Source organism: Paenibacillus sp. FSL R5-0766 (assembly GCF_037971845.1).
GTDB lineage: Bacteria > Bacillota > Bacilli > Paenibacillales > Paenibacillaceae > Paenibacillus.
In genome coordinates this window covers 173,014-288,356 of record NZ_CP150227.1, presented here as the reverse complement: position 1 = coordinate 288,356, position 115,343 = coordinate 173,014, and the positions used below count along the sequence as shown (strand labels likewise).

The 115,343-nt window shown below is 46.3% G+C and carries 88 protein-coding genes, 1 tRNA gene, 1 other RNA gene and 2 pseudogenes (2 of these 92 only partly in view); 15 read left to right on the top strand and 77 right to left on the bottom strand.

Annotation, left to right across the window (positions count from 1 at the left end; translation table 11 throughout):
• Positions 1–128, bottom strand: the beginning of a protein-coding gene (locus MKY66_RS01300) for an AraC family transcriptional regulator (RefSeq protein WP_076210275.1). It extends 700 nt beyond the left edge of the window; the window shows 128 of its 828 coding nt (coding positions 1–128); it begins with the start codon at positions 126–128; its stop codon lies off the left edge, out of view.
• A gap of 202 nt (positions 129–330) precedes the next feature.
• Here MKY66_RS01300 and MKY66_RS01295 point away from each other — a divergent pair, with 202 nt between their 5' ends.
• Positions 331–1,632: an alpha-glucosidase/alpha-galactosidase gene (locus MKY66_RS01295; protein ID WP_036616368.1), complete on the top strand. Its 1,302-nt coding sequence runs from the start codon at positions 331–333 to the stop codon at positions 1,630–1,632.
• A 117-nt stretch (positions 1,633–1,749) separates the two neighbouring features.
• Here MKY66_RS01295 and MKY66_RS01290 read toward each other — a convergent pair whose 3' ends face one another.
• From MKY66_RS01290 to ytxJ, 9 genes are all read right to left on the bottom strand, one after another.
• Positions 1,750–2,451: a response regulator gene (locus MKY66_RS01290; RefSeq protein WP_076210273.1), complete on the bottom strand. Its 702-nt coding sequence runs from the start codon at positions 2,449–2,451 to the stop codon at positions 1,750–1,752.
• Position 2,452: 1 nt separating this feature from the next.
• On the bottom strand, positions 2,453–4,057 hold the full coding sequence (locus MKY66_RS01285) for an ATP-binding protein (protein ID WP_256704197.1): 1,605 nt from the start codon (positions 4,055–4,057) through the stop codon (positions 2,453–2,455).
• On the bottom strand, positions 4,058–6,397 hold the full coding sequence (locus MKY66_RS01280) for a histidine kinase (protein ID WP_076210271.1): 2,340 nt from the start codon (positions 6,395–6,397) through the stop codon (positions 4,058–4,060). It abuts the gene before it with no gap.
• A gap of 105 nt (positions 6,398–6,502) precedes the next feature.
• On the bottom strand, positions 6,503–7,063 hold the full coding sequence (gene kdpC / locus MKY66_RS01275; protein ID WP_076210269.1) for a potassium-transporting ATPase subunit KdpC: 561 nt from the start codon (positions 7,061–7,063) through the stop codon (positions 6,503–6,505).
• A 61-nt stretch (positions 7,064–7,124) separates the two neighbouring features.
• Complete coding sequence (gene kdpB, locus MKY66_RS01270) at positions 7,125–9,125, bottom strand: potassium-transporting ATPase subunit KdpB (protein ID WP_218639184.1); 2,001 nt, start codon at positions 9,123–9,125, stop codon at positions 7,125–7,127.
• 208 nt (positions 9,126–9,333) lie between these two features.
• On the bottom strand, positions 9,334–11,007 hold the full coding sequence (gene kdpA, locus MKY66_RS01265; protein WP_076210383.1) for a potassium-transporting ATPase subunit KdpA: 1,674 nt from the start codon (positions 11,005–11,007) through the stop codon (positions 9,334–9,336).
• A 468-nt stretch (positions 11,008–11,475) separates the two neighbouring features.
• Positions 11,476–12,672, bottom strand: a complete 1,197-nt coding sequence (locus MKY66_RS01260) for an XRE family transcriptional regulator (protein ID WP_076210265.1) — start codon at positions 12,670–12,672, stop codon at positions 11,476–11,478.
• A gap of 32 nt (positions 12,673–12,704) precedes the next feature.
• Positions 12,705–13,463: a hypothetical protein gene (locus tag MKY66_RS01255; protein ID WP_076210263.1), complete on the bottom strand. Its 759-nt coding sequence runs from the start codon at positions 13,461–13,463 to the stop codon at positions 12,705–12,707.
• Between the two features lie 110 nt (positions 13,464–13,573).
• Positions 13,574–14,113, bottom strand: a complete 540-nt coding sequence (gene ytxJ / locus MKY66_RS01250; RefSeq protein WP_256704196.1) for a bacillithiol system redox-active protein YtxJ — start codon at positions 14,111–14,113, stop codon at positions 13,574–13,576.
• A 224-nt stretch (positions 14,114–14,337) separates the two neighbouring features.
• On the opposite strand from ytxJ, the gene MKY66_RS01245 reads away from it, so the two are divergent.
• Entirely contained in the window at positions 14,338–15,195 is an 858-nt protein-coding gene (locus tag MKY66_RS01245; RefSeq protein WP_076210379.1) for a hypothetical protein, read from the top strand.
• A 117-nt stretch (positions 15,196–15,312) separates the two neighbouring features.
• Here the strand turns inward: MKY66_RS01245 and MKY66_RS01240 are convergent, their stop codons facing one another.
• The 3 genes from MKY66_RS01240 to MKY66_RS01230 form a co-directional block, all read right to left on the bottom strand.
• Positions 15,313–15,741 carry a VOC family protein gene (locus MKY66_RS01240; RefSeq protein ID WP_076210261.1) on the bottom strand — a complete coding sequence of 143 codons (429 nt, stop codon included), beginning with the start codon at positions 15,739–15,741 and terminating at the stop codon, positions 15,313–15,315.
• 167 nt (positions 15,742–15,908) lie between these two features.
• Positions 15,909–16,433 carry a hypothetical protein gene (locus MKY66_RS01235; protein WP_339806708.1) on the bottom strand — a complete coding sequence of 175 codons (525 nt, stop codon included), beginning with the start codon at positions 16,431–16,433 and terminating at the stop codon, positions 15,909–15,911.
• A gap of 115 nt (positions 16,434–16,548) precedes the next feature.
• Positions 16,549–16,776 carry a hypothetical protein gene (locus tag MKY66_RS01230; RefSeq protein ID WP_017691180.1) on the bottom strand — a complete coding sequence of 76 codons (228 nt, stop codon included), beginning with the start codon at positions 16,774–16,776 and terminating at the stop codon, positions 16,549–16,551.
• Between the two features lie 177 nt (positions 16,777–16,953).
• Here MKY66_RS01230 and MKY66_RS01225 point away from each other — a divergent pair, with 177 nt between their 5' ends.
• Positions 16,954–17,832: a CPBP family glutamic-type intramembrane protease gene (locus MKY66_RS01225; protein WP_076210257.1), complete on the top strand. Its 879-nt coding sequence runs from the start codon at positions 16,954–16,956 to the stop codon at positions 17,830–17,832.
• 16 nt (positions 17,833–17,848) lie between these two features.
• Positions 17,849–18,610: a MerR family transcriptional regulator gene (locus MKY66_RS01220; protein WP_076210254.1), complete on the top strand. Its 762-nt coding sequence runs from the start codon at positions 17,849–17,851 to the stop codon at positions 18,608–18,610.
• A gap of 58 nt (positions 18,611–18,668) precedes the next feature.
• Here the strand turns inward: MKY66_RS01220 and MKY66_RS01215 are convergent, their stop codons facing one another.
• The 16 genes from MKY66_RS01215 to MKY66_RS01140 form a co-directional block, all read right to left on the bottom strand.
• On the bottom strand, positions 18,669–19,541 hold the full coding sequence (locus MKY66_RS01215) for a sugar phosphate isomerase/epimerase (protein WP_076210252.1): 873 nt from the start codon (positions 19,539–19,541) through the stop codon (positions 18,669–18,671).
• Positions 19,542–19,553: 12 nt separating this feature from the next.
• A complete protein-coding gene (locus MKY66_RS01210; RefSeq protein WP_076210250.1) occupies positions 19,554–20,429 on the bottom strand; it encodes a sugar phosphate isomerase/epimerase family protein in 876 nt (291 codons plus the stop codon).
• Between the two features lie 17 nt (positions 20,430–20,446).
• A complete protein-coding gene (locus MKY66_RS01205) occupies positions 20,447–23,578 on the bottom strand; it encodes an alpha-mannosidase (RefSeq protein WP_076210248.1) in 3,132 nt (1,043 codons plus the stop codon).
• Positions 23,575–25,887, bottom strand: a complete 2,313-nt coding sequence (locus tag MKY66_RS01200; protein WP_076210246.1) for a glycoside hydrolase family 3 N-terminal domain-containing protein — start codon at positions 25,885–25,887, stop codon at positions 23,575–23,577. Before MKY66_RS01200 ends, MKY66_RS01205 begins: the two co-directional genes overlap by 4 nt.
• 45 nt (positions 25,888–25,932) lie before the next feature.
• Positions 25,933–28,152 carry a helix-turn-helix domain-containing protein gene (locus MKY66_RS01195; RefSeq protein ID WP_076210244.1) on the bottom strand — a complete coding sequence of 740 codons (2,220 nt, stop codon included), beginning with the start codon at positions 28,150–28,152 and terminating at the stop codon, positions 25,933–25,935.
• Between the two features lie 179 nt (positions 28,153–28,331).
• Complete coding sequence (locus MKY66_RS01190; RefSeq protein ID WP_083657001.1) at positions 28,332–29,969, bottom strand: extracellular solute-binding protein; 1,638 nt, start codon at positions 29,967–29,969, stop codon at positions 28,332–28,334.
• Positions 29,970–30,098: 129 nt separating this feature from the next.
• Positions 30,099–31,007, bottom strand: a complete 909-nt coding sequence (locus MKY66_RS01185; RefSeq protein WP_082763028.1) for a carbohydrate ABC transporter permease — start codon at positions 31,005–31,007, stop codon at positions 30,099–30,101.
• A 15-nt stretch (positions 31,008–31,022) separates the two neighbouring features.
• On the bottom strand, positions 31,023–31,967 hold the full coding sequence (locus MKY66_RS01180) for an ABC transporter permease subunit (protein ID WP_223868815.1): 945 nt from the start codon (positions 31,965–31,967) through the stop codon (positions 31,023–31,025).
• Between the two features lie 347 nt (positions 31,968–32,314).
• Positions 32,315–33,727 carry an alpha-L-fucosidase gene (locus MKY66_RS01175; RefSeq protein WP_076210240.1) on the bottom strand — a complete coding sequence of 471 codons (1,413 nt, stop codon included), beginning with the start codon at positions 33,725–33,727 and terminating at the stop codon, positions 32,315–32,317.
• 947 nt (positions 33,728–34,674) lie between these two features.
• Entirely contained in the window at positions 34,675–35,733 is a 1,059-nt protein-coding gene (locus MKY66_RS01170; protein WP_076210238.1) for a Gfo/Idh/MocA family oxidoreductase, read from the bottom strand.
• A gap of 253 nt (positions 35,734–35,986) precedes the next feature.
• Complete coding sequence (locus MKY66_RS01165) at positions 35,987–36,853, bottom strand: sugar phosphate isomerase/epimerase family protein (protein ID WP_076210236.1); 867 nt, start codon at positions 36,851–36,853, stop codon at positions 35,987–35,989.
• Positions 36,854–37,044: 191 nt separating this feature from the next.
• Positions 37,045–38,826 carry a glycoside hydrolase family 35 protein gene (locus MKY66_RS01160; protein ID WP_076210234.1) on the bottom strand — a complete coding sequence of 594 codons (1,782 nt, stop codon included), beginning with the start codon at positions 38,824–38,826 and terminating at the stop codon, positions 37,045–37,047.
• Between the two features lies 1 nt (position 38,827).
• On the bottom strand, positions 38,828–40,288 hold the full coding sequence (locus MKY66_RS01155) for an alpha-L-fucosidase (protein ID WP_076210232.1): 1,461 nt from the start codon (positions 40,286–40,288) through the stop codon (positions 38,828–38,830).
• A gap of 29 nt (positions 40,289–40,317) precedes the next feature.
• Positions 40,318–41,082 carry a copper homeostasis protein CutC gene (locus tag MKY66_RS01150; RefSeq protein WP_076210230.1) on the bottom strand — a complete coding sequence of 255 codons (765 nt, stop codon included), beginning with the start codon at positions 41,080–41,082 and terminating at the stop codon, positions 40,318–40,320.
• 449 nt (positions 41,083–41,531) lie between these two features.
• A complete protein-coding gene (locus MKY66_RS01145) occupies positions 41,532–41,723 on the bottom strand; it encodes a hypothetical protein (protein WP_017691199.1) in 192 nt (63 codons plus the stop codon).
• A 189-nt stretch (positions 41,724–41,912) separates the two neighbouring features.
• Complete coding sequence (locus MKY66_RS01140) at positions 41,913–44,696, bottom strand: glycoside hydrolase family 3 C-terminal domain-containing protein (protein ID WP_076210228.1); 2,784 nt, start codon at positions 44,694–44,696, stop codon at positions 41,913–41,915.
• 865 nt (positions 44,697–45,561) lie between these two features.
• On the opposite strand from MKY66_RS01140, the gene MKY66_RS01135 reads away from it, so the two are divergent.
• Positions 45,562–46,197 carry a PBECR4 domain-containing protein gene (locus MKY66_RS01135; protein ID WP_076210226.1) on the top strand — a complete coding sequence of 212 codons (636 nt, stop codon included), beginning with the start codon at positions 45,562–45,564 and terminating at the stop codon, positions 46,195–46,197.
• A 168-nt stretch (positions 46,198–46,365) separates the two neighbouring features.
• On the opposite strand, the gene MKY66_RS01130 is transcribed toward MKY66_RS01135, so the two are convergent.
• The 8 genes from MKY66_RS01130 to MKY66_RS01095 all read right to left on the bottom strand — a co-directional run bounded on the left by MKY66_RS01130 (position 46,366) and on the right by MKY66_RS01095 (position 53,308).
• Entirely contained in the window at positions 46,366–47,454 is a 1,089-nt protein-coding gene (locus MKY66_RS01130; protein WP_076210224.1) for a low temperature requirement protein A, read from the bottom strand.
• A 117-nt stretch (positions 47,455–47,571) separates the two neighbouring features.
• A complete protein-coding gene (locus tag MKY66_RS01125) occupies positions 47,572–48,525 on the bottom strand; it encodes a ring-cleaving dioxygenase (protein WP_076210222.1) in 954 nt (317 codons plus the stop codon).
• A gap of 70 nt (positions 48,526–48,595) precedes the next feature.
• Positions 48,596–48,823 (bottom strand): DUF896 domain-containing protein, encoded by a 228-nt coding sequence (locus tag MKY66_RS01120; RefSeq protein WP_074096683.1) that lies wholly within the window; start codon positions 48,821–48,823, stop codon positions 48,596–48,598.
• Between the two features lie 244 nt (positions 48,824–49,067).
• Complete coding sequence (locus tag MKY66_RS01115; RefSeq protein ID WP_076210220.1) at positions 49,068–50,111, bottom strand: SPFH domain-containing protein; 1,044 nt, start codon at positions 50,109–50,111, stop codon at positions 49,068–49,070.
• Between the two features lie 48 nt (positions 50,112–50,159).
• Entirely contained in the window at positions 50,160–50,912 is a 753-nt protein-coding gene (locus MKY66_RS01110) for a TPM domain-containing protein (RefSeq protein WP_256704201.1), read from the bottom strand.
• 44 nt (positions 50,913–50,956) lie between these two features.
• Complete coding sequence (locus MKY66_RS01105) at positions 50,957–51,988, bottom strand: hypothetical protein (protein WP_076210216.1); 1,032 nt, start codon at positions 51,986–51,988, stop codon at positions 50,957–50,959.
• A 147-nt stretch (positions 51,989–52,135) separates the two neighbouring features.
• A complete protein-coding gene (locus tag MKY66_RS01100; RefSeq protein WP_076210214.1) occupies positions 52,136–52,843 on the bottom strand; it encodes a PspA/IM30 family protein in 708 nt (235 codons plus the stop codon).
• Positions 52,844–53,047: 204 nt separating this feature from the next.
• A complete protein-coding gene (locus MKY66_RS01095) occupies positions 53,048–53,308 on the bottom strand; it encodes a hypothetical protein (RefSeq protein ID WP_076210212.1) in 261 nt (86 codons plus the stop codon).
• 229 nt (positions 53,309–53,537) lie between these two features.
• Between MKY66_RS01095 and MKY66_RS01090 the strand changes: the two genes are divergently transcribed.
• The 7 genes from MKY66_RS01090 (at position 53,538) to MKY66_RS01060 (ending at position 61,595) form a co-directional block, all read left to right on the top strand.
• Complete coding sequence (locus MKY66_RS01090; protein WP_076210210.1) at positions 53,538–55,220, top strand: sigma-54-dependent transcriptional regulator; 1,683 nt, start codon at positions 53,538–53,540, stop codon at positions 55,218–55,220.
• A 166-nt stretch (positions 55,221–55,386) separates the two neighbouring features.
• Positions 55,387–56,373, top strand: a complete 987-nt coding sequence (locus MKY66_RS01085; protein ID WP_076210208.1) for a 2-keto-3-deoxygluconate permease — start codon at positions 55,387–55,389, stop codon at positions 56,371–56,373.
• 95 nt (positions 56,374–56,468) lie between these two features.
• Positions 56,469–57,764 (top strand): four-carbon acid sugar kinase family protein, encoded by a 1,296-nt coding sequence (locus tag MKY66_RS01080; protein ID WP_076210206.1) that lies wholly within the window; start codon positions 56,469–56,471, stop codon positions 57,762–57,764.
• The gene (gene pdxA / locus MKY66_RS01075; protein ID WP_076210204.1) at positions 57,761–58,762 is read left to right on the top strand and encodes a 4-hydroxythreonine-4-phosphate dehydrogenase PdxA; all 1,002 of its coding nucleotides are present in this window, start codon (positions 57,761–57,763) and stop codon (positions 58,760–58,762) included. The genes MKY66_RS01080 and pdxA overlap by 4 nt, the downstream gene beginning before the upstream one ends.
• A gap of 335 nt (positions 58,763–59,097) precedes the next feature.
• Positions 59,098–59,664 carry a TetR/AcrR family transcriptional regulator gene (locus MKY66_RS01070; protein WP_076210202.1) on the top strand — a complete coding sequence of 189 codons (567 nt, stop codon included), beginning with the start codon at positions 59,098–59,100 and terminating at the stop codon, positions 59,662–59,664.
• Between the two features lie 126 nt (positions 59,665–59,790).
• Entirely contained in the window at positions 59,791–60,912 is a 1,122-nt protein-coding gene (locus MKY66_RS01065) for an ABC transporter permease (RefSeq protein ID WP_076210200.1), read from the top strand.
• Entirely contained in the window at positions 60,912–61,595 is a 684-nt protein-coding gene (locus MKY66_RS01060; RefSeq protein ID WP_076210198.1) for an ABC transporter ATP-binding protein, read from the top strand. Before MKY66_RS01065 ends, MKY66_RS01060 begins: the two co-directional genes overlap by 1 nt.
• Before the next feature lie 120 nt (positions 61,596–61,715).
• Here MKY66_RS01060 and MKY66_RS01055 read toward each other — a convergent pair whose 3' ends face one another.
• Entirely contained in the window at positions 61,716–62,654 is a 939-nt protein-coding gene (locus MKY66_RS01055) for an AraC family transcriptional regulator (RefSeq protein WP_076210196.1), read from the bottom strand.
• Between the two features lie 198 nt (positions 62,655–62,852).
• Between MKY66_RS01055 and MKY66_RS01050 the strand changes: the two genes are divergently transcribed.
• Positions 62,853–66,023 (top strand): alpha-mannosidase, encoded by a 3,171-nt coding sequence (locus tag MKY66_RS01050; RefSeq protein WP_083657000.1) that lies wholly within the window; start codon positions 62,853–62,855, stop codon positions 66,021–66,023.
• A gap of 238 nt (positions 66,024–66,261) precedes the next feature.
• Here the strand turns inward: MKY66_RS01050 and MKY66_RS01045 are convergent, their stop codons facing one another.
• The 29 genes and pseudogenes from MKY66_RS01045 to MKY66_RS00905 form a co-directional block, all read right to left on the bottom strand.
• The gene (locus MKY66_RS01045; RefSeq protein WP_076210194.1) at positions 66,262–67,116 is read right to left on the bottom strand and encodes an aldo/keto reductase; all 855 of its coding nucleotides are present in this window, start codon (positions 67,114–67,116) and stop codon (positions 66,262–66,264) included.
• A 165-nt stretch (positions 67,117–67,281) separates the two neighbouring features.
• On the bottom strand, positions 67,282–68,526 hold the full coding sequence (locus tag MKY66_RS01040; protein ID WP_076210192.1) for a macrolide family glycosyltransferase: 1,245 nt from the start codon (positions 68,524–68,526) through the stop codon (positions 67,282–67,284).
• Between the two features lie 189 nt (positions 68,527–68,715).
• Positions 68,716–69,969: a mechanosensitive ion channel domain-containing protein gene (locus MKY66_RS01035; RefSeq protein WP_076210190.1), complete on the bottom strand. Its 1,254-nt coding sequence runs from the start codon at positions 69,967–69,969 to the stop codon at positions 68,716–68,718.
• A gap of 148 nt (positions 69,970–70,117) precedes the next feature.
• Positions 70,118–70,759, bottom strand: a complete 642-nt coding sequence (locus MKY66_RS01030) for a polysaccharide deacetylase family protein (RefSeq protein ID WP_076210188.1) — start codon at positions 70,757–70,759, stop codon at positions 70,118–70,120.
• A 185-nt stretch (positions 70,760–70,944) separates the two neighbouring features.
• The gene (locus MKY66_RS01025) at positions 70,945–71,820 is read right to left on the bottom strand and encodes a carbohydrate ABC transporter permease (protein ID WP_076210186.1); all 876 of its coding nucleotides are present in this window, start codon (positions 71,818–71,820) and stop codon (positions 70,945–70,947) included.
• 15 nt (positions 71,821–71,835) lie between these two features.
• On the bottom strand, positions 71,836–72,705 hold the full coding sequence (locus MKY66_RS01020; protein ID WP_076210184.1) for a sugar ABC transporter permease: 870 nt from the start codon (positions 72,703–72,705) through the stop codon (positions 71,836–71,838).
• A 140-nt stretch (positions 72,706–72,845) separates the two neighbouring features.
• Entirely contained in the window at positions 72,846–74,159 is a 1,314-nt protein-coding gene (locus tag MKY66_RS01015) for an extracellular solute-binding protein (protein WP_076210182.1), read from the bottom strand.
• Between the two features lie 171 nt (positions 74,160–74,330).
• A complete protein-coding gene (locus tag MKY66_RS01010) occupies positions 74,331–76,094 on the bottom strand; it encodes a response regulator (RefSeq protein ID WP_076210180.1) in 1,764 nt (587 codons plus the stop codon).
• Positions 76,085–78,097 (bottom strand): sensor histidine kinase, encoded by a 2,013-nt coding sequence (locus MKY66_RS01005; RefSeq protein WP_076210178.1) that lies wholly within the window; start codon positions 78,095–78,097, stop codon positions 76,085–76,087. The genes MKY66_RS01010 and MKY66_RS01005 overlap by 10 nt, the downstream gene beginning before the upstream one ends.
• A gap of 638 nt (positions 78,098–78,735) precedes the next feature.
• Positions 78,736–79,098: a hypothetical protein gene (locus MKY66_RS01000; RefSeq protein ID WP_076210176.1), complete on the bottom strand. Its 363-nt coding sequence runs from the start codon at positions 79,096–79,098 to the stop codon at positions 78,736–78,738.
• 109 nt (positions 79,099–79,207) lie between these two features.
• The gene (locus MKY66_RS00995; RefSeq protein WP_076210174.1) at positions 79,208–79,915 is read right to left on the bottom strand and encodes a uracil-DNA glycosylase; all 708 of its coding nucleotides are present in this window, start codon (positions 79,913–79,915) and stop codon (positions 79,208–79,210) included.
• Between the two features lie 131 nt (positions 79,916–80,046).
• Positions 80,047–80,973 carry a metal-dependent hydrolase gene (locus MKY66_RS00990; protein ID WP_076210172.1) on the bottom strand — a complete coding sequence of 309 codons (927 nt, stop codon included), beginning with the start codon at positions 80,971–80,973 and terminating at the stop codon, positions 80,047–80,049.
• 650 nt (positions 80,974–81,623) lie between these two features.
• Positions 81,624–82,313 carry a hypothetical protein gene (locus MKY66_RS00985; RefSeq protein ID WP_076210170.1) on the bottom strand — a complete coding sequence of 230 codons (690 nt, stop codon included), beginning with the start codon at positions 82,311–82,313 and terminating at the stop codon, positions 81,624–81,626.
• Entirely contained in the window at positions 82,279–83,520 is a 1,242-nt protein-coding gene (locus tag MKY66_RS00980; protein WP_076210169.1) for an ATP-binding protein, read from the bottom strand. Before MKY66_RS00980 ends, MKY66_RS00985 begins: the two co-directional genes overlap by 35 nt.
• A gap of 678 nt (positions 83,521–84,198) precedes the next feature.
• Positions 84,199–84,357: pseudogene (locus MKY66_RS00975) on the bottom strand (JAB domain-containing protein); the annotation flags it as partial.
• A gap of 285 nt (positions 84,358–84,642) precedes the next feature.
• A pseudogene (locus tag MKY66_RS00970) lies at positions 84,643–86,201 on the bottom strand (IS1182 family transposase).
• 274 nt (positions 86,202–86,475) lie between these two features.
• Positions 86,476–87,786: a hypothetical protein gene (locus MKY66_RS00965; RefSeq protein ID WP_076216892.1), complete on the bottom strand. Its 1,311-nt coding sequence runs from the start codon at positions 87,784–87,786 to the stop codon at positions 86,476–86,478.
• Between the two features lie 4 nt (positions 87,787–87,790).
• Positions 87,791–89,542 (bottom strand): MoxR family ATPase, encoded by a 1,752-nt coding sequence (locus tag MKY66_RS00960; protein ID WP_076216891.1) that lies wholly within the window; start codon positions 89,540–89,542, stop codon positions 87,791–87,793.
• 17 nt (positions 89,543–89,559) lie between these two features.
• Positions 89,560–90,723: a DNA cytosine methyltransferase gene (locus MKY66_RS00955; RefSeq protein ID WP_076216890.1), complete on the bottom strand. Its 1,164-nt coding sequence runs from the start codon at positions 90,721–90,723 to the stop codon at positions 89,560–89,562.
• Positions 90,724–90,976: 253 nt separating this feature from the next.
• Positions 90,977–91,341, bottom strand: a transfer-messenger RNA (tmRNA) gene (gene ssrA / locus MKY66_RS00950).
• Between the two features lie 587 nt (positions 91,342–91,928).
• The gene (smpB, locus tag MKY66_RS00945; protein ID WP_036674736.1) at positions 91,929–92,411 is read right to left on the bottom strand and encodes an SsrA-binding protein SmpB; all 483 of its coding nucleotides are present in this window, start codon (positions 92,409–92,411) and stop codon (positions 91,929–91,931) included.
• 258 nt (positions 92,412–92,669) lie between these two features.
• A complete protein-coding gene (gene rnr / locus MKY66_RS00940; protein WP_076216889.1) occupies positions 92,670–95,447 on the bottom strand; it encodes a ribonuclease R in 2,778 nt (925 codons plus the stop codon).
• A gap of 557 nt (positions 95,448–96,004) precedes the next feature.
• A complete protein-coding gene (gene secG, locus MKY66_RS00935; protein ID WP_062837740.1) occupies positions 96,005–96,238 on the bottom strand; it encodes a preprotein translocase subunit SecG in 234 nt (77 codons plus the stop codon).
• A gap of 211 nt (positions 96,239–96,449) precedes the next feature.
• Positions 96,450–97,736, bottom strand: coding sequence for a phosphopyruvate hydratase (gene eno, locus MKY66_RS00930; RefSeq protein ID WP_062837741.1), 1,287 nt, complete (start codon positions 97,734–97,736; stop codon positions 96,450–96,452).
• Positions 97,737–97,977: 241 nt separating this feature from the next.
• A complete protein-coding gene (gene gpmI, locus MKY66_RS00925) occupies positions 97,978–99,522 on the bottom strand; it encodes a 2,3-bisphosphoglycerate-independent phosphoglycerate mutase (RefSeq protein ID WP_047841461.1) in 1,545 nt (514 codons plus the stop codon).
• A gap of 1 nt (position 99,523) precedes the next feature.
• Positions 99,524–100,276, bottom strand: coding sequence for a triose-phosphate isomerase (gene tpiA / locus MKY66_RS00920; RefSeq protein WP_076216888.1), 753 nt, complete (start codon positions 100,274–100,276; stop codon positions 99,524–99,526).
• A 36-nt stretch (positions 100,277–100,312) separates the two neighbouring features.
• A complete protein-coding gene (locus MKY66_RS00915; protein ID WP_076216887.1) occupies positions 100,313–101,494 on the bottom strand; it encodes a phosphoglycerate kinase in 1,182 nt (393 codons plus the stop codon).
• A gap of 151 nt (positions 101,495–101,645) precedes the next feature.
• Positions 101,646–102,653 carry a type I glyceraldehyde-3-phosphate dehydrogenase gene (gene gap / locus MKY66_RS00910; protein ID WP_017691243.1) on the bottom strand — a complete coding sequence of 336 codons (1,008 nt, stop codon included), beginning with the start codon at positions 102,651–102,653 and terminating at the stop codon, positions 101,646–101,648.
• Positions 102,654–102,759: 106 nt separating this feature from the next.
• Positions 102,760–103,785 (bottom strand): sugar-binding domain-containing protein, encoded by a 1,026-nt coding sequence (locus tag MKY66_RS00905; protein WP_076216886.1) that lies wholly within the window; start codon positions 103,783–103,785, stop codon positions 102,760–102,762.
• A gap of 426 nt (positions 103,786–104,211) precedes the next feature.
• Here MKY66_RS00905 and MKY66_RS00900 point away from each other — a divergent pair.
• A tRNA-Arg gene (locus MKY66_RS00900) sits at positions 104,212–104,286 on the top strand.
• A 176-nt stretch (positions 104,287–104,462) separates the two neighbouring features.
• Complete coding sequence (gene clpP / locus MKY66_RS00895) at positions 104,463–105,059, top strand: ATP-dependent Clp endopeptidase proteolytic subunit ClpP (protein WP_017691245.1); 597 nt, start codon at positions 104,463–104,465, stop codon at positions 105,057–105,059.
• Positions 105,060–105,227: 168 nt separating this feature from the next.
• On the opposite strand, the gene MKY66_RS00890 is transcribed toward clpP, so the two are convergent.
• The 10 genes from MKY66_RS00890 to MKY66_RS00845 all read right to left on the bottom strand — a co-directional run.
• On the bottom strand, positions 105,228–106,322 hold the full coding sequence (locus MKY66_RS00890; RefSeq protein WP_076216885.1) for a stalk domain-containing protein: 1,095 nt from the start codon (positions 106,320–106,322) through the stop codon (positions 105,228–105,230).
• 385 nt (positions 106,323–106,707) lie between these two features.
• On the bottom strand, positions 106,708–107,460 hold the full coding sequence (locus MKY66_RS00885) for an SIMPL domain-containing protein (protein WP_076216884.1): 753 nt from the start codon (positions 107,458–107,460) through the stop codon (positions 106,708–106,710).
• Positions 107,461–107,616: 156 nt separating this feature from the next.
• Complete coding sequence (locus MKY66_RS00880) at positions 107,617–107,886, bottom strand: HPr family phosphocarrier protein (RefSeq protein ID WP_017691248.1); 270 nt, start codon at positions 107,884–107,886, stop codon at positions 107,617–107,619.
• A gap of 254 nt (positions 107,887–108,140) precedes the next feature.
• Positions 108,141–109,079, bottom strand: coding sequence for a DNA-binding protein WhiA (whiA, locus tag MKY66_RS00875; protein ID WP_076216883.1), 939 nt, complete (start codon positions 109,077–109,079; stop codon positions 108,141–108,143).
• Between the two features lie 6 nt (positions 109,080–109,085).
• Positions 109,086–110,072 carry a YvcK family protein gene (locus tag MKY66_RS00870; protein ID WP_017691250.1) on the bottom strand — a complete coding sequence of 329 codons (987 nt, stop codon included), beginning with the start codon at positions 110,070–110,072 and terminating at the stop codon, positions 109,086–109,088.
• A gap of 13 nt (positions 110,073–110,085) precedes the next feature.
• Positions 110,086–110,985, bottom strand: a complete 900-nt coding sequence (rapZ, locus tag MKY66_RS00865; RefSeq protein ID WP_017691251.1) for an RNase adapter RapZ — start codon at positions 110,983–110,985, stop codon at positions 110,086–110,088.
• A gap of 51 nt (positions 110,986–111,036) precedes the next feature.
• The gene (locus MKY66_RS00860; protein WP_062837749.1) at positions 111,037–111,987 is read right to left on the bottom strand and encodes an ROK family glucokinase; all 951 of its coding nucleotides are present in this window, start codon (positions 111,985–111,987) and stop codon (positions 111,037–111,039) included.
• Positions 111,988–112,431: 444 nt separating this feature from the next.
• A complete protein-coding gene (locus MKY66_RS00855) occupies positions 112,432–113,463 on the bottom strand; it encodes an AI-2E family transporter (RefSeq protein WP_036616412.1) in 1,032 nt (343 codons plus the stop codon).
• A gap of 161 nt (positions 113,464–113,624) precedes the next feature.
• Positions 113,625–114,584, bottom strand: a complete 960-nt coding sequence (gene trxB / locus MKY66_RS00850) for a thioredoxin-disulfide reductase (RefSeq protein ID WP_076216882.1) — start codon at positions 114,582–114,584, stop codon at positions 113,625–113,627.
• A gap of 173 nt (positions 114,585–114,757) precedes the next feature.
• Positions 114,758–115,343: the end of a tetratricopeptide repeat protein gene (locus MKY66_RS00845; RefSeq protein WP_076216881.1), read on the bottom strand. 1,148 nt of this gene lie beyond the right edge of the window; only the last 586 of its 1,734 coding nucleotides appear in the window; its start codon lies off the right edge, out of view — the gene reads right to left on this strand; its stop codon occupies positions 114,758–114,760.

Genomic DNA, 115,343 nt, shown 5'->3' with positions numbered 1-115,343 from the left:
ATGTAAGAATCACGTACACCCGGTCCCCAATAATGCGCAGGATCACATGCCTCCCACCCGAAAAACAACAAAATCAGCTCCATCTGTGTCCAGCCTGTGCGAACCACATTCATCTCAATGCGACTCATTTTTCGCCCTCCATCCTGACTTCGTTCCGCTTATCTCTTCATTAAGTCTATTTATATTATAACAGCTAAAGTGCTTCCATATTAGTTGAAAGCGGGAACAAAAATGGGATTATGACATATTTGAAAGGGTTTGAGCCATAGTTATATGTGCCGAATCGGCCTATAGTTGGGGTACAACATTTTTCAGGGAGGCTAAACTTAAATGAATAAAATTACGTTCCTCGGTGCAGGCAGCACCGTCTTTGTTAAAAATGTATTGGGTGATGTCATGATGACCGAAGCACTGCAAGATTTTGAGCTGGCATTGTTCGATATCGATGCTGAACGCTTGAGTGATTCAGAGCGTTTGTTGACCAGTCTGGCCCGTTCACTCGGAAGTCGTTGCGTCGTGAACGTATATCATGACCGCAAAGAAGCGCTGCGCGGAGCCAAATATGTCATCAACGCCATCCAGGTCGGTGGATATGATCCATGTACTATTACGGACTTCGAGATTCCGAAGAAATATGGACTGCGTCAAACGATTGCAGATACACTCGGTATCGGCGGAATTTTCCGTAATCTGCGTACGATTCCGGTCATGCTGGATTTTGCCCGAGATATGCAGGAAGTATGTCCGGATGCGTGGTTCCTGAACTATACCAACCCGATGGCTGTGCTTACTAACGTCATGAATGTGCATGGTGGGATCAAAACCGTAGGTTTGTGTCATAGTGTGCAGGTATGTGTACCACATCTGTTTGATGCACTGGGGATCGATCAGACAGGTGTTGTGGCTAAGATTGCAGGGATCAATCATATGGCGTGGCTGCTCGAAGTTACAAAAGACGGGCAGGATCTGTACCCCGAGATTAAACGTTTGGCGAAGGAAAAACAGAAAGAACAGCATGACGACATGGTTCGTTTTGAGCTGATGCAGCGTTTTGGCTATTATGTAACGGAATCCTCCGAACACAATGCCGAGTACCACCCTTACTTCATCAAGCGGAATTATCCGGAGCTGATTGAACGCTTCAACATTCCACTGGATGAGTATCCACGCCGCTGTGTGAACCAGATTGAAGGCTGGAAAGAAATGCGTACCAAGCTGTTTGCCAGCGAAAATATTGAACATACCCGCAGCCGTGAATACGCATCGCATATTATCGAAGCGATGGAGACGAATAACCCGTACAAAATTGGCGGCAACGTCATGAACAACGGACTGATTACGAACCTGCCGCGCGAGGCATGTGTCGAGGTACCTTGTCTGGTGGATGGATCAGGAATCAGCCCTACGTACATTGGGGATCTGCCTCCACAACTCGCAGCACTGAACCGGACAAACATCAACACGCAACTGCTGACAATTGAAGCGGCAATCACTGGCAAGAAGGAACATATCTATCATGCCGCTATGCTTGATCCACACACAGCTGCGGAACTGTCTATTGATGACATCGTAGCGATGTGTGATGAGTTGATTGAGGCTCACGGCGACTGGTTGCCAAAATACACGTCATAAAATAGAAGCACCGTTTCCTTTGCTGCTAAAGGGGACGGTGTTTTGTTCGTTTCATAGCGCTCACGCGCTGAATCGTGCATCGCATCATTTATCAGAATTTCCCCGCGCACTTAAACCTTATTCGGCAGGGAGCAAAAAGCGATAACCAATGCCAGGCTCCGTCTGAATATATCGCGGATTCGTTGGATCTTCATTTAATTTCTTGCGCAGATGTCCCACATATACCCGAAGATAATGGCTATCAGACTCATGATGATGCCCTCCCCATACTTGCTGCAAAAGCTGGCGCTGAGTGATGATTTTCCCTGCATTGGAGGCAAGCACCTTCAGCATCTCATATTCCGTTGGGGTTAATTTGACCAAAGTCCCCTCCAGTTCGACCTGCCTTTGGGCCAGATCAATCGTGAGTGATCCGAAGCGCAATATGGGCTCATCCGTCGTTTTGGCTACATGACGCAGCGCCACCCGAATACGGGCGACCAACTCACCCATCCCGAATGGTTTAGTTACATAATCATCTGCACCACCATCCAACGCGGCAATTTTGTCTCCCTCCTGATCCTTGGCTGTCAGCACGATAATCGGCACTTGTGACCATTCACGAATCCGTCGAAGCACCTCCATACCGGACATGCCCGGCAAACCAAGATCAAGGATGATCAGATCCGGATGTACAATGCTAGCCTGAATAACGCCCTCTTCGCCATCCCCACACTCGTGGAGTTCGAATTGGTGTGCCTGAAGGGTGACCTTGAGCAATTTGCGAATCTGCGGCTCATCATCGATCACCAGTATGCGAGCCCCTAGTGGTGCGTTCATGTTATTCTTCAACCTCTCCTTGTTCTGAATAGGGGAACCGTGGTCCGTGAGCCTCCATAGGGATATCTATGCGTATTCTCGTTCCTCCGCCCGAATTCGACTCTGCTACTATGGTACCTCCATGGACCTCCACAATGCCTTTGCAGATGGCCAGACCAAGCCCTGTCCCGGTGACATGCTGAGTCGACTCCGAGCGATAGAACTTATCAAATATACGTATTCTTTCCGCTTCCGGTACACCGATACCTTGATCAGCCACCATGATCGTCAATTGACTTGGGCTCTTATCACTCGTCACAGTGATAATAATCTGGCTCTCATCAGGCGAATATTTGATGGCGTTGCTGACGATATTGACCAGCACCTGCTCCAGCAACACTTCATCTCCGAAAATGAACACCGGATCATCAGGAAGTTCAACTTGAATATTACGATTGGGACTGAATTCCCGAACCTGTGTCAGTACAACGCTGATTATATCTTCCACGTCACACCATTTCCGGTTCAGTTGCAACATACCGCTCTCCAGCCGAACCATACCCAGCAGATTCGTGACGAGACGATTCATGCGCAAGGCTCCATCCCGAATGTTGCCAGTTAATTCTCTCCGATCCTCGGGTGTAAAAAGAGTATCATTCTCGAGCAGTCCCGTAGCCGAGCCGATAATGGCGGTTAGGGGCGTACGCAATTCATGAGAGACAGAATCCAGCAGCGCTGTGCGTATGCGCTCCGATTCGGCAGTGATCTGTGCCAATCGGGCCTCTTCCGCCAACTTCACTCGGGCAATAGCACCTGCGGCCAGTCCACCGCATGCCTCCAACAGACGAAGCTGTTCTTGCTGTACATTAACTTCGCCAGCGTCCATGCTCACGGCGAGCACGCCATGAATCTGCTCCTCTGTGCGTAGCGGCACGTAAAGTCCGGGAGATTCCCGTAAAGCGGATGATCCCTTACCTGCGATCTGTCCGTGATTATACACCCATTTGGCAATGGCAATCTCCGACTCTCCATCTCCCCAGCCATCCTTTTCCCCTTCTGATTCGGGTGCAGAAGAGCTTGTAACCAGCAGATCCCCCTGCCCATCCGGAAGATACACAGCTGCTGGTTTGCCCAAGGTGAGCGAAACCTGGGTTGCAATGTTAACCTGCAACGTATTCAGATCCGTAATGGCTGTCATCTGACGACTCAATGCGTACAGGGAGTTAGTCGTAGCTTCACGTGCTTTTACCATCTCCAGCTGTTGTCGCAATCGACCTGCAAGACTGGCTGTCAGGATCGCCACCGCAAGATACACAACAAAGGAGATGAGATATCTCAAATCCTCAACCGTGAAGCTCAGATATGGCGGTACAAAGAAGAAGTCAAACATAATGACGCTAATACTCGCAGCATATACAGCTGGTCCCATTCCCCAGTACACGGCACTCACCAAGACGGGAAACAGGTATACAAGCCCAACATTAACCAGATCACCACTCATGCCGATGGCATGAAACAGCAAAGTTAGCAGCGTCACCCCGAGGGTCACCCATACATATGCATATGCCGGAACCCTTTTCCCATGGGCTTCCGGCGTTTCTTTTTTTATTCGTTCAGACAAAATCATTCACATCCCGCTCAGTTCATAATCGTAATCTGCAACGATCAATATATCCAGATGCCGCGACAAGCGTACAAGTCGGTTGACCACCGAGCCTGAGCCGCGGTAGCCATTCAGCCACCACACCCGTCTTGCCTGCCCGACCACCAACTGCGTTGCTCTCGCCTCCGATGCCTTTCTGGCCAACATCTCAGGTACATCGCGTAGCCTTGGACTGTGATGAATATGAAATTGACCACCAAGCCGAATCGTCAGCTGCTCCAACGCTTCCAGATGGCACTTCACTTCGTCACTCATGGACTCACCAATGTGGATATGGTGTACATGCCAGATGGCTTTTAGACGATAAGCCATACGGAATCCGCGCCGGATCAGCCGCTCGGCATGACGATCACTGCTTACACATACAAAGACTGCCTCCTGTCTGCGCCAAGGTCCTCGAAGTGCAATTTTGGCCTGCTGTGCTTCAAGCCGTTCATCCACATCGTCCGCCAGTTCACGAAGGGCAAGTTCACGCAAGGCAATCAGATTACCGATTTTGAAGAAATTCGCAAGGGCTTGCTCGACCTTGGCAGTTGCATAGATTTTACCCTCCCTCATCCGCTGCCGCAAGGCCTGGGGCGCCACATCAATCAACTGCACCTCATCCGCCATCTGAATGATCCGATCGGGTACGGTCTCGCGGACACGAACACCTGTAATATGTTCAACGGCATCATTCAGGCTCTCGAGATGCTGTACATTCATTGTAGTAATCACCGAGATGCCTGCATTCAGCAGGAGCAGAACATCTTCATAACGCTTTTGCCGAACACTCCCGGGTACATTCGTATGCGCCAGTTCATCCACAAGCACCACTTCTGGGCAAAGATGCAGAATAGCCTCTGTGTCCATCTCTTCCAGACGCGCCCCCTGATAAACGCGCTGCGCGCGAGGGATCACAGACAGGTGGCCCATCTGCTCCACGGTCTCCGCCCGCCCATGTGTCTCCAGCAAGCCGATCTGCACATCGATGCCCTTGCGGAGCAAATCATTGCCTTCCCGAAGCATCATGTAGGTTTTGCCTACACCTGGTGCAGCTCCGATATATATTTTAAATGTGCCGCGCTGAATCTGACCAATCTGTTCCTTCATTTCCTGCTCGCTTAGTCTGCGGTATGTCAGCGACTCCACATCGTTAACTTTAGCCGGAACCACACGTTCACCCTCCCGGGCCGCTCGATCAGCAACCAGAAACAGGTCGACACCACGTAATCTGCGCAGCAGCGAGTTAACAACGGACCCTTGCCACAGTTCCTGCCAGCGCGTACGCCGGGAGTGTCCCATCACAATGCGGGTAATCTGGTGTTCCATTGCGTAACGTGCCAGCGTAGACGGGATGTTGCGACGGCGTAATATAGACAGCTCCTCCATATGGCCGCCAAACTTCTCTACCAACTTGATCATATTACGCCGAAATACGGTTGCCTCCTTGGTTAATGGCTGCTTCATATTCCGAAAAACCACAGCGCACAAATCACCATTCAGCCGTTTGGCAATCTGTTGTCCACGCCGGATATAGATGGAGCCATTCCAGTGATATTGTGTAGACACCAAAATCCGTTCCATGATGCCTGTTGTGACGGTAATTCCCATCTCCTCCCGATGCTCACGCAGGGATTCATTAACTCCCTCCGCAACCAATCTCAGGGCCAGTTCGCGCAGAATGCCCAGATTGCCTTGACGAAAAACAGCTTCTCCCTCATGCCCCTTCAGATGACCTTCTGCCAGACGGCTCAGTATGGTTTCCGGCGTGACGTCAATCAACTTCACTTCATCCGCAAGCTCCAATGTATCGGCAGGCACCGTATATTCTGCTGCGATCCCCGTAAGTTGTCGTGCCAGCTCGGTATAGCCTTCCAGCTCATACACATTCACCGTTGTCATGACACTGATGTTGTTTCGGAGCAAAAACTGAATATCCTCCAGCCGGGTAGCATAGCGAGCGCCTGCTCTGTTGCGATGTGCCAAACCATCCACCAGCACAACCTCCGGATTACGCGCCAATAGTGCATCCAAGTTCAGATCCTTCATCTCTACATCATCACTCTCGCGTAACCAGTGAATGCTTGGAATCCTTTCGAGTGAGCCAAGTTGCTCCACCGTTTCCGGTCTGCGCATCGTGGACACGGCACAGATGACCACATCAATGCCCTGCTCACGCAACGTATTCCCTTCCCGCAGCATGTGATACGTTTTGCCCGATCCGCTGACTGGGCCGATGTAGATTTTGAGCGTACCCTGCTGCAGCTTCGTAATCATCTTCAGCATCTCTTCTGGTGACTTGCGCTTGAAGCTGTCTTCCATCCGTCCTCTCCCCCCTTTCTTATTAGAGCGTGTCTTATAATATGAAGAGAAAAATGGAGAAAGCCCCTCCCGATATATCGTGAGCAGGCTAATTACATTCGTCCTTTATTTCTGTTCTGCTGTCAGCGCCAGATTCAGAGCCGTTACATTCACACGCGGCTCCCCGAATATACCCATTTGCCGGCCTTCTGTATGCTCATTTACAAGTTGCACAAGCTGCTGTTCACTAAGCCCTGTAGCTTTGCTAATGCGCGGGATCTGTGCCTCAGCGGCTTCGGGAGAGAGATCCGGGTCAAGTCCAGAGCCTGAACCCGTCACGAGATCAGCTGGGATCTGCTTCAATCCCGGGTTTTCCTGCTGGAGCTGAGCAATCTTTTCCTTCATCTCGCCGATATACTCCCCTGAGGCTACGGCGCGATTTGAACCAGCTGAAGCCGTTGGGTCATAACTGGCACTCGATGCCCGGGGCTGGAACAGCCCCGGCGAGTGGATTTCCTGCGCCAGCAGTGATGAGCCGATGATTTTCTCATTTTGCGTAATCAGACTTCCATTCGCCTGCGCAGGAAAGAGAAGCTGGGCTACGCCAGTCGTTACAAGCGGGTAGATTAGGCCGCATATCAGCATAAGCACAACGGATAACCGTAAGGCGGGCAAGAACATGTTCATACAGATCACTTCCTGAATTCATTAGGATAAAAGAATAATGTTGATAAGCGTTGTTATCTCGTTAAAGAATCCCCGACAGAACCATATCAATGAATTTAATGCCGATAAAAGGTACAATTACACCACCTACGCCATAAATAAATACATTGCGCCCAAGCAGCCTCTCGGCTGACATCGCCCGATACTTAACCCCTTTCATCGCAATGGGAATAAGCAGTGGAATAATAATGGCGTTGAAGATCAGCGCCGACAGGATCGCAGACTGTGGTGAAGCCAGATTCATAATATTCAGCGCCTGAAGCTGCGGCATGGCGAGAATGAACATGGCTGGAATGATGGCAAAATACTTCGCGATATCATTGGATATCGAAAAGGTTGTCAGTGCGCCGCGTGTAATCAGCAGCTGCTTGCCAATGGAGACGACCGACAATAACTTAGTCGGATCGGAATCCAGGTCAATCATATTGGCCGCTTCTTTGGCCGCCATGGTGCCCGAATTCATCGCCAGGCCCACATCGGCCTGCGCCAGAGCAGGAGCATCGTTCGTACCATCGCCCGTCATGGCGACGAGTTTGCCCTCCTGCTGCTCTTTTTTGATCGCCGCAATCTTGTCCTCGGGTTTCGCTTCGGCAATAAAATCATCCACGCCCGCTTCCAGCGCTATGGTCGCTGCGGTCAGCGGATTATCGCCTGTACACATAATGGTCTTGATGCCCATGGCGCGCATCTCGGCGAACTTCTCTTTCAGCCCTGGCTTCACGGTATCTTTCAGATAGATCACACCGTAGATTCGCTCATCGATGGCTACAGCAAGCGGCGTGCCTCCAGCCTTCGCAATACGATTTGCAATCTCATCCAGATCATCGGGTATGCGGCCTCCTTCGGAAGCAATATAACGTTTGATCGCATCCACGGCACCTTTACGAATCTTCATACCGTTATTCAGATTGAGACCGGACATCCGAGTCTCTGCTGTGAATTCCACATTTTCTGCATTCGCATACTCCGTCTCAGACCAGCTCTGACCTTGTTTGCCTGCCAATTCCACAACAGAACGTCCTTCTGGGGTCTCATCCCGCACAGAAGCCTGTAAAGCAGCTTGCGTCATCTCTGAAGCAGTAGTGCCCTGAACGGGAATAAACTCAGATGCCATGCGGTTTCCGTATGTGATCGTTCCTGTTTTGTCCAAAATCAACGTATCGATATCTCCGGCCGCTTCTACCGCTTTACCCGACATAGCGAGTACATTGAACTGCGTAACACGGTCCATCCCGGCAATACCAATGGCAGACAGTAACCCACCAATTGTGGTTGGGATCAAGCAGACGAGAAGTGCGATTAGGGTCGCCAGATCCAGTCGAATACCCAGGTAATTCGCCATCGGGACCATCGTCAGAATAACAATCAGAAAGATCAGGGTTAATACGGCGAGCAGGGTTGTCAGCGCAATTTCATTGGGTGTTTTCTGGCGCTGTGCACCCTCAACCAGAGAGATCATCCGGTCAAGGAATGACTCACCTGGATCGGTCTGAACACGCATGACGATGTAATCGGACACGACGCGTGTACCTCCGGTAACGGAGGAGAAATCGCCTCCTGCTTCCTTGATAACCGGTGCGGATTCTCCCGTAATGGCCGATTCATCAATGGAGGCCAATCCTTCTGTAATTTCACCATCCGTTGGGATCAGTTCACCGACTTCCACGCGGACCATATCACCCTTTTTCAACTGGGTCGAAGACACTTGCCGGATTGTTCCATCCTTCTGCACCAGATTGGCCAGGGTGTCCGACTTCGTCTTGCGTAACGTATCCGCCTGCGCCTTACCTCTGCCTTCTGCAAGTGCCTCCGCGAAGTTAGCGAACAGCAGCGTGAACAGCAAAATGAAAAACACGGCGATGTTGTACCCGCGTCCAGCCTCGGATGCGGCGAATAGATCGGGATTAATGCATAATAAGAGCGTAATGAATGTACCTACCTCGACAATAAACATGACCGGATTTTTGATCATGACCACCGGATTTAGCTTTTTGAACGCATCCAGTGAAGCCTGAAGTATCATATCCTTGCTTAACGACCGTTTCGATCCGGGATCACGTTGAATATTACCGCGATTGTTGTCCGGCTCATTGCCCTTCGATCTGAACATTTCTGTATCCATGTGTTGCATCGTCTGCTCCTTCTTTCGTTCAACTGCATTCATCGTGCACTGCCACCTCCATGCGTTACGTCCTTGCGCCAAATCCCTCTGTCTGTCCCTGTTATATCCCTCATTGAATCATCGCCAGATGCTCTGCAATCGGTCCAAGAGCAAGCGACGGGAAGAACGTAAGCGCGCCGACAACAACGATCATCATGACCAAGATGCCAGCAAATAAAGGCGTGTGTGTACGCAGTGTACCTGTAGTTACCGGTACAACCCGTTTCGTAGCGAGTGAACCCGCTATGGCCAGCATGGCGATCATCGAAACGTACCTTCCCAGCAGCATAACGATACCAATCGCAATGTTGTAAAAGTCTGTATTGGCATTTAGTCCGGCAAAAGCCGATCCATTATTGGCTGCACCTGAGGCAAAAGCATAGAGAACCTCCGTCAGACCATGCATGCCCCCGTTCGAGATGGACGCAACAGCTTCAGGCCGCATAAGCGCGAGTGCCGTTGGCGCAAGAATAATCAAAGGATGAATGAGCAACGCAATGGATGCGAGCTTTACCTCTTTCCCCTCGATTTTTTTGCCCAGAAACTCAGGTGTTCGTCCCACCATTAATCCACAGATAAACACAGCCAGAATCACATACAACAGTCCGTTGATTAGCCCTACTCCTTTGCCACCAAACACGTTATTGAGCATCATCTGAGCCAGTGATACCATGCCTCCAAGTGGAGTGAGCGACTCGTGCATATTGTTGACCGAACCTGTTGTAGCCGCTGTCGTGACTGCCGTGAATAAAGCCGATTCGGGTATGCCGAATCTGACCTCTTTCCCCTCCATATTGCCTTGAAGACCCACTGCATCCAGCGCAGGTACACCGCGATATTCGGAGACAAATACGGTGGTCAACATCACAAGGAAAAGAAAACTCATCGCTGCGAACAATGCCCAACCCTGCTTCCGGTTATTGACCATCAAGCCGAAGGCGTATACCAGTGCAGTGGGTAACAGCATCATACAGACGATATGCACCAGATTGCTCAGGGCCGTCGGATTCTCGAATGGATGTGCAGCATTGGTTCCAAACCAGCCACCACCGTTGGTGCCAATGTGTTTGATCGACTCCAGTGAGGCGACCAGTCCACGTGAAATGGTCTGCTGCGCACCTTCCAGCGTGGTTGCGTTCACCGCTCCCGCGAGCGTCTGAGGCACCCCCTGGAATACAAGGAACAAGGCTACGATGAAGCTCAGCGGTAAAAAAATCCTCGTAATCGACCGTACAAGGTCGACGTAAAAATTCCCCAGTTCATCCCGGCGGCCTATCAGCCCGCGAATGAACGCAATAGCCACCGCGAATCCGGTCGCTGCGGACGTAAACATCGGGAACGTAACGGCCAGCATCTGTGACAGATACGACAGGGCGTTCTCGCCCGTATAAGACTGCCAGTTCGTGTTGGTCATAAAGGATACCGCCGTATTAAATGCTTGCGCCGCTGGCATATTGCCGATCCCATCCGGGTTAAGTGGCAAATACTTTTGCAGCCGCAGCACCAGAAACATCAATACCAACATTACAAAGTTGGAGAGGAGAACCGCCGTAAGGTACTTTTTCCACCCCATGGATTCGTTCTCGCGTACTCCCATCACGCGATAGAGCAGTCGTTCCGGCCCGCCAAAAAACCGATCCAGCCCCGTTCGCTGTCCATCGAACACGTTCACTACATATTTCCCCACCGGTTTAACCAACAGCAGGATGATCAGTAGCGTCACTGCTACTTGCACTACACCGATACCCATATCCGCATTTCCTCCCTATTCGACGTTCCCTTGTTCCCGTATTACGCACATCGCCAGCATCAGAATTTCTCCGGCTTCACCAGCACATAACCGAGATAAATCACCAGTGCGAGCACAATCATGCCGATGACAATCATCTGGCTCCCTCCTCTCTACCCTCAAGCCTTCTCGCAGAATTTCAAGAATCCCCAAAATACCGCAAACAGCAGCACAACCAATCCAATCATCGTGGCATCATTTACCATGCGCCCTTCCTCCCTCTCTCTACCGTTCTCTGCACCTGCTACATGTAAAATCGTAATACGAAACGCTGTAAAAAAGGGGTAAAGAAATACCTCCACAGGTGTAAAAAAAGCGTAAAAAAGACCCGATCTCCTCAGCAATGGGCTGAAAAGAACGGGTCTATCATCATTTTTATACGGAGCACTCCATTACGTGCCAATCTATTACCTACCCGTCATTTCAAGAACTGCGTGTAGGCATTTCCCTAACATTTTGAATACTAGTTTGTGGCTTCTTCGTCATGTACTTGTTAAAAAAGTCGGTGTTTATTCCTGTCATATGATGAAAGAAGGAAGTTTCCACTTTCCAATCCTCCTCAATCATATAACGAATATCCACAAGACCTTTATTGGAAAGCAGGTCAATAATGGTTTTAATTCGCATCGGCTTTTGAAGTGGAATCTCCCTGTCAAAAGGCTCCTTTTCCAGATATCCTCTTCGGTGCATCGCCGCATAGAAATTACGATGATCCTTAGCTTCCATCATTCCTAGATGTGCTGCTCTGTATCCCAGCACTTGTAGGGAAGTCTTCCATTTATTTTTCAAATCAAGATATTGATCGGGATTCGTCTTATAAGTGATTTCATTCATGTCCGATGAAAACTCTTCTTCGGGCAATAAAAATGCACCCGCGAACAGATTAGCTTCATTTTCAATCAATTTGTGTTCTTTTCGGTCCAGATTGACAAATTCAAGACGATAATGAAGCAACAAATGACCAAGCTCATGTGCAATATCAAAATTCCTACGAACCGCAGAACGTTTGATGTTGCCCAGTATGATAAACGGACGATCATTTCTTGTCCAAAGGCTGTACGCATCAATTTCTTCACCAATCGATTTTTCAAAAACATATACACCACTTTTTTCGATCCGGAACATCAGGTTCTCATTCGTGGATGGCTCCATATTCAGCCGTTGTCTCGCAAGATGGGCAACATAATGGATCTGAGTCGTACGATCATCGTCTGTATGGTTCATATACTCAATTGCCTCTTCCCGCAATTGGATAATATTCAGTGTGGGAAGGCTGATCTGAGCGGTAATATAATTAATGAACGTGTCCAGATATTCTACATGCTTTGCTTCTGTCTGTGTCTTGGATATCACATTCATCACTTTCGAACGATAGGCAATGTTCATAACATCAATGTTGGCTGCGTTATTACGCTGTGTAAGCATATCTTTCGTATAAAAATACTTGCTTTTCACACTGAAAATGCGTTTCAACTCATTCACAATTGGCACCTTCGGAGAGGTGTACGCATTTTCATATTGCCAGACTGCTTGTTCTGTCACACCTAATTGTTCGGAGAGCTGTTTTCTCGAATACCCATGCATGATCCGCAAATTGGTCAAATTTTCACCAACGAACATGCTGCTCCCTCCTTACTGAACGACACAGGGAATCACCCCCGCTGTTCTCCTTCCAAAATTTCAATATCATAAGCTGCCGGATCAACGATATCTTCCACATCAGGCGTAAGCGCCTCCCGTTCACTATCATCCAGTTCAGCACCAGAGATGAGGTCCGATAAATCTTCTATAAAATAAGCGATATTATCATTCGGATTAGGCAGATAATGCTGAACCTTCGAAATTTGGTATGCATCATCAATAGCATAAGTGAGTATATGAAACTCATTATATGTAGATGCAAGATGTTCAAGTTCTTCTTTCACACGGCTGACCTGACTCTCTGAGATTGGAAAAGAAAGTTGCTCAACCCTCTCCAACTCACCATGTTCATTACGGCGTGGTTGAATCAAAGAAAATTCCAGATCGTTATTAATCTTGGAGAGATCGTGTAAATAGGTACGGAAAGCACCTTTGTTGTCAACGCCCGTAGGTAGCTTGGCACTGGAAAAACTATTCTCATTAAAGTAGGCTGCGTTCTTTATCAGAAACAGAACTTTTGATTCTTCATGTGTGAACTGGAGATAATCCCATGTTAAACCTGCTTTGGATTTCTTGTGAGTGAATCCTTGTTCACCGCAATAATCTGCGATTTTGCTCTCAATAAAATTTCCCTTTGTCCAGGCAAAGGCTGAACTAATCTTCATGTTTCTCTTCCGATCTTTACGGTGATCAATATATTCGCGGTATCCTTCAACAATAGCATCAACAAGCATCTGACTATGTTCCGACTTGAACTTATATTGTTCCATATAGATCACTCCGATTCATAAATATGAAGACAAGTTATATTTTAATCGAAGTTCGTGTGCAAAGATATGATTTTTTTTGATATTTTTAAAGTAAACCTATCTCATACACTTCATCCAAATGGATTCTGTGCCCACTGCAATAATCTCTTTTTTGTGATTTTGCCATGGGAGGTATGATTGACAACTTGCCCCTGATCGAGCAGAAGTACCTGGGGTGACTCATGGTGAACCTCTGTCTCTTCCGCAATATGGCGGGACAACGAGCGATTTTCAATCACTTTGACGATGCGGTAATCCATGGGTTGTTTGGGATCTGATGCATGGGTGCCTACAAACGCCATAAACTCTCTGTACGCTCTCGCACTTGTCGGACAAGTCGTGCTGTGTTTCAGGATAAGGACCGGATGAGCCTGCGAGCGATGAAGCGCATCTTCCCAGTCATCCGTTTTGTGCAATTCACGGACATGTTCGCTGAGCATATGTTCCGAGTCTGACCCTGCACGTTTGCTAACCACCGAACCAATCACAATGCCAAGCGCCAAGCCAAAAGCAATCCCGAGTCCAAGCTGCTGCGTAGCCGTACCAATGCTGACTCCCATAGCCGTTCCTATAGCAAGCCATAAGGCTTGATGATTTACTTTTTTCTTCATGCAGATCTTCCCTTCCTGAAATATGTATATCAGGGCTATAAAAATTCCTACCTTATATTCTGATCAAATTATAGCATAGGCCTCTGTGAGCAATCGTTAATAATCTTCATCTCCGGGTACAGATTTCAGTGATTGGATTTATGCAAAATGCTCATTTGTGATACACTGGTTGTAATTTGGAAACGATGAACATGAAGAATGGATTGGAAGGGCGGAAATTCCATATGACATACGCATTTATGATTGAACCGCAGGATTTTATTGCGCTGGATAACGAAGACGAGCTGATTGAGAAATGTCAGGAGTGGGGCTTGCTTTCCGGTAAAGCAACCAAACTCAAAACGTTCTATTATAAAGGAAACGGATTAAACATGCCGTGCACCATCATTGGATATGTGGATCACATGGCAGCTGTTATTCAACTGGATAATGGGCAAAAGCATTGTATTCACCCGTCTTATCTGAAGGAAATGCAAGCGTCCAGTTACAGCGCCAGAAGCATAAGTAATGCCGGGTCAGACCGAAGTACAGAATCGACAACTTCGGATACAGTCGTACCAGTCACCCCTGCTGATGTTACGCCAACTCCAGATGCCCTGGTAAACCCGGATGAAATGCCGGTGGATCTGGATGATTCGGACGATACGGACACAGATGAATTCTCCTTGGGGCTGAAGGGTGATCCGGATGGGTTAGTAGAAGAGTATGTTGGACCTCAGTCTGGGGCAGCCAGTGATGCCAAACCTAAAGCCAAAACAGCGAGCAAAGCTAAGAGCGTCAAAATTGATCTGCCAGAAGGTAAAGTGAAGATGAGTGCCGTTGTCAAAGAGTTCACCACTGTGCCGAATCACTTCTCGGACAATGACGATGAAGTCATCATCTATGAAGCAGTTACCATTACGGAGCCAGACGTCATTGATGTTGGGGAAGCCTGGTCAAGCCACAGTGCCACGGTTAAGAAACAAGAACTGGAAGTGGGCGATGTTATCACGTTTGAAGCGAAAATTATCAAGAAGAAGCTGACACGTAACCCGGTTCCCTATAAAATCAACAATCCTTCCAAGATTCAGAAGGAAGACTAATCAAGGAAGATTAATCAGGATTCATTACAAAAAAAGCAAAAAAAACCTCCACAACTGCTCAAAGCAGACCGCGGAGGTTTTTGCCATTTGAAGTTTATATTAGCGAAGAGTACACTCTTAAGCTTGTCCCGGCGTAGCACTGATCTGAAACTGTACACCAAATTTGTCGACAACCGAGCCATAGGCTGGACTCCAGAACGTTTCTTGTATCGGCATTTTCACTTCGCCACCGTCTTGCAACTGGTTGAAAATCGCTTTGGCTTCTTCCGCCGTATCCGTGTTCACTGTAACCGTAATATGATTACCTACAGTGTGCGGCATGCCTGGAAACGTATCAGACAACATTAATACCGAGCCGCCAATCTGCAATGAAGCATGCATAATGCGGTCTTTCGCTTCTGGCGGGATGGGGTGATTCGGGTCAGACGGACCATCGCCAAATGTTTGAAGCGCGAGCACTTCGGCTCCAAATGCCTTTTGATAAAATTCTACCGCTTCACGTCCATTACCGTCTGTTACCAGATACACATTCAAGCTGATCGACATGCGTTCTTCATCTCCTTGGGCTCATGTAATTATACGACTCACGCCACTTGCGACATGAGTATATATGAACAGCTTGTCCTTTGACAAGCGTATATTTTCTCACTACTTCTGTTGGACCATTACACGATTAGGGTTACCAAATAATTTTTAATCCATCCCTCTCTCCACTACTTCTTGCGCTTGCGTATATAATAGAGAACCGTGATCAGAACACCCGGAACCAGTGCTGCAAAACTGGCATAGATCAGGCACCATTTCAACAGGGTACATATCGGAGTGAGTTCAGTAAGCACAGGCGTACGTTCAGGATAACGATACATGATCAGGGATGCACCTATATTTTCAAGCATGTCCATAGCCCAACCTAAGACCGGAATCAGATTCACCCAACGCCAGCGACTCTTTACCGGAAGCACGCGATAGAGTATCGATAACAGAACAACCAAGAGGAACAGATAGGCCAACGGCCATATGAGATCAAATTTGAACCGTGCCTGAATATAGGCGCTTCGCCCTGCTTCTCCATACTGCTCAGCCATCTGATAAAGATCATCCGCCGTGTACAGAAACGATGAATCCGGGGACTGCCCACCACCTGTGGCCTCCTCCGACTTTGCCGCCTGCCAGGGCAGAATGAATGCAATAAAACAGGCAAAAACAACAACCGCAGCTACAACCCATTTCCAATTCACCCGCTGATAGAACCAACCTGACACTTTATTCAGCACATTCTGTCCCCTTTCCGATAAAAAAAAGACCACTCTCCCGAATCCTATCGGTAAAATGGTTGTGTTCAATCCTATGAAATTATCGAGCTTGAACGATGTTATCTATTTCACTTTTCAATAAGAGGTATCGGTGAACACTTCTCATGATCGGGACCTTCGTTAGTTTGTTCTTGTCCACGTACAGTTTCATCTGGTCTTTGGTCAAACCAAGCAAACTTCCAGCTTCCGATACCGTCAACACTACCTCGGGGTTCGTAGCATTAAACGTCCTCTTTACTTTCTGATTCCAGTCCTCGAATACCTGCATAGATCAGTGACATCTCCTATCCATAGCCAGTTATTATCAGGCTGAATATATCCAGTATACCACACTTGTGCTGCTCGTAACTTAATCCTTGCGCAGAACCATATTCTGATAGGCAGATTTCCTGCTTGACCCTGACGTTAACTCGAGGGTTTATACTGGCTTCAGGAGGGGATTAGCATGAGTATGTCACCTGAACATGTAACCAAGAAACGACGCAGCAGTGGTATAGCCATTATTGGAATGAGTTGGTTGACAATGACATTGGGTCTGTTTTTTGCTACACTCGCAGGGGAGTTTATCAGCACTATTGTTGTTGCTGCTGAATGGATGGTTCATCTCACCCAAGCTGTTGTCATTATTAGTATCGTCTTACCCGTATTATTCGTCATTCGAAGACACTTCCATATGAAGTCCGTTCTTCTTCCTCTGACAGGAAAAAGCATAATTCACTTGCTCTTTGGCGCATTATTTGCCACTTCTCTGGCCTTTATCGGGTTAGCGATAGCCAGTATGAACAACTGGATTACGATTACGGAGTGGCACTTCTCAGCCGAGTTCTTGCTTGCTGTCGTACTTAATAGTTGTATTGCTTTCTTGTATGAAGCTTTGCCAGAGGAACTATCCATGCGAGGCATGGTCTATGATGGATTACGCCTCAGACTGCGACTTCCTGTGTTTTTCGCTTATGTAACTCAAATCATACTCTTTCTGCTGGTTCCAATGAGTGTCGGCCTATTGCAAGAGCTCGTCGGTATGGATGCCGGAAACCGGATAACCTTGGATTATATGATCCTGCTCTTGACCTATGGTATTACGTTACAGCTTCTGCGCAATTTGACCGGTTCTCTATGGGCCTCCATTGGATTTCATGTCGCTTACCTGGAAGTAGCCCGATTCGTTATTATGCCAGGTGATAGACCGGCATTGTTAAGCTATACCGCGCAAGATAACGGGTTGGCCGAAATATTTATTTTGTATATGATGATAATCTTTGTCGGCGGGATCATTCTGGCGGTGCTCAATGCATGGCGCTGGTGGAGAATACATAAATCATGAGGGAGGGATCTGCCTGTTGTATACCGTTGGACAACTATCCAAACATACCGGAGTATCCATCCGAACACTGCATTATTATGAGAAGCTGGGTTTACTGCGACCGGCCCGTAATGAGAACAATCAGTATCGCTTATATGGTGAAAAGGATATTTTACGGCTTCAGCAGATTACCATTCTGAAGAAAATGCATTTTAAATTGAATGAGATTGGAGAATTCCTCGATCAGGATGCTGATCGCTCCGAACCAGAGAGTACCCTTACGTTATGGAATAATACGTTGGAACAACAACTGGCCGTCGTTAAGGAGCAGCAGAAGAGATTAAGCAAGGTCGAGCATCTTCTTTTTTCAACCCTATATGCCATCAGAGCCTCCGGTACAATCAGTCTGGATGAGATGTTGGGCTTCATCCGTGAACTGGATCAACCTCCGGGCAAGTTCCGTCAAGATTTTTTTACACCTGAAGAAATGGAATCGTTACCTCTGAATAATCAGAACAATTCAATATCAATGGAATGGGCTGATATTCTTAAGGATATTCATGCATGCAAGATGGAACCTCCGGATTCCGAAGCCTCACGGTTACTGGCCATCCGAATCTCTGATTATGCTGAAAGGGCTTTTCAAGGGAATGCAGAATTGGCAGAAAAATATTGGGATTATATCACCCCAGAGGATGATCAGTCAGCTCGTGTATATGGTATGACAACGGATACCATGCGTTACATCGAAATGATCCTGGATCGATGGGCAGTCCAGAATCCTGATGATCAACAATAAGAGCCACTTCGAAAAGTGGCCCTTGATCCATTCCCTTATTATGTTTCGTCATGCTTCGTTACGCCTCTTCCCAGAAGCGGCGCAGGTTGTCCATGGCGATTTTGGATGCGGATTTACATTCCTCCATGCCTTCGAACTCCACCGTAATGTTGCCATCATAGCCGGAGTCTTTGATCAACTTTACAATTTTACGAATTGGAATGTCACCTTGTCCAACGATGGCCCCTCGCAGGAAGTTACCGTAGGCTGTCGTGAACCATTCACCCTCACCCGGATGCTCATCATAAGGACGGAAGTAGAAATCTTTGAAGTGGACCAGAGAAGCGTACGGCAGATTTTTCATGACGCCGATGATCGGATTCTCATCCACGCACATGAAGTTGCCAATATCGAGTGTTGTTTTGAAGTTCGGACGATCTACAGCATAAAGAACACGCTGCACCCGATCACTCGCCTGCACGCTGAAGCCGTGATTTTCAATGGTTGTCGTGATGCCAAACTGCGCGGCATAATCCGCAATAATCTGGCTTCCCCGTACCATCAGCGGCAGATGTTCCTCGAACCAGGTGATGGTCATCTTCTCCTTTGGCAGGGTAAACGCCGTGACGTCATGACGCATATGTTTTACACCCATTCGGTGTACGACATCCACATGTCTTTTGACCCTGGCCATCTCCTCTTCAAACGCCTCTTCCGTCTCCTGCACGAAATTCGCTGGCATGGAGTAGTTGGACAGTTCAATACCCGCAGACGCTGCCCGTTCCCGAATCGCATCCGCCAGATCGTGATTATCCTCAACAGTGTAACCGTAAGGCACCATCTCCATATGCTCGCCGCCGTTCGCCGCAATCCAGTCGATCACATCCAGCACCGTCATCTCACCCGAATTCAAATCGTTCAACAAACTATACGTGCTCAGGCCCACTTTCATCTGCTCAGCTCCCTATCGATATTGTTGGATAAATTGAACCGCCTTACGAATGTCCTGCTCCGGCTGATGACCTACCTCGCGTTCAATCGTCAGATAACCGGTGTAACCAATCTCCTGAAGCGCTGCAAAGTATCCGTCAAAATCAACGCCACCCTCGCCCAGTGGCACCTCACGGAAGAACGTCCCGGAAGAGACCATCTCGGCAATCTTATCGTGATCCATAGGGGCATAACCGACCGCTCCGTATACGTCTCGTGGGTCAACTTCCTTCAACCGCACACCATCCTTCACATGGGTATGTACGATGTAATCCTTGAGCAGGTGAACGCCCCGCGCCGGATCATCTCCGGTCACCATCACCATGTTCGCCGGGTCAAAATTCACCGATACTCCGTTGGTCGACAGCGTATCCAGGAATCCTTTCAAGTCAGCAGCCGTTTCCGGTCCTGTCTCAATGGCAAAGTATGCGCCAACACTTTTGGCGTATTGGCCCAACTCCTCACAAGCAGCATGCAGCGTGGCGTAGACTTCCGATGAAGGGTCGTGTGGAACAATACCGATATGTGTGGTGACGATGTTGGTGCCCAGATCGAGGGCCAGATCCACGATCCGCTTCGACTTCTCTACTTTCCACGGATTATCTTCCTTGACCTGAAACCCATGCCCACCCAAATCACCAACCAATGCTGAAATGTCGAGATCCAACGAATCGATGTAACTCTTCAACTCCTTACGCGCCGCAGGTGACAAATTTTCAGGGTCCATCTCTCCCTTGACGGCATAGATCTGCACACCTTCTGCACCTACGTCTTTGGCTTTGTTCAACCCTTCCCGTACACCTACACCAAAACTATCCACGATGACACCGATCTTATTCGTTAATTTCATGTCATACCTCCTGAAGATTACGTATTTGGATTCATTGGAACAAGCTTCACTGACTTAATCTCATACGGTTTGAATTTCAGTTCGAATGCTCCCTTCACACTAGCCAACGGATGGATCTCATCCTCCAACAGATTAATGATGGACGCTTTGATTTCCTTTTCAGCCCACTGGACATGCACCGTTTCTCGACTTCCTGATGATTCGTAGAAACGTAGTACCGTTCCCGAGCCATCTTCTGCAGGCTTAACCGCATCCAGAATGACATGCTCACTCTGGAACTGAACCCAAGCGTGTTCTGCTGGCAATGGACCAGAATGCTGACTCGCTGCCACAACCTCCACCAGATGATTAAGCTCCATCGCCCGGCGAACCACGGCAGCTTGTCGCCAATCCCCCTGATGGGGCAGGAATGAATACGTGAATTCATGCTCACCCTGATCGGCATGTTCATCCGGCCATTTCGGGGCACGAAGCAGGGACAGACGGATCGTCCGATCCTTGATGTCATACCCGTACTTGCAATCATTCAGCAAACTCACACCGCTGTTGCCCTCCGAGATATCCGCCCAACGATGTCCGCAGACCTCGAACTGTGCCTGCTCCCAACTGGTGTTGTTATGAGTTGGACGCTCCAGCGCTCCAAACGGAATCTCATAGGTTGCTTTGGCTGCTACCAGATCCACCGGAAAGGCCACCTTCAGCAGCTTATGACTCTCATTCCAATTCACTTTTGTATGGAAATCAACACGCCGCTGGTAACGATGCAAAATGATATCCTGACTGATCTCCGATTGATTCAACTTCCAGACAAAGCGTAGTACATCTCGCGTAGCCCCGCGCTGTACAATCTCTCTGGAGATCAACTGCACCGCACCAGCTCGCTGGGATTCAAATCGTGGATCGATATCCCATGCATCCCAGTACGTCGGTTTGTCGTGGAAAAACTGCCACTCATTCGCCCGATCACCAGGCTTCAGCCAGTCACGTCCTACCGTTTTGTCATACCATCGAGTGATCTCTCCCAAGTCATTAAACTCAAGCGTGTAAAATTCAGTTTCCCACGTGGAAGGGAAGGATTTTTCTTCCCTTACTGGAAGGATAACATCCGATGCTTCGCGCAGCCATATGGTTGTATACCCAAAAGCAGGAATCGACGGAACATGCACGAGCAACGTATACTTGTCTTCCTTTTGTTCAAGATCACAGGCCAGACGGTTTCCTTGACGATCAAATGCTGCCATCCTGGCGAGGTGAGCATCCCCTGTAATGGTGATATTTTCTCCGCGTTTCCAGCCGAGGCTGTTGAATATAATATAGGGGAGACCATCGACTTCATCTGTTGCAATGTTCTCTGCAAGTGTATCGAGCGTTTCCCGCAGTGCGGATGTACCCAGTGCAAATACCTTCGTGTACTCCTCGGTGGACGTTACGTATACTTCAGGAATCGACGTTCCCGGAATAATGTCATGGAATTGGTTGAGCATAATCAACTTCCAGCCTTCATCCAGATCATTCTTCGTGTGCGCGCCGTAAGCCCCGGCAAATTGCCCCCAGATCTCCGCTTCCCGATATAATACCTCTGCCTTACGGTTGCTACGTTTGTTCCTCGCATGAGTTGTGTACGTTCCGCGATGCAGTTCCAGATACAAGTCCCCGTGCCATTTCGGCAACGTCGGATGATTTAATGATATGTCTTCAAAAAAAGCGCCTGCTGTGCTGAATTTGCTGATCGGCTGTCCCACCATCAAGTGGGATCGCTCCGCAAACTCCACCATCTCATTCGTCACGCCGCCACCACCATCGCCATGTCCGTAAAGCAACATTTGCTCAGGGTGCACATCCTTTTGTTTAAATGATTGCCAATGTTCATCCACATCTTTGGGACGCGTATGTTCATTCACCCCATGGTTCAGATACGCCAGCACCGAAGTACCATCAATGCCTACCCAGTCGAAGAGGTCATACGGAAACACATTGGTATCATTCCAATTCAGCTTGGTGGTCATAAAATAAGGAATATCCGCGAGTTTCAGCATCTGCGGCAAGGAAGCACAGTAGCCAAAGGTATCCGGCAGCCACTCGATGTTGGAGCGTTTGCCAAACTCCGCCTGATAGAAGTTCTGTCCATACAGAATCTGCCGAACTAACGACTCGCCACTCGGAATATTCAGATCCGGCTCGACCCACATGCCTCCGACCAGCTCCCAGCGGCCTTCAGCAATACGGGCTTTAACTCGCTCGTACAGCTCCGGGTGATGATCCTTTACGAAGGCATACAACTGCGGTTGGCTCTGGGAATACACAAAATCCGGGTACGTGTCCATCAACGTACACATGGTCGAGAACGTGCGACTGGACTTGCGAACCGTCTCACGTACAGGCCACAGCCAGGCAATATCAATGTGGGATTGTCCGACCAGATGCATGAAGCCACTTCGATATTCCTCCGGGTCTTCCTGCTGTACTGACTGTACTAACCCATGTTCGAAGTTCTGTATCCAGGCTGCATCACTCCAGCGTTCCGGGTCATTGTACATGTTATCCATCACCTGATGAATGGCCTGAACAAGTGCCATCCGCTTGGGCTCCTTCTCGTTATATGCCCGGAGCGACTCAGCGAGTACCGTAACGCTGTACATCAGGCTCTGCAGTGGCTGATTAACATGAACCAATGCTGCCCGAATGCCCTGAATTGGCGGCTGAATGACAGCTTGTCGATTGAGTGAATCATGCGGCTCTGGAATCGGATCGTAGAGTTCAATCTCCAACTGCGGTGTATTTCCTACCCGACTTCTCGGAAGTGGTACGAACCCGTGGTTCCGGTCCAATCCGTGATAAGGTATGCCATTCACCTTAAGCAGCCCTTCTCCTCCAGCCTCGAAGATCAGCCCAACAGCTTGATCTTGCCATTCCGCCGGAATCTCCACACGTTTGCTCAGAAAATACGTCGTTCCGTGTACGCTATTCAGCGGATTCAAGCATTGCATTGCCTTTTCTGCCTGTTCATCTTCATTTTCATATGCCTGCTCGTACTCGTATTCCCCTGGCCGAATGTATCTGGCCCTCTGCATCTCCCACGCTGGAAGCTCGATCGTATCTAGCCATTGCCGCTGCTTCAGATCTTCGATGAATCGCTGAATTCGAATCATACCTCCACCCCCACCGTCTGAATGTGCAAACTGCAGGCGGTCCAATCCATAGAATTGCGGCCAACCATGAGCCTGAATTCACCCGGTTCTACGACAGACTGGAGACGGGAGTCGATCAGTGCGAGGTGTTCCTTTTGCACAGGGAACGTAACGGTATGGGTCTGTCCTGGCTCCAGATGGATTTTACGAAAACCTTTCAGTGACATTTCAGCTCGCGTGACCGAAGCTGATACATCCGTGATATACAACTGCACAACCTCACTTCCCGCAACCGCTCCGGTATTTGTGACTTCAACCATCACCTGAGTTTCATCGTCCGGGCCGATCACATCCGGTATAACCCTTACGTTCTCGTATTTGAATTCGGTGTAGCTCAGTCCATATCCGAACGGATACTGTGGCGCCAGATCCATCTCCAGATACCGTTTGCCACGAGTGCGTTTGGCATGATAGTAGACCGGAAGTTGCCCAGCATGCTTGGGAATGGAGACGGTAAGGCGGCCAGATGGATTCACATCACCGAACAGTATATCCGCAATCGCGTTACCGCCTTCCTGCCCGGGATACCACGCTTCCACAATCGCATGGACATGCTCATCAATCCAAGGTTCAGCAATGGGACGGCCGTTGATATAGACCATGATAACGGGTTTTTCCAGCTTATGTACCTCCTGCACCAGCTCCAATTGAACACCCATGAGATTCAGGGATGCCCGGTCAATGCCCTCGCCACACTCCATGTCGTTCCATGGATCATCGGTTACCACAGACGCACCTGTCCGCAAGTCGATCGTACCTTCACCAAAATCGCGGGCGCTGGAACCACCCATCACCATCACGATGACATCGGCCTGTTCCGCACAGGCGAGCGCTTGTGCAAAGCCCTCTCTGGAATCGCCTTTAATCCGGCATCCAGGTGCGTACAGCACCTGACCCGAATCCGCGCCAAGCTTGCGCGTAATGCCATCCAGTACGGTGACAATCTGTTCTCTCGGCTGTGGCGAGGTGTAGTCCCCAAGCTGGTTATAGATATGGTTCGCGTTCGGACCAATGACAGCTAGCTTTGTACCTGTTTTGGCAAGCGGAAGAGTATTGCCCTCATTTTTCAGTAAAACAATCCCCTCTTGCGCGACTTCTCTCGCCAGCTGAATATGGTCTTCACATCCGATGACCTGTTCTGCAAAGTCAGGATCTACGAAAGGCTGTTCGAATAACCCCAGTCTGAATTTCATCTCCAACACCCGCCTCACAGCCAAGTCCAGATCCTTCTCTTCGATCGATCCCTGCTCAAGCGCCTGACCAAGATGTTTGCGATACATGTAGCCGGACATTTCCATGTCTACCCCTGCCTGAAGGGACTGCGCTACGGCCTGTTCCCCGTTCTCGGCGGTGTTATGTCCATGGACCAACATCTGAATGGCGCCAAAATCAGTAATGACAAATCCATCAAAACCCCACTGCTCGCGCAGAAGGTCATTCAGCAGATACGTACTGGACGTGCACGGTACGCCATCTATCTCGTTATAAGCGGTCATGACGGAACAAGCCCCGGCTTCCACTGCTTTTTTGAACGGCAACAGATCTATTTCATGTAATTCACGTAAGCCCATATGCACCGGAGCAGCATTGCGCCCACCCTCCGAGCTGCCATAAGCCGCAAAATGCTTAAGTGTAGCGACAATCGTCTGGTTGGAATCGAGGCCTTCACCCTGTAGTCCCTTCATGGCTTCCACTGCAAATTCACCAATCAAGTAAGGATCTTCGGCAAAACATTCCTCCGTCCGTCCCCATCTCGGGTCACGTACGACATCAAGCACCGGGGAATACGTTGCCGCTCCCCCTTGGCTCCGGGTCTCCACAGCGATGGCTTCACACATCTTGCGGTACAGTTCCATATTCCACGTACTTCCCACCATTAACGGTACCGGAAAAACTGTTGCCCCGATCGCCATATGCCCGTGGGAACACTCTTCCCCAAACAAAATGGGTATGCCCAGCCGGGAATGCTCCATGGCATACCGCTGAATGACATTTGTGGCAACGGCTCCCTGCCGTGGAGTAAGCCCCGTTTCCAGCGTCACTTCGGTCCATGGATCGGCCCGAAGCACACCGTACAGAGAACCGACACCACCCTGTTCCATGTCCGCTTTGAACTCTTCCGTCACCTGTACTGTACCATCATCTGCTTTATCATACGTCTTCCATCCCATCGGCTGAATGAGTTGTCCAATCTTCTCTGCCGTTGTCATCCGTCCGATCAGATCCTGAACCCGTTCCTGAATGGGAAGCGAAGCATCTTTATAGTCCATATGCACATTCTCCTTATGCGTTCGGAATTAGTTAGGCGCATGCACTCACATGGCTTTGCGGTAGTCACTTGGTGCCACACCCACCACGTTTTTGAAAGCCCGGTTGAAGGAATTATAGTTCGTGTATCCCACTTCTTCACTGATCTCCTGAATAGCCTTATCCGTCTCCTGCATGAGCAGCTTGGCTTTTTCGATGCGATGACTAATGAGCAGATCCACAAACTTCTCCCCAATCTCATCCTTGAAAAGCTTGCTCAGATACTTCGGATTAATATCGAATAGATCACTAAGGTAGTTGAGTGACAGATCAGGATTGTTGTAATGCTCTTCGATGTATTTGCGTATCTCCAGAATATGTGATCTGTGTTTTCGGGAACAATGCAGCGTCTGCATCTGCAACGCCAGTTCTCTGAACCCTTCCCAGCACAGCTCACGCAGATCGTCTAACGTCTCCCAGCCCTCCAGCCTTGGAAGAAGTGGGGTGAATATAGCGGCCCATGACTCCTGATACTCTCGTGGAAGTTCGGCGAATTCCCGATTGTAATGTTGAAATAACAATTGGATCGTATTCATAATCTCCTGACGGGACAGAACGGACTCACTGATTTGTTCAAACAGTCTCTCAAAATGCTTTTCCCAAACATCGTCCGACAAGCGCATCGCCTGTACCAGCAGGGAGATGGTCTTCAGGAACTCATACACATCATTGGTCGAATTCGGCACATCACTACACGGAATGATGCGATTTATGCCCAGTACAGCCTTGTACTCCAGCGCATGCACAGCTTCTTTCAATGAAGCTCTCAACCCCCGAATATCAACAGCAACCCGACCAACACCAATGGTCACGGTGAAGTTCAGATACTGATCGATTCTGTCCAGATAACCAGCAAGCAATCGATGTTCAGTCTCCTCAGCTTGTTCCATTTCCGGAATCCAGAGGATGGCGTACAGACGCTGATCGGAGATCCATTCAGCCCATACTTCGGTTCCTTCATGGCGGGCACTCTCCTGCAGAATACTGGATAACACAAATTTCAGGAGGGATTGGTCCTGATCATGATACTCCGTCACAAATGCATCATACCGATCCATTTCAACTACCATGACGGCCCAATGATGCTCCAGCTCAGGCAGTTTGAACTTCTCTATCTCCGCTGTCAGCTCCGTGCTCGTAAAGTCTCGTGTGCCCTCCAGCAACTCCTGAAAGAACATTTTTTTCTGCAAAATCAGATTCTCTTCGTGCTCCTCCTGATATTGCCTCGTCTGATCAATCATGCGTTCCAGCGTTGTATGGATGAATCTAAACTCATTCTCTTTGCCATAGCCCAGCCCCGATTGCTTCTGCGAAGAGACGGTCTGAATTAACGTGACAATCTGCTGAATCGGCTTGTAATTCCTACGGGTCACGTAGATCACCCACACCACCCCGATCAACACAACCACTATCGCAAAGGCAAACCAGATATTATAAAATTGCAGAGTCCATTTGACGATTTTTCCATTATTAAGACCTGTCTGCACCTTCCAACCGCTATAACTCGACGTAAATTCGGAGAAAACTTCTCCCGACGTGGTTTTAGTAGAAGCTGCACCCCCTCCTGGCATGCTGCTATCCCACAGATTGCCGCCCGAACGGTTGAAGATGTTCACAAACGTAAATTCCGGATCATACATCTGCATGATGGATTTCCTTAGGGTACTCAAGTCCACGTTCGTGACCACAAGCCCTTTGCCGTTTCCTACACTGCGTACAATCGTAATCACTTGCTCAGTCGCTTGCGATGGGAAAGCCCGGAACGCTCGTGCTCCTGCCCATTTCTGTTCATCCCTCGTCCGGCTATCTGCAATAAAGTCTGCATCCGGGAACTCTTCAATCGGAACAGCCTTCCCGTTACTGAAGACCGTGCCATCTCCATAACGAACGAGATAAATCGAATCAATCAGCGGATACTCTATTTTCAATTCATCAACCACCTGGACCGCCTGAATGCCGGCATACACATCATCGCTGCCAGATACCGAGAAATAATTCTTCAAGTTAGGGTTGGTCAAAATCTCACGCAGTACCTTGAAGTCGATGGAACGCAGGGAGTTGTCCAGATATTGCGTGACCTGAGAGGCCAGAAATTCATTGGCCTTGAGCGCTTCCCTACGGTTCTGTTCATTGAATACCTGGAAGAAAATAAAAAAGAGAATGGTCGTCACAATAAAGAAAACAGGCAGATACGATAACAGCAAACGCCTAAACCAATTGTTGTTCATCTCCGAGATCCCCCCACCATTACTGTTCATGCTGAATGACGACTAACAAACATCTGTGCTGATCACTAATTTTCCATAAATATTCAGTACATTATATCGGATGACGTGGGGTTGTCATAGGAGAAGACCATCCCGGTCACGGGTGACAGACGGGACAGCCTCTATATTGAATCCTTCTATTATTGATTTTTCTCAATGGCACGCTGGTAGATCTCAAGGTAATTACTCAGTCCGAGACCATCGAAGCCTTTGACATACGAATCCCATTCCTTATCAATGCTCTTGCTGCCAATAATGAACTGTGCCATATTCGTCTGCACATAATCCTTAATGGCCGTAGTCAGTTGTGCAGCTGATTCCGTATCCTCTGGACGAATAAATACGTTCGCAGGGTATACTTCTTTGGGTGCATAAGGTTCATACACATTAGTTGCTTGAGCCAGACGTGTACCATAACCCTCTGCTTCTAAAGGATTCTGTCCTTCCGCAAACAGATTACGGAATGTGTTGGATAAGTCATGTGCTCCGATCTGTGACCAACTCTCGTTCACAACAACGTTCGGATCACGCTCAGGCAGGTTGTAGTAGCTGTATTTGGCTGGCTCGCCATTGATGTTTTTCTCATCTGCATCTGCCTTCTTCCAGCCCTTGCCTTCAGTTGGTCCATACTCCGCGTACAGCGCACCTTCTTCACTGAACATGTAGTCTACGATTTTGATGGCGGCAATCTGCTGTGCTTCTGTCGCTTTGTTCGTGATGGCAAACTCAAACTCACCTACGCTCTGTGTAGCGCCTGTCGTCTGCACTCCATCTGGTCCTTTCAATGGAGGAACGATCTCCCAGTGCTGGTGACGGGTGATGTCTTTGTCATAAGTATTCACGAGATAACTGACCAGCGCCGTTGTAATGGAGCCGACCACTTCATCGCCTTCCTTGTTGCCCAGTTGTCCGATCGCCTGATCGTTCTGTGTAAAGGAAGCCGGATCAATCAGGCCATCTGCATACAATTTATTCATGTACTCCAGCCCTTTCTTCCAGCCTTCCTGATTGGCGGCAAAACTCACCTTGCCATCGTTCACGATCAGATACTTGTCGTTGTCATTGTATATAAAGCTATTCATCAGGTAGGCATCAATGTTGCCATTCCATACATACTTGTTCGGTGCGCCCGTGAGTGGAATCTCGTCCGCTTTCCCGTTACCGTTTGGATCTTGTGTCTTAAACGCCTTCAGAACGGTATACAGTTCATCTGTTGTGGTTGGCATTTTCAGGCCCAAATTATCGAGCCACTCCGTGTTGATCCAGTATTTCTGTGCATACGTGCAGTGGTAACATTCATTGAAGATTGGCAGCGCATAGATGTTTCCGTCCGGTGCTGTGATGGCTTCTTTGAAGTAAGGTTTCTCTTCCATAATCTTGGTCAGATTCGGACCATACTCCTTAATCAGATCCTGTAGCGGAAGGAACACGCCTTGTTTTCCATAGGTTTGAAGGTCTGAGGTGGTGAACTTGCCGTGAAGAAACACTTCGGGATAATCACCACTGGCCAGCAGCAATTGTCTGCGATCCTGCAAGGCGTCCGTTGGGGCCAGATCCCATTTTAGGGTAACGTCGAACTTGTCTTCGATAAATTGGGTAAATTCATTCTCTTCCATGGACGCTTTGCCTTGCGGAGCAAAGAGGGTCATGGTTACAGGACCGCCGCTCTCCCCGCTACCGCCGCTACTTCCACCCGATTCCTCGGATGAACTGCATGCGGACAACAAAGCCATCGAAGCAAAGACCAGAAACAACATCGAAATCCAAGATTTTCTCAATCTGACTCCTCCTTTTTGTTCATAACGGCAAATTATTGATTTGTACTGCACGTTTATAAAATCGACCCCGGAAGCCGGCGTGTTCCTTCCACCTCCTTTCAAGAGGCAACCGGGCTTAATTCACAAGGATTAACCTTTCAGGGAACCCACCATGACCCCTTTAACAAAATGCTTCTGTACAAATGGATACATGATGAGAATTGGAATGCTCGCCACAACAATCAGTGCATATTTCAACACCTGCTCGAAGCCTTGGTCCCGCATCTGTTGGCTGGTATTGGCAAGCATCGCCGGATCAGCCGCGTTCAGGATAAGCAGATTGCGAAGCACGTATTGCAAAGGGAACAACTTCTCGGAACGCAGGTAGATCAGTGCATCAAAGTATGCATTCCAGTGACCTACGGCATACATGAGTGTCATGACCGCCAGAATAGGCTTCGATAAGGGAAGAACTACGCTGATCAGATACCGGATATCCCGGCAACCGTCCATTTCCGCGGCCTCCCCGAGTTCTTCCGGGATTGAAGATTGGAAGAAAGTCCTTGCCACAATGACCTGGAACACCGCGAGCGCCCCGGGCAGCCACATCGCCCAGCGTGTATCCAGCAGGTGCAGGTCCTTCATCAAGAGGTAGGTAGGAATCAGACCACCATCAAAGAACATCGTGATCATCATGAAAATGATGATGGCTCCTCGTCCATAGAACGATTTTCGTGACAAAGGATATGCCAGCATGACGGTCAGCACCACGTTAATGAACGTACCCACCACGGTGTAGATGATCGTGTTATAGAAACCGAGCATAAGCTGTTGGCTTTTGAAAATGGAGATGTACGCCTTGATGTTAAAGTCGACCGGGAACAGCCACACCTGACCGGATGTCACGGCTCGTGAAGAGCTAAACGAAGAACTGATAATATACAAGAGCGGGTAAAACACCGTTAGCAGTATGGCGAACAGAAAGATGTAGTTAAGTGTCATGAAAATGCGGTCACCGAGCGGGTCCTTGATCCGGTTACGATTAATCAGGTTGAACATGGATAAGCTCCTCCTTTACCACAAGCTGTTCTGGGATACTTTGCGCGATATGCCGTTGACGATAACCAGCAGGATCAGGTTGATAATGGAGTTGAAGAACCCTACTGCCGAGGAGAAACTGAAATTCGCTCCGATCAGACCCACCTTGTACACATACGTGGAGATGACCTCCGAAGCGCTTGTATTGAGCGGATTCTGCATCAGGTATATTTTCTCGAAGCCCACGCCCATAATGCTGCCCAGACTCAGAATCAGCATGATAACGGTGACTGGAACGAGCGATGGGAGGTCGATGTGCCATATTTTCCGAAGCCTTGATGCGCCGTCCATCTTTGCTGCTTCATAGAGAGATGGATCAACACCAGCAAGAGCTGCGATATATATAATTGATGAATATCCCATGCCCTGCCACACACCTGACCAGACATAGATCGATTTGAAGTATTCCGGGATACCCATGAAGTTGGTCATCGGGAAGCCGAGCAGTGTGAATAGCTTGTCTACCACGCCCACATGCGGGGAGAGCATCAGAATGATAATGGATACCATAACAACCGTTGAGATAAAATGCGGAGCGTAAGTGACCATCTGCACAGTCTTCTTGAAGTAACCCGTTCGAATCTCATTCAGCGCCAGCGCCAGAAGGATCGGAATGGGGAAACCGGCAATTAAGGAATAAAAGCTGATGCCTATCGTGTTTTTGATTAACAGCCAGAAGTTTGGAGATTGGAAGAAGGCTTCAAAGTGTTTGAATCCGACCCACGGGCTTCCCCAGATTCCTTTGACTACACTGAAGTCCTTGAAGGCGATCTGGACACCCACCATAGGGATGTACTTGAAGATCAACAGATACAACACCGGGGGCAACACGAGCAGGTAGAGCTCCCAGTGCTTCTTGAGGCTTTTGATGAATGGATGCTGCCGCTTGGGCTCCACATGTTTCCTCTGTTGGAGTTCCATCTTGGCGGGTATGATTTCCGTAGCTCGACTCATATGCGTCACTCCTTCTACACCTCAAGTGTAATAATACATTACATTTACATCCCTTAAACATCCTTTTTTCTGTTCCTAGTTCCTTGTTTAACAAACATGATGTAAACATTCATATCAGGTAGCGCTTTCTTGATTTGATAGTACATCGCTCGATAAACTTTTATCAATTTGCAATTTTCTCCGACTTCTCTTTATTCCACAAACCCTTGTGTGACAAGCGATTGCGAGCCTTTTCTATTGGGAATTGTGTCCCTTATGTATGAATAAAAAAATCCCGGAGGTGTTTATATCTCCCCCGGAATTGACATGGCGTTCTATGCGCTGGTGACCAGCCTGAATGTATGTGTGATGGGTGTACCACTGGTTGCAGCGGATTGGGGCAGATCCACAAGAAGTCCGTCTTCTGTCTGCTGATACGAAAGTACGTCATCGCTACCGATGAGTTCGATCCGCTCTACCTTTTCCAGATAAGGAATGATTAACTGTGGTTGTACGGTCTCATTCTCGTTTCCGTATATACGGAAGGCATACACGGTGTTGATCTCTTCTTTCTGAGTGAAAGCCCAATCTTTCGTGAAATATGGCCCGCAGATCCGGGTTCCATAGACGCCTTCTCCATGAGTACTCAGCCATTCACCGAGGCCCTTGATGCCTCGAATTGCCCCTTTTGGCAGACGGCCATCAGGTTGTGGACCTACATTCAGCGCCAGGTTACCACCCTTGGACACGACTTCGAGTAGAATATGTGCCAGCTGTCTTCCCGTTTTATACTGATCATCGAATCCAAAAGCAAAGGAGTTCCCCACCGTAATACAACTCTCCCATGGAATGTTCATCGGATGTTCAGGTATGGTCTGCTCGGGGGTAACGATATTCTCATACGGTCCACCGACGGTGCGATCTGCGGACAGGAGCCAAGGTTGTGTGGTCTGACGCGCCCGTTCCACGACTTCTCCAAGCCTGATATCCTGACCATGGCGACCTTCGCGCACCCAGCCGGCATCCAGCCACAGACATTCGATTCGCCCGTAATTCGTCAGCAGCTCCATGATCTGCTCATGTGTGAACTCCACGAATTTCTCCCACAGCCACGGATACTTATGGGGATCATACGAGGGCCCGCGCCACATATGACGTCCACGCTCCATGCCCGGTGCCCAGTAATATGGTGTATGCCAGTCTGCTTTGGAGAAATACGCTGAGATACCCAGTCCTTTGGCCCGAAAAGCGTCAAACAGCGCTCGACAGATGTCCGCATACTTATGGGTATGAAAAGGCGTGTCCTTGCCCGTAATCCGGTAATCCGTCGTCTTGGTATCCCACATACAGAAACCGTCATGGTGCTTGGTGGTGAACAGAAAGTATTTGAACCCGTTATCTGCCGCCATCTGTGCCCATTCCTCAGGCTGGAAACGAATCGGATTGAAGGTTTTGTTCAGATCAAAATATTCCCGCTTGAAGTCTTCCATGTCATCCGTCCAGTCGATGTCATCGCGCGACCAATCGCCGTCCTCGTCGCTCAGCGCCCAGGACTCCACGAGACCAAGCTGGGAATACGGCCCCCAATGCATCATCAGCCCCAACTTCTGGTCCTTGAACCACTCCAACCGCTCATTCAGCAGCGGATCTTCCGGTTTGATCCACTCATCCTCTTTGCTAAAATTGTGCACACCGGCTTCGACGATCTGCTCTTCCTGCTCCAGTACCGTTTCTTTGGTTTCGCTCATCCTGTTTCATCTCCTCTAGATTTCAATGTCAAACGCTGAACACACAGGTTTACACTCGGCCACTGCGCGGTCAAAATAATCTTCCGATCGCTGTTACCCCCAGATTTTTTGATTATTTCCCTAAAGGGAAAATCCGGGGATAAAGGCGAGCGCTTCGCTTCTTCAGATTTCTTCTGCCCTCTCCGTTATCGTGTAAACGTTTAATTCAACTAAGAAGGACATCGTAAATCCTGTCATTTTTAGTGTAGTAGGATCTTCCGAAGCTTTTAGCTTGTTACTTCGGATTGATTCTACACTCTCCGTTTTGGCGTAAACGGTTCGTTTAACTCTGTTATTTTGAGTGCGGTGCCCTCTTCAATTACTGTGAAATTCCTTATTCCCCTCGTTTCTATAGGGGAATCCAAGGGCAGAGAGAGTGTGCTTCGTTGTTTTGGATTGGTTCTGTACTCTCTGTTATGGCGTAAATGGTAAGTCCTCTATAGGGTGTGTCTTCAACTTCAGTTCAGGGAAGATTTACGATGATGGATGTCGGCGTTTAAAGCGTCTTAAAATCCAGGCCAGTTTATCCTGGCGAATAGGTAGAATATTTTCTAAGGAACTCAGGGCGTCTTATTTAGCCTTTTGGTCCTCTTTTTAAATTGTAAGGAACATCAGACACGTTATTTCCCGAAATTAGCTGATAAAAATTGCTGTAAACTGCTGTTTATTCTCATATAGCGTGTGTCAGGTTCCTTAGATTTCTGCTAGCGCTTCGAATCCTTGAATAAGACGCCTCAGTTTCGTTAGCGCTCGCTCCCTACTCTGCTCCACCGGCGAGCGGAGAGGACAACTTCGAGTCCCGCCCCGATTGGAGCTTTTCATTGAAAAGGAGCGAAGTGCTCATAACTTTCAATGAAACGGAGTAGTAAAGTATCAACGTAGCGTAACAACGCCATATAATTCTACCTTTACAGTGTGATTTCGCGTCCCTGACGGGCTGATTCGTAGATGGCGCAGAGCATCTTCATTACCTCGACGCCGTCTTCGACGGGGCTAAGGGTTTCTTTGCGGCCTTGTGTGCTGTCGATAAAATGGTTGATTTCATTGCGGAATGAGCCCATAAAGTCGAAAGATTTGAAATCTACCTGTGGCGTCATGTTCAAAATGGTGTTGAATTTCTCGCCTATGATCGAAATCTCTGGCTCCAGCTCGGCACCGCCTTTGTCGCCATATAGTTTGACCGAAGTCTCATCCGCTTTGGCATGGAGTGTGAAACTGACATCCACGAGTAGGCTCGCGCCGTTCTCGAAACGAATCAGGGCATTTGCCATATCCTCAACAGTGTTCTGTTCCGCATCATAGTCCGCTGCTTTGTAGAACGACAGATTGTTAATGTTCGAGCGGTTCCCTAGTCGGTTAGACACGTTAGCGGAGACGGACTTAACCTTTGGTCTGCCCATCAGATACCAGCAAATGTCGATCACATGCACCCCGATATCGATCAGCGGACCACCTCCGGAACGGTTGATATCCGAGAACCAGCCACCCGGATTGCCCAGACGACGCAGACTGGAAGCTTTGGCATAATAGATCTCGCCCAGCTCACCCTCGTCGATAAACTTCTTCAGAATTTGTGCATTGTCGCTATAGCGGCGAACAAAACCAACTTGCAGCAGTTTTCCGCTGCGATGAACGGCCTTCTCTACCTCGAGGGCATCCTCCACCGTTTGGCAGAGTGGTTTCTCACATAACACGTTTTTGCCTGCGTCCAGAGCAGCAATGCTAATCTCGGCATGAGAGTCGTTCCATGTACAGATGCTGACGGAATGGATCTCGGGCAGTGCGAGCAATTCTTTGTAATCGGTAAACACATGAGGTGCATCATATTGCTTTGCCACTTCTGTGGCACGTGCTTCATTCAGGTCACAGATGGCGTATATTTCAACGTCAGGGTTACTGGCGTAGGCTTGCAAATGGCAATCGGATATGGATCCGGCACCGATAACGGCGACTTTCAATTTGGACATAGTGCTGATTCCTCCATCGTTTTCATATGAATTGACTCAAGAAATTATAATATCCGGCTTAACGTAACGACGGTGAATGCTTGGACTTTCGGCCGCTGTTGTCTGCAAATTTCTTTTATTGACCGCTCTAGCGGTTGAAATCCGCAGACAAAGGCGGTCGCTAACGCTCCTACAGTTCCAAGCTTCCCCACTGTTACTCATGCCTTCTTTAGAATTTGATTCAATTTTATTCATTTAAAACAAGTACTCAGCCCTATGCCTCTACCCATAGGCGGCGGACGTTATCCATGGCAATGCGTGAGGCGGTTTTGCAATCTTCCATGCCTTCAAATTCAATCGAGATATATCCGTCATACCCGGATTGTTTCAACACACGGAACACCTCAGGCATGTCGATATCGCCATGGCCCACAATGGCACCGCGCAGGTAATTGCCATGCGAGGTTTGGAACCAGCCTTCACCGGGATTTCGGTAGGAAGGTCTCCAGTAGAAGTCTTTGGCGTGCACGATCGACGCGTACGGAATGTTATTTTTTACGGCACTCACCGGATCTTCATCCACACAGAGGAAATTGCCGACATCCAGTGTGGTCTTAAAGTTACTCCGCGCCGTTTCGTGTAACAAACGCTGAATGCGTTCACTCGACTGCACATAGTACCCATGGTTCTCCACGCTTGTTGTGATTCCAAAACCTGCTGCATAATCGGCTATCCGCTGACAGGCTTTCACTAGTACCGGCAGGTCAATCTCGAACTGTGTTACGGTTCCTTCTGATGCGGGGCGGAAAGCCACGTCATGACGCATCAGTTTTACACCCAATGCAGCAGCCACGTCCACATGTCGCATCACATTCTGGATCTCTTGCTCCAACGCTTCGGCGTCTTCCTGCACAGCAAAGTTAGCGCCGATGGCATAATTGGAAATGTCGATTCCCACCTCTTTTGCCACAGCTTTAATCTCATCAATCAACTCCGGGTTATCGATCAGACTGAATCCCATTGGAACAATCTCCACATGTTCTCCACCTTGATCAGCAATCCAGCGAATGGCATCTGGCACGGTTAATTCTTTGCGATCCAGTACTTGTTGCAGACTGTAGGTGCTGAGTCCAACTTTCATTTCCCCTCATCCTCTCCTTTAGGACGTGTCTCAAAACTCACTGAAGTGCATCTTTTACCGCCTTTTCGCCCCCTGCTGCGTCCTTCGGAGTTTTCAGACACGCCCTAGTCAATGTCCATACCCAACGTATACCTTTTTCTGGCGGACACGACAATTCTCATTAATCGTTTGGCTCACCAATTTTCCTTTTTCTAGCCCAAATCCGGTGTATCCACGAACGTTACGGCCAGTTCAGACGTCTGATGTTGTTCGAATACAATGATTTCATTCTCACCTTCGTGAAGGAGCGGAGCAGGTACATACAATGTTTTTTGCGGTCCTTTATTCCAGTAGCGACCCAGATTGAATCCGTTTACAAATACAACCCCTTTGGTCCAGTTATCCAGTCTCAGAAAAGTATCTCTTACATCCGTGATATTAAACTCTCCTCGATAAAATGCTGGTCCCTGTACTTCATTAACTTTTTCGTTCATTGCTTCGCTGATCACATTACTAAATTGCAAACCCGACAGATCAGTTAAAGGCAGACAATGAATCGTCCAATCATATAAAAATTGAAAGCCATGCCGCACACCCTCGGTGATCCCCTTCGGATCTCTCAGGTACGGGCCATAGTTGATTCGCCCCATATTTTCAACAAGAATCAATAGATCTGCGCCCTCTGGCGGCACTTCAAAGGATACCGATAATGCTGGATTTCCGCGTTCCAGAACGCCCTGAAATTGCCCATCCACAAATACAAGCGCACGGTCACGTACCTCCTGAACCACCAGTTCCTGTTGCTCGCTTGGCCCGGATATTCGGGTTTGATAACAAATAAAGCCATAATCCTGACCCAGCTTCTCCATCGGTTCCGGATTCGTACGCTGCACCGGGGCTGATATCCGGTCCAACTGCGCCAGTAATGGCGCCTGCTGGTTCAACTCCACTCGCCCATAAGCGATGGTTCCCTTCGATTCTGGCAATACAAGCTCACCCAGATCCTCATTGCTATACCGAGCAATTAGATCACGCACCGCATGGAATTTCGCTGTCGGCTCCCCGGATTCACTGAGCAGTGAATCGTAGTCGTAACTTGTAATTGTGGGTTCGTATTGATCCTTCTGCTGACAGTTCGCCCCGTTGTAAAATCCGAAGTTCGTTCCACCGTGGAACATATAAAAGTTAACCGAAGCTCCTGCTCGAAGCATCTCTTCAAACACACCAGCTACATCTGTGGCTTCTCGGGTATGATGCGACTCACCCCAGTGATCGAACCAGCCGTTCCAATACTCCATGCACATTAAAGGTTCGTCCGCCTGATATTCACGCAGCTTGGCGAATGCTCCCTCCGTTCCTGATCCAAAATTAACCGTAGCCAGATGTCCTGGCACCGATCCCGCTTGCAGCATGTGGTCTGTCGGTCCATCCGAGGTAAATAACAACACATCCATACCGCGCTTCACCATGCCCTCACATAAATATCGCAGGTAACTCGCGTCGTTCCCGAAGCTGCCGTACTCATTTTCAATCTGCATCGCGATGATCGGCCCGCCATGGGTGCTCAGAAGGGGTTTCAATTTGGGCAAAAGCACATCATAATAACGATCCACATTCGCCAGAAATTTTGCATCATTACACCTCAGACGAATCTCATCATCAGCAAGCAGCCAGGCAGGTAATCCGCCAAACTCCCACTCGGCACATATATAAGGACTTGGGCGAACAATCACATGCAGGCCCACATCTCCCGCAATACGAATAAAACGTTCCAAATCAGCCATGCCTTCAAAACAATACTGCCCCGGCTGGGGCTCATGAACATTCCACGGCACATACGTCTCCACCGTATTGAAACCGCAGGCTTTCAGCTTGAGTAACCGATCCTCCCAATAGTCGGGGACCACTCTGAAATAATGGATGGCACCCGACAAAATCCGAATGGGCTCGCCATCATACATGAACTGTGAACCTTTATACGTTAGCAAGGCCATGTTACAACCCTCCCCGCTCGCTCAGATATATACCTAACCCAGACAACGTAGGGCACCATCTGGATTCATGAATGCTTAATCGCATCTTTCTCAATGTGACCTGTGGGAAACAGCAAATTCGCTTATGCCCCACCACCGTCCCCGTGTAAAACGTTTCCCAACCACCATCTGCCCTCTGCGACTCCAGTGTAAAACGCTCAATCCGTTGGCCTGTCTGGATATGTTCCATCAGCACCACCCGGTCAAACGATCGTTCCTCCTGCAAATCCAGCTCGATCCAAGCTTGCTCCGTTCCTTCGTGAGGACACCAATACGTTTCCCGGCGTTCCGTCAGCACTTCCGATACAGCATGTTGTTCATCTATCGTCTCCGATGCTTTTACCAGCGCCTGCAAGGCCAAATTTTCCTGAAAAATGGTGCGCAGCGAATCTCCCAATTCCTGTAGTCGATCGACATCCGTTTCGTGAATGAGACCACGCGTATCAGGTGGCAGATTGAGTAAAAAGGTGGCATTGCCCCCCACTGCGCAGTAATAGACGGCGAGCAGTTCTTCCAGTGTTTTGACCTGATCATCTTCACTGGCATGATAGAACCATCCCGGGCGAATTGAGGTATTCACCTCGGCAGGGTACCAGATCAGTGGGTCACCTTGGGAACGAATGACCTCTCGGCTTCCCAAATCACTGTCCTGCGTATTGATCCTTGTGGCAAACTCACCATCATCCACCTGCTGGGATTGCTCCTGGATCTTCTCATTATCCTGCATATGCGCTGGCACAACGCTCCATTCCGATTTCCGCGTATGCCCCGCCTCATTGCCACACCAACGTACATCTGGGCCACATACCGAGATGACAGCCTCAGGCTGAAGTTCACGAATAAGCGCATAATAGGCGTCCCAGTCATAGACCTGCCTTTTGCCATTCGGACCCTCACCACATGCACCGTCGAACCATACACAGAAGATGTCGCCATAATTCGTAAGTAGCTCGCGCAACTGTTGGAGGAAAAACTCGTTATACCTCTCAGAATCTCCATAAGTGGCTTCATGCCGATCCCAAGGAGACAGGTACACGCCAAACTTCAACCCGCCCTCACGGCAGGCATCGGCGACTTCCCGAACCAAATCCCCCGTACCATTCCTCCACGGACTAGCCGCGACCGTATGCGCTGTAAACTGACTGGGCCACAAACAAAATCCATCATGATGCTTACATGTCAAAATCAGCCCCTTCATCCCCGCAGCCTTGCACGCCTGCACCCATTGCGTTGCGTTCAGTTCAGAAGGATTGAAAATCGCTGGGTCTTCCTCCCCAGTGCCCCATTCCTGATCCGTAAATGTATTTACCGTAAAATGAATAAACGCGTAGAACTCCATCTCCTGCCATCTCAGCTGGCGTTCGGATGGGCTGACCTGTGCTGCGGCCTTAATCCATTCGGCTGGTTGCAGTTCATAATTCATGGCGTATCACTCCTTTTTTTAGTGCATCCCTATATCATTGGACCACCCTTGCTTGGACCGCTACTCAGTGCACTACTGTCCATGAATGGCTGTGATGCAAGCAATAACTGCTGCTGGGCTTCTTCAACCAAATGTGGATCAATGGGATAATTAAAGCTGCCTTTGTACCTCACGCCTGATCCCATATGGATTTCCGTGATACCCGTCTGACTCACTAGCGTTTGAATTCCCTCTATGGTGACCCCCGACCCTGCCATGACAGTGATGTTCAAGGTTTGCCCCAATTGCTGAAGTTGTTTCAGTTCCAGTATGGCTTCAGGCGCTGTCTGTTTCCCTCCCGATGTAAGTACACGCTCTACGTTGCCCAATGTGTTAATGGCCTTGAGCGCCTCAGTCAAGCTTGTGCTCACATCAATTGCACGATGAAACGTAACGCCCAAACCATGAGCCTCGGCCATACATGATTGCAAGGATATGAGGTCGACTTCACCATTTCCGGTGAGGGCACCGATCACAATGCCAGCGGCTCCAAGTTCCCTCGCCACGCGTACATCCCGGGTCATGGCGTGGATGTCATCTGCGCTATAGCGGAACGAGCGGCTATGCGGACGGATCATGACATACACTGGGATGGAGACTTGAGAGAGTACTTGCTTCATGACACCATAACTGGGGGTAAGCCCTCCTTCGGACATCGCAGACACCAGCTCAATCCGATCAGCCCCTCCCTCTTCAGCTGCTTTGGCATCTTCCACATTCACAGCAATGACTTCCAATACAGGCTGTCTTTCCATAAGGTCGCTCCCTTCACTTCAGCGTAGATTATTCCAGAACCGTTAACCCGTATCGATACACATCTCTCGAACTGCACACAGCCTGATCCATGACATAAAGGACCGACTGAACGCTTCATCAGCGCTCCTGCGGTCCTTCTTCATCATTATGGGCGACGGTCAGCTTCCCAGATCGCAATCTGCAAAGACTGACCTTCATGAACGATATATGGTTTGTCGGTAATGATCTTCATGATTGGATTCTCCTTTGGGGACCGGAATGGGCTAGCAAATAGAGAGTGCAACGGATTTCATCACTTCATCTAATGAATTTTGTTATTTTTGTTATTTATAATGTTATTATCAATTAGCAATAGTCTAAAACGTTAGGATCAGAACGTCAATACAAAAAAAGACACCCAGAGGGTGTCTTCATGTCTTGGATAACCTTCTGGTTATCCGAGCTTTTTCTATTTTCTACGCCGAGCCTTCGTCATTCGATTAAACATAATCAGTGCAGCAATAATCATGGCTATCATGGCAATATTACTCGCCACTTCTTGTGATAGTCCGAAGAGAACTCCCAGGTTAGTCACCAGGCCTCTTACAATCAGCGCCACCACAACCAGCAGGATTGGACTCAAAAAATTATAATTTCTCATTCCTCGCAACACCCCTGACCCCATTGTTCAGAACTACGAATCTCATAACACTATCATAACAGTAGCTATTCTGTGTTACAACAAAGGACACCTACGTACAGTGTCCTTTGTCATATACCCACGTATTCTGCTTTGGATGACGGAACAACCTTTCGATTGCTCTTATCACCTGATATTTCCGATTATCTTCTACACCTGTTTGAATTCAATCCAATCAATCTGGAGACCTGGTTTGGTAAAGTCCAGTTTCAATTCATACAGTCCTGCTTCAAGATCTATTTTGACAAGTTTCTGTCTGATCCATTTGCCTTCCGTACCATTTGTTTGAATGGTGGTCACCAACTGATCATTCAGGAGCAGGTTACATGCACTTTGAGCGAGTTCCGGCTCAGGGGACATGATCTGTACGATAATCCGGTAATGGCCGGCCTCATCTACTTTCATGTAGACGGGTTCAGCTACCGCAGGTTTCACCTGTGCGTTCTCAACCAGCGCCTGAGCTTGTGCAGCAGATAGGGAGGCATTCGCTTGGAACGAAGCGACGTTCTCCACGATCTCGTGTTTTCTGCCGGACACTGGTGCATTCATGATGAACTTGCAGATATTAATCGCCGAGCGTTGCAGCTCTCCGCGAGTCAATGTTCCATTTTCCAAGGATTCAATCGTGTTATCATCCCAGCCATTGATCTCTGCGCCGTAGTTCGGTACAACCATGTAGAGATCATTCTGCGCACGAATCATCCAGTTGGTGTATTTGCGATCAGCTTCTCCACCTTCGGTCACATCATTCATAATCGCCCACCAGTCGGTCATTACGATTCCCTCGAAATTCCATTCGCCACGCAAAATCGTGGTGTTCAGGTCGTAGTTGGATGCTGCCCAGTGTCCGTTAACCGGGTTGTAGGAGGTCATGATGGAGTTTGCTCCGCCCTCTTTGACTGCGATTTCGAAACCTTTCAGGTAAATTTCACGCAGTGCACGTTCGGAGACAACAGCATCTACTTTACTACGGTGTTTCTCCTGATTGTTGCAGGCAAAGTGTTTCAGTGTGGCATTGGAACCACCCTTCATGATACCTTTCGTACATGCTGCGGCAAATACACCCGAGATCAGTGGATCTTCAGAGAAGTACTCAAAGTTCCGGCCATTAAGCGGGCTCCGGCGGATATTGAGTCCAGGTCCGAGCAGGGTATCCACCTGATTTCTTAGCAATTCCTGTCCTTCCATCACATACAACTCTTCAACAAGATCCTTGTTCCATGTCGCGGCAAGCAACGTACCAATGGATACCTGTGTTGCCTTCTCGCCACTATCCATACGAATACCGGACGGGCCATCTGCCGTACATGCTACCGGAATACCGTAGTTAAACAGGCTGTCGCTGACACCACCAAATGCAGATGCCGTCCCCGAAGTAACGAGCGGACTGCTCATGCCTTCGCCACGGACAATCGCCGCCAGATCCTGATCACTCAGTTGAGCGATGAAGGTTTCCAGACTCACTTTGCCAGCCTTAACGTCACTCAGCTTGTGGCCCTGGTTACCCGTCTGCTCCAGCGTTTGCGGGAGATTCTGCTCAATCCGGTTCGCCATGGATATCTTACGTTTCGGTACTTCTGCATAAGTCAGTTCATAAGATCCATCTTCCTTACGCGTACCTGGTTTCATCCGTGTAAAATCTTCAGTTGGGGCCATCGCTTCTTGCAGTTGCTCCACCAATTGAAGGGATTCAATCACATATCCATCCTGGCCATCAATGCTGATATGCTGCACTTGTTTCACACTGGTTCCTACGTGCAGTCGGTATGTGCCTTCTTCCAATACGTACGCGGAAGCAAGACCTGTAACGCCTGCATCATCGTAAGATGCCATGGCATGGATCGGGAAACTGATCGTCAGAAGTTCTGACTCGCCCGGCTGCAACAATCCTGTTTTACCAAAAGCCACCAAAGCCTTCACCGGTTGTCCCAGTTTGCCTTGTGGTGCTTCATAATAGACTTGCACAACCTCTTTACCCGCATATGTTGTACCGGAGTTGGTCACATTGACACGAACTTCAATGTAGGTTTCGCCGTCTTTGGACACGGATTTTGCTTCTTCGTGCTGGGCCAAAAACGTCGTATAAGACAGGCCGTAACCGAATTCAAACTGAACGCGCTCAGGTCGAAACGTTTCGAAATAACGATAACCTACATAGATATCTTCCTGATACAGGTTCTTGAACTCATTGCCGTAGTTGCTTGTCGAAGGGTAATCTTCAATGGAATATGCAATCGTATCTGTCAGTTTACCGCTTGGTGTAACGTCCCCCGCCAGCACATCGGCAATCGCATTACCACCCTCCATACCGCCATGCCAGGAGTAAATTACGCCTTGGATCGGATGTAGATACGTTTCGTTTAACCAGCTCATGTCGATGATATTTGAGACATTCAACACAACGATTGTGTGTTCGAACTGCGAAGTGACTTGCTTCAACATCGCTTTCTCATCTTCTGTCAGTTGGTAACTTCCTGGCGCATCCGCATTATCCTGGTCTTCTCCTGCTGTACGTCCAATAACGATAATGGCTTTGCTAGACTTGCTTCTGGCCTGTGCAACCAGTTCATCCGTCAAAGGCATTTCTTTCTGATTCCATGGCTCGGCCGCCCATACTTTTCCGCCATCATCAAATGGATTTTCCTCAATCCACTTCTCATAGACAGCTGCTAGCTCTTCATTGACCGTTATATTCTTCTTGCTGCGCAGACCATCTAATAGATTCGTTGTGTAGGCCACATGTACACTACCGCCTGAACCTGTACCGCTGCGATAATAATTGACTTGAATTCGACCAAAAACTGAAACGTTTTCGTTTTCGCGAAGCGGAAGCACTTGGCCTTCATTTCTGAGTAAAACAGCTCCTTCAGCGGCAACCGTACGACTAAACTCTGCAAACCCTTCCAATGGAACTCCGATTTGATGTGTGCTCAATGATTTCCCTCCTGATTGTCATCCCCATCTCTACGAATCGCTATATATAAAATGAACTATATAAATTGAACTAAAGAATATTTACACCGGACACTCCGATGACAGAATAACCTTCCGATCGCTGTTATCCCCAGATTTTATGAATCCCCCTTATATGGGGAAAATCCGGGGATAAAGGCGAACGCTTTCGCTTCTTCAGGTTTTTTCTGTCCTCTCCGTTTCGTGTAAATGTTTAGTTCAATTTATATAACAAAACGTACACTCATTTTATATAAAAGATATTCTATGATCTGGTAGATTCACTTGTACCTAGTCTCATATTAACAGATTCTATAGAAGAAATTAAATTAGATTTGTGCTTTTGAGAAGAAATTACCCTAACGTCAAAAGTTGCAGACACAATTACGCAGTTCCACGATGTAAGAACACGCTCATTCAATCAATTTTTCGTTAAAAATACAATGATTCAAGGATAATATTTTAGGGAATTATTTCCGCTAAACGTATGGATAATATCTCCCATTTTGTTGAACTAAAAGGCTTTTGTGGTATACTAGTGATATCAACAAATTAGGAGCGTACTGTGCTCACCAGGGTTGCAACCCTTGGTTCCACTCCGCAGTGGACTTTAAATAAGATGCGGAATAGAGTAATTAGTTGCATAACACACGGTAATACGGAATATACTATATTTGGACCCCTAGGGTCACTGGGGAAGGCGACCCCTAGTTCCACTCCGCGGTGGACTTTAAATAAGACGCGGAACAGAGCTTTTAGTCGCCACCATATTGTAATTGTGAAGGCGCTGGTTCTATCTACCTAGCGTCTTTTTTAGTTTGTAAATAGAAACTGTGAGGGAACCTATATGCTCGAAAGGATATCACATGTCCACGACTTACACTCACTAGATGTAAAACCAAGAATAGATCAGATTAACCTAAAATTGCTCCTCGACTATTACATCAGCTATCTATTACCTTATCGATTTACATACCATTTGGAAGATGGCTCCATACTCCACTTAGATTTTAACAAAGAAAACTTTTGTCATCTTGTAGGCTTACAGAGTATTGTCAATAAAACTTTGAAGGAACGCGCAGCTTCAAAATATAGGGGCATGCCAGGTTTCAATGGTGTAATGAACGGTATAATTACGTTTGAAGATTTAAAGAAGAAAAACAAGGGTGGATTCAATAGTGTAAAAAGTAAATTAGTTAATTTCCATCTCATTCCCAAGCTACTTATGTCTTCAACACAAGTCGTTTACTACACTCAACCTGTTAATAATATTAATTGTGCCCTATTGATATTTGATGTGTATCACAATGCCTATATCCATCTTGGAATAGATAAAATAGTGGAAGGAACCTATGTAGCAAGAACGTTTCTTATCGAACCGATAACACAAAAAAATTCGGGCACTACTTTCATTGATGGTCAAAAAGGACCCATACCCATTGTTAAAACTTTAAAAACGTTAAGACCGTATATACACAAGTAACAGCCTCTACAGCTATCACCATCACTGAATCATCAGATAACTATTAATGGTGGCTCATCTGGGATCGATTTCAGGTATAAACTAAATAACCATTCTCCGGTATACTACTGGAAAACGGTTATTTAGTTTGTTTTGCTACCTATAAGGTTATAGAATTCCTTTTATATATCAAGTCGTAAGTTTCGCATATACCAGGAAGAATAACATCTCTTCGCCCATGATGACATAACCCGGAACCCGATAGATCAGATCAACAAGGACAAATGCCACCAGCAACCCTACCATCACTGCCAGATGACGTGGCCGGAGTCGTAGATGTGCGTGTCTGTAACGGTGGAACACAAGTGATGTCGACAAGAAATATAGCAGCGTTGATCCAAACACAAACCCTAGCATGAACACATAGTTTAACTGATTCTGATATAACAGCTGAATTGAAGCAGCGATCATGCTCATGGAGATGTAGATGAACAGATGGCCGTATATGATCGCTTGCCCGGCAGTCTGAATCTCTTTGCTGACCTTTTTCTCCACGTTGTCGAAGTACTGCCACCACATCGCAATGACAAAGATGGACGTAAAGGCGGCAAACAGGATGGATTTCATATCCCAATGATCGGCTTGCAGCACAGCGATAATGCTTACCACCGATTCACCAAGCAGGATAAGTGTAAAGAGTGCGAAACGTTCCAACAAGTGATGGGTCTGAACGGGTACTTTCACCAAGTTTTTACGTCCAATCAACGGAAGTACAATATCCACGGCAATCCCCACATACAAAATTAAGTAGCGTAACCAGGAATCGAAGAACAATGAACCTGATGAGATCAAGATCCCAATGAGGAAACAGATACCCAAGTAACGAGCGGCTTGCTGTTGATGCTCGCTTTTCGACTTGTGAACCGTCAGATACTGAATCGCCGTAAATGCCCGTGAACCGATATATCCAACGAAGAAGGACAGGTAGTATTGGTCAAAATGAGTAGAAAGGCTCGCCGTCATGACCATAACGGACAGAAGCTGAAGGATGAGGAATATTCGATGGATCAGGATGTCTTGACCATAGCGGTTTATAAACAAGGTCTGACCGACCCATGCCCACCAAACAGGGATAAAAATAAGCACAAACTTCATTAAATATTCAAACGTAATTACTCCATGTTCGGCATGTAACAAGACATGACCCGCTTTGGCGACCGCTGCTACAAAGAGCAGATCGTAAAACAGCTCCAGCCAGGTAACCTTTTTCTCCATCATCCTTCGTTGCTCCTTTGGTTTTTCTCTTAATACAACGCCTGTTGCTCACTCAGTTACCTACCCGCTTACCTGGTGACGCGCCCAGAGGAAAAGCCTCTGAGCGCCATCTACCTTTCTTCATTGTACTGTAGCAGGTGCGAGTGTTCTTACTTCAATCGGTTGCAGATTGTCCTCAATTTGAGTGCGGTATTTCTCAAACCACGCAGGCAGCATCAATTTTTGTCCAAGCGAATCAGCAGGTTCATCTTTGGCAAAACCCGGAGGATCTGTAGCAATTTCGAACAGAATGCCGCCAGCATCTCTGAAGTAGATTGCGTTAAAGTACTGACGATCCCGAACTGGAGTCGGTTGGTACCCGTAATCACGTACAGCTTCACTCCACTGTGCATGCTCCTCATCATCTTTGGCGCGCCATGCAATATGGTGCACGGTTCCTGCTCCACCCATACCCAGAGCCATACGGGTCACTGGAACATCTACGACATTACCGATATCCCCGCTGGACCGGAAACGAGCATACTCTTCATTTTCACTCACTCTGACAAATCCCAAAATTTTCTCAAGAGCATCCATCGTTCTTTGTGGGTTAACACTGAACAGGACAGCACCACCGAAACCTTTGATCGCTTTATCTGTTGGAAATCCTTCGTGCGCCCAAGTGCTGGTTGCTCCCTCTTCCCGTTCAACAAGCTCAAGCCGCAGGCCTTCGCCATCTTCGAATTGAAGCAGGTCTTCATTGAAGCGACTTGTTTTGGTTACCTCAATGTTATACTGTTCCAGCCGGTTCTGCCAGAAGCCAATCGACCCAGGAGGAATGACATAAGAAGTGATGCCGACCTGACCTCCGCCAATTTTGCCCCGTGGTGATCCAGCGGATGGGAAGAAGGTAATGATAGTACCTGGGCTTCCGTGTTCATCACCAAAATACAGATGATATACATCAGGTGCATCGAAGTTGATTGTTTTTTTCACCAGACGAAGTCCCAGAACTCCGGCATAAAAATCAACGTTGGCCTGTGGATCTCCTGCGAAAGCTGTAATATGGTGAATACCTGCTGTTTGAATAGTCATGATTAATTCCTCCTTGGTTTGGTAAGTAATTTATCTTTAAATTAAGATATATGATCTAGCGAATTATATGCTAGTTTTTATTTTGATTGGCCTGTTCTTGTTTCAATTTATCAGGAGTCACGTCATCGCCGTTCGGATCATAGATGGTTGCATTCAGCAGAATATCGTTGACCGAACCGCGAAAAGTTTGCAGATATTCCTGGCGAAGACGAACCTGTTCCTCTTTCTCCATCTCCGTCAATCCGCCCTCTTTGGCTTTTCTTGAAAGTTCATTTATTCTGGTCAATGTTGGGATCATCATCTTGATCTCTCCTCGTGTAATGGATTAAAGATATTTGTTTTGGTTGTTATTTATATTTAAATTAAATATCTTAAGTTAAAGATAAATGATTTGTGATCGGTTGTCAATTCTTTTATCTAAACTAAAATAATTGATCCTGCTCCTCTGCTCTACGCCATGTTGCTTTAACTATAAAACAAAAGAGGGCCAGCTCCGCAATATCTCAACTACTGCTGGACTAGCCCTTCATGTATTTATTTCATTAGCCCAGCTTTTGCCCACAATTCGGACAGAAGTTGGCTCCTTCATTTTTGGCTCCACAGTTCGGGCAGAAGTTTGGCTTCTTGTTGCCTTCTGTAGATGAAGATGTATTTGAATCACCGTTGCTATTTCCCGCTGGTTTCTGATCGTTATTCTGATTCTGAGACGAATTGGAATTATTGTTCTGGTTTTGGCCTTGGTTCTGGTTCATGTTTTTCATCATTTCATTGGCCATGTTCATACCCATCATCATGCCCGCCATATCCGAAGCTGCGCCGCCGCCCTGTACTTTGCCGGATGAGATGCCGTCTGTCATGCTGACCTGTTGATATTTTTGCAGATTACCAATCATCTCATGCGAAGCGGTCTTTGTGATCATATCCTGAATCTCTTTTGGATAGTTGAAGCTCATCACTTGGAAACCGGTAATCCCAATGCCGATATCCATCATTTGCATATCCAGATCTTCCTGTATCCCCTTGGCAATATCCGATGCATTGGCCTGCAGGTTGAACATATCCTTCCCTTCACGGCTAATCCACTTCATTAGAAGCTGATCCAGCACGGAAGTGATTCGGATTTTGACATCCTCCACCAGATAACTCTGCTTGATGCCTGCAATCTTATCAATCAGGGTCACGTAGTCACTTACTTTAAAATTAAATGTACCGTTGGCCCGAATCGGCATCCCGCCCGGGAGCTGTGGTGTTGGAATTAACACCGGACTTTGTGTGCCCCAGCGCACGGTGAACTCTTTAGTATTTACAAACAAGACTTCGACCCGCATGCCACTGTTGAATCCAAATTTGAATCCTTTTAATGTAGAAAGAAATGGAATGATCTCGGAATCGATATTAAATGAGCCTTCGTCCTCGAAAATGCCTTCCACTTTACCGTTATTCAGGAAAATAGCGTCCTGACCCGAACGGATGATCAGTTTACTCCCCTTCTTGATCTCCCGGTTACTCCATTTCCAAAATATCATGTCATCTCTGAACTCTTCCCATTCCACCACATTCGAAAATTGATTTCTGAAAAATCCCATACTTGTTCCCATCCCTTCTAATTAAAAAATCCGCATACTCAATAGTGACTAGAACGAACCTCTACTTCCACTGTGTGAATGACCGCCTCGGGAGGTACCCCCGCCTCCTCCTCCGCCACCGTTGTTGTTGTTCTTCTCGATTTTGCGCTTGGTTACGGTTGTACGGATATAACGATCCTGACGATCAATTACACTGGAATTGCTTGAATCCTCATAAGTCGCACGATTGACCGTGACACGTCCCCCGGAACGATAGGTCATAATACCAACAACAATACCGCCAAGAACTACAGATACTCCCAACTGAAACCAACCGTTGAACAAAATATTGTTTGGATTCACACCAGGTTCATACCCCATATATTTGTAAGAGAGCTCAATATATTTCTCAAATGCGAGTTTATAATCCCCATTGGACAATTCAGAGGTAATTCGGGTACGGATAGCATCAAGCCGCTGATCGTCCAGATACTCTTTTGCCTTATAAAATCCAGCCAGATACACTTCGCGATTATTCATATCCATCGTCAATATGACAGCATTACCAAATTTCTTATCGTACCCTAACCCCTGCTCATCATAAAAATCTTCCGTTAAGAGCATAACATCCTGATTCTCAACATTATTTGTTGTATAGATAACAAAGTCCGTCTGCCGTTCCGCGCCATACTGATTCGCAAGTAGATTCAGTTCACTTATCTCCTGCTCACTCAGCAGGTTGGCCTCATCGTAGATGAGATTTTTGCTCTCCGCTGCGGATGCCGATGATATGGGAATCAACGGAGCACCTAGGGTGATCATAAGTAAAATGAGCGTAGCCATCACTGCCAGAGGGGTTCTTTTTCTCATAAGAATCCACCTCCCATCATCCAGGAAACCAGCTTCAGTGACAGCAACGAGACCGCAGAGACTCCTGCGAACCATCCGGCCACTTTGGCTTTGCTGATCGGTGGTTTACCGACAACTTTACCTGTCTGTCCATTCATGGCAAAGGTATACTTTGCCCGATTATAGTCATAGTTGACCATCCACACCGGGAGCAGCACATAGTCTGCATTTTTGAGCGTGGTATCAATCTGTTTGTCCGTGTAGCTCACGCTGGTATATCCGGATACGGTTGAAGCAATATACGAATCAATGTAAGATCTCGTTTTATCCTTGGCCCGTGGGAAAAGTTCCTCGTCTGTATAACTATATTTTTCCGCAATGTACCCCGCCAGATACGGGGTCTTGAACAATTTCAGCTGATTATATGGAAAAGGCTCAAGCTTATCCATCAGTTCATCCTTCATTTTCTCCGATGCATCGATGGGCAGGTTCACGTAATTCAGCCGAATCCGGCGGTATATATCGAAATGCTGTGTTTCCGTGTAATGGTAGTCGCCCTGGGTGTAGGATCTGACCTTGGTGCCACGACCATGCACTTCGATTTTGTTATGTAACTCGTACAACCAGAACGGCACGTACATGCCAGTAATGCTCTGAATCCGATCGGCGGACATGAAGCCACTTGGCGTTAAAAGGCCGTTTTTGCACCACTTTTTGAAAGCCTGCTTGGCTTGATCCTTGTTGATCGAAAAGGGAATCACCATCGCAGGGGCCAGATTGCCCGTCAGCCGATCACTGAGTACAACCGCTGCACCGCAGAAACTACATGTCGTCGCACTGGTCTCCGGTTCTGTCACGATGTCAGCTCCACAGCTGTTACAGTGGTATTCCTTGACCTCATTTTCGGTAAATACTTGTCTCTTCAAGGGATCGGGGATCTGCTCTATGTTGTCCTGACGGCCGCAGCTGGGACAGGATAATGCACCTGACACACTGTCAAAGATCATGCCACTGCCGCAGTTTGGACATTTATATTCAATAACCGGCATTTGCTCACCTCAATGTTAACGAAATATAATTCTAATTGACACTGTATAACTTCGCTGGCAGAACAAGCTTCCGATGCAGCTTTCTTTCAGAAAGCTTTTAGCTCCGCTTCTTCAGCTTATTTCTGCCTCTACGTTGTAGTCTATATGTTAAATTCCGTTCTTCAGCTTTTCCTGAATTGCTGCGAGTTCTTCCTCCGCACTTGGCGACGCACTCTCATTATTACCCGCATCTGCGTTCATGTCCCTCTCCAACTGGGCAATTAATTCGTCCAAATCATCTTCCTGTGCCCCAGCACGAAGTTCTGCCAAAGCTTCTGCTTCGTTCAGCGCCTGGTTCGCCTTGTCTTCCATGGCCTTCAATGCAGCATCAGCTCTGCCCGTAGATGCATTCCGTTCGTTGGCCTGTTGCTGTGCCTTTGCATCTGCGATGCGACCTTTCAGTTCTGCATGCCTTGCTTCCAGTTGTCCCAGATCTGCAACCAATTTATCATTCATATGCTTCATCATCTTCGCTTTGGCAGAAGCACGTTCATAGGCAACCTGTAATTCGTTCAATTTGTCAGCCAGCTTCACTTTCTTCTCCAGAAAACCGCGTGCCTTATCTTCGTCTCCCGACTCCGCCGATTTTTCCGCATACCGCTGTAACTTCTTGACCTCGGCGCTACACTCATCCAATGCTCGCTTCGCCCGGCTCTCATCCGACAGCACCGCTGCCGTTTCAGCCTTCACCTGACCCAGATCACTGCTCAGGCTTCGTATATATTCATTCACACTCTTCTCCGGGTCTTCCGCCCGAGACAACATGTGGTTCACATTGGCCTTCATCACGTCTCTAAACCTCGATAAGATTCCCATTACTTGTTCCTCCTCCGAAAAGTTCATATGTATACTATAATACATGAATACGCCCACATACGTTTCACATTTCACGATGGCATGTGGAGTTACAACGATCCAAATCCGTACTATAACAACGTAATATAAGAAGGGGCGAGCACTTATAGTGTCGCCTTATAATCAAAAAAATCACTCATAATTATCAGTATCAATCTTACTCAATCACAGTTCGTTAATGAATTGCATACTTTCATCTGTGATCCGATCTTGATCGGTATTAAGGCTTTCCACCGCTGTGAAAAACACATCCAATAGCTCAACGTTGTACGTAATGCGGACGTATTCGGTTATTAACGCCACATCCTCTTCCCTCTGATACTCCAGACATGGACGGCCCTCACTCCAGAGCACCCTGCACGGGAACTTCTCAACAACATCCTTAATGATGTGATCCGGCTCAGCTACTTTATGAATGTCTCCCATATGAAATCTCCTCATTTCTCTACACTTATCTTGTGCAATTATGCATTAATTTTGAAATACATAACGATTCGGTTCAGTGTACTTCATCACATTCCACTCGGGAGAGTTATGAAGGCATATCACACAGGCATTTTGCAGACACAACAGGGCTGGTTCCCCCATAGGTGCCATTCCTTCGCAAGTTGGCTATAATAAGGGGATCAAAGTTTTCTATAAAGGCAGGAAAATTATGCGTACACGAGTTCACTTTATTGCTCCCTACGAATCGATGATTCCTATTATACAAGAGTGCATTCCTCGCTTTCCCCAGTTAACCATTCAGACAGACGTGGGCGACTTGGCAAACGGTGTGGAATTAGCAACTCAAGCTGAGAAAAACGGTGCAGAGATTATCATCAGCCGCGGTGGAACCGCCCAACTCATTAAAAAAGCAGTGACCATTCCCGTCATTGATGTGCAGTTATCGGGCTATGATATGATTCGTTCACTTACACTGGCAAGCCAGTTTAACGGCCAGACAGCCATTGTTGGCTTCTCCAACATCACCTCTGGTGCACAATCGATTATTGATCTGATGGATCTGCCCCTCAAGGTCTATACCATACATAGCTCGGAAGATGTGGCACGATTACTCTTGGAGTTGAAAGCTTCCGGGTACCGACAGATTGTCGGAGATGTGATCACCGTCAATACCGCGAAGACCTATGGTCTGGAGGGATTGTTAATCCAATCTGGCCAGGAATCCATCCTTAGAGCGATGGAGGATGCACAACTGGTCTACCGCTATTTGAGCAAAAATCATGCGATATCGATCATCTTGAATGACCTGGTTACACGGGAACATCCCAATTTACTTATTTTAAATGAACGGAATGAAGTTGTATTCGAGAACCTGACCGATTTTGAGAAAAATCCGCTGACCGATAATCACATATATCTGACCAATACCAGTCTGGAATTCCATCAATCCCACATCCAAAATGTGTTCATGGTGGACGATTACCAGCTCACGGTTAACGCCTATGAAACGACCCTGGACAACAAGAACTACAAGGTGTATATGCTGGAAAAAGGACAACCCTATGCCTTTGCACAATTCGGCATAACAACGTTCACGGACGCATCGATGGAGCCTATCGTTGCCGAATCCCCTGCCATGCAGGCGGTATTGAAGAACATGCGAGCACTTTACGAGAATCATGAACCGATCTATCTGCGGGGTGAAGCGGATTCCGGTAAATCTTTTCTGGTCAAACACATTCATCAGATGTACTCCGGTGGTGGACTCTTATTACAGATGGATCTCTCGCAAGTTCCGCCCGGTCATTTGCACAAGATACCACTCGCCAAGGTTAGAAATGTAGAGATTAACCACATGGAAACACGCATGGAAGATCCGGAGTTGCTCGCCTTTATCCAGAGTTGCCTTCAAAATCAGATTGGGGTGTTTATACTCGGGGAACAGATAATGAACCCGCAGTGGTCACTTGATCTGGAGCTTAATACAATTATGATGCCAAATCTTGCGGATAGACCAGAGGATCTGGCTCCACTGATGCAGCATTTCCTGACGGATTACTACCACAAATACGGAACTACTGCGGTGAGGATAAAAGAAGATGCACTACAACTGATCCGGGATCAGATCACGAATATGAACGTCAACCAGTTGAAACACCTGATCAAGCAGGCTGCACTCAATGAACAGGATTATGTAATTACCACGGCTACCTTGTCCCGCTTGCTGGATCAGCAACCTTCTTCAAGCCCAATGAAGTTGAACGGTACGCTGAAGGAGATTGAGAAGGAAGTTATTCAGTTCGTGCTTCAGGAGGAAAATAACAATCAATCCAAGGCCGCAGAGCGTCTGGGGATTAACCGGGCCACATTATGGCGTAAACTTAAAGATTAACTTTAAGTTTGCGTCTTTTTTATCGCCTTTATGTGTTGCATTTTTAAACAATTAATTATGTATTTAAAATTTACAATAATTTATTGTTGCTATATTAAACGATATGGGATAACATAATCCCTGCAAGCGCTTCATAAAAACGATTACTTCATAAGGAGCTACTACTATGAACATTAAAGCAACTTTAGATCGCATCCCTGGCGGTATGATGGTCGTTCCCCTGTTACTTGGTGCAACCATCAATACATTCTTCCCGAATGCCCTGCGCATTGGCGGATTCACGGAAGCTCTCTTCGTTAACAGTGCCAGTACGTTGATCGCGCTGTTCCTGTTGATTGCGGGTACACAGATTACGTTCAAAACAGCGGGCTCATCCGTCGGCAAAGGCGTTACCTTGCTGGTCGTCAAGTGGGCGATCGGTGCAGCACTCGGTCTCGTTGCCATTCTATTTGCTGACTCAAGTGGATTATTCCTGGGTCTTGCCCCACTCGCCATTATTGCAGCAATGACCAACTCGAACGGTGGTTTGTACATTGCACTCGCCGGTCAATACGGCAAAGAAGATGACAAAGCAGCCTATCCGTTCCTCGCACTCAGCGATGGTCCATTCCTAACCATGGTAGCGCTCTCCATCTTCGGTGCGATGGGTTTTGCCAACGGCATGTTTTCCCCTATGGCCTTTGTTGCGGTATTGCTTCCGCTCATCGTTGGTGTCATTATTGGTAATCTGGACCGCAATCTTGCGGAGTGGCTGCACAAAGGCAGCGACAAACTTGTTCCGTTCTTCGCCTTCTCACTGGGTATGGGAATCAACTTCTCGTCGATCATCCAAGGTGGACTTGGTGGAATCATGCTTGGCGTTCTGACCGTTCTTCTCACAGGTGGAATTGGATTTCTGTTGTTCAAAGCCATCGGCTGGAACCCTATCGTTGGTGCTTCCGAAGGTTCTACAGCCGGGAATGCGGTAGGTACACCTGCTGCCATCGTGGCTGCTAATGCTTCATTTGGCCCGATTGCCGAGATTGCTACTGTGCAAATTGCGGCGAGCGTTGTAACAACAGCCATCCTGTTGCCGATCTTCATCGGGTTCCTCTCCAAACGACTGGAGAAATCAGGCGGCGTCGAGAAATACAATCAACGACCAACCACATAAATGGGTATCACCTGAACTAATGTGCTTAATCTGTGCTTAATGGATGATCTGGACGGACTTTTTATTAAATTGTGCTTACAAGGAGGGATGACTGCATGAAATTAGCCATTATTGCAGATGATTTGACCGGTGCCAATGACAGCGGGGTGCAGCTTGCCCGTCATGGCTTGAAGACCAGTGTTCTTTTTAATATAGATGAAGGCCCTCTTACACGTTACGATGCCGTCGTCTTTGATACAGATAGTCGTTCCATATCCTCGCAGGAAGCGTATGACCGTGTATATCAGGCTGCTGAATTGCTGACAAACAACGGATTTGAGACGATTTTCAAAAAAATGGACTCCACCATGCGCGGTAATATCGGCATCGAGATTGATGCTGTATATGATGTCGTAAAGCCGGACTTTATGATGATTGCCCCGGGTTATCCAAAAAATAACCGGACGATATTGGAAGGAATCCATTACCTGAACGGCGTTCCGCTGGCAGATACTGAAATTGCCCATGATCCGAAGACACCTGTAACGATTTCCTACCTTCCGGACTTGTTGAAACAACAGACCAAGTACGAAGTTGGTGAGATCACCGTCGCCGATCTGGAAGCCGGGCAGAATCATATTCGCACCAAGCTAGAGCAGTTGAAAACAAAGAATATCCCGTATGTAATGGTGGACTCCACCGAAGAAAGACATCTTGAACTGATTCTGCAGATGACTCGCGAGTTGGAGTATACCTTTACTTGGGCAGGTTCGGCGGGCATTGCCAATTACCTCCCCGCACATTACAAGTTGGAATCCAGGGCTGAGTCACTTGATATCCCGCAGAATCCCGGTCCAATCCTAACGGTGGTTGGCAGCGTGAACAAAAACTCCCGAGAGCAGCTGCATCGCTTGATGCGCAAGTCCCGCGTAGCTTCAGTCTCCTTCCATTCTTTCAAAGCGGTATCCGCAACCGCAGACCGCGCAGAAGAGATGGAACGTGTCTATAACGAGGTTCGAGACAAAGCGCTGGAAGGACAAGATGTTGTCCTCTACTCCACCGCTGAACAGGTGGATATCGAACTGGCACGAGCAACGGGCGAAATTCGTGGTCTCAATCACACGGAAGTCAGCAACGAGATTGTACTTGCGATGGGTGAGATCTGTGCCAGACTGCTGGAAGAGGGATTGTTCAAAGGAGTATCCATGACCGGTGGCGATACGGCAAAACAAATCTGTCTGAAATGGAATATTAGCGGCTTCGAGCTGCTGGATGAGCTTGAAATCGGCGTGCCGATCTCCAAGTTTATAGGGATTGATGATCTGCATGTGATTACCAAAGCAGGCGGATTCGGTAAACCGGATGTCTTTATCCATGCGATTCAAAAATTAAAAGGGGGTATTCTCGTATGAAACCTACAATTGGAATTACGATGGGCGACGCAGCAGGTATTGGACCGGAGATTATTATGAAAGCACTGGGTCATCAAGAAATGTACGATCAGTGCAATCCACTCGTTATCGGTGATGCAAAGATTCTGGAGCGTGTGTTGCCAGTCATCGGTTCAAGTCTGAACGTTAATGCGATTCAAGAGCCTTCTGAAGCCAAGTATGAATTCGGTACTGTGGATGTGATTGATCTGAACCTCGTTCCTGCGGATCTGGAATACGGTAAAGTATCTGCCGTGGCTGGAGATGCAGCATTCCAGTTTCTCGCCAAAGCCATTGATCTTGCCAAAAAACAGCAGATTCACTCCATCTGCACCGCACCTTTGAATAAAGAAGCTCTCCATCAAGGGGGGCACCTGTATCCGGGGCACACCGAGATTCTGGCGGACCTGACGGATACGCAGGACTTCTCGATGATGTTGACCACGCCGAATCTGCGCGTTATTCACCTGACAACACACATGGGTCTGATCGATGCTATTGCGAGTATTAACCCGGAAAGAACCTACACCGTTGTGAAGCTTGCTCATGATACGTTGAAAAAAGCAGGTTTTGAGAATCCGCGCGTTGCCGTATGCGGAATCAATCCTCATGCCGGGGAGAACGGCTTGTTCGGTAATGGAGAAGAAGAAGAGAAACTGCAGCCCGGCATTGAGCGTGCGCAGCAGGAAGGCATTAACGTCGTTGGTCCACTCCCGGCGGACACACTCTTCTTCCGCGCTGGTCGCGGTGACTTCGATATCGTTGTAGCCTGCTACCACGACCAAGGCCACGCGCCGATCAAGGTAATGGGCATCGAAGAAGGTGTGAACATCACCGTTGGCCTGAAAGGTGGCATCATCCGTACATCCGTTGACCATGGTACAGCCTTCGATATCGCCGGAAAAAATATTGCCGATGATAAAAGCATGCTGGCTGCCATCCGCTCTGCTATTGAGTTGGCGCCGAAAGATCTGGTTTAGAGTAGCTTTATATAGAAGAGGAGAAGGCATTCCCTTTGTAACTTAGAGGGTTTGCCTTTTTTGTATATGGTCCACAAGTTTATAATTAAGTGAAAAGTGATTGGCTTGATCAACCCGATTACAATATGACCTTCCCAATCGCTGGTATACCGGATTTTTCAATTGGATTAACACCCATTATTAAGACAGCTGGTCTTGTTATGTAGGATGCCTATCAAACATATGCTAAACTGGTCATAGTAAACTAGAGAAGCGCAGTACTTCTTCATTAACAACACTCATCGATCGCGTAAAATTAACACATAGATTTTAAACGATAAAAAGGAAGAGATTTTATGGGAAGAAAACAATCTTTCACTGAGACAGAGCTACTGGACACAACAAAAAAATTAATACTTGAGCATGGCTACGACGGTTTTCATCTCAAGCTACTCTCACAGCATCTGTCTGGAGCCCGGAGCACGATATATCAATATTACTCTAATAAAGAAGAGATTGTTGCTGCTTGTATGAAGCGCTCCATATCAACCGTATTAGAGAATTCATTAGCCATTGATGAGACAGATCCAATGGATGCTCTCGAACAATTGCTCCTCATTTACGCAGAAGAATCTACGCTCCATCAACTTTTGGGAGATGCTAGTAAAATTAATACGACTAATTCTTCCGCAGCAGCGAGAGATATTGAATTTATTGAGAAGGCACATATGACTCTTAAAATTCAATTATCGCGCTTGTTTGAACGCGCTCAGCAGGATCAAGCCCTGCGACAAGATATTCCTCTACCTGTACTTATTGGTGTTTTTTTTAACTTAATTAATACGCCTAATATGCTAAATATCCCTACGCCTGATTGGGGGAAGCTGTTGTTTCAAATGTGGGTTGGGGGAGCCAAGAGCTAGATTTATTCTTGGATTAAATTTGACACATGTGTCATTTATATCGTTTAATTATATAAACCACGTGGCTGCACCTCTAATTTGACACATGTGTCAATAAAAAAAACGAAAGAAGGAGTTGAACAGATCATGTTTTTAGCTATGAAGGAATTAATGCATAATAAAATGAAATTTTTAATGATTATTATTATTTTCGTACTAATGGCTTGGTTAGTCTTTATTTTATCCGGTCTGGGGAATGGATTATCTACGCTAGCTGCCTCAACATTCAAAACCATGAAGGCTGATTATGTCATCTTTGAAGAAGGGTCACAGTCTTCAATGAGCAAGTCACTGCTGTCAGATCAATTGGTTGCTGAGGCAGAAAAGCTGCCAAATGTGGATGCTGCTGCACCCATGGGAAGTACGATGGCAACGGCACTGAAAGAGAATAACACCAAGAATGAAGATAAGGTAGATATAGCGATTATAGGAATTGACCCAGGAAGCTTTTTGGAACCAGCTATTGTAGAAGGTGAAAGCCTGTCTTCCGAGAACCCTACGGGTGTCGTGGTGAATTCAACCATGAAAGATGAGGGCTATCAACTTGGGAACACGTTTCAACTGGATGGAACGACGGAATCCTTGACCATTATCGGATTTGTGGAGAATCAGACGTATAATCACGTTGCATCCGTATTTACCCCAATGGCTGAATGGCGAAAGATTGCCTTCGCGGCTCCAAGTTCAGATAAAGGAATTGCCGGACCGGTTAATGCGATCATGTTACAAGGCGAGAATATTGATCCAGAAGCTATAAATAAAGAGTTAGCCAGCACAGATACAGTTACCCGAGCAGCAGCTGTACAAGGAATGCCAGGATACAAAGAAGAGAACGGTACGATTCTAATGATGCTTGCATTTCTGCTTGCGATCTCTGCATTTGTACTCGGGGTATTCTTCTATGTCATTACGATGCAAAAAACCAACCAGTTTGGCATTATGAAAGCGATAGGTGCTAGTAACCGTTTCTTGGGAAAAGCCATTATCTCGCAAGTATTTGTACTTTCGCTGACTAGTATTGTTGTTGGAATCTTGCTGACTTATGGGACAGCAGCAATTATGCCAAAAGGAATGCCATTTAAGCTGGAAACCAGTCTTGTCTTCAATTATTCTATTATCTTGCTGGTTATTGCTATGTTAAGTTCACTGGTATCTGTTCGCAAAATTACTAAGATTGATCCGCTTAAGGCGCTCGGGAGGGTTGAATAATGAGTAAGGGACTACACATGCGGGAAGTCACCATGTATTATGCCGAAGGAAACAATCGGATCACCGCGCTTGATCATGTATCCATATCCGTGGAACCGGGGGAGTTTGTTGCTGTAGTTGGACCTTCTGGTTCTGGTAAAAGTACATTCTTATCTATTGCTGGGGCCATGCTTAAAGCCTCTGAAGGAGAGGTTCAACTAAATGGGAATAACATTTCTGCACTTACTGAGAAAGAACTGTCTAATATTAGGTTGCAGGAAATTGGGTTTATTATGCAATCTTCGAATTTGGTTCCCTATTTAAATGTTCTTGATCAATTGCTCGTGGTAAAAAGAATGTCTGGCAAGGTTGGAATGCAGGATAAGGAATTTGCCTCTAAGCTGTTAGAGGAACTGGGTCTGGGTTTGAAGTTGAACAGTTTCCCAGAAGAGCTATCAGGTGGTGAGAAGCAACGGACAGCCATTGCTCGTTCTTTAATGAATAATCCCAACATCATCTTAGCCGATGAACCAACCGCCAGTTTGGATACCAAACGAGCCCATGAAGTGGTCAGTCTAATTGCACGCGAGGTGAAATCACGCCAAAAAGCAGCCATTATGGTTACCCATGATGAGCGCATGCTTGAATATTGCGATAAAGTATATCGGATGAGTGATGGAGGATTATCCCTGGCAGAATCATGAATTACTGACACATCAACATACCCGTCATGTCCTTATCTATTCATGTTATGCAAGGCTTCTGTCCAGAATATAACCACTTAAGTAGCGCTTTAGACCTGTCCATCACTACCCTCGTACATCTCATCTAGGTGCTCCATTCACTCGGGTCTCGCCCGCAAGCATCATCTTACGTTCGCTCTGTGAAGGTCTGCTCTGGCGATAGGCACTAGGTGACATACCGCTCTGTTTGTTGAAGATGCGATTGAACTGGGAGAAGCTTGCGAAACCGCACTGTGCAGCAATATCCGTAATTTTCTCCCTCGAATTCAGCAGCAATTGCTGGGCATTCCGAATACGGGTCATCTGCACATACTCCGTGAAGGTGAAGCCGGTAACCTTATTGAATTGGCGAGACAAGTGATGGGCACTTACATAAAAACGCTTGGATAACTCGTCCAAGGATAAATCCTGCTGATAATGGCTGTGAATATAAGAGGCAATGGCATACATACGCCGGGCCATCGATGATCCTGTCTCTTCACGAACGTACCCATTCTCTACCGAGTAACGATGAATCGCACACAGAAACTCAACAAATCTATGATGAATCACAACCTTTTGAAGTGCAGAAGGCTGCTGCGATATAGCAAAAATATCATTGATCGACGCGAGGACTTCCTTGCGTCTTTCTTCTGTAAATCGGAATATCGGGATGGATTCATCAAAAATCGAAAACAGCTCATTGTAATCGCTCTCAAGACCAGGTGTATTACGTGGCATGGCAAAGGTGATCATCAATCGTTTCGGCGGGGCACCCTTCGGATATTGCGTTTTATGCAGCAAAGAAGGTCGCAACAGCACGATATCATAAGGTTGAATCTCGTACAAACTGCCTTCAATGATGTGCGCAGCCGTGCGATCCAGAAGAATACAGATTTCATAGTAATCATGGAAATGCTGAAATTCCATATTCAGTTCATGGGAGCGCTCGTCATAATCCAGATGATAAAAAAGCGAATCTCCAGGCTGGTTCACATGGATCGCATATCCCTGCTCGTATGCCAAAACCGATTGTGTCATGAACATGCCCCCATCCTGGTTCTAATGAGTTTATTTTAGCATGAAATGCAATAAAAAGACGTTATTTTCAGCATACAATACGTAGTTTCGCCCATTTCTCTTTTGTTATGATAAAGTTGATATGTTAGCGCTTGCAGAATTCTTGCTCCAACGACGACTACAGCCTGTACTTACTACAAACCAAGGTGGGAAACCAACATGAAAATGAATTCCTTGTATACTCGGATCCATACCATTGTTAAACACTTGGAACGTGCACGACTAACCTCAAAGACATATATCCCTGAGCTTTATCATAAAGAAAGTGGTTACCACTCCTGGGAACTGGTGCATGAGGACCCTTCCTCCTGGAACGTATTCCGTAAGGGTGATGGCTGGGGTGGTAAAGATGTACACAGCTGCTTCAAAACCCGCATTCAAATCCCGGATCATCTGGAAGGAAAAAAGGTCGTGTGTACCATCGTCACTGGTGCTGACGACATCTGGAATTACGATAATCCGCAATTTCTGGCATTCCTCAATGGGGAATTGATCTGCGGTCTGGATGTGAATCATACGGAGATTGACTTGACTCCATCCGCGGTGAAGGGCGAAGAGTTTGAACTGGCATTATATGCATATTGCAGTACCTCTGCCGCGGATGTTTTTCTGAATGTATATATTGCCGAGCATCATCAGCAAGTCTCCGATTTGTATTATGATCTCAAGGCTGCGCTAGATGCTGCGGATCTGCTGCGTGAGGATGATCTGGAGCGGCTGAAGGTAGTCGAACATCTGAATAAAGCCGTGAATCTGCTGGATTTGCGCCAGGAAAACAGTACAGAATTCCATGCGTCGGTGCTGGAAGCGCGCCGATATCTACAAGATCATGTCTATGGTGATATCCGCCCTGCCGGTGATCACATCCCTACCGTGCACTGTATCGGACACACGCATATCGATGTGGCATGGCTGTGGACGCTGGATCAGACTCGGGAGAAGGTCATTCGCAGCTTTGCGAGTGTACTCTACTTGATGGACAAGTTCCCAGAGTATACCTTCATGTCCTCTCAGCCCCAGCTATATGCATACCTGAAAGCAGACTATCCGTCCCTATATGAGAAAATCAAAGAAAAGGTGGCCGAAGGCCGCTGGGAAGCGGAAGGTTCAATGTGGCTGGAGGCCGATTGTAACCTGATTTCGGGTGAATCCATGATCCGTCAGATTATCTACGGCAAACGTTTCTTCAAGGAAGAATTCGGTGTGGAGAACCGTGTGCTCTGGTTACCGGATGTATTTGGTTATAGTGCAGCGATGCCGCAGATTATGCGAAAGAGCGGGATAGATTATTTTATGACGACCAAAATCGCCTGGAACGATACAAACCAGATTCCAAACGACACGATGTACTGGCGAGGAATCGACGGATCAGAGGTCCTGACCCATTTCATCACAGCAACAGACTATGACAAACACCCTGATTTCAGGCAGCGTCGCTACGAAACAACTTATAATGGACGATTTAATGCTTCGCAAGTAAAAGGCACGTGGCAGCGATACCAGAACAAAAATATCAATGCAGATGTGTTACAGTGTTACGGCTTCGGCGATGGGGGCGGCGGTCCAACCGAGGAGATGCTAGAGCACGGCAGACGGCTTGAAAAAGGTTTGCCAGGCGTACCCGACGTGAAACGTACCTTTGTACGCGAGTTTTTCGAGAAGCTGGAGCAAAATCTGGCGGATGTTCCTTCCGTTCCCAGCTGGTCGGGTGAGCTGTATCTGGAGTATCACCGGGGTACCTACACGTCCATGGCGCGTAATAAACGGTACAACCGTCATAGCGAATTTGCACTGGCCGATGCCGAGCTGTATGCCATGATTCATCGTCAGGCGAATGCACTGGCAACCTATCCAACCGATGCACTGGAGCATGCATGGAAGCTGACGATGCTGAACCAGTTCCATGATATTCTCCCGGGCAGCTCCATTGAGCAGGTATATGTGGATTCCCAGGAGCAATATGAAGAAGTTCTACGTGTCACGGATGAGCTAAAAGACAGTGCACTTAACGGCATCGCAAGCCGAATTACATCTGATGGGGAAGCCATTGCGGTATTTAACACCACCGGATTTGTACGGACGGATGTGGTTGAGCTGCCTGCTTTTGCGAGAAAGGTAACCGTCTACGATGGAGATCACCCTGTACCAAGCCAGCGGACTCCCGAAGGCGGACTTGTGTTCCTTGCAGAGAACGTGCCTGCATCCGGGTATAAATCCTTCCGAATCACACCAGATCTGACAGACGAGCTTGTTGCGGGCGTATCGGTTACACAGTGGGAAGCAGATCGGCGCCACATCCATACACCTTGGTACGATATTCACCTGAATGAAAGTGCCGAGTTCACATCCGTATGGGACAAGCTGGAGGGCCGTGAGCTGCTTCAGTCTGGCAAGCGTGGTAACGTGCTGCAAGTGTTCGAGGATCGACCTGCGGAATACGAGGCATGGAACATTGACGATTATTATGAACAGCATATGTGGGAGATTAATGACCTGCAGTCGCTGGAGTGGGTTGAAAGTGGGCCGGTACGTTCCGTGCTTCAAGTGAAGCGACAGTTCCTGGACTCGGTCATTGAGCAAACGATCATCTTCTATGCGCACACGCGCCGGATTGATTTCCGTACGTTTGTGGATTGGAAGCAGGAGCATTTGCTGCTGAAAGCCGCTTTCCCGCTGGATATCTGGAGTGAAAAGGCCGTCTACGAAATCCAGTACGGCAACGTTGAGCGTGCTACCCACCGTAATACGAGCTGGGATCAAGCCCGGTTTGAAGTATGCGGGCAGAAGTGGGCCGATCTGGCGGAGAACGGGTACGGTGCTGCTCTGCTGAACGACTGCAAATACGGATATGACATTCATAACTCGGTGATGCGACTGTCACTGATCAAGAGCGCAACGTACCCGAATGAAAATGCCGACAAAGAGCAGCACGTATTCACCTACGCGCTCTATCCACATCAGGGCGACTTCCGTGAAGGACGTGTCATCCAAGCCGCTTATGATCTCAACCGTCCGCTGGTTGCCCGTGAAGTAAGGCCACAAACCGGTACGTTGCCGGGAACATGGTCACTTGCATCGGTTGATCAGGATAATGTCGTGCTGGAGGTTATCAAAAAAGCCGAGAACAACGATGATATGATCATCCGAGTCTACGAAGCACATGGCCGCCGCAGCCGTGCTTCCCTGCAATTGCCTGAAGGAGCAGGTGCTACGGCGTACGCATGTGATTTGCTCGAGAACAACGAAGCGGAATGCGCCGTGGAAAATGGTCGAATTTCGTTTGATATCAAACCGTATGAGATTCTGACCTTCCGTATCCCAAAAGCGTAGCGGGCACATTTACAAGTAAATATGTTGCCGTAACCGTTCATATTACGAGTGCTTCTTGTCATTACTGACAATGGCACTCTTTTTCTTTTTTACCACGTCCTCTATTCCTCTGCACACAAAAACACCCCCGGAATATCATCGATAGAGCCGGCAGGCTTTACCATGTTTATTCACAGGGGTTTCTGATCACCAATAGTAGATTATAGAGCGACCAACTTAGCCATCGGCTACGTCATCCTTAAAATTCTTCGTACTCGCTTGGGTCCTGATCCCACAAACGTCCATCCGGACGATTAAATGCAGAGATGACCTGCATCTCTTCTGTGCTCAACTCAAAATCGAATATATCGATATTTTCCTGCTGATGCTGCAAGGAGCCAGCTTTCGGAATGGGAATGGAACCCAGCTGAACATGCCAGCGCAGAATGATCTGGGTTGGCGTTTTGCCATGCGTTTCCGCAATCCGAAGAATGTTCCCATCCTTCAGAATATCCTGTACGGCATCATTGCCACGTCCAATCGGACTCCAGGATTCGTTCACGATGCCATGCTTTGTATCCTGTTCCCGCTGATCGGCTTGGTCAAAGAACGGATGCAGCTCAATCTGATTCAGACTCGGCGCTATCCCCGTTTCCTTAATCAGCCGTTCATTGTGCTCAGGCAGGAAGTTGCTGACTCCAATGGATCGGATATATCCACGTTTTTTGGCTTCGATCAGTGCTTGCCATGCCTCAACATACATGTCCTTTTTCGGATTGGGCCAGTGAATCAGATACAGGTCGTAATAATCCAGATCCGCTCTGTACAGGGATTCCTGGATCGCCACAAGTGCTTTATCATGAGCGTGATAACGCCCCGGAAGCTTCGAGGAAATGAGCAGATCTTCTCTGGCGATGGAGCTTTGTTTAATTGCTCTGCCCACCGTTGCCTCATTCTCATAGTTATACGCCGTATCAATTAATCGATAACCCGCATCCATTGCGGACGCGATCGATTTAACGCCTTCTTCACCTTTTAAACTATAGGTACCAAATCCAATTGCAGGCACTTTCAAGCCATCGTTCAATGTATATTCCGGAATTCGATGATTCATCTGAAGACTCTCCTTTGCAAAAGGTATACGAACAATATGGAAAAAATAATGCCCCTCTCCGTTTATCTACCCCTCCATACGCGCTTGAATCAATTGGAAGTTAACACTCCGTTTTAGTCGGATGACGGCTTTCTCGTCTTGCTCTCATGAAAGGCAGTCTCCTTTTCATTCAAACGAAGAGATGGGCGTGGCCGATAACGGTTGATTGCCTATAAAGTTCTTAATAGCCATAGCAGCCTGCTTATACCCGCCAGCATCGCGTAACGTTTTCCCAATAACCTCAGCCTGTTCCTTGTAGGAGGCATTGCCGAGCACTTCTAATACTGCGTTTCTAAGCACATCGGGTGTAAGGTTATTTTTGTCCACGATGACACCTGCTCCCAACTCCTCTACCCGACCTGCTACACGCGGCTGATCCGATGTTAACGGGAGCATGATTAATGGTACAGTGTAATACAAAGCTTCGCTGGTACTGTTCATGCCTGCATGTGTCAGAAAAGCATCTACACACTGCAACACTTCCAGTTGAGGGACATAGGGTCTTATGATGAAATTGTCAGGAATGAGATCAGCAATGGGCTCTATATCGGTATCCTTCCCAGAAGATAATATAAACTGCACAGGCAAATCACGAAAGGCCGTAAAGCAAAGCTTATAAAACTCGAGATCTTTATTTAAAATGGTTCCCATCGAAATATAAACGACCTGCTTATAAAGAGCATGCAGAGATTCATTTGCAAAAGCTGGCGCATCCTTACGAGGAATAATGGACGGGCCAGTGAACACAAAGCTGTCGTCCAGCTTGTCCCCCATGGGTTGAAAATAACGGCTTGTATACACAATCTTCAGTTGTCCTGAATGCCCTGAAATTTCCGCCAGGGAAGGTACAGCCACATCGAACTGGGAAGCTATTTGCTGGGACATTTCCACGATGCTGTTATATAGCTCCTTGACCTCCTCCGTATCATCCTTCAGTTGATTGTCTGATCCAAGAGGCTCCACAAAAACAAAGGTGCTGGTTGAGCATACCGTTGGTATACCTAGCTTCTCACCTAGAATTTGTCCGCCCCAGCCGATTAAAGAATCAAAAATTAAATAGTCATAGGTTTCATTTTCGATCAGATTCAGAACATCCGGAATAAACCGTCGAATTATTTTTTTCAAAATCATATATAAGAATTGGTACGGATGCTTGATTTCAAATGGCTTCATATTGGGGTTGTTGAGCAGGGTTGCCTCGTTGAAGGAGTAAGCTTTAAATTGAGCACCTAACGCTTCAATCTTCGTCCGGTATTTTTCAGTACAACAATAGACGACCTCATCTCCGCTCTCTATCAACTCCTTGATTAACCCGAGCGACGGATTGATATGCCCTTCTGCAGGCATCATCACAACTAACACACGTGCCACGAAGCTCACCTCCATCAAATTTTCCAATAATCAAAGCGGTACATTGTATATCCATATGATTGAGAAGATAAAAAAATAGAATATGGAAATCAAACCCATATAAACATACTATTAATTATTTCCATTTTTGTAAATAGTAAATATGTCACTTTTTAAATAAAAAAAAGCACCTTTACGGTGCTTCGGATCTCAATATCCGCTCGAATATTGTTTATCCTCTTTCAGTTGCACAATGTCATGTCCGGTTGGATTCTGGAAGGCCCGTAGTCCAAATGTTGACGCCACCGCGAAGATATGGTCAAATATATCCGCCTGAACGTTCTCATATACACCCCAGTTGATATCATTGCTGAAAGCATAGATCTCAAGTGGCAGTCCGTTATCTCCTGGTGCTAGCTGTCTCACGATCAACGTCATATCCTTATGAATTTTCGGATGATTCCTCAGATATTGATGGATGTATTCTCTGAATACACCGACATTCGTAAGCTGTCTGCCATTTACAGTGCTTTCCGTATTAATGTGATGTTCCATGTTGTATGCATTGATTTCATCTAATTTTGCCGTGACATAATCAGTCAGGTAGTGGATTTTCTCAAATTCAGCCACCATCTCTTCCGTACAAAAACGGATACTGCTGATATCAATATAGATACTCCGCTTAATCCTTCTGCCGCCGGACACCTGCATGCCTCTCCAGTTACGGAACGAATCCGAAATGAGGGCGTAGCTTGGAATCATCGTAATCGTTTTATCAAAATTCATAACCTTTACCGTGTTCAATGTAATGTCGATGACGTCACCGTCCGCATTATACTTTGGCATCTCGATCCAGTCACCAACGCGCACCATATCGTTCGACGATAGCTGTACACCGGCCACAAGGCCCAGGATCGAGTCTTTGAATACGAGCATTAATACTGCCGATAATGCCCCAAGTCCACTGAGGATAATGAGCGGGTTCTGTCCGATCAGGCTGGAGATGACGATAATGCCCCCGATTATGAACAGGACAATCTTGGCTACCTGAATGTAACTCTTGATTGGGCGAATCTTCGACACCTCATAGGTACGATAGATATCATCGAAGACATTCAGCAGAGCATTCAGAACCGTAATCATGATGACAATCATGTAGGTCATTGCTGCTTTTTCAATCAAAGCCTGATAGGGCGGGAAAATATAAGCAGAATAATAGATAATAATGGCCGGTACGAGATGTGACAGCTTCTGAAATAAATTTTTCTGCACCACGATGTGGCCCCACTTGAAACGATTGTTACTCACGATACGATGCACCGTCTTCAGTACCACTCGCTTGGCAATAACATTCGCCATTACCGAGATTAACGCGATAAAAATAACCATAATCACATTCGAAAGGTATCCAATGGAAGGTCCACTCATGCCGAGTTCTTCTAGTTGATTTCTGATAAAGTCCATTGTTTCCTCCTGACATAATCTAGTTTAGCCTATTATTATAAAGTAGTTTGAGAGGGCAAGCAAAGTTTGTGCTCCCGCTCCGTTCTTCCTATGTATTATATATATTAAAAAAGGACCCTGTCATTCAAAGAATGATGGGCCCACTTGATTATGTCGTCTTTATATCATGCTCACGAGAAATGTCTAACAACTCACTCACCGTCACCAGACGGTACCCTTCCGCGACCAGTTCCTCCACTAGCACACGAACCGCCTCCACCGTCTGGGAACGATCCCCGTACCCATCGTGGAATATAAGCACGCTGCCAGGTTTCACCACAGATCGGGTATGCTCAAGAATGTGCTCAACACCGGGATTGTCCCAATCCCTCGCATCACCGTTGACCGCACCAATCGTACGATATCCACGCTCCGCCGCAAGAGACAATATATCGTCGTTTACGCCAAAATACGGCGGGCGGAAGCAGCGGGCAGGTTGCCCCGTAACTTCTTGAACCAAATTTTCTGCGCGTTGCAGCTCCTCCCCGGCTTCCTCCAGCGTCAACTTGGTCAGATCTGGATGCGTGTACGTATGGTTGGCAATCTCATGCCCTTCACGATGCACCTCCACCGCAATCTCCGGGTGGTTCTCTATCTCTTGGCCAATCATGAAAAACGTCGCCTGCCCACCGGCACGCCGGAATATCTCAAGCACTTGAGGTGTATAGACCGGATGCGGCCCATCATCAAACGTGAACGCCACAACCTTTTCCCGAACTGACTCCTGCTCTACCATCGCGATATTGACCATAAATAATGACCCCTCTCTGCAACTGTCTGCTACATACTCCCTTATTATTCCATGACCACAGGCTCCGGTCTAGTCCAGAGATCACACCTTGCGAAATCCCGATCAACCCGATATCCACCAGAAAGAGAGCACAGCGAGCGAGCAGCAAGCCCTTCTACCGCCACGCCCTCCAGTCCAGCCTCCAGCTAACCTTTAATTGCACCTGCGATCATACTCTTCTGCACCTGTTTGTTCAGCAGCAGATAGATGATCACCGTTGGCACCGTCGTAATCATCAGTCCCGCACCAATGATACCCCATTGCGTAATGTACGTTCCCACCATCGACATCATACCCACCGTCAATGTCTGGTAAGCCGTGTTATTGATAAACGTAACTGCAAACATCAGCTCATTCCAGCAGGACAGAAATGTGAAGATGGCTACCGTTGATATAGCCGGGGTTACCAGAGGCAGGATAATGGAGAAAAACGTCCGGTATATGCCGCAGCCGTCGATAACCGCCGACTCCTCCATCTCTCTTGGGATACCTTTGAAAAAACTGCCCAGAATGAATACCGCCATCGGAAGGCCAAATGCCACATAGGGAATGATCAGAGACCAGTAACTGTTGAGCAAGCTCAGATTCTTCAAAATAATAAACAATGGCAGCAGCGCCGCATGAATCGGCACCATCATGCCCAGCAAAATAATCGTCATCGTCAACCCGCTGAGCTTCCAGTTCATTCTCGTGATTGCGTAACCCGTCATGGAGGACAGGATCAGTACCAAGACAATGGAGGCCGCAGTAACCAGCACACTATTCATAAAATAGGTCAGCACATGGCCGTCGGACATTGCTTTGGTGTAGTTGCTCCACAAAAACGCTTTGGGCAACCCGGCCACATCACCGCTGAAAATCTCACTGTTATCCTTCAGGGAAAACAGCGCTAGCCAGATGAGCGGGTAGATCTGCACAATCGCGACGAGGATCAGAAACGCTTGCAGGAACACTTTCCCGATCGGTCCGGAGATGGACCTCGGCTTGGGCTTTTTTTGCAACATGACTTCTACGGTACTCATGCCTTATGCCTCCCTCTACTCCGTTTTGAACAATGAATTAATGAGGATCGTACACACCAGACACTCCACAATGATAAAGACCGAGATCGCACTGCCATATCCGTACCGGAACGTATCAAAAATGGTAGCGTACATCAGCGTGCTTGGCACTTCAGTGGTGTAGAACGGCCCGCCGCCAGTCAGCACATAGATCAGGTCAAACACCTTGAATGCACCGATGACCGAAAAAACAAGACTTACCTTCAGAATCGGCTTCATCAGCGGGATCATGATGGACCACGCCGTGCGAATACGGGAAGCACCATCCATTCGAGCAGCTTCGAGCACATCCTGAGACACGGACTTCGCACCTGCATACATCAGCAGCATGTGATACCCCACGTACTGCCACAAGGTCGGAATAAACGATGCTGCCAGGGCGGTGTCCTTCTGCCCCAGCCAGTCCTGTGCCAGGCTGGATAAGCCGATACTTTGCAGCAGCACATTCAGCAGGCCGTAATCGGCATTGTAAATTTTTGACCACAACTGGGCAATAACCACCGTCGAGATCAACACCGGGATGAAATACACGGTCCGGTAGAAACCTTCACCCTTGACGTTAGACGCCAGAATCAGTGCGAGCACCAACGAGATCGGCAGTTGAATGAACACCGAAGCACCTGCGAATAACAGGGAGTTTTTGATCGAATTCAGCACCCGGGTATCCTTAAACATCTCTACATAGTTGTCCAGGCCGATAAATGTACCCCTGCCTACGCCGTTCCAGTCCAGCAGACTGTAATAACTGGAGACAAAGATTGGAATAAGCACAATGCCGCAGAACAGAATCAGGGTGGGCAGTACAAAGACGGCTATCGTGCCTTTATTGGAAAATACAGAGTTCATTGTTGTTCTCCTCTCAAAGGCGTGACCGGGATATGCCGGACCACGCCTTGTTTGGGTTCATCTTCATGGTTAGAAACGGTAGCATTGCAAGCTCACGAGCATACACATGTAAGGATTGCGCGCATATTAGCCTGCGCGATCTACAGGCTCAGCTCTGTTGGTTTGAGCTGTGCCATCTGTTTGCAGAACTCCTCCGGTGTTACATCTCCGGCAAGCAGCTGGGCGATCAGGTTTTTGTGCGCTTCGGCAGACTCCGCTGGCAGAATGTTATCCCACCACGCGATGAATGAGGTCGCTGTTTTCATAATATCTGCCGCAGACAGATCAAGGGAGGACAGGCTGGACGTGTCGAGTGCATCTGTTTTCCAGCTTGGCAGGCCGGCTCCAGCCAGGAAACCTTGCGTACCAAGCTGTTCGCTCAGATACATGAGGAATTCCACGGCTTCCTTGGAATGTTTGGTATTCTGGTTGATGTAGAAGCCATCGACGGCTCCGCCGAAGATTTCGGTATTTGTGCCTTTGCCATCTTCAAATACCGGGAACGGAATCACTTTCACTTTGCCTTTGACAGCGGAGGACGGGTCCTCAATTCCTGCATTCACCCAGTTGGCCTGGAACATCATCGCGCCATTGCCTGCATTAAATGCCCCAAGCATCTCGTCATAGCTCATGCTAAACATACTGCTGTTGAACGCTCCTGCTTGTGCAAGCTGCTGCATTTTAGTCGCGGCGGCTACAAAGTCGGGCGAATCCCACTTCGACGGATCTTTAAAGGCTTCCATCACCGCAGCATTGCCTGCCTGACGCATCGCAATAATGTCGTACCAGTACATGCCCGGCCAGCGGTCCTTCTCTCCAATCACAGCCGGTGTGATTCCTGCCGCTTTCAACTTGGAGACTGCATCCAGTAGTTCGTTATAGGTGGTCGGAATCTTGGCACCCGCCTGCTCGAACAGTTCCGTATTCACATAAAGGTTGGCGATATGTGTGTACACGGGCAATGTGTAGATTTTGCCGTCCATATTAATGGCCTCAGCCATTCCCGGACCCATTCGTTCTTTGATATCGTCCGTCAGGTAACTTGAGATTTCCAGCACATTGCCGGATTTGATGTACGGCTGCATGAAGCTGCCGCCGCCCATGCCATAGAACAGGTCTGGCGCCTCACCAGCCGCAATCGATGTTTTGACTTTGGTTTTATACTGTTCTCCTGTCGTGCCCGTACGTTCAACCTGGATGTCCGGATGCTCGCTGTTCCATTTCTCAACAATCTCGGGCAGCAGTTTGGCCGAAGGATCGGTATTGCCAACTGATTGATCCCATAGCGTCAGCTTGATCTTTCCATCGCTCTCCCCCTGTGTACCACCGGACGAACCGGTTGAACATGCCGCCAGACTGATTACAATTCCCAGAGTCAGAATTAGACTTGCTGATTTTTTTAATAGCGCTTTCATCTCTATGGACCTCCCTATGTGTTTTAGTTGGTTCTAGCCCATATTTTAGGCGAACTGTGCGTTGTTCTCCATTTAGAAAACAGGCATCGATTTGTAATATTCGAACATATGTGGAATTGGAGAGGGGGGCGCTCACACCTTCTCTACACTCCCGGGTTTACATCTCGTTTTTCAGATTTTTACATTCCGATACTCATTCATGGATCGGCCAATATGTTTTTTGAACAAGACGCTGAAATAATGTGGGTCCGGGATGCCTACCTGCTGCCCGATCTCATACCCCTTTAAATCGGTCTGCTTCAGCAGTATTTCAGCCTTTCTCATACGAAGCTGCGTCATATATTCCACAAATGTCTGCCCGGTTTCTTTTTTCATCAGCCGCCCCAGATGGCCCGAACTTACGTAAAAAGCAGCCGCGGTGCTGGAAAGCCCCACTTCCGCATTGCCCATGTTCTCTTCAAGATAAGCCATCACCCGGTCGATCAGATTACCTTCCTTGGCCTGTCGCTTAGCTTGTATGGCATCCGATACCATACGGACGTGCTGCTCCAGCATGCTTTTTATTTCAGGCAGATGACCTGCTGTAAAAATGGCCGCAATGGCCTCTTTGTTCAATGCGTGCTCTCCCTCAAGCTGCTGCTCTATGGCAGCACGCTGGCACTCCGTAACCACATCCATCGCTGCCATCCGAAACTGTGAAACGTCCGAGAACGGCACAGACAGCATACGCTCCAGCAACAATACGGCTTCTTCCCCCGCACCAACACTGACGTAAAATTGTAGTTGTTGGAGCAGCTGAGCATCCGAGTGGTACGGCCTTTTTCCGCCTTCGATGACCAGATCCTCGAAGCAAATAACCTGATTTTTCCCCACAAACGCCTGATAATCGAGTGCACGACAAGCTTCCCGGTATCCCACACAGGCCCTTCCCCATCCTGAGTGCCATTGCCCAATCCCTACGGTCACATCAACTTCACATCCTTCGAGCTTAAGTGTATGTTGAAGTTCTTCCTGAAGCTGCTGCACCTGATTGGCAAATTCCGTATCCGCACCAAGCGAGAGTACAACTATCCGGTTATGCGGGTCCATGACGATAATCGTTTGCGAATCCTGGGGATAAAAAGCTTGCACCTGCTTCATGCCTACCATTCGCAGCAGAATATGTATTTCCTCGGCAGTATGTGGATGGGCTTCTGTCTGATGCTGGCTTAATTGGGGCTGACCGTGTTGTTGGGGTCCTCGATGTGCTACATGTGTTTGGAGTGTTTGGGGTGTTGGTTGATATGGTTCGGACAGATGTTGATATACCTCTGGTGCAGCTATCTTCGCTTGCGGTACAGCAACCTCCACCTCCATTACTGCAATGCGCAATCCTGGTTCACCAGACGAGATAGGTATGCCGAAGAAACGCGCCTTCTCTTGTAGTTCATCCTCAGGTATCACATCACTTAACCATTGATTTACAAATCGCTCCCTGAGATAAGGCAGGCTCTGCTTCATCTCCTCCCGCAGCTTCATCAGCTCGTACTCACGCCCCATCTCCTGCTCGATTGCCACTCGCAGCTTCGCCGTAACCTGTAATAATTCAGAAGCACGAATGGGTTTCAAAATAAAATCGGATATGCCCAGCTTCACACTCTGACGAGCATATTCAAATTCATCATGTCCCGTCACAACCACGATTTTTAAGTTCGGGTAACGCTCCATGAGGATGCCGCTTAGTTCAATGCCGTCCATCTTGGGCATATATATGTCCGTGAACACGATGTCTGGACGTAACAGCTCAACCTGATTCAAAGCCTCTTCAGCATCGGAGGCCTCTCCAATGATACTCATGCCTTGCTGCTCCCAATCGATACGCATGCGCAGCAGATTTCGGATGAGGTACTCATCATCCACAATCAATACCTTTAATGGTTCCACAGTTAATTCCATGATTCATCGGCTCCCTTCGGGATCGTTATGATAATGGTGGTTCCTTTTCCAACCTCGCTCTGCAGCTTAAGTCCATCTTCTCTGTCATAAAAAATGCGAAGCCGCTCCATCGTCCCCCACAAGCCAAAGCTTGGATTGTGTTTAGAGTTATAGGTAGGATTAGAAGTATTAGATGAGTTAGAACGGTTAAACATGTTCATTTCTGTTCGTTGAATCTGCTGCACTTCTTCCTCGGACATGCCGACTCCGTCGTCAGTGATCGTTAGAAGTACCCCCTCCTTGGATCGACGAGCTTGAATGCGTATCGTGCCTAGGCTGCCTTTGGGACGAATACCATGATACAGTGAATTTTCCACCAGCGGCTGGAGCACAAGCTTGGGAATCATCACGCGTTCACAATCTGGAGCAATATCGTACTGCACCTCAAATACATCGGGGTATCGCACCTGCTGGATCGTCAAATAATTGCGTACAATCTCAACCTCCTCGTGCAGCGTAATCAGTTCACGGCCTTTGCTGACACTCAGCCGATAATAACTTCCGAGCGCTTCTAACAGCTCACATACCTTATCGTTCATACCCGACATTGCCAGGGAGGTAATGGAATCAAGTGTGTTGTATAGAAAATGCGGCTTGATCTGCGCCTGAAGTGTATTCAGCTCCGCTCTGCGGATCGTCTGCTGCTCCTGAATGATGCGTTTCAGCATCTGGTCAATCTGCTCAATCATCTGGTTGTATCCTCCATATAGCTGTGCAAATTCGTAGCTGTTCAGCTCAACCGTCACTTTGCGGAAGTTGCCGCTTGGCGCTTTCTGCATGGAACGAAGCAGCTTATGAATCGGCTTAATGACGCTGCGCGAGATGATGAATGAACTGACAAAAAAGACAGTTCCGTTCACCGCAAGTAAGATCAGCGCAAGCAACACCATAGATTTATTGCGGGTATCCGTAGCTCGGTACGGACTCATGCTGATGAATTTCCACTGATCATCACCAGCCGAACGATAGGTCACAGCATATTCCTGACCACCCGATTGCAAGGTGATGAAGCCGGAGGATTGCTCTTGAAATGTTTGTTTTAACTTGAGCTGATTGGCCTCTAACATCTCGTGCATTCCTCCCTGTCCAGAAGCGGCAGACATGGATTCATCGGATACAGCAGGCACGGCTTTCTTTCCATCGGTTGCGTTCGTTGCGATCACCCGCTGATGCTCATCCAGAATGGCGACCTGAAATGAATCCGGTGCAGATAGGTTAGCATAGGCTTGAGCGATGGATTTGCCCTTGATGTTCATGACCAAAAATCCAAGCGGAGACGTATCATCCAAATCTCGAATGAGACGAATAAACGAAACCACCTCGTGCCCATCATTCTCCCCCGTCGTCGAGACTCCGCTGTCGTTGTTGCCACCATTCAGCCTGAGCAGATATCTTCCGTTATGCTTCAGTGCCTGTTCGTACCACGGCGCTTCCTTCACATTCACTTCCATAAACGTGGGCCATTCCTGTGTACCAACCGAGAATCGGTGCCCCGAATTATCGTAAATATATACTGAATCAATAATTGGAACCGCTTGCATAAGATTGGTCAAATATGCGCTGACCTTGGACTGTGTCTGTAAATTGGAGTACACGTTGCCCTGCCGCAGCAGGTTCTGCAAGTTCGGATCGGAGAAAATCATTTTCGAATAATTGTTCACGTTCTCGATCATCAGATTAACGTTGGTCTCAATGGATGTAATTGTCTGCAGTGATGCTTCATTGATCTTTCGTTGCGCGTCATTTTCCGAGATTCGATTCAAAACCAACGCACTAAACGCCACCGTTAGCAGAATAATGACAAAGTAGGCAAACGGAATTTTAAAAGCGAGTGTCTTGGGCTTGCGTTGAATGAACGCTTTGAAACGGGGAGTCCAATTCGTCTTCATTGCGCTGGTGTTCGCTTTTGCATTTGCGTTTGCTTCTGCATCGCTCTCAATATCTGATTGGGCTGTTGCTTTCACTTCTATTTTTCATCCCCTTCTGTTACTTCTCTTGCTCCTTCATCTGTTGTTGCATCTTTGGCTCTTTGATTCACTGTGACCCTCCTTTGGTTCCGATGTGTGATGGGTTTATCGGTTGTGATCGGATGACCTGTTGTGATATCCACCACTCTCTCGGATTTTATACAATTGTATATTATAGGACTGTGCATGGAGGAGGCTCAACTCTTTTTATCGCTTGGATATAGCTTGACTGAGTGAAGTGAAATGAGGCTTTGGGGATCTGATCGTGGTGAATGCTGCGGGTAGGGGCCCCTAATTGGAGCCGCAAGAAGTACTGCTTTATAAAATGTTGGAGGTACAGATAATAAGTTGTGGTTTGTGCCGGGTGGAGAGAGAAGCGGGGGAGAGACGGAGGATCTGAGTACACAAAAGAAGATGGTAAACGTCTACCTTGATATGGCATACTTTTGAGCAAGATTACAATATCTACGGGCATAATCTTACTACTTACAGAGTGTTGATCGAGTGGTTAAGGCTGGGAAGTCCAATTATGGTCTTCTCGTATGATGAATTTAAGTGGGGAAAATATTGGGGGCAAACTGCCCTCGGGCAGGACAAGTACAGAGTTCGTTATGGTAAGAAACAGCGAATCGTGATCAAAGCGAGAATTCGGTAACGCCTTTTTTGGAGGCATATTTCAGCGTGTAGCTTCCTTCTGTGCCATATGGCATCGTAGCGATTTGGATGCGGGTATAATCCAACCGACTCTCTCTCAGCACTTTTTTAATCAGCGCTATGCTCCGATCTTCGTCCGTTACCACACAGAAAATGTTCATTACATATTCCTTCGGATCAGCCACACGGCTGCCCAGGTCACATCCATCCACCTCTCCCAACTCCGACTGGGTCAGAACGGTTTCCAGATATTCCATCACCTTTTCCTGCAACCAATGATCTCGTTTGCTACCCTGCGCGCTCTTCAGTGGATATTGCACCACAAGCCAGTATTTTTCACTCATTTAGCTTCACCAACCAATCTTTATATGATAGGGCATTACGTTATGTGTATTAGCACTTGGACGATAAAAACGCATATGTCAGCCTTACATTCCTCCAGTTCAAAATGGGCTAGATAATTGACCTCACAGCTTTTTGAAATTGTACTGCCCTTCCATTTGCAGGATGGGGAACATGGTGATTTTTAATGAGATGTGAGCTTAACGTGTCTGCTGACTTTCTGCCAATAGCCACGATCTGAGCATCAGGATTCAGTTGCATAAGCTGTCTGGCGAATACCACACCATCCTCCAACTCTGCCAAAGTCGGCGTTCGATTCGTCATCCTGTTTTCGGCAGATTGATAAGGATGAAAGGGATAAATGTTCCAAAATATAAAGTCCGTTGGTTTCCACCTTGAACTGGATAACACTTCACCCCATATGATGGATGCTGTCGGTTCTGCGAAACCATACAATGCCTGACTCCGGTTAGGTTTGGCGATATTGGCTAGGCTTGTTCGGACACCCGGATCACCTGCAAAAATCATCTGGTGATTCACCAGTGAGTGATTCCCGGTAACCATTCGCTCGGACGTCAAAGGTACGCCGGAGAACCTCGCCCCTTGATATCCCACAGCTTCAGCAATAAAAATGTACCGAGCCTTGGACATTCGTGGTTCCAAATACCTGACCAAATGTTCACAACGAATCTTTACCGCTTCGGGGCCGATATCATAGCCCGCCACATAATCTCTCCAAGGATTAATCACATTTACTGGCGACACATATGCTTGTACCCCTGCAACAAACTCGCGGATCTGTTGCTGCGTTTGGCTCATGCTTCTTTGCCTCCTTTGGGAGATTACAGAGTAAATCGGGCTTGCATCAGCTTATTTTACAAAGATTATAGCATAAACAGAAAAACCACCAACCAGAACGCTGGTTGATGGTGGATAGAAACTATAGAAAACTATTGCGGTATAACTTCTTCCCACTGACCATTGGTGGTTTCTTTGTAGGTAAGAAGGTTTCCATCATACTTTCCCTGAATATAGTTAGAACCCGCTTCTTTCCATTCCTTAGTAACAGATATCACAACTTTAGAATCCTGTAAATTTATTGGAACATACTTTCCTCTTGATAAATTTATCTCAAAGGCTACTGGATAAAAATCGTACCAGAATAGTTTGTCTGATTTCTCTCCCAGTATACCCGCATCACCACCTTTAGAGAAATGAGGACTGATGACTCGAAACCTGAACTCTAACCACTTTCTGGGATCTAAAGGAAATTCATAATGACTATCGGGCTCCACTATAATATATGACTTTTCAGGAACCGGGTGTTGAACTTGAACTTTGTGCTCGATTATTTCTTTGGATATTACTCGAAAAACTAAATATACCACTATAAATAGTATCGAAGTAATTACGGGTAATTTAGGCTTGTTCCTCAAAAAAATACTCAATCCAAGACCAATAATTAACGGAAACCATATCCATGGATCTCCCAATGTAATGGCTCCCATAATATATGACTTATCGCTAAGGGGATAGAATGCTGGTAAATCATGTCCCATATAGTCTAAAAATAAGTGTCCAAACAAGACAGACAAAATAGAAGATCCCCAGATTAATTTGAAACTTGTCTTTTTATAGAACAGTTTTGTCAAATATGCTATTCCTAAAGCTAAAAGGGGTGTAAACAATATAGAATGGGACCACGGAGCTACACTTCTATCCCCAAAAATATCAGGAATTATTCCACACAGTGCACCCGAACATAGACATATCATAAGATTTTTCCATGTATCCCTTGGCAAAAAGCAGTATGCAATTACTGCCCCAAGAAGAGCATGTGATAGAAGATGAAACAACAAATATAAGTACGGATCCAAAATAACTACTCCTTTACGCTGTCAGTATTAAAAATATGGTAATTAATGTTAAACATTATAAATTAGTTTTTATATGAAAGACCCTGAGAGCCGAACCTCTTCCAAAGGTCTGTGGCGAGTAGTCTCCGTTTGGATGTATCAATCTATTTTCTTAGATCAAAAATTCGAGCCCAAGCTAGCCCAGGCCTCACAAAATAGAATCAACAAGCTTTAAATACCCTAAACCATTAATGCCTCGTATGTATTTTCTATTATCATAATTCGGTCTAGCTAAAAGTTTGTTTCCGTTCATGTTGATTGGACTTATTTAAATTTTTTTCGAGCTGTTCTCAATTTTCCACCATCTTGAGTTAGCCAATCTAAATTTCTGTTTACATTATATCATAATAAATGGAAAAACCACCACCCAGATCACTGGTTGGTGGTTTTTGACTTGACTCTAATAGAGGCGAGGGGAGTCGAACCCCTGTCCCAATCCCCTCAAATCTTCTTCACTTGTGTTAATAAGTCCCATAGACCCTTATCATATAAGACATTATATGACAATACACATTACTTGATATCAATTGAATTTATTCTAATTCATATTATTTTAAAGCTTTGGTCTACAGTGTGTCTATAAAAGAGGACAGGAGTTTTAGATAAAATCATTACTTACCTAAGAACGATATCAACGGGGAGTAAAACACTCCAAAACCTCGTGGGCATTTCTCTTTCATTTGTAATAAATTTGCACGTCCCATCCAATTATTCACATTGACATCTTCATTAGAATAATTGGTTCCTTTCCAATATTGCTCTATAAAATCGTTTGCCGCACCGGTCGCCCAATAATCATATTCACTAATATCTGATGAGGAGACTAACTCACTCAAGGTTTGCTTTGGATCATGATCATTTTCAGGCTGATAACCCTTCTCCCAGAATCGACAATTTGGACAATCATTCTTAGAAACCTTTAGCCATTCAATTACATGGTCTCTGTCTGCCAGTACCCATGCTTCAACTTCTTTTATAGCAATAGCGAGCATGAAATTCTCTCGATTTTTAATCATTTTTTTAATTTCATCTTGGGCAGCTTTTGTCCCTTTGCCATCAAGAATTATTATCACCTTATTGAACAACTTATTAATTAATTCTGGATCTTTATCATATGCTTCAGTTAACCTTTGAACAGCAGACTTCACACTACCAAAACCAGTCCCCTTTTGAAATTCCTTCCTTATATCAGCATTAAAATCCAAAGGCCAGTGAATGTTATTGCTGATTGCAATTGTGGTTATTAAAGGAGGAATCAATATATCGTCAATCTCTCCTTCCCTGATCAATAACACTTTCACTAGAGTCACCCTCCTCACTTTGAAGGAGACTAGAGAACCAAAGATCACCTATAGAGTTATCAAACAAAAGCATAGCCTTTTCTAACTGCTCAAAGGAGATATTAGTTATAATTGTACCAGTTTCATTGGAACCCTTTTCTAATATAAAAATCGAATCTGGTTGATTCTGAAACATTTCTAAAAGATATGGATTGTGTGTTGTCACAAAAACTTGAGTCTTAAATTTAGGTTTTAGTTGAGTTATCTCTTCAATCATTCTTGCGGCTTCTCTTAAAATTGGAGGATGTATTCCATTTTCGGGTTCTTCAAAAGATACGAGAGAACTCTTACGATTTCCATATCTTATTAGTGCCATGGCAATCAATCGAAGAGTTCCGTCACTAATTTGATTATTATTAAATGTAATTGTACCATCACCATTTTTTTCAACCAAGTTAATTTCTTTCCATCCATTACTACTTCCTTTTATAATAATATCTTTTAAATTAGGAAGTACTTTTTGTAATCTATTAATCATTTTATCAAATTGCATTGGTTTTTGTTTCTTTAATTCAGCTAAGTTCGTTGCAAGGTTCTGACCATTTGGACCAAGTTCATTTTGATTCCCTCTTGATCTTTGTCTTAAAATAGCAGGATCCCATATGAGAAATGTTTGGATATTTGAGATGAATTTCTTTATTCTAGAAAAATCAGGATACATTTCTACTTCTTCATCTGTAATTGTAGCCAAAAAACCAGAATTAGGGTTCAAAAATTCACCACTTTGTTCTTCGCCTGATACTGGAGAAAAAACAAAAGTCTTATGATTCCGCAACAGCAACAAATGTTCTTCATCAATTTCATTAATTATAAATATCCTTTCAACTATTCGTTGTTTTTCAGTAATTCTTACTTGATACTTATACTTAAAGGGAGGCTCATTTCTTTCTGTTGATGGCAATTCAATCGTTAATTCCCATCGAAGTGTATTTCTTCTCAATATTTTGTTATTACTATGCCTTCTATGAAATAAATCTTTAAGTATGAGCGACCTATTCTCCAAGTAATGATTAATTGATGAATGCGTAAAGGCCTTTAAAAAATCAATACTTTGCAAAAGAGAGGACTTTCCTGCCCCGTTGGGACCAATGATAATATTTATATCCTTACAAATACATGTTACGTTTTTGAGTTGTTTGAAATTTTCAACATGATACTTAGTTATCATGTCATCAGCTCCTAAATAGATCAGACATTTTTATTGTTTAATTCTTATTATTCCCAACCTTCGGTTATATGAAACCAATATCTACTAATTGAAACCCTCTTTTAAATCCTGCCCATAAATAACAAGATACTCTATGTCTCAGTGGGGATACACCAACTCATGAAGTCTTATCATCAGGTTACGTCTTTTTTTACCATATACCTAAATATTCTTAACTCACAACTTTATTATACAAGATAGGGGTAACGATTAGAATAATTACTCTATACTGTTGATTCATCTGTAAAAGACAGATCCCTCCAATGAGCTTTTATTATTGAACCTAATATTTACATTAGAACTCTTCCTTCTATTCTCAATTTCTTTGGTAAATGAAACATCTCATTATTTAAGGAAATAAATTCTGCTTTCAAAAAACGACTAATATAACTACTTCAGTCATAATTCATCTTACTCGCTACACAAATAATTGAGTGTCGAAACCATTTTCCAACGTTTTAATAATGGCATCAGATGCTGCATTTTGTGGCTGTTTCCAACGATTAATCAATTTATCACTCTCCTACTTTTAGACTTGGTTGCAACTGATATACCCGCGCTATCCCCTAGGATGTAACCTATCGCTGTCCCAGCTCCAGGTAAAACCAGCGTTCCAATAGCTGTCCCTGTAGCTCCACCAACTAATGTCCCTGAGGCCACATTTAATGTCTCTACAATTACTGATACAGGCCTTACTATAGAAGCGTTAAGCGAACCGATAAAGATCGTTTCTTTGTGTATCACACAATTTTTTGTATTAAGATACAAACAAATAAAATGTTCTTTAATATTAAACCGATGTATGCCACATATCTTAACTAGCTCTTGTTCTGAAACCTCCACAAGCTCTTTAATAGACGGAAAACGATTCATGATCTCTTCAATAAGATAACTACCTTGTTTTTCACACAAGGATTCGGTAAGAAGTGATTTTATTTCTAAGTGCCTTTTTTTAATCATAAATGTAACCTCCATTATGCGTACTTTATATGAAAACACAAAGTGGCTGTCTCAAAAGCCCTTAAAAGCGTATCGGCAAAAAGAAATAACACTCATAGGTTCAAAAAAGGACAAAGCAGAGGTTTATCCTGCTTTGTCCTTTTTGCGTTTTTCCGTCATTGCGGCTTTTTTAAGTAGATTGTGGGCAAGGCAAGCCACCCGACCTCCAGGCTTACTTTTTGCAAGCCGCGAAGCAGGAATCTTCGGAATCCCCGGTTGTTTTTGATTTGTCCAAACACACTCTCTGGCTCCGTCATGCGCTGAACAGAAAGGGTGTATCCTTCCTCGCTGCGCAGTCGTTCCCGCATCTCGTTTTTTTGCCGCATATAGGTCAGGCTGATCGCGATCTCCCGATTGCCTTTGGCTTTGGTGCATGTTGCTTTCAGAGGACATCTACTACAATCTTCACTTCGATAATGGCGGGTACGAATCGTGTAACCACTCTCCGTGACTGTCTCGCTTTCGTACCGAAAATGTAACGTCTTCTCAGCCGCACAGGTCCATGTATCTTCCGTTTCGTTATAGCTCCAGTTGTCCACCTTGCCAATCGCTTGCTTCCACGCCCTGGTTTTCTCCTTGTGGTACGTCCCATATTTGACGATTGCCTGGATGTTTTGCTCTTCGAAATAGCTGTAATTCTCTTCACTTCCATATCCTGCATCCGCAATGACGGTCTTCGGTCTTTTGCCGAGCGTTTCTTCGAAATGGTCGAGATGGGGCTTCAGACATTTCGTGTCTGTGGGTCGCTGGTGCACCGTGTAACCTAAAACAAACTGGTTTTCCGTTCCAATCTGCACATTGTACCCTGGCTTCAATTGACCATTTCGCATATGATCTTCTTTCATTCGCATGAACGTTGCGTCTGGATCGGTTTTGCTATAGCTATTCCGCTCCCCTGCGGTTTGGATCTGGTGCTCATACTTTTGCAGCCGCGGTAGCAAGTCTTTGCGTAACTGGCGTACGGCTTTCTTTACGATTTTGTTTTTCGGTTTTTCTTGTAAGGATTCCTCCAGTTGCTCAACGACTTTTTCCAGCTTTTCTGCCGTGAGTGCAGAAGCTTCCCCGAGCTCAGGGAGGTCTGTACCCGCATGGAGCGCATCTTCTTCACTTTCGGCCGCTTCGATGGTTTGGAACAGGGTATGTACTTTTTCTTGCAGCTTGGCCTGGTACTTGACGACAGCCTTTTTCCAGACAAAGGTGTACCGATTTGCATTCGCCTCAAGCTTGGTTCCGTCCAGAAAGTAGTGATCCATGGACACGTATTGCTCCTGAACCAGCAGTTCTAGCACGTGGGTAAACACCGTTTCCAGTACCTCTTTCATCCGCTCGGAACGAAAGCGATTGATGGTCCGAAAATCCGGTTGTTGCCGCCCAGCGAGCCACATGAACATGATATTTTCGCGAACAGCCTTGGCGATTTGCCGGGATGAATAGATGCGTTGGGTATAGGCGTAGATGATGATTTTGGTGAGCATTTTGGGATGATAGCTATGGCGGCCCCCGCCAGGATATGCTGCACTAAAAATGGAATCGCTCAGGCGATTGATTGCGTCATTTACAACACGAACGAGGTGGTTTTCGGGGATATCTGTCTCCAAATCCATTGGCAAGAAAAGTTGATCCATGGTATATTGAATGTACAAAAGAAGCCCTCCTTAGAAATGGTTGCTCGACACTTCCATTTTACCAAGGAAAGGCTTCTTTTTGTTTTACAATTTGGAAAACAGGTCTGTCCCTAGCCATTTTTATGACTTATGGGACAGCCCCTTTGTGTTTTCATATAAATTTAATTCATCGACTAAGTATCCATTTAATAATATATACTTTTATTTTTAGAATTTACTCTTTAAAAGAGGAAGAAATCCAACCTTTCTTTCCACAAGCAGTATTTCTCTTTATCTCCAGATTTCAAAATCCTTACTTCATGAGGAACTTTTCAATAATCTGTTTCAAATCCTTCTTCAAATTGCCAGAAATTAATACAAGATCTTGTTCAAGCCAAACTCCATCTATTTCACTTTTAGCTTTAATGCCATCGGGATAAGCTAAAACAATTTTAGGATACTGATCAACTTTCCAAAAACCATCATAATCTTTCAAATACCCCAAAGCTTTATAGATACTTTCATTAGCATAACTACTCCCGGCATCAGTGTTCTTAACTTCTATTAACAGGCGGCTTTCCTGTTTATTTTGAAGATCATTAATTTTTAAAAGGATATCAGGCCTTCTGGCGCTTCCACTTATGCCTTCATACATCCCTAATATCCTTTTATAGAGTGAATTAATCTGTGAAATACCAAATAGTTTTTCTGGTGATCTATCATACATTATCTGAATATCCACTTTTTCAGATCTGAATCTTGCTATAATATGAGATCCCCCAGGCCTGATCAAGTTGTAATCAGATTCGAAGCTCTGTCGCTGATTTTTCAAAATATTTTCAATAGTATTAAGCGTGGAAAGCAGGACAAATAATTCAAATAAATCATCAGTATGCTCTTCTACTTTTGGTTGGATCCATCCATACTCAAACAAAGATTTAACTAACTCTAAAGAGGGTTTTTCCATTATTGTTTCATACTCTAAATACAAATTAACTAAATTAGAGTATACTGGATTTCGATTTTTTGATGCTTGAGAAAGCATACGTTCCGTCACAGTACTTACTAGTGACACTTCTTTTAAGTAAGTAGATTGAAGAAGTTTTCTTGAAGCTTTTATCAACCCTACTAATTTATCCCCAATCCTATTTTCAGTTTTAGATATACTCCAAGCGGCGGGAACATTGATATTAGCTAGTTGAGTTAAATAAAAAAGTAATAATCTATTCTCATCCGAATCAAGATTCTTATTATTATCTTGAATTACGAAAGTTGATAGATCCCTAGTAGTCAATCTTTGAAGATAGGTCCGACTCCATAAGACTTTCCCTCTCACTGCTGAAGAAGTAGTTATATAAGAGTCGTTCTTACGAGATAACGTATTCATGTACTCTGGAAGAATATTTAGCACATAATGTAGAGCGCCTTCTCTTCTGTTAATGTGATAAATAGCAGCTAGCCATTTTAAGTCGTCACCACTAGTTTGTAGTATGGATTTAATAAAACTATCGAGTAAATCATCATGAATTCCATTATCAGACCAAAGTGAATCCAACCTAGCAAAAATATATTTTTTAACTTCATCGCGCCAGTATTTATCGCTATATTTAAATGTATTCGCCATGTAATCAACCAATATTTCCTGTCCAGTTAGAGAGTTCCTTTATTAATAGAGAGCGTATAAAAGGCTCTTCGATGTCAAGCGAAGAAACGATTACTTGGAGTAAAGTTTCAAAGTCTCTTCTTCTCCCTTCAAACTGAGGGAATAAGTACATACTAATCGCCTCAATAAAAACCTCTCCTAAAGAAACCTCCAGCTCTCGATCAATTCCGATTCTCTTCTCTAAATAGTTTATCACACTAATTGGTATGGCAACCCCTACCGCATTATTTATAGAGTATAATCCATTAGAAAATAGATTGATTATGTATACCTTTATTTCATCTTTCAACTCCTCATTGATTTGCATTTGGGAAACTTTTTGTTTCAAAATCTCACTCATGCTCTCAGAAGAGGGGGGTTCAACTTCAATAAATGCAAATCGCCGCATAAACGCATAAGATAACTGGTACAAACTACTTTTATCAAAAGTATTCATTGTTCCGATAATTCGCCAATCAGTTTGAACATAGTAATTTTGCTGATCATCTCCAGATACTTCTCTTTCATTCTCAGGAGAAATCGTAATTTTCTTTCTTTTTATTGTTCCATCACTCTCATTAACGAAGTTATAGTATGGCAAGTTAACCGAATTACCCGTTAGCACAGTAAACAGCTCACCAAATGCTTTATCGACATCAGCTCTATTAATCTCATCAATTATGACCCACTTATTCTCAGATATACTTCGAGTAATAAAGCCTTCTTCAAACTGAAGCCGTTGAGGGTTTAGAGGATCAGGTAAATATCCACCCAATACCTCAAATGCTGACCAATTCGATGTTGCAGTATAAGTTTTAAAACCATTCGGGCCTTTAAAATTTTGAGAGATAATTTTAGCAATTGTTGTTTTCCCTGTACCAGGAGGGCCAGTAAGTATAATATGACTACCCGAATTAATAGCAGCTTCGATTTTTCTGCTTAAAGTATTATTCACTTCAAATGATGGACTAGCTACTGCTACTGTACTAGCTGTATAAGAGGTAAGTTGTTCTTTCAACTCCACATTTAAAAATTCAGAATAATTAGTTAATGGAGTATACACCACGGATAAGAAATGGTCACTTGCCCATTCTTCAGGCACTTCCGCATGACTAACCAAAAAATCAGCAGTCTCTTCAGTTACAATGTCTCCTAATGATGACTTTAATATTGTATAGGGATTATCGCTTTCTAAGTTAAGTAACGGTCTGTTTCTTAAAAGAAATACTATTAGCGGAAAGGTATTACTCCCACACAACCTTCTGTTAATAAATTTCAAAAAATTATCTTTCCACTCTGGATTTTTTGTTATCCCCCATTTCCCATGAATTCCAGTGTCCAATCCCAGATTAACTAACGGTCCTGGTCGTCCTGGGTATGGGAGCAGTTCTTGTTGTCTACTTCCCTTTTTCACTGGAACTGTTAGAAAATTCGAACTAACTTTCTTTTCTAAACTGCTGGCTCCTACTTCAATAAACCCTAAACTTGTTGCTTGTAATTCATTATTTTGTTCGTCTCGGCCAACCATTAAGGTTTCGATAAACATGCTTATGAACTCTTGCCTATCGGCAGATTCAGGATGTAAGTCAATAATTTCCAAACCCAGTTTCTTCTGCAATCGATCTAATGAAAAAAAATAAGCTAAGCCGGAAGTAGTCTCCCGGCCCAGCTTACCTCCTTGTTCTAAAGGTTGCAACATTCTATAGTTGGTTCGAAAAGTTTGATCAGCGAAATACACAATAACCCCTTCTTTCTTTAGACAATAAATTCAATCTGCTCGTAATTTTCTACTTCTAAATGATCAAAAATAACTTCTGCATCGGCTACTCTGACAGGTACTTTACCAAAACGGATTTCGGAAAAAAGCCTTGGCTCAACTTCAGAGATGCAATCAACGCCAGAAAGTACATTCTTGAAAGCTTCAGCAAAGATTTGAGCTAATTTAGGAGGTACGGCGTTTCCAATCATCTCATAAATTGCCTTAACAGATTTTCCGTGAAAGACGAAATCATCGGGAAAACTTTGAATTCGAGCTATCTCTCTGGCTGAAAAAACTCTCTGTTCAATAGGATGCCAAACTCCCGCATTCTCAGGTTTAAATGCAGCAGTGACTGTTCCAGCAATTTCACTACGATGATATCTTCTGTAGAAATTAGGCCATCTATATTTGGCCATATCCTCTCTTATTCTTTTAAGCCTATCTGGAAGCAATTCATAGGGAATATCTTTCCACGACCCTCCTTCAGGAACATAACTTCCTAGAGTAATAGCTTGAGGATTAAGGCGCAATAATTGATCTTGATTCGGGATATCTTCACTCACATTAATCACATTATTTTCTATAGATAAGTCAAGTCCTGTTAGAGGCTCTGGAAATCTAAATTTCCCCAAACGTATATTATTACGAATTCCTATAATTATAACTCTTAAACGATTCTGAGGAACACCATAATCGGAAGTGTTAACTAATTTAAAATATGCAGTATAACCAAGCATTTTTAAGTTCTGACAGATCTCAGGCAACAAATATCCCTCATCAGTTTTAATGGATAACATTCCTCTCACATTTTCCATCATAACTATTTTAGGACGAAGTTTCCTGATATAATTAAGGGTTGCCTTATATAGTTGACCTCTATCTTCATTTATACCTTTTCGATTCCCAGCATTTGAGAATGGTTGACATGGAAAACCAGCTAATAATACATCAAGATCTTCGACAGAAGGAATCTCCTGTTCGTAGATATCTCCTTCATATATATCACCGATATTTTCACGATACGTAACGCATGCATCGGTATTCAAATCATTGGCCCACACTATGTTGTAATTAGCATTATGAAACCCAAGATCCATTCCGCCACAACCACTAAACATACTCACGACACTAAATGGAGTATTTGCATTCTTGATTTTCATTTATTGCCCTCCTAGTTACATCACTATCTATTGTATTTGGCTGCCTGAACATTGAGCAAGTATTATTTTAAATTATAACAAGCGAACGTGTGTTTTACAAAATCATTACGCATTAATTTAAAAACCGGCTAATCAATGTAGACAAATTGTCTATTACTTGCCTGAAAAAGAATCTATATCATCATCATTGTCTACATTTTGTCTACAATCTTGCCTTACAAATGCAAAAACCCGCTCAAAGAGCGGGTTTTTTTAATGGAGGCGAGGGGAGTCGAACCCCTGTCCGAAGATAACGGCACATAAGCTTCTACGGGTGTAGTCACAGTTTTGATGTCACCCGAGTATCGCCCCGTAACCGGCTATACGTTGGGTCAGCCTGATTGTCTTCTTCAGCACACCCCAGGCGGAGATGTGACAGCGTATCCCACTACTAGTTAGCCCCTATCCCTGTCACATGGGCGATGCAGGGTAGAAGCACGCACACAGTTTCTTAGGCTGCGAAAGCGTAGTTTGTTTGTTGTTTGCCGTTTAATAGGCTTTAGCGTTGATAAAGCGGACGCGTCCCCACTACCCGCTACCCATGCTCGAACTATCCCCGTCGAATCCATAAACGCCCCCTCAATGAAGAAGGGCTCCAGGATTAATCCGTGAATACGGAGCAAAGGTGCTGCACATCTTTTTCCTCCAAGGTAAAAAGATGCTTCTTTCAAACTCGGCATTCCTGTCTGCTACATGAGTAATCATAACACAGGACACATCACCGAAATAGTACAGATTGCTGGAAGACATTCCAGCAGGCTGAGCACAGATACAAGGTTATCCAATATAACAGGCTCAATCGTCTACATATTATACCGCGTCACCAATCGGAAGTAAAGTTTACCAGATCGGATCATGTACAAGGACACCTAAGTATTTTACCCACGTTCCAGGCAAACTACGCAACAGCTGATAATTTAGATTCATCACCGCACTAAGCTCCATGCTCCTAGCAGTTTTCTTAGTCACACATCAATAAAAATCAGCCCACTGCACACTTCAGCTATTCACATCACATCCCCTTTCTACTAATAATAAAAAAGCCTCAATCTTGCCCATTGCAGGACAAACCTTGAGACTTCTTAACTCATACATCAATCTTCCTAACTTCATCACAAAAAATATCTTCTACACTGAAAAGTAAAGCCTTTAGCCCAGCGCTCCACTTAACGTGCAACCTTCTGCTTCTCGCGCAGTACCCGTTGGATATCGCGTTGAGCATCGCGCTTGGCTGCAGTCTCCCGTTTATCATACTGCTTCTTACCTTTACCCAGTCCAAGCAAAAGCTTTGCATAACCATTGCGGATATAGATTTTCAGCGGCACAATGCTGTACCCATCCTGTTTCGACAGCCCGAGCAGCTTGTGGATCTGCACTTTATGCATTAGCAACTTGCGCGTACGTGTCGGATCGAGCGGATTATTTCGGTTCCCTTGTTCAAAAGGACTAATATGCATATTGTGAATATGAATCTCACCGTTTCGAATCGTGGCAAATGCATCACCAATATTCGCACGGCCGTTACGAAGAGATTTGATCTCCGTTCCGGTAAGCACCATGCCCGCTTCATACGTATCTTCAATGAAGTAGTCATGGGAAGCCTTTTTATTCTGTGCAAGCACTTTACTCTGTCCATCATTCTTGCCCATGTCCTCACTCCTTCTCCGTAAAATAAGCCGGTACCATGCTCTATAGCAGCACCCAATGTTGCACCAAGGTACCACGTGCCAGACCTTAATTGTAGCAAGTACGGCTGTTAAAATCAAGAAAGAGGCGACCTCTGCCGCCCCTCCTCATTACACCACTTTCAGACTGTGCGAAACAACACCCCGGCTGAAGTGACTATTTTCTCCAACGCTTAACCTGGAGGAACGAATTGTAATCCATTTCTCCAAGTTACGTTAGCTTTATTTTTTCTTTTTCCGTACAAAAGCTGCCGTACCGTTACCAGCTGCACCTTTGCTCTTCTTCCGCTTGCGTCGTGGTGCTCCACCTTCCTGAGCGCCACCAGGAGTTGCATTTTCTCCAATAAATACGCCGCTCGGCGAAGTGTTTTTGCGTCCACTTCCGCCTTTGCCGCCCTTGCCGGACTTAAAGCTTCCTTCACCACGACCGCTGCCGCTGTTCAGGCCACTTCCTTGTCCACCGGTTGAACTACTATCCGATCCACCCGATGTAGAGCTATATCCGCCTTTACCTGAGCCAAAACCAAAGCTCAACGCGCCTTTGCCCCGGCCAGTTGATCCACCAGCATCACCAGCACGGCGCTCACCTTTTGGTTTGCCACCGCCCTTACCTGCGTAGCCACCAGATGAGCCCGCGCCTGCACTCGCTGCTCCACCGCGACCGCCACGTCCACCTTTGCTGCTTTCTTCCGTTGATCTGCCACCACGGCTGGCGCCAGCAGCGGATGATCCGCCTTTGCCGCCACGCGAACCGCTGAAACCACCCGGTCCACCCTTGGCACCGCCGCGTCCGCCGCCGCTACTAGGACGTCCACCTTTACCGCCACGTCCACCACCGAAGCCGCCAGGACGTTCAGCGCGAGGTTTCATATCCACCATTTCAAAATCAATCGTGTACTCTTCCATGCTTACACGTGCCACACGGATCTTCACTTCATCACCGATACGGAAGACTTTCGAGGTACGTTCACCAATCAGAGCCATATGCTGATCGTCAAAATGGTAATAGTCGTCCGTGAGCGCGCTCAGGCGAATAAGACCTTCAACCGTGTTCTCCAGTTCAATGAACATACCAAAGCTGGTTACACTGCTGATCATACCTTCGAACTCTTCGCCTACTTTATCGAGCATGTACTCGGCTTTTTTCATTTTCTCCGTATCCCGCTCAGCTTCTACCGCCACACGTTCACGTTCCGAAGACTGCTGCGCAATATCGGACATACGTGCTGCCAAATATTCCTGACGGTTCTCCGGCAAAGCACCATTATTTTCAATGACTTCGCGAATCACCCGGTGAATGACAAGATCGGGATAACGACGAATTGGAGAAGTGAAGTGACTATAGAATTCTGCCGCGAGGCCAAAGTGACCTGACATTTCAGAATCATACTTCGCCTGTTTCATGGAACGGAGCATCATCGTACTAATCACGGTTTGTTCTTTCGTTTCTTTGATATCCTCAAGCAACGATTGAAGCGCCCGTGGATGAATTGCATTGCCACGTCCTTTGACCTGGTGTCCAAAATTCGCCGCAAAGGCGAGGAAATTTTGTAGTTTTTCCTGATCGGGATCTTCGTGCACACGATAAATGAACGGAACCTTCAACCAGTGGAAATGCTCTGCCACTGTTTCGTTCGCTGCCAACATGAATTCCTCAATAATTTGCTCAGCAATCGAACGTTCCCGTTTCACGATATCTACCGGTTTGCACTCTGCGTCCACAATGATTTTGGATTCTTCAAAATCAAAGTCAACCGCACCACGGCGCATACGCATAGCACGTAGCTTCAGGGCAATCTCTTTCATCAGATGGAAATCATCTACAAGATCCTTATAACGCTCGAGCAATTCCGGCTCTTCACCTTCAAGGATTTTACGGACATTAGAATACGTCATCCGCTCTTTGGTTTTGATTACACTTGTGAAAATGTCATGTTTTACAACCTTCATCTGGTCGTTAAACTCCATTTCACATGACAGTGTCAGGCGGTCTACCTGCGGGTTCAAACTACAGATCCCGTTGGACAGACGCTGAGGTAGCATCGGAATAACCCGGTCTACCAGATACACACTGCATCCGCGGTTGTAAGCTTCCTGATCCAGCTTGGAATTCTCCTGCACATAATAGCCAACGTCGGCAATATGAACACCTAGACGGTAGTTCCCGTTAGGCAGTTTCTCTACGTTAACAGCATCATCCAGATCCTTGGCATCTTCGCCATCAATCGTGACAATGTTAAGTCCACGCAGATCACGGCGACCCTGTTGTACAATCTCTTCATCCGTGATGGAGTCGGGTGCTTTCTCAGCCTCTTCTACCACTTCGTCGGGGAAAGCTTCAGGCAACTGATGCTTGCGAATAACGGACAAAATATCGATACCCGGTTCATCCTTATGACCGAGAATCTCGATCACTTCACCCTCGGCCGCCGCACGACCCTCCGGATAGCTGACGATCTTTGCTACGACCTTCTGTCCATCAACCGCCCCAGCAAAGTTGGTACGCGGGATGAAAATATCGCGATTAATCCGTTTGTCATCCGGAATGACGAAGCCGTACACTTCATGGCTTTGGAACACACCAACGACTTGTGTTACAGCACGAGTAACAATGCGAACGATCTCACCTTCAAGACGACCGCCAGAAGGTCCTTGAGACGTGACTTTAACCAATACCGTATCACCATTCATCGCACTCTTCATATCATTGGCATGAATGTACACATCCGGGTGCTCCCGATCCTCAGGAATGAGGAAAGCGAACCCTTTGGCGTGAGCCTGTAAACGTCCACGTACCAAGTCCATGCGCTCTGGCATACCATAGCGATTGTTACGGGTCAGCAAAACTTTACCGGATTCCTCCAGCGTATTAAGCATAATCAAAAAGGCTTTGAAATCAGCTGCATCTTCGATCGCGAAGTGCTGTTCCAACTCCTGATAAGTCATGGGTTTATAAGCGGTCTCCCGCATGAAGTCGAGCAATTGTTGTTCTGTTATCATTAATATATTCACCTCGGGAAACATAAAAGTGTAATCAAGTCTCATCTCTTTATGTATCGGAATTCTTACCATTTTCATGATACATATTGCCGTTGTCGTGTAGAGTGTAGTAGTGCAACCATACTATCTCATACCCTAGTATACACGAATTCAATCCGGACCATCCGTACCTCGCAAAAAAACCACAGTGGCCTGACGCTCCGCTATAATCACGCTTTCACATATCTCTACAGACATTTTATGCGGCACATATACAGTACGCATCTGGAAAAGGACTAGACCCGAAAAATTTTCTGTACACATGACATTCATTATAAGGAGTGAATTCGCGTAACGAATAAGCGAGGGACATACCATGCATGATAGGGGTGTTTCACGCTAAGGAAGGAATTCTGAACAGAAGTTGAGAAGAAGACCGAAATCATGGAGTCTATTAGTCATTGGAAAAGTTTGGACGCGTAAGAATTTATTAAAAAACCCCCGTTTCTCCACGAAACGAAGGTTTATCAATTAAGCCATTAGCTTAAAAGCTATTCATTGCCGTGCTGATCCAAGTCTTACTTGGAAACCACCGTAACAATAATAGACAAAATCATAAATCCTGCACCCAGTACCACCGTTGCACGTTGCAGGAAGAGATCCAATCCGCGCGCTTTCGTTTTACCGAAAAGATGTTCCGCACCACCGGAGATGGCACCCGCCAAACCAGCGCTTTTCCCGTGCTGCAGCAATACTACAGTGATTAGACCGATCGAGAAAACAACGAGCAGCAATTTCAAAGCAATATCCATTCTTTCCACCTCCTACCCATGTGGGCATACATCTCACCATAAAAACAGTTACTTTAATTGTAACATAGCTATGGTTGTACTACAAGTAGTACAGTTTATACAATGCCCTAAATTTCACCATCTGCTCGCTCCTTACGTTATGCCATTACATCGTTGCAATAAAAAAGACAAGCCGGTTACCCGGCTTGCCTGTAAAAGCTGGATATCCAGCTTATTTTTTAAGGTTGTAGAATCCTTTAAGACCATTGTATTGAGCCAGTTCACCCAGTTGATCCTCAATGCGGAGCAATTGGTTGTACTTCGCGATACGGTCTGTACGGGAAGGAGCACCCGTTTTGATTTGACCAGCGTTAGTTGCAACAGCGATATCAGCGATTGTGCTGTCTTCGGACTCACCGGAACGGTGGGAGATTACAGCTGTGTATCCTGCGCGTTTAGCCATTTCGATTGCATCAAATGTTTCAGTCAATGTACCGATTTGGTTAACTTTGATCAAGATGGAGTTACCGATACCTTCGTCGATACCTCTGCCCAGACGCTCAGTGTTTGTTACGAACAGGTCATCACCAACGAGTTGTACTTTGTCGCCCAATTTCTCAGTGAGCAATTTCCAACCATCCCAGTCATCTTCGGACATACCGTCTTCGATTGTGATGATTGGGTATTTCTCAACCCATGAAGCCAGAAGGTCAACATACTCAGCGGAAGTGTAAGATTTACCTTCGCCAGCAAGTGTGTACTTACCATCTTTGTAGAACTCAGTGGAAGCAACGTCCATACCCAGGAATACGTCAACGCCTGGTTTGTAACCAGCTTTTTCAATTGCTTCGATGATTGTAGTGATTGCTTCTTCGTTTGAACCAAGGTTTGGTGCGAAACCACCTTCGTCACCTACAGCTGTGTTCAAGCCTTTTGAGCTCAATACAGATTTCAGGTTGTGGAAGATCTCTGCGCCTACGCGAAGAGCTTCTTTGAAGCTTGGTGCTCCAACTGGAAGAACCATGAACTCTTGAACGTCGATGTTGTTGTCAGCATGCTCACCACCGTTGATGATGTTCATCATTGGAACTGGCAATGCTTTAGCGTTGAATCCGCCCAGGTAAACGTACAATGGCAGGTCCAGAGCGTCAGCAGCTGCGCGAGCTACTGCCATGGATACAGCCAGGATTGCGTTAGCACCCAGTTTACCTTTGTTTGGCGTACCATCCAAAGTGATCATCAATTTGTCGATACCCAGTTGATCCAATGCATCCATACCGATAACTTCTGGAGCGATTGTTTCGTTTACGTTTTTAACAGCTTGCAGAACACCTTTACCGAGGTAACGGGATTTGTCGCCATCGCGAAGCTCAACTGCTTCGTGGGCACCAGTGGATGCACCAGATGGAACGATTGCGCGTCCGATTGCGCCGGACTCCAGGTATACTTCAACTTCTACTGTAGGGTTACCGCGGGAGTCGAGGACTTCGCGAGCGTACACGTCAGAAATAATAGTCATTTGTGATAATCTCCTTTAAATTTAAATTTATTATAAATTAGGACCACTTGTGTTTTCCCTTTTCCACTACGTCAGCAGAATTGTCCTCTAATCGCTGTTATCCCCTGATTCCTTTGAACTTATTTTAATAAGTTGGAATCATGTGATAAAGGCGAACGCGTTGCTTCTTCGGACAATTTCTGCTTCCTTCGTTTGGGGGTAAACTCCAAACTTCCCAATTTCATATATGTTGTTGCGTAACTTATTTGCGGGTAGCGATGACGGATGTACCTGTCATCTCAGCCGGTTTAGGCAATTGCATCAGGTCAAGGATCGTAGGCGCGATATCCGCCAGGATTCCGCCTTCACGCAGGGTTACATTGGCATCGGTGACGATGAATGGAACCGGGTTCGTTGTATGAGCTGTGAACGGACGTCCTTTCTCATCGAACACCATATCCGCGTTACCATGATCCGCAGTGATCAGTACAACGCCACCTTTGGCAAGTACTGCATCCACAACACGGCCCATACACTCATCTGTTACTTCAACCGCTTTGATGGTAGGCTCCAGCATGCCGGAGTGTCCAACCATGTCAGGGTTAGCAAAGTTCAGAATGATGGCGTCATGTTTGTCTGCTTCGATCTCACGAACACATGCGTCAGCCACTTCATACGCGCTCATCTCTGGTTGCAGATCATACGTTGCAACTTTTGGTGAGTTGATCAGTACGCGAGTTTCGCCCGGAAGCTCTACATCACGACCGCCGCTGAAGAAGAAGGTAACGTGCGGGTATTTCTCAGTTTCTGCAATGCGCAGTTGTTTTTTATTGTTCTGTACCAGAACTTCACCCAGGGTGTTGTCGAGGTTCTTCGGCGAATAAGCCACATAACCTTCAACCGTCTCACTGAACAAGGTCAAGCATACAAAGTGCAAGCCCACAGGGAACTTCGGACCACGATCGAAACCGCGGAAATCCTGGTTTGTGAATACTTGCGACAACTGGATCGCACGGTCAGGACGGAAGTTGAGGAAGATAACGGAATCGCCGCTTTCTACCAAACCTACCGGCTCACCATCCGCTTTGACGATAACCGTTGGTTCAACGAATTCATCAAATACGGACTTCTCATAAGATTCTTCAACCGCTTTGAGTGGGTCGGTGTATTTTGGTCCATCTCCATAAACGATGGCGCGGTATGATTTCTCAACCCGTTCCCAACGTTTGTCACGGTCCATCGCGTAATAGCGACCTTGAACCGTTGCGATTTTACCTACTCCGACTTCTTCAATCTTAGCGATCAGCTTCTGCATGAAGTCTTTACCACTGTCTGGCATAACATCACGGCCATCCATGAAGGCATGAATATATACATCGTTCATTTCTTCTTTTTTGGCCAGATCCAGCATAGCAAACAGGTGGTCGATGTGACTATGTACGCCGCCATCGGACAACAAACCGTAAAGATGAAGCTTTTTGCCGCTTTGTTTCGCTTCGCGAACAGCTTTGACAAGTGTTTCATTGTCGTAGAACTCGCCGTCACGAATGGATTTGGAGATACGGGTCAAATCCTGGTATACGATCCGGCCGGCACCAATGTTCAGGTGACCTACCTCGGAATTCCCCATTTGCCCTTCTGGCAAACCTACAGCTTCACCGCAAGCAGTGAGTGTTGTATGTGGGAATTGGCTCATGAAACGGTCGTAGTTCGGTTTCTTGGCTTGCGCTACCGCGTTGCCTTCCACCGTGTTACGCAGACCAAAGCCATCCATGATGATCAGTGCTACAGGTTTTGGAGCTGTCATCTTACTTCGCCCCCTCAACAAGCGCGATGAACGAAGCCGGCTGCAAGCTGGCACCGCCAACAAGTGCGCCGTCGATGTCGCTTTGTCCGAGGTATTCTGTTACGTTTTCCGGTTTAACACTGCCGCCGTATTGAATACGAACTGCACTCGCAACCGTCTCGTTGTACAGATCCTTCACCAGTGTACGGATGTAAGCAATAACTTCATTCGCATCTTGGGAAGTGGAGGATTTGCCTGTACCAATCGCCCAGATTGGCTCATAAGCGATAACAACTTGTGCCGCTTGCTCTGCAGACAGACCTGCAAAAGCAGCTACTGTTTGCACTTTGCATACGTCTTTTGTTTGGTTCGCTTCACGCTCTTCAAGCGTCTCACCAAGGCAAAAGATTGGAGTCAATCCGTGACGGAATGCTGCATGCAACTTTTTATTGACAGTCTCATCGGTTTCCGCAAAATATTGACGGCGCTCCGAGTGACCAATAATGACATAATCCACACCCAGGTCTTTCAGCATCACGCCGCTGATTTCACCTGTGAATGCACCGTTATCTTCAAAGTGAAGATTTTGTGCACCAATTTTGATGTTTGTGCCTTTAACGGCTTCTACCAGGGATGGCAGATTTGTAAACGGTGCGCAGATTACAGTCTCCACGCCTTCAACTTCCGCTTTTCCTTTAACTTCCTGAATGAAGTCATTGGATTCGGAAACCGTTTTGAACATTTTCCAGTTACCTGCGATAATCGGTGTTCTCATGGGTTTCAACTCCTTCATGCTATAGGCTACTAAAACTTACTTGTCGTTCAATGCCACTACGCCTGGAAGTACTTTACCTTCCATGAACTCGAGCGATGCACCACCACCTGTAGAGATGTGGTTCATCTTGTCAGCCAATTTGAACTTCTCAGCTGCTGCTGCGGAGTCACCGCCACCAATTACAGTGTAAGCTTCTGTCTCAGCGCAAGCTTCTGCTACTGCACGAGTACCGTGGGAGAATGGCTCGATTTCAAATACGCCCATTGGTCCGTTCCATACAACCAATTTGGAGTTTTTGATAACGTCAGCATAGATCTCACGTGTTTTAGGACCGATGTCGATACCTTCCCAATCTGCTGGGATGCCATCGATGTCAACGATTTGTGTGTTTGCTTTCGCACTGAAATCGTCAGACACTACGATATCTACCGGCAGGTAGAAGTTTTTGCCCAATTTTTTCGCTTTTTCAATAAAACCGAGAGCAACATCAAGTTTGGAATCATCCAGCAAGGATTGTCCAATTTCATGTCCTTGTGCTTTGAAGAACGTGTAAGTCAGACCGCCACCGATGATTACGTTGTCTGCAATGTTCAGCAGGTTGTCGATTACATCGATTTTGTCCTTAACTTTGGATCCACCAATGATAGCTGTGAAAGGACGCTCAGGGTTGGAGATTGCTTTACCCAACACTTCAAGTTCTTTCTCCATCAACAAACCGGACACTGCTGGAAGCAAGTGAGCGATTCCTTCAGTCGAAGCGTGTGCTCTGTGAGCCGCGCCAAACGCATCATTAACGAAAACGTCAGCCAGTTCAGCGAATTGTTTTGCGAGTTCCGAATCGTTTTTCTCTTCGCCTGCGTGGAAACGAACGTTTTCAAGCAACAATACGTCGCCGTTGTTCAGTTCAGCGATTTGAGCTTTAACAGCGTCACCAACGGAATCGTCAGCTTTAACAACTGTTTTACCAAGCAATTCAGACAAACGCTCAGCTGCTGGAGTCAAACGCAAGGATTCAACCACTTCGCCGTTAGGACGACCCATGTGACTTGCCAAAATGACCTTAGCGCCTTTTTCAATCAAGAAGTTGATTGTAGGAAGCGTTGCACGAATACGTTTGTCATCTGTAATTTTACCATCTTCGAGCGGCACATTGAAATCTACACGGACAAAAGCCCGTTTTCCTGTCAATTCGATATCGCGTACACTTTTTTTGTTCATCTGTATTTCCTCCGCACCCATGTATTTGGTGGACCAATCAAGAGCTATAATCCCTCGTCAATCCTGGTGTTTTTGAGAAATTTGCAAAATGTAGATATATAAAGAGCGGAAACAATATAGCATCTGTTTCCGCTCTATGTTATTGCAGATATTACTTAATCATTTTTGCAAAGTGCTCCAAAGTGCGAACCAATTGTGCAGTGTAGGACATTTCATTGTCATACCAAGCTACAGTTTTAACCAATTGTTGGTCGCCAACAGTCAGAACTTTAGTTTGAGTGGCATCAAACAGGGAACCGAAAGTGATTCCTTGGATATCGGAAGATACGATTTCGTCTTCTGTGTATCCGAAAGTTTCTGGATCGGAAGCTTCTTGCATAGCTGCGTTAACTTCTTCAGCAGTTACTTTTTTGTTCAGAACAGTTACGAGCTCAGTCAGGGAACCAGTAGCTACTGGTACACGTTGAGCTGCACCATCAAGGATTCCTTGCAGTTCTGGGATTACCAGACCGATTGCTTTAGCAGCACCAGTTGTGTTAGGGATGATGTTTTCAGCTGCTGCGCGAGCACGACGGAAGTCACCTTTAGGGTGTGGAGCATCCAACGTGTTTTGGTCGCCAGTGTAAGCGTGAATTGTAGTCATCAAACCTTGAACGATTCCGAATTTGTCTTGCAGTGTTTTTGCCATAGGTGCCAGGCAGTTTGTTGTGCAAGATGCGCCGGAGATTACAGTTTCAGTACCGTCGAGGATTTCATGGTTTACGTTGTAAACGATGGTTTTCATGTCGCCAGTAGCTGGTGCGGAGATAACAACTTTCTTAGCTCCACCTTTCAAGTGTTTCTCAGCTGCTTCTTTCGTTGTGAAGAAACCAGTACATTCCAGAACGATATCTACGCCCAGGTCGCCCCAAGGAAGTTCTTCCGGGTTACGGTTAGCCAATACTTTAACTTCTTTGCCGTTCACTTTGAAGAAACCATCGTGTACTTCAACATCGCCATCGAAGCGACCTTGAGTTGTATCATATTTGAGCAAATGAGCGAGCATTTTAGCGTCAGTCAAGTCATTGATTGCTACTACCTCGATGCCTGCTACATTTTGAATACGGCGGAATGCCAAGCGTCCAATACGTCCAAAACCGTTAATACCTACTTTAATCATGAGTAAGTTCCTCCCAAGTTTTGATTAATTTTTTATGAAACTTATATATTCAAGACAGACGGTGAAGTCCGTCAAGACAACAATTGTCGTGATGCAATGTAAACCCTTATTCCATTTCAGCAACGATGACTTCGGCAGCAGCCTCATCAATAATCAGAATATCTTCCTGACCAAATCGCAACACGGAGTGTATTGCAGCAGCTTTGCTTTTGCCACCTGCAATTCCAATTACAACATCGGTTCGTTCAATATCCTGAAGTCGCATACCCAGTGTAAGCATGGTATGTACAACCTCACCCTGATCATTAAAGTAATAACCGAAAGATTCAGATACGGCCCCTTGCTCCTGAAGTTCATCTATAATCTCCGTCGCAAGTTTGCGTCTTTTGGCCATCTCTACGGCATCACCAATTCCATGAATAACAATCCGTGATTGCCTGATCAGCTGCAGAATCTCCTGAACACTAGGGTCCTGGATTAATGATTCATAGGCATGATCACTGAGCAAATCCGGTACATGCAGGAGTTTGTATTGCGCCCCTACCCGTTTTGCCATTGTGGATGCGATCGTATTAGCCTGAATTTCAAGGCTTTCTCCAAGTCCACCGCGTGCTGGTACAAACCAGACACCTTTGAGCGATGTTGGCGGAGTCAGTTGCTCTGCGACTTCGGCCGTTGTTGAACCGCCAGTAACGGCGACAACGTCGTTGTCACTCATGATATTGCCGAGAGCCTTCGCTCCGGCTCTGCCCAGTTCCCTTTTGGCAAATGGAGAAACGTCCGAATCACCAGGAACCACAACTACCTTTTGCAGACCGTAGGCTTGCTTGATGCGCTCTTCCAGCTCGGATAATCCGAACAACTCTTTGGCTACGGGCTCTAACTGCTGCAGCAAATCATACCCTGCCTCGCTGATCTTCATTCCTGCACTGTCAATTTCAATAAGTCCCTGAGCCTTTAACAGATCGGTCTCAGCCCTCAGAACCCGCTCGGTCATCTGCATGGAATTAGCTAACGTTCTCCGTCCGATCACATCCGATAACATGATCTGTTGCAGAATCGTATACCTCTTTTTCAAGATATCCATGAGATCAGGCAGAAGCTGCTTTTGTATTTCTAAAATCGTTCGCATGCTTTCCACTCCCGCAAGTTCTCGTTCTAAGCTCTCTTTCTTGGCCCTAAAACGTCCCGGGTTAACTTTTTAAGTCCCACGTCTATTCTACCTAAAACTGACGTGACATGCAAGTGTTTCAACGTGTTATTTCGACACGCATTCAGCGTTTGTACGCGCCTATTTTCACAATCTTAGACTTCCATGATCTAGGACTAGCTCACGCATACCATATATAGAAGAAACAAATGAATCCAATCTACATATCGCTCAGAATCACATTTCATACGGCATGTCCAAAACCTCTAATAGCATTTACTTAAATGCACTCTTTATCCACTCTTCTTCATCATGATCATTTTTAGGTTAATCCAAACCAATACCACAACCAACTGCTTGCAATTAAATATTTCATGAGCTATAATCATTATTGCTGTCACATAATGTGCGCCCGTGGTCCAATGGATATGACGTAGGCCTCCGAAGCCTGAGATCCAAGTTCGATTCTTGGCGGGCGCGCCATTTTTAATTAACAGCTCATAACCCTTTTAACCAACGAAACCGGAAAGGTTTCTTTTTTTTGCAAGTTAGTTTGACTTTCTTTGACTTTTTGTTTGGAATTGTTTATTATGTGGGTAATACGGTAACAGTTTAAGTATAAACACCAATAACATTTACATTCCAAGGAGGTTTTTCACGTGAGTTTTATTCCAATGGTCGTTGAACAGAGCAACCGGGGTGAGCGCGCCTACGACATCTACTCCAGATTGCTGAAGGATCGTATTATTTTCCTTGGTAGCGATGTTAATGACGTAGTGGCTAATGCCATTATGGCACAGATGTTGTTCCTGGCTGCGGAAGATCCGGAGAAAGACATTCACTTATACATCAACAGCCCAGGCGGATCGATTACAGCCGGTATGGCGATTTACGATACAATGCAATTCATCAAACCGGATGTATCTACCATCTGTGTAGGTATGGCGGCTTCCATGGGTGCATTCTTGTTGAATGCCGGTGCAAAAGGTAAACGTTTTGCATTACCAAACAGTGAAATTATGATTCACCAACCACTTGGTGGTGCACAAGGTCAGGCTTCTGACATCGAAATCCGTGCTCGTCGCATTTTGAAAATGCGTGATACGTTGAACCGCATCATCTCTGAGCGTTCAGGTCAACCGCTGGAGCGGATTGAGAAAGATACAGATCGTGACTACTTCATGAGTGCTGCTGAAGCCGCCGATTACGGTATCATTGATAAAGTCATCGAAAACGTAGGTTCCCAAGGTATCTAAGTGTTATGTAGACCCCGGTCTACGAGTTAACGTAATCAAAACCTAACGTAACCAGCAACACTTCGTGTGTTGCCCATACGCAAAGAAGCCCTCATCATAATCATGATGGGGGCTTCTTCTTTTTCATTTTATAAGAAAGATAACTTAAGAGTGCACGATGATGATTCTTTACTTGCTTCCAGTTACATTACTGAAAGGTTCTGTGCCTTTAGGGAGAAGCTCTTTATACGTAAATGGCATTTCAGGGAAGCCCTCTGCGTACGCCGTATATTCATACAACTGGAAGAACACAACTACACCCGTTGGTGTCACATAGAAATCTTGATCTTTATTTAACCCTTTATAACCGTCGAGGTATCCACCGCGGGCTTTCAGTTGATCGCCCACTTTTTTACCCAACGTCTCGCGCATGGTTTTGTTATTTTGCAGCACATCATCTAACGTAAGCTCCTTACCTGTGTCCAGTGCAAAGGTGTGGCCCGTACGGTATGTCATCCCGTGAGCGCCAGCATAATCCTCGTATCGTTGTGTAATGAGTCCCAACACGCCTTTTTCGTTATATGTCACTACATAAGAGCTCTCAAATGCATATGGACGGTCGGCCGTTGCACCGCCGAATTCAGATGTTTGTTTCTTGAAGGCAGCTACATGAGCATCCACTTCATCTTTCAATACTTTGTTGATCGCCACCTCAGCTTCTTTGCTCGCAAGGCCACTCACTTGCGGATATTGAACATCCACAATAGCATTTTTCACCGTAACATTGACTGTTGCCGCTTTAACTTTCACGTTATTTTGTTTCACCTTGCTGAGGGTCAACGTTTTGGTTTTGCCATCCCAATCTCCCTGTACACCCAGATAATCTCTCATTGCCGAGAATGGGATATACAATCGACCCTGAATCAATTTCGCTTCCACCTGAGGGTAATAACCGTTAATATAAACGTTTGGCTGTCCATCCATCAGGCTAACGGTCATCGCATTGTTGGCTGCTGTTACCGTATATGACTTGGTTTTCGCATCATATTTCAGCATTCCACCTGCCACATCTTTAACTGCCGTAAGAGATACCCAAGTTGAGCCACCTTGAAGAAGTCCTTTTTGAGTCAGTGTTTTTCCACCCGATTTTAGAGTTACCTCAGCCGGGGTTGTCACTTTCGAGGATACCGATGCTGCCTGAACCGAGTCTTGCCACACCGAACCGCTACCTACAATAATTCCTGCCGCGAGCAACGCACTTGTCCATTTTTTCCATGATGTCATATATAAAACTCCTCTCTGAATTCACAATTAGGGATCATTGCGTATGTAATCCTGACCTGATCGCATATCTCATACGCTCACCTCTCTATTATAATTAACCCAATCTCGGAAAGGTTTACAGCTCGAGTTACAATGTTGATGAATATCAGTAGGAAAATATATGGGGATATGACCTTTTTGTCACGAACAACTATACAAAAAAGATACCAATAAACAGCATTTCATGTTACTTCAAAAAGGTACCCTCCTATCCAACTTCATCAAAGTTTGCTTTTCCAACAAAAAAGACTCTGTCCACAGGACAAAGTCTTTGTCATTATTTCGTTCTACCCTTCAAATGACCCTTGATAAGGTTACTTGAGCTTACAGTCCTTAGTTCGATCTTTTATTTCATTTCATACGTGATATTCAGAATTGTAATTACTTTAACCTGGCCTGTTTCAATCTCAGTGCCACCTGCTGTATCTTGTGCTTTGGACATCAACGCCTCGCTTGCATAGAATACAGGCACATTGGCATCACCTTGGCTCACCGAAAGAACAGCACCCAGTTGACGTTTAACTGCTTTTGCAATAGCGCCAGCTTTCACATCTGCATTGGCAACAGCTTTCTCAATCACTTGGGACTCATAACTTTCCGGATTTTCTACAGTAAAGCGCACGTTTTCAATGTTGTTGGCACCTGCCCCCGAAGCAGCATCGAGCAATTCGCCAATCTTGTCCATCTCACGATATGTGACTGTCAGCGTATGATGCGCTGTATATCCTTTAATTTGCTGTCCGTCTTTTTCGCTATACGTATAGTTTGGTTGTACAGAGAACTGACTCGTTTGAATGTCGTCTGCACTGATCTTCCACGTATTTTTCAGCAAGTTGGATACCTTTTGAACTTTGGCAGCATTCGCTTTTTGAGCAGATGCAGCTGTCTCTGCAGTACTGTTCACACCAATGGACAGATAAGCGATATCAGGCTTCACCTGAATCTCACCTTTACCCACAACATTAATCACATTCTGTTGTACTCCCTGAACCTCTGCAGCGTAAGCATAGTTACCTGGTGCAACCCATGCTGTTCCTCCAACAAGCAACGTACTTGCCACCAGCACCGCACCAAACGGTTTCATCCATTGTTTACCCATCACGATAGCCTCCTTATGTGTTAACATCTCAAACTTTAAACGATTTGATACCTTAACAGACGGGACAAATTCCATAATGTTGCACTTGACGATAGCATAAACGTGAAAAACACAAAAAAGTCCCTTTCGGGACTTCTTCATTGGATTGATCATATCTTATTGGTTTTCGAGCTCTTCCTTGCTTACCAGACTAACTAAAGCGTTTACAGCCTGTTCGGCATCCGCGCCTTCTGCACTAATCTGGATTTCCGTACCTGTGCTAATCGCAAGGCTCATGATCCCCATGATACTTTTTGCATTAACTTTTTTGTCGTCCTTCTCGACGAACACTTCAGACGAGTACTTATTCGCTTCTTGAACGAACAGTGCCGCAGGTCTGGCATGGAGACCCGTTTTCAAACGGACAACTACCGGGTGCTTTGTCATGGAAACTTACCCCCTATTATGAAATCTGGACATTAAATACACAATTATATTTATACAACATTATACCATTAACCCGTGCAGGACACTAGAAGAAAAAACTCAGGGTACTTTGACGGACATTATCTTGCCCTATTTCATCTTTTGCAGAGCGCATCCAATGACCTGAGTGAGTCTCCCAGATCCTTAACGGCTGACTTTCCCGACCTTTCTGTTCAGCAGAAACAGCCGACCTTGTTACTTTACCCTACACCGACTTAACCATAACGTTCTGCGCGCACTTTCTCAGCCAGCTCATCAATTTTACGAAGCCGATGGTTCACTCCCGACTTGCTGACTGTACCTTTAAGGAGCTCGCCAACTTCCTTCAAGTTGATATCCGGATGAGCGAGTCGAACCTCCGCCACTTCGCGAAGCTTCTCAGGCAGCGATTCCAGACCAACTTCCTTTTGTAACAACCGGATATTATCGATTTGTCTTACCGCGGCTCCAATGGTTTTGTTCAGGTTGGCCGTCTCACAATTGACAATCCGGTTAACGGAGTTACGCATGTCGCGCATAATTCGTACATCCTCAAACTTGAACAAGGCCTGATGAGCACCAATGATGCTGAGCAGCTCAATGATTTTCTCGCCTTCCTTAATGTATAGGATGAATCCTTTTTTCCGTTCTATACACCGGGCATTCAGATGAAATTCATTGGCAAGGTCCACCAGTGCCTGACAGTGCTCTTCATACATGGACGCAATCTCCAGATGGTACGAGGAACCTTCCGGATTATTAACCGATCCACCGGCCAGAAATGCACCGCGAAGATAGGCCCGTTTACAACAGTTCTGCTGAAATAACTCCGTATTAATCCCTGGCGTAAACAGAAAACCTTCCGATACAATATGAAGACTATTGAGAATCTCCTGTACCATGGTTGGAATACGAACAATATATACATTGTTCTTTTTCAGCCGCATTTTTTTGCGGACCAGTAATTCCGTATGCACTTGAAAATGCTTTTTAAGCAGAGAGTATGCCCGTCTTGCAATGGCGGCATTCTCCGTCGAAATATCCAAGATCACTTTTTTATTCGATAACTGCACTGCACCAAGCATACGGATGAGGGCTGAAAGTTCCGCCTTTTCGCAGCACGGTTCGCTCTCGATCATGGTTAACTCTTTTTTGGTCTGTGCTGCAAACGACATGGGACTTCACCTCTTCCGTAACATCCAATTTTGTACCAGTTGGTAGATGTGATGACTTAACTTGTCGGCATCATGACGCAGATAGGTTTTGAACAGAACAAGGGTATCTGCAACCACCTGATAGCCGGCACTTTCGAGTACATTCATATCCAGTACAACCGGTTTTGCTCCTTTTTCCGCATACTTATTTTGCACTTGCAGCGGAATATCACCATTATTTACGATAACATAGTCGAAGAGCTGATGACCTATATGCTCGTGTACCGCCTTAAGGTGGTCACTTACCGTATAGTTATCTGTTTCTCCCGGCTGTGTCATAACATTACAGATAAACATCTTCACCGCATCAGCCTCTACCACAGCCTCAGCCAGCTTAGGTACGAGCAGATTGGGAAGGATGCTTGTATAGAGGCTGCCTGGCCCGATCAGAATGGCGTCAGCTTGACGAATGGCCTCTACTGCCTCTGGCAACGGCTCCACGTGATCCGGTTCAAGGAAAACACGTTTGATGCGTCCACCCGCCTCAGGGATTTTGGACTCACCTGTAATAATTGTCCCATCTTCCATCTCCGCATGCAACACAACGGCCTGACCAGCAGCTGGTAATACCTCACCTCGAACGGCAAACACGCGGCTAAGTTCCCGCACCGCGGTCACAAAGTCGCCCGAAATATCCGTCATTGCAGCCAAAATTAAATTCCCCAAGCTGTGGCCTGCAAGCCCCGCGCCTGTATTGAAACGATACTTTAACATATCTGAAAGCAATGGTTCTACATCAGCCAGTGCCGTAAGCACGTTGCGAATGTCGCCCGGAGGCGGCATCTGTAGCTCATTGCGCAGGATGCCTGAACTTCCACCGTCATCTGCAACTGTGACGATGGCCGTGATATCCAGCGGCTTCTCTTTCAAACCGCGCAACATCACGGATAATCCGGTTCCGCCGCCCATTACAACTATTCTCGGACGTTCTCTTCGTGGTCCGGCCTCTTTCATCCCTTCACCCTCTTCAATGACGGTCCCGGTCAGCGTCGCGATGGCTCACGGTGACAGCTTCAGTCTCGCTGCTTCCCAACATCTTGCCCAAATATTCCGATATTGCTACCGAACGATGCTTGCCTCCGGTACAGCCGATTCCAATAATAACCTGGCTTTTGCCTTCCTTCCGGTATTGCGGAATCAGGAAATGCAGCATATCCAGCAGTTTCGTCAGAAAGGCCTGTGTCTCTGGCCATTTCATGACATATTCATAGACATCACTATTCTGCCCCGTATTCGGACGCAAATGATCAATATAATGCGGATTCGGTAAAAAACGTACATCAAACACCAGATCAGCATCAATCGGAATGCCATATTTGAATCCAAACGACGTAATATTCACCGACAGCATTTGGCTTTCCAGATGAGAAAAGCGGGATATGATGCGTTCTTTCAGTTGAGCAGGCTTCATTGTACTAGTATTCAGTACCTGAGTCGCAGAGTTTTTGAGTTCCTCCAACATCTTGCGTTCCAGTCGGATGCCGTCCAGCGGCATGCCCTCAGGAGCCAGTGGATGTCTGCGCCTGCTTTCTTTGTAACGCTGAACAAGTACAGAATCTGTAGCATCCAGGAATAAAATCTCGCAATGAATGGTAAAATGATCTTTAATATAGTTCAAAGACTCGGACAGAGCCGTAAAGAATTCACGCCCGCGCAGATCGATAACCAATGCAACCTTACCAATCTTGCCGTTTGACTGTTCAATTAGTTCCGCAAATTTCGGAATCAATACCGGCGGCAGATTATCCACACAGAAGAAACCCAGATCCTCCAGGCTTTGTACTGCAATGGTTTTACCTGCTCCGGACATGCCCGTAATGATAATGAGCGTGGCGCCTGTGCCTGGTGATCCTTCACCTTCAAGCATAAATGTCCCCTCCTTATCATATTGCTGTCTTCATATATTGTTACGAGGTCACTAGGAACGCAAGAGAAGACCTGCTGCACCCACAATACCTGCATTATTACCAAGTGTAGCTTCCAGAATCTGAACCCCTTCTTGGAGTGGTTCCGGTGTCAACTTAGCAAATACGGTACGGATTTCATCGAACAAGAAATTACCTGCTTTGGATACGCCACCACCAATGATGAACATCTCCGGGTTAATGACAGCCGCTACAGTAGCCATGGACTTGCCCAGGTAGAAGGCCGCACGATTCACAATGCGCTGTGCCACTTCATCGCCTGCCTTGGCAGCATCAAATACTTCTTTGGCTGCAATCTTGTCGACGAGAGCCAGTGACGTATGATCACCACGTTCTACTGCATCCTTTGCCATACGGATAATACCCGTTGCAGACGATACTGTTTCTACACATCCCATTTTACCACAACCGCATTTGATGGCTTCCAGATCAGGTACAACACTGATATGACCCAGTTCTCCCGCCATACCGGAGAAACCCTGATAGATGTTGCCATTCAAGATCAAGCCTCCGCCAACACCCGTACCGAGTGTATAACATACGCAGTTGTCTACGCCTTTGCCGGCACCTGCCCATACTTCACCCAGCGCAGCCACGTTTGCATCGTTATCTATTTTGATTGGCTTGCCCAGACGTTCTTCCAGAATCGAACGAATGGCCACATTCCGAAATCCGATGTTAGGGGCATGAACGATAATTCCCTCGCGTACATTCGTGAAACCGGCCACTCCAGCACCTACACCCTCAAGCTGTTCCCAGCTGTACGGTGATTCGGCTACGATATGTCGGACATACTTCTCGATGTTGGCGATGACCGTGTCTACGCCCTTATCCACTTCAGTCGGTCCTTCATACGTATGCATTAGCTGACCTTGTTCATCGCATATACCGACCTTGATTGCTGTTCCGCCGAGATCGACCCCAACGTAGATTTTCTCAGACATGCTGCAAGCCACCTTTATCTATCTAAAATAGTTTAAGTCCTACGTACCAACTATAATTGAAGGATACGCCTGGGTCAAGACGATAAGACCTTGTATACATCATGCTTCACCAGGGTTGTGAACCACATCACATAGCATTTTTGAATACGTATACAATCTCATTACCTTCATTTATAAACGCACGCTTTATTCCTTCCTCCATAACAGAGGAAGCCTCAACTCATGATATTGCATCTTCACTCGTTCCATTCATAAAAGATCAACATCGTCCCCTCATAGTGGTGACTCGTCTTATGCACCCCGCCACCTGTCATTCTCATACAGAGAGCTATCGAATGACGGTATTGCCAACAAAAAAGCGCCTTCCACATATAGAAGGCGCCCTTACTTTTATGAAAATTCTGAAGTTGTAGAATTGGGGTTAAACTCAGTTGATTTTCTGCGTTATAACTTCGTTTCCACACGTACCGGCTCTTCCGTCTTCTCCATCTTGTTCACATCCAGAATATCGAGCAGGAAGACAAAGATCGGAATACCAATGATCAGTCCCCAGATCCCCAGAAAGTGTTGCGACAGAATTAGAACGATAAAGGTGTAGAACATTGGCAATTTGGTCTTGTGTGCCATCAGTTTTGGATTCAGGAAGTACGTCTCCAAAGCATGAATAACAATAATCATGATGATTACAATAATGCTTAATTTCAGTCCACCCATCTGATACCCGATCAGACAGAGCGGTACAAGTGAGATGATAACTCCCGCAACGGGAACCAGACTGAGCATGAACACCAGAATAGTCAGAGCGAACAGATACGGGAAGCCCAGAATCCATAAGCCAAGTATCGTCAGCACCGTATTAAACACCGCAATAAGAAGCTGTGCCTCAATGACTTTACCAAAAGAAGACACGAATTTGTCTCCCAGATAAGCCACTTCATTGTAGAACCATCCAATTTTACTTGTTTTGAACTTGGACGTGAACTTGGATATCTCCTGCTTCTGTAACAAGAAGAACAGACTTAGAATGATGACAAGCAGAATAAACTCCAGCCATTTGCTCAAAGCGAAAATATATTTCAATGCATCATTGGTGTAATTTTTAATATCGAAGGATTGAAGATAACCCGCAATTTTGGATGCAAAATTATCACCGTCTGCACTATCCAGAAATTTCATAATCTCGTTGGTCAACTGAACGACCTGATCCACGATCCGTGGTGAATATCTGGATATGCCAAGCACAATGACTGCGATCACGATCATATAGAGCAGGATGACCACAACTTTATAATTGATCGGAAACAATCGATTCAGACCACCTGTAATGAAATGCTGTAACCTGTTCATGACATATGTCACCAGGAACAACAGCAGAATCATGTGCAGCATACTCCCCATACTGAACAAAATTAAACAGAACAAGAGCAAGATCAAAAACCGTCTCACTGTCGCATTCTGTAACCAATCTTTTATCATTTCCCCCAAAATCTTCACCTCACAGCTAATATGCCCTATATGTATACGAACTCATGCCCACTGTAGTTTCAAAAAAAGAGAAGCCTTCCGGCTTCTCTCATTCATGAGACTTCCCGTTGTCTCTTATTCCTAACATATGCCTAACCTCACGCATGTAATGCTTATTTATCCAACGTTTCGCTCCAATCATGAACAATGCTTCCTTCAAGGAACTTCTCACAATCCATCGCGGCCATACATCCTGATCCTGCAGCCGTAATAGCTTGACGATACTTCGTATCCTGAACATCACCACAGGCGAATACACCCGGAATATTGGTCTCCGTTGTTCCCGGTTTAACGACAACATAGCCATGTTCGTCCAGTGTGATCGCATTTCCCAGGAATCCGGTATTCGGTGTGTGACCAATGGCAACGAATACGCCATCTGCTTCGAGCAACTCTTCCTGCCCCGTCTCGTTGTTGCGCACCTTCAGTCCTTTGACACCCAAAGCTTCTGGTATGACCTCGAGTGGAGTACGGTTCAGCGCCCACTTCACCTTTTCATTGCTGCGAGCCCGATCCTGCATAATCTTGGATGCACGCAATTCATCCCGGCGGTGAACCAATGTCACGTCTGTTGCAAAACGAGTCAGGAAACTCGCTTCCTCCATCGCGGAGTCTCCGCCGCCCACGACCACGATTTTTTTGCCTCGGAAGAAGAAACCGTCACATGTCGCGCATGTGCTTACACCACGTCCCACATTTTCCTGCTCGCCCGGAATACCGAGATAACGAGCAGAAGCACCTGTGGAGATAATGATCGATTCAGCTTCCAATTCACCGATTCCTCCAACTTTGACCTTGAAGGGCGGTTTGCTGAAATCAACCTCTTCCACCCAACCGTTTTTGAATTCTGCTCCAAAACGTTCAGCTTGCTTACGCATGTTGTCCATCAGTTCCGGACCCATGATACCTTGCGGGAAACCGGGGAAATTCTCAACTTCCGTTGTCGTCGTCAATTGACCACCCGGCTGAAGACCTTCGATAACCAGTGGTTTCAGATTAGCACGAGCCAGATATATCGCTGCTGTCAGACCCGCAGGTCCCGTTCCGATCACAATCGTTCTGTATTTAGACATATAGATACAGCCTCCTTAATTAAGGTGAGAATGTGTTGTACTAGCGATGAACTTGCCAAGATGATATCCTACAGGCGTTTACGAGGCCCATTCGTTAAGTTTACCCGTTTTCCCGGTTGTTGTATCCTTCACCTGATGATGTCTTTCTGAAAACGAGTTAAAGCGAACTTTTTCTATACAAGTGGTGGCTTGCTGTTACAAACCGAATGAATCTGTTTAGCATACTTGCTAACCGTTGATGCCGATATCCCATACCGCTCAGCAATGCTTTGATAGGTAACGGGCCGACTGTGATTCTTCGCTGCCAAATATTCAAGTCCTGCAGCCCAACCCTCAATCTGCTTCGTACCCGGAACCTCCGGATGTACCCGGGATACATAATCCGTCCAGAGCCGTTCCATCTCTTGCTGCAACTCAGCCTTTGCTTCAGACATCTGTAACGCACGATCAACAACAGCCTGCCAATGGGAGGTTGAACCAGTGTCCAATTGCTCTGATGTGGATGGAACCTTCCCAATAGACTTCAAGGCTACAGGAGAAAAGGGTCGAACCACCTGAGTATTCCGATCCTCATGTTCAGCCGATTTCAATCCGTTCAGTACAGTTTGTGCTGCCTCAAGCAGATCCTGTTCTTCTCCAGGCTCTTCAATAAAGGATTGCAGAGCCTGCTGCACCTCATAGTCACCGATCATCCCAAGCGCATGAATCACCTGTAGCTTGGTTGCCCGATCACCATGACGTAATGCCCAGAAGAAAGAT

What these genes read in the sequence shown, in the direction of transcription:
- MKY66_RS01180 (WP_223868815.1), bottom strand. Translation starts at nt 31,967, where the DNA reads ATGGAACTCCAACAGAGGAAACATGTGGAGCCCAAGCGGCAGCATCCA.
- MKY66_RS01080 (WP_076210206.1), top strand. Translation starts at nt 56,469, where the DNA reads ATGAAATTAGCCATTATTGCAGATGATTTGACCGGTGCCAATGACAGC.
- MKY66_RS01060 (WP_076210198.1), top strand. Translation starts at nt 60,912, where the DNA reads ATGAGTAAGGGACTACACATGCGGGAAGTCACCATGTATTATGCCGAA.
- gpmI (WP_047841461.1), bottom strand. Translation starts at nt 99,522, where the DNA reads ATGACAGCTCCAAAACCTGTAGCACTGATCATCATGGATGGCTTTGGT.
- MKY66_RS01170 (WP_076210238.1), bottom strand. Translation starts at nt 35,733, where the DNA reads ATGTCCAAATTGAAAGTCGCCGTTATCGGTGCCGGATCCATATCCGAT.
- MKY66_RS00980 (WP_076210169.1), bottom strand. Translation starts at nt 83,520, where the DNA reads ATGATAACTAAGTATCATGTTGAAAATTTCAAACAACTCAAAAACGTA.
- MKY66_RS01160 (WP_076210234.1), bottom strand. Translation starts at nt 38,826, where the DNA reads ATGGCCTTGCTAACGTATAAAGGTTCACAGTTCATGTATGATGGCGAG.
- MKY66_RS01000 (WP_076210176.1), bottom strand. Translation starts at nt 79,098, where the DNA reads ATGAGTGAAAAATACTGGCTTGTGGTGCAATATCCACTGAAGAGCGCG.
- MKY66_RS01120 (WP_074096683.1), bottom strand. Translation starts at nt 48,823, where the DNA reads ATGATCCCAACATTGACCAGAATAAATGAACTTTCAAGAAAAGCCAAA.
- MKY66_RS01010 (WP_076210180.1), bottom strand. Translation starts at nt 76,094, where the DNA reads ATGGAATTAACTGTGGAACCATTAAAGGTATTGATTGTGGATGATGAG.
- MKY66_RS00885 (WP_076216884.1), bottom strand. Translation starts at nt 107,460, where the DNA reads ATGGGTAAACAATGGATGAAACCGTTTGGTGCGGTGCTGGTGGCAAGT.
- MKY66_RS01100 (WP_076210214.1), bottom strand. Translation starts at nt 52,843, where the DNA reads ATGGGAATCTTATCGAGGTTTAGAGACGTGATGAAGGCCAATGTGAAC.
- MKY66_RS01025 (WP_076210186.1), bottom strand. Translation starts at nt 71,820, where the DNA reads ATGAGTACCGTAGAAGTCATGTTGCAAAAAAAGCCCAAGCCGAGGTCC.
- MKY66_RS01015 (WP_076210182.1), bottom strand. Translation starts at nt 74,159, where the DNA reads ATGAAAGCGCTATTAAAAAAATCAGCAAGTCTAATTCTGACTCTGGGA.
- trxB (WP_076216882.1), bottom strand. Translation starts at nt 114,584, where the DNA reads ATGTCTAAATACAGAACGATTGTGATCGGAACGGGACCTGCGGGTCTG.
- smpB (WP_036674736.1), bottom strand. Translation starts at nt 92,411, where the DNA reads ATGGGCAAGAATGATGGACAGAGTAAAGTGCTTGCACAGAATAAAAAG.
- MKY66_RS01240 (WP_076210261.1), bottom strand. Translation starts at nt 15,741, where the DNA reads ATGTCGATCAGCTTGAATGTGTATCTGGTAACAGACGGTAATGGACGT.
- MKY66_RS01055 (WP_076210196.1), bottom strand. Translation starts at nt 62,654, where the DNA reads ATGACACAATCGGTTTTGGCATACGAGCAGGGATATGCGATCCATGTG.
- MKY66_RS00860 (WP_062837749.1), bottom strand. Translation starts at nt 111,987, where the DNA reads ATGTCTGAGAAAATCTACGTTGGGGTCGATCTCGGCGGAACAGCAATC.
- MKY66_RS01065 (WP_076210200.1), top strand. Translation starts at nt 59,791, where the DNA reads ATGTTTTTAGCTATGAAGGAATTAATGCATAATAAAATGAAATTTTTA.
- MKY66_RS01210 (WP_076210250.1), bottom strand. Translation starts at nt 20,429, where the DNA reads ATGAAATTAACGAATAAGATCGGTGTCATCGTGGATAGTTTTGGTGTA.
- MKY66_RS01125 (WP_076210222.1), bottom strand. Translation starts at nt 48,525, where the DNA reads ATGACTATTCAAACAGCAGGTATTCACCATATTACAGCTTTCGCAGGA.
- tpiA (WP_076216888.1), bottom strand. Translation starts at nt 100,276, where the DNA reads ATGAGAACACCGATTATCGCAGGTAACTGGAAAATGTTCAAAACGGTT.
- kdpB (WP_218639184.1), bottom strand. Translation starts at nt 9,125, where the DNA reads ATGATACTTCAGGCTTCACTGGATGCGTTCAAAAAGCTAAATCCGGTG.
- MKY66_RS00915 (WP_076216887.1), bottom strand. Translation starts at nt 101,494, where the DNA reads ATGAACAAAAAAAGTGTACGCGATATCGAATTGACAGGAAAACGGGCT.
- MKY66_RS01260 (WP_076210265.1), bottom strand. Translation starts at nt 12,672, where the DNA reads ATGTTCGTTGGTGAAAATTTGACCAATTTGCGGATCATGCATGGGTAT.
- MKY66_RS00870 (WP_017691250.1), bottom strand. Translation starts at nt 110,072, where the DNA reads ATGAAAGAGGCCGGACCACGAAGAGAACGTCCGAGAATAGTTGTAATG.
- MKY66_RS01095 (WP_076210212.1), bottom strand. Translation starts at nt 53,308, where the DNA reads ATGGGAGACATTCATAAAGTAGCTGAGCCGGATCACATCATTAAGGAT.
- MKY66_RS01135 (WP_076210226.1), top strand. Translation starts at nt 45,562, where the DNA reads ATGCTCGAAAGGATATCACATGTCCACGACTTACACTCACTAGATGTA.
- MKY66_RS00890 (WP_076216885.1), bottom strand. Translation starts at nt 106,322, where the DNA reads ATGACATCATGGAAAAAATGGACAAGTGCGTTGCTCGCGGCAGGAATT.
- MKY66_RS01185 (WP_082763028.1), bottom strand. Translation starts at nt 31,007, where the DNA reads ATGTTCAACCTGATTAATCGTAACCGGATCAAGGACCCGCTCGGTGAC.
- MKY66_RS01085 (WP_076210208.1), top strand. Translation starts at nt 55,387, where the DNA reads ATGAACATTAAAGCAACTTTAGATCGCATCCCTGGCGGTATGATGGTC.
- MKY66_RS01295 (WP_036616368.1), top strand. Translation starts at nt 331, where the DNA reads ATGAATAAAATTACGTTCCTCGGTGCAGGCAGCACCGTCTTTGTTAAA.
- MKY66_RS01285 (WP_256704197.1), bottom strand. Translation starts at nt 4,057, where the DNA reads ATGATTTTGTCTGAACGAATAAAAAAAGAAACGCCGGAAGCCCATGGG.
- MKY66_RS01090 (WP_076210210.1), top strand. Translation starts at nt 53,538, where the DNA reads ATGCGTACACGAGTTCACTTTATTGCTCCCTACGAATCGATGATTCCT.
- MKY66_RS01070 (WP_076210202.1), top strand. Translation starts at nt 59,098, where the DNA reads ATGGGAAGAAAACAATCTTTCACTGAGACAGAGCTACTGGACACAACA.
- MKY66_RS01290 (WP_076210273.1), bottom strand. Translation starts at nt 2,451, where the DNA reads ATGAACGCACCACTAGGGGCTCGCATACTGGTGATCGATGATGAGCCG.
- gap (WP_017691243.1), bottom strand. Translation starts at nt 102,653, where the DNA reads ATGATTAAAGTAGGTATTAACGGTTTTGGACGTATTGGACGCTTGGCA.
- MKY66_RS01115 (WP_076210220.1), bottom strand. Translation starts at nt 50,111, where the DNA reads ATGGGATTTTTCAGAAATCAATTTTCGAATGTGGTGGAATGGGAAGAG.
- MKY66_RS01110 (WP_256704201.1), bottom strand. Translation starts at nt 50,912, where the DNA reads ATGATCACCCTAGGTGCTCCGTTGATTCCCATATCATCGGCATCCGCA.
- MKY66_RS00965 (WP_076216892.1), bottom strand. Translation starts at nt 87,786, where the DNA reads ATGGCGAATACATTTAAATATAGCGATAAATACTGGCGCGATGAAGTT.
- MKY66_RS01105 (WP_076210216.1), bottom strand. Translation starts at nt 51,988, where the DNA reads ATGCCGGTTATTGAATATAAATGTCCAAACTGCGGCAGTGGCATGATC.
- MKY66_RS01215 (WP_076210252.1), bottom strand. Translation starts at nt 19,541, where the DNA reads ATGAAAGTGGGCCTGAGCACGTATAGTTTGTTGAACGATTTGAATTCG.
- pdxA (WP_076210204.1), top strand. Translation starts at nt 57,761, where the DNA reads ATGAAACCTACAATTGGAATTACGATGGGCGACGCAGCAGGTATTGGA.
- MKY66_RS00905 (WP_076216886.1), bottom strand. Translation starts at nt 103,785, where the DNA reads ATGCGAACGATTTTAGAAATACAAAAGCAGCTTCTGCCTGATCTCATG.
- MKY66_RS01245 (WP_076210379.1), top strand. Translation starts at nt 14,338, where the DNA reads ATGACATACGCATTTATGATTGAACCGCAGGATTTTATTGCGCTGGAT.
- MKY66_RS01035 (WP_076210190.1), bottom strand. Translation starts at nt 69,969, where the DNA reads ATGGACTTTATCAGAAATCAACTAGAAGAACTCGGCATGAGTGGACCT.
- MKY66_RS01045 (WP_076210194.1), bottom strand. Translation starts at nt 67,116, where the DNA reads ATGAATCATCGAATTCCGGAATATACATTGAACGATGGCTTGAAAGTG.
- MKY66_RS01255 (WP_076210263.1), bottom strand. Translation starts at nt 13,463, where the DNA reads ATGGAACAATATAAGTTCAAGTCGGAACATAGTCAGATGCTTGTTGAT.
- kdpC (WP_076210269.1), bottom strand. Translation starts at nt 7,063, where the DNA reads ATGAACATGTTCTTGCCCGCCTTACGGTTATCCGTTGTGCTTATGCTG.
- rnr (WP_076216889.1), bottom strand. Translation starts at nt 95,447, where the DNA reads ATGATAACAGAACAACAATTGCTCGACTTCATGCGGGAGACCGCTTAT.
- whiA (WP_076216883.1), bottom strand. Translation starts at nt 109,079, where the DNA reads ATGTCGTTTGCAGCACAGACCAAAAAAGAGTTAACCATGATCGAGAGC.
- MKY66_RS00995 (WP_076210174.1), bottom strand. Translation starts at nt 79,915, where the DNA reads ATGAGCCAAACGCAGCAACAGATCCGCGAGTTTGTTGCAGGGGTACAA.
- eno (WP_062837741.1), bottom strand. Translation starts at nt 97,736, where the DNA reads ATGACTATTATTTCTGACGTGTACGCTCGCGAAGTCCTCGACTCCCGC.
- secG (WP_062837740.1), bottom strand. Translation starts at nt 96,238, where the DNA reads ATGGATATTGCTTTGAAATTGCTGCTCGTTGTTTTCTCGATCGGTCTA.
- MKY66_RS01225 (WP_076210257.1), top strand. Translation starts at nt 16,954, where the DNA reads ATGAGTATGTCACCTGAACATGTAACCAAGAAACGACGCAGCAGTGGT.
- MKY66_RS01155 (WP_076210232.1), bottom strand. Translation starts at nt 40,288, where the DNA reads ATGAATTATGAACTGCAACCAGCCGAATGGATTAAGGCCGCAGCACAG.
- ytxJ (WP_256704196.1), bottom strand. Translation starts at nt 14,113, where the DNA reads ATGAAGAAAAAAGTAAATCATCAAGCCTTATGGCTTGCTATAGGAACG.
- MKY66_RS01150 (WP_076210230.1), bottom strand. Translation starts at nt 41,082, where the DNA reads ATGGAAAGACAGCCTGTATTGGAAGTCATTGCTGTGAATGTGGAAGAT.
- MKY66_RS01200 (WP_076210246.1), bottom strand. Translation starts at nt 25,887, where the DNA reads ATGGACTATAAAGATGCTTCGCTTCCCATTCAGGAACGGGTTCAGGAT.
- MKY66_RS01050 (WP_083657000.1), top strand. Translation starts at nt 62,853, where the DNA reads ATGAAAATGAATTCCTTGTATACTCGGATCCATACCATTGTTAAACAC.
- rapZ (WP_017691251.1), bottom strand. Translation starts at nt 110,985, where the DNA reads ATGCTTGAAGGTGAAGGATCACCAGGCACAGGCGCCACGCTCATTATC.
- MKY66_RS01230 (WP_017691180.1), bottom strand. Translation starts at nt 16,776, where the DNA reads ATGCAGGTATTCGAGGACTGGAATCAGAAAGTAAAGAGGACGTTTAAT.
- MKY66_RS01020 (WP_076210184.1), bottom strand. Translation starts at nt 72,705, where the DNA reads ATGAACTCTGTATTTTCCAATAAAGGCACGATAGCCGTCTTTGTACTG.
- MKY66_RS01145 (WP_017691199.1), bottom strand. Translation starts at nt 41,723, where the DNA reads ATGAGAAATTATAATTTTTTGAGTCCAATCCTGCTGGTTGTGGTGGCG.
- MKY66_RS00880 (WP_017691248.1), bottom strand. Translation starts at nt 107,886, where the DNA reads ATGACAAAGCACCCGGTAGTTGTCCGTTTGAAAACGGGTCTCCATGCC.
- MKY66_RS01130 (WP_076210224.1), bottom strand. Translation starts at nt 47,454, where the DNA reads ATGATGGAGAAAAAGGTTACCTGGCTGGAGCTGTTTTACGATCTGCTC.
- MKY66_RS00855 (WP_036616412.1), bottom strand. Translation starts at nt 113,463, where the DNA reads ATGATAAAAGATTGGTTACAGAATGCGACAGTGAGACGGTTTTTGATC.
- MKY66_RS01165 (WP_076210236.1), bottom strand. Translation starts at nt 36,853, where the DNA reads ATGAAAGTTGGACTCAGCACCTACAGTCTGCAACAAGTACTGGATCGC.
- MKY66_RS00955 (WP_076216890.1), bottom strand. Translation starts at nt 90,723, where the DNA reads ATGAAAATCAAGAATGCAAATACTCCATTTAGTGTCGTGAGTATGTTT.
- MKY66_RS01280 (WP_076210271.1), bottom strand. Translation starts at nt 6,397, where the DNA reads ATGGAAGACAGCTTCAAGCGCAAGTCACCAGAAGAGATGCTGAAGATG.
- MKY66_RS01205 (WP_076210248.1), bottom strand. Translation starts at nt 23,578, where the DNA reads ATGATTCGAATTCAGCGATTCATCGAAGATCTGAAGCAGCGGCAATGG.
- MKY66_RS01175 (WP_076210240.1), bottom strand. Translation starts at nt 33,727, where the DNA reads ATGAGCGAAACCAAAGAAACGGTACTGGAGCAGGAAGAGCAGATCGTC.
- MKY66_RS01195 (WP_076210244.1), bottom strand. Translation starts at nt 28,152, where the DNA reads ATGAACAACAATTGGTTTAGGCGTTTGCTGTTATCGTATCTGCCTGTT.
- MKY66_RS01030 (WP_076210188.1), bottom strand. Translation starts at nt 70,759, where the DNA reads ATGGTCAATATCGCGATGGTAGAGCAGGAGTCAGTTCGGGAAAAGGTT.